The 94780-nt window shown below is 33.2% G+C and carries 90 protein-coding genes, 1 tRNA gene and 1 riboswitch; of the genes, 39 read left to right on the top strand and 52 right to left on the bottom strand.

Annotation, left to right across the window (positions count from 1 at the left end; genetic code table 11):
* Positions 1-30: 30 nt before the first annotated feature.
* Together EV143_RS19755 and EV143_RS19750 are read left to right on the top strand one after the other, a co-directional pair.
* Entirely contained in the window at positions 31-648 is a 618-nt protein-coding gene (locus EV143_RS19755) for a hypothetical protein (RefSeq protein ID WP_133509647.1), read from the top strand.
* Positions 649-726: 78 nt separating this feature from the next.
* The gene (locus EV143_RS19750; RefSeq protein ID WP_133509646.1) at positions 727-1101 is read left to right on the top strand and encodes a hypothetical protein; all 375 of its coding nucleotides are present in this window, start codon (positions 727-729) and stop codon (positions 1099-1101) included.
* A gap of 16 nt (positions 1102-1117) precedes the next feature.
* On the opposite strand, the gene EV143_RS19745 is transcribed toward EV143_RS19750, so the two are convergent.
* Positions 1118-2338 carry a site-specific integrase gene (locus tag EV143_RS19745; RefSeq protein ID WP_133509645.1) on the bottom strand — a complete coding sequence of 407 codons (1221 nt, stop codon included), beginning with the start codon at positions 2336-2338 and terminating at the stop codon, positions 1118-1120.
* 109 nt (positions 2339-2447) lie between these two features.
* Positions 2448-2521 (bottom strand) — tRNA-Met (locus EV143_RS19740).
* Between the two features lie 151 nt (positions 2522-2672).
* Between EV143_RS19740 and EV143_RS19735 the strand changes: the two genes are divergently transcribed.
* On the top strand, positions 2673-3065 hold the full coding sequence (locus tag EV143_RS19735; protein ID WP_026727620.1) for an START-like domain-containing protein: 393 nt from the start codon (positions 2673-2675) through the stop codon (positions 3063-3065).
* Positions 3066-3119: 54 nt separating this feature from the next.
* Entirely contained in the window at positions 3120-3962 is an 843-nt protein-coding gene (locus EV143_RS19730) for an aminotransferase class IV (protein ID WP_133509644.1), read from the top strand.
* Here the strand turns inward: EV143_RS19730 and EV143_RS19725 are convergent.
* The 5 genes from EV143_RS19725 to EV143_RS19705 all read right to left on the bottom strand — a co-directional run bounded on the left by EV143_RS19725 (position 3959) and on the right by EV143_RS19705 (position 8544).
* Positions 3959-4519, bottom strand: a complete 561-nt coding sequence (locus EV143_RS19725; protein WP_133509643.1) for a YqgE/AlgH family protein — start codon at positions 4517-4519, stop codon at positions 3959-3961. The genes EV143_RS19730 and EV143_RS19725 overlap by 4 nt on opposite strands.
* A 129-nt stretch (positions 4520-4648) precedes the next feature.
* Positions 4649-4921, bottom strand: a complete 273-nt coding sequence (locus tag EV143_RS19720; protein ID WP_042567273.1) for an HU family DNA-binding protein — start codon at positions 4919-4921, stop codon at positions 4649-4651.
* 182 nt (positions 4922-5103) lie between these two features.
* A complete protein-coding gene (fmt, locus tag EV143_RS19715) occupies positions 5104-6051 on the bottom strand; it encodes a methionyl-tRNA formyltransferase (RefSeq protein WP_133509642.1) in 948 nt (315 codons plus the stop codon).
* A complete protein-coding gene (locus EV143_RS19710) occupies positions 6051-7946 on the bottom strand; it encodes a RecQ family ATP-dependent DNA helicase (RefSeq protein WP_133509641.1) in 1896 nt (631 codons plus the stop codon). Before EV143_RS19710 ends, fmt begins: the two co-directional genes overlap by 1 nt.
* A 64-nt stretch (positions 7947-8010) precedes the next feature.
* On the bottom strand, positions 8011-8544 hold the full coding sequence (locus EV143_RS19705) for an AAA family ATPase (RefSeq protein WP_133509640.1): 534 nt from the start codon (positions 8542-8544) through the stop codon (positions 8011-8013).
* Between the two features lie 504 nt (positions 8545-9048).
* Here EV143_RS19705 and EV143_RS19700 point away from each other — a divergent pair.
* From EV143_RS19700 to EV143_RS19685, 4 genes are all read left to right on the top strand, one after another.
* Positions 9049-9345 (top strand): DUF493 family protein, encoded by a 297-nt coding sequence (locus tag EV143_RS19700; RefSeq protein WP_133509639.1) that lies wholly within the window; start codon positions 9049-9051, stop codon positions 9343-9345.
* A gap of 3 nt (positions 9346-9348) precedes the next feature.
* The gene (locus EV143_RS19695) at positions 9349-10071 is read left to right on the top strand and encodes a DUF4290 domain-containing protein (protein ID WP_133509638.1); all 723 of its coding nucleotides are present in this window, start codon (positions 9349-9351) and stop codon (positions 10069-10071) included.
* A 91-nt stretch (positions 10072-10162) separates the two neighbouring features.
* The gene (gene murA, locus EV143_RS19690) at positions 10163-11476 is read left to right on the top strand and encodes a UDP-N-acetylglucosamine 1-carboxyvinyltransferase (RefSeq protein ID WP_133509637.1); all 1314 of its coding nucleotides are present in this window, start codon (positions 10163-10165) and stop codon (positions 11474-11476) included.
* A gap of 13 nt (positions 11477-11489) precedes the next feature.
* Positions 11490-12368: a cation diffusion facilitator family transporter gene (locus EV143_RS19685; RefSeq protein ID WP_133509636.1), complete on the top strand. Its 879-nt coding sequence runs from the start codon at positions 11490-11492 to the stop codon at positions 12366-12368.
* A 76-nt stretch (positions 12369-12444) separates the two neighbouring features.
* Here the strand turns inward: EV143_RS19685 and EV143_RS19680 are convergent, their stop codons facing one another.
* From EV143_RS19680 to EV143_RS19670, 3 genes are all read right to left on the bottom strand, one after another.
* Positions 12445-14934, bottom strand: coding sequence for a DUF5686 and carboxypeptidase regulatory-like domain-containing protein (locus EV143_RS19680; RefSeq protein ID WP_133509635.1), 2490 nt, complete (start codon positions 14932-14934; stop codon positions 12445-12447).
* A gap of 70 nt (positions 14935-15004) precedes the next feature.
* Positions 15005-15418 (bottom strand): type II 3-dehydroquinate dehydratase, encoded by a 414-nt coding sequence (gene aroQ, locus EV143_RS19675; RefSeq protein WP_133509634.1) that lies wholly within the window; start codon positions 15416-15418, stop codon positions 15005-15007.
* 131 nt (positions 15419-15549) lie between these two features.
* Positions 15550-16107, bottom strand: coding sequence for a porin family protein (locus EV143_RS19670; protein ID WP_133509633.1), 558 nt, complete (start codon positions 16105-16107; stop codon positions 15550-15552).
* Between the two features lie 285 nt (positions 16108-16392).
* On the opposite strand from EV143_RS19670, the gene EV143_RS19665 reads away from it, so the two are divergent.
* The 6 genes from EV143_RS19665 to EV143_RS19640 all read left to right on the top strand — a co-directional run bounded on the left by EV143_RS19665 (position 16393) and on the right by EV143_RS19640 (position 21872).
* A complete protein-coding gene (locus EV143_RS19665) occupies positions 16393-16977 on the top strand; it encodes a porin family protein (RefSeq protein ID WP_133509632.1) in 585 nt (194 codons plus the stop codon).
* Positions 16978-17156: 179 nt separating this feature from the next.
* Entirely contained in the window at positions 17157-17735 is a 579-nt protein-coding gene (locus EV143_RS19660; protein ID WP_133509631.1) for a porin family protein, read from the top strand.
* Positions 17736-17914: 179 nt separating this feature from the next.
* A complete protein-coding gene (locus EV143_RS19655; protein ID WP_133509630.1) occupies positions 17915-18490 on the top strand; it encodes a porin family protein in 576 nt (191 codons plus the stop codon).
* Between the two features lie 102 nt (positions 18491-18592).
* A complete protein-coding gene (locus tag EV143_RS19650) occupies positions 18593-19216 on the top strand; it encodes a porin family protein (protein ID WP_133509629.1) in 624 nt (207 codons plus the stop codon).
* Positions 19217-19295: 79 nt separating this feature from the next.
* Positions 19296-20192: a site-specific tyrosine recombinase XerD gene (gene xerD, locus EV143_RS19645; RefSeq protein ID WP_133509653.1), complete on the top strand. Its 897-nt coding sequence runs from the start codon at positions 19296-19298 to the stop codon at positions 20190-20192.
* 159 nt (positions 20193-20351) lie between these two features.
* Entirely contained in the window at positions 20352-21872 is a 1521-nt protein-coding gene (locus tag EV143_RS19640; protein ID WP_133509628.1) for a PAS domain-containing sensor histidine kinase, read from the top strand.
* Between the two features lie 246 nt (positions 21873-22118).
* On the opposite strand, the gene rny is transcribed toward EV143_RS19640, so the two are convergent.
* The 3 genes from rny to EV143_RS19625 all read right to left on the bottom strand — a co-directional run bounded on the left by rny (position 22119) and on the right by EV143_RS19625 (position 24479).
* Positions 22119-23681, bottom strand: coding sequence for a ribonuclease Y (gene rny / locus EV143_RS19635; RefSeq protein ID WP_133509627.1), 1563 nt, complete (start codon positions 23679-23681; stop codon positions 22119-22121).
* A gap of 207 nt (positions 23682-23888) precedes the next feature.
* The gene (locus EV143_RS19630; RefSeq protein ID WP_012022231.1) at positions 23889-24182 is read right to left on the bottom strand and encodes a cell division protein ZapA; all 294 of its coding nucleotides are present in this window, start codon (positions 24180-24182) and stop codon (positions 23889-23891) included.
* Positions 24183-24188: 6 nt separating this feature from the next.
* Positions 24189-24479 (bottom strand): hypothetical protein, encoded by a 291-nt coding sequence (locus EV143_RS19625; RefSeq protein WP_133509626.1) that lies wholly within the window; start codon positions 24477-24479, stop codon positions 24189-24191.
* 179 nt (positions 24480-24658) lie between these two features.
* Here EV143_RS19625 and EV143_RS19620 point away from each other — a divergent pair, with 179 nt between their 5' ends.
* The 3 genes from EV143_RS19620 to EV143_RS19610 all read left to right on the top strand — a co-directional run bounded on the left by EV143_RS19620 (position 24659) and on the right by EV143_RS19610 (position 29713).
* Positions 24659-26353 (top strand): M23 family metallopeptidase, encoded by a 1695-nt coding sequence (locus EV143_RS19620; RefSeq protein ID WP_133509625.1) that lies wholly within the window; start codon positions 24659-24661, stop codon positions 26351-26353.
* A gap of 11 nt (positions 26354-26364) precedes the next feature.
* Positions 26365-28830, top strand: a complete 2466-nt coding sequence (locus EV143_RS19615) for a TonB-dependent receptor (protein WP_133509624.1) — start codon at positions 26365-26367, stop codon at positions 28828-28830.
* Positions 28831-28990: 160 nt separating this feature from the next.
* A complete protein-coding gene (locus tag EV143_RS19610; protein ID WP_133509623.1) occupies positions 28991-29713 on the top strand; it encodes a CREC-EF hand family protein in 723 nt (240 codons plus the stop codon).
* Positions 29714-29940: 227 nt separating this feature from the next.
* Here EV143_RS19610 and EV143_RS19605 read toward each other — a convergent pair whose 3' ends face one another.
* From EV143_RS19605 to EV143_RS19585, 5 genes are all read right to left on the bottom strand, one after another.
* Positions 29941-30642, bottom strand: a complete 702-nt coding sequence (locus EV143_RS19605) for a DUF2971 domain-containing protein (protein ID WP_133509622.1) — start codon at positions 30640-30642, stop codon at positions 29941-29943.
* Between the two features lie 47 nt (positions 30643-30689).
* Positions 30690-32519, bottom strand: a complete 1830-nt coding sequence (locus EV143_RS19600; protein ID WP_133509621.1) for an ABC transporter ATP-binding protein — start codon at positions 32517-32519, stop codon at positions 30690-30692.
* Between the two features lie 317 nt (positions 32520-32836).
* Complete coding sequence (locus EV143_RS19595; RefSeq protein ID WP_133509620.1) at positions 32837-34564, bottom strand: phospho-sugar mutase; 1728 nt, start codon at positions 34562-34564, stop codon at positions 32837-32839.
* Positions 34565-34718: 154 nt separating this feature from the next.
* Positions 34719-35666: a glycosyltransferase family 2 protein gene (locus EV143_RS19590; RefSeq protein WP_133509619.1), complete on the bottom strand. Its 948-nt coding sequence runs from the start codon at positions 35664-35666 to the stop codon at positions 34719-34721.
* A gap of 7 nt (positions 35667-35673) precedes the next feature.
* Positions 35674-36204: a DUF4199 domain-containing protein gene (locus EV143_RS19585; RefSeq protein WP_133509618.1), complete on the bottom strand. Its 531-nt coding sequence runs from the start codon at positions 36202-36204 to the stop codon at positions 35674-35676.
* A 249-nt stretch (positions 36205-36453) separates the two neighbouring features.
* Between EV143_RS19585 and EV143_RS19580 the strand changes: the two genes are divergently transcribed.
* The 5 genes from EV143_RS19580 to EV143_RS19560 all read left to right on the top strand — a co-directional run bounded on the left by EV143_RS19580 (position 36454) and on the right by EV143_RS19560 (position 42901).
* Complete coding sequence (locus EV143_RS19580; RefSeq protein ID WP_059116365.1) at positions 36454-36705, top strand: type B 50S ribosomal protein L31; 252 nt, start codon at positions 36454-36456, stop codon at positions 36703-36705.
* Positions 36706-37034: 329 nt separating this feature from the next.
* Complete coding sequence (locus EV143_RS19575) at positions 37035-38210, top strand: GlmU family protein (RefSeq protein WP_133509617.1); 1176 nt, start codon at positions 37035-37037, stop codon at positions 38208-38210.
* Between the two features lie 257 nt (positions 38211-38467).
* Positions 38468-40102 carry an ABC-F family ATP-binding cassette domain-containing protein gene (locus tag EV143_RS19570; RefSeq protein ID WP_133509616.1) on the top strand — a complete coding sequence of 545 codons (1635 nt, stop codon included), beginning with the start codon at positions 38468-38470 and terminating at the stop codon, positions 40100-40102.
* Between the two features lie 213 nt (positions 40103-40315).
* Positions 40316-41449, top strand: coding sequence for a porin (locus EV143_RS19565; RefSeq protein WP_166638188.1), 1134 nt, complete (start codon positions 40316-40318; stop codon positions 41447-41449).
* Positions 41450-41470: 21 nt separating this feature from the next.
* Entirely contained in the window at positions 41471-42901 is a 1431-nt protein-coding gene (locus tag EV143_RS19560) for an anion permease (RefSeq protein WP_133509615.1), read from the top strand.
* A gap of 3 nt (positions 42902-42904) precedes the next feature.
* On the opposite strand, the gene EV143_RS19555 is transcribed toward EV143_RS19560, so the two are convergent.
* Positions 42905-43216 (bottom strand): GNAT family N-acetyltransferase, encoded by a 312-nt coding sequence (locus EV143_RS19555; RefSeq protein WP_243739920.1) that lies wholly within the window; start codon positions 43214-43216, stop codon positions 42905-42907.
* A 265-nt stretch (positions 43217-43481) separates the two neighbouring features.
* Here EV143_RS19555 and EV143_RS19550 point away from each other — a divergent pair, with 265 nt between their 5' ends.
* Positions 43482-44141, top strand: coding sequence for an alpha/beta hydrolase (locus EV143_RS19550; protein ID WP_133509614.1), 660 nt, complete (start codon positions 43482-43484; stop codon positions 44139-44141).
* A 267-nt stretch (positions 44142-44408) separates the two neighbouring features.
* Here the strand turns inward: EV143_RS19550 and EV143_RS19545 are convergent, their stop codons facing one another.
* Complete coding sequence (locus tag EV143_RS19545; protein WP_133509613.1) at positions 44409-44792, bottom strand: hypothetical protein; 384 nt, start codon at positions 44790-44792, stop codon at positions 44409-44411.
* A 601-nt stretch (positions 44793-45393) separates the two neighbouring features.
* Between EV143_RS19545 and EV143_RS19540 the strand changes: the two genes are divergently transcribed.
* Entirely contained in the window at positions 45394-48489 is a 3096-nt protein-coding gene (locus EV143_RS19540; protein ID WP_133509612.1) for a fibrobacter succinogenes major paralogous domain-containing protein, read from the top strand.
* A gap of 458 nt (positions 48490-48947) precedes the next feature.
* Here the strand turns inward: EV143_RS19540 and EV143_RS19535 are convergent, their stop codons facing one another.
* Entirely contained in the window at positions 48948-49463 is a 516-nt protein-coding gene (locus EV143_RS19535; RefSeq protein WP_133509611.1) for a DUF2892 domain-containing protein, read from the bottom strand.
* Between the two features lie 166 nt (positions 49464-49629).
* Here EV143_RS19535 and rpmH point away from each other — a divergent pair, with 166 nt between their 5' ends.
* Positions 49630-49791, top strand: a complete 162-nt coding sequence (rpmH, locus tag EV143_RS19530) for a 50S ribosomal protein L34 (RefSeq protein WP_008464848.1) — start codon at positions 49630-49632, stop codon at positions 49789-49791.
* A 146-nt stretch (positions 49792-49937) separates the two neighbouring features.
* A complete protein-coding gene (gene carB / locus EV143_RS19525; RefSeq protein WP_133509610.1) occupies positions 49938-52793 on the top strand; it encodes a carbamoyl-phosphate synthase large subunit in 2856 nt (951 codons plus the stop codon).
* A gap of 67 nt (positions 52794-52860) precedes the next feature.
* Here the strand turns inward: carB and EV143_RS19520 are convergent, their stop codons facing one another.
* The 5 genes from EV143_RS19520 to EV143_RS19500 all read right to left on the bottom strand — a co-directional run bounded on the left by EV143_RS19520 (position 52861) and on the right by EV143_RS19500 (position 55590).
* Positions 52861-53409 (bottom strand): DUF6252 family protein, encoded by a 549-nt coding sequence (locus tag EV143_RS19520; RefSeq protein WP_133509609.1) that lies wholly within the window; start codon positions 53407-53409, stop codon positions 52861-52863.
* A 142-nt stretch (positions 53410-53551) separates the two neighbouring features.
* Complete coding sequence (locus EV143_RS19515) at positions 53552-54088, bottom strand: DUF4252 domain-containing protein (protein ID WP_133509608.1); 537 nt, start codon at positions 54086-54088, stop codon at positions 53552-53554.
* A gap of 2 nt (positions 54089-54090) precedes the next feature.
* Complete coding sequence (locus tag EV143_RS19510; RefSeq protein ID WP_133509607.1) at positions 54091-54618, bottom strand: DUF4252 domain-containing protein; 528 nt, start codon at positions 54616-54618, stop codon at positions 54091-54093.
* A 17-nt stretch (positions 54619-54635) separates the two neighbouring features.
* A complete protein-coding gene (locus EV143_RS19505) occupies positions 54636-55094 on the bottom strand; it encodes a hypothetical protein (RefSeq protein WP_133509606.1) in 459 nt (152 codons plus the stop codon).
* Complete coding sequence (locus EV143_RS19500; RefSeq protein WP_133509605.1) at positions 55081-55590, bottom strand: RNA polymerase sigma factor; 510 nt, start codon at positions 55588-55590, stop codon at positions 55081-55083. Before EV143_RS19500 ends, EV143_RS19505 begins: the two co-directional genes overlap by 14 nt.
* Before the next feature lie 226 nt (positions 55591-55816).
* On the opposite strand from EV143_RS19500, the gene EV143_RS19495 reads away from it, so the two are divergent.
* Positions 55817-57292 (top strand): S41 family peptidase, encoded by a 1476-nt coding sequence (locus tag EV143_RS19495; RefSeq protein WP_133509604.1) that lies wholly within the window; start codon positions 55817-55819, stop codon positions 57290-57292.
* A 113-nt stretch (positions 57293-57405) separates the two neighbouring features.
* Here the strand turns inward: EV143_RS19495 and EV143_RS19490 are convergent, their stop codons facing one another.
* The 8 genes from EV143_RS19490 to EV143_RS19455 form a co-directional block, all read right to left on the bottom strand.
* Complete coding sequence (locus tag EV143_RS19490) at positions 57406-58431, bottom strand: YncE family protein (RefSeq protein WP_133509603.1); 1026 nt, start codon at positions 58429-58431, stop codon at positions 57406-57408.
* Between the two features lie 4 nt (positions 58432-58435).
* Positions 58436-60289, bottom strand: a complete 1854-nt coding sequence (locus EV143_RS19485; RefSeq protein WP_133509602.1) for a TonB-dependent receptor plug domain-containing protein — start codon at positions 60287-60289, stop codon at positions 58436-58438.
* A gap of 29 nt (positions 60290-60318) precedes the next feature.
* A riboswitch (cobalamin riboswitch) is annotated at positions 60319-60528 on the bottom strand.
* A gap of 66 nt (positions 60529-60594) precedes the next feature.
* Positions 60595-61131, bottom strand: coding sequence for an alpha-ribazole phosphatase (cobC, locus tag EV143_RS19480; RefSeq protein ID WP_133509601.1), 537 nt, complete (start codon positions 61129-61131; stop codon positions 60595-60597).
* Positions 61116-61907 (bottom strand): adenosylcobinamide-GDP ribazoletransferase, encoded by a 792-nt coding sequence (locus tag EV143_RS19475; protein WP_133509600.1) that lies wholly within the window; start codon positions 61905-61907, stop codon positions 61116-61118. The genes cobC and EV143_RS19475 overlap by 16 nt, the downstream gene beginning before the upstream one ends.
* 134 nt (positions 61908-62041) lie before the next feature.
* The gene (gene cobT, locus EV143_RS19470; protein WP_133509599.1) at positions 62042-63721 is read right to left on the bottom strand and encodes a nicotinate-nucleotide--dimethylbenzimidazole phosphoribosyltransferase; all 1680 of its coding nucleotides are present in this window, start codon (positions 63719-63721) and stop codon (positions 62042-62044) included.
* A 193-nt stretch (positions 63722-63914) separates the two neighbouring features.
* Positions 63915-64424, bottom strand: a complete 510-nt coding sequence (gene cobU / locus EV143_RS19465) for a bifunctional adenosylcobinamide kinase/adenosylcobinamide-phosphate guanylyltransferase (RefSeq protein ID WP_133509598.1) — start codon at positions 64422-64424, stop codon at positions 63915-63917.
* A gap of 32 nt (positions 64425-64456) precedes the next feature.
* On the bottom strand, positions 64457-64834 hold the full coding sequence (locus EV143_RS19460; RefSeq protein WP_133509597.1) for a four helix bundle protein: 378 nt from the start codon (positions 64832-64834) through the stop codon (positions 64457-64459).
* 32 nt (positions 64835-64866) lie between these two features.
* On the bottom strand, positions 64867-65229 hold the full coding sequence (locus tag EV143_RS19455) for a DUF5522 domain-containing protein (protein ID WP_133509596.1): 363 nt from the start codon (positions 65227-65229) through the stop codon (positions 64867-64869).
* Positions 65230-65401: 172 nt separating this feature from the next.
* On the opposite strand from EV143_RS19455, the gene EV143_RS19450 reads away from it, so the two are divergent.
* The 4 genes from EV143_RS19450 (at position 65402) to EV143_RS19435 (ending at position 68937) form a co-directional block, all read left to right on the top strand.
* The gene (locus EV143_RS19450) at positions 65402-66544 is read left to right on the top strand and encodes an ABC transporter substrate-binding protein (RefSeq protein WP_133509595.1); all 1143 of its coding nucleotides are present in this window, start codon (positions 65402-65404) and stop codon (positions 66542-66544) included.
* A 65-nt stretch (positions 66545-66609) separates the two neighbouring features.
* Positions 66610-67578 carry an iron ABC transporter permease gene (locus EV143_RS19445; protein ID WP_133509594.1) on the top strand — a complete coding sequence of 323 codons (969 nt, stop codon included), beginning with the start codon at positions 66610-66612 and terminating at the stop codon, positions 67576-67578.
* A 71-nt stretch (positions 67579-67649) separates the two neighbouring features.
* Positions 67650-68114 (top strand): GxxExxY protein, encoded by a 465-nt coding sequence (locus tag EV143_RS19440; RefSeq protein ID WP_133509593.1) that lies wholly within the window; start codon positions 67650-67652, stop codon positions 68112-68114.
* Positions 68115-68160: 46 nt separating this feature from the next.
* Positions 68161-68937: an ABC transporter ATP-binding protein gene (locus EV143_RS19435; protein WP_133509592.1), complete on the top strand. Its 777-nt coding sequence runs from the start codon at positions 68161-68163 to the stop codon at positions 68935-68937.
* A gap of 81 nt (positions 68938-69018) precedes the next feature.
* On the opposite strand, the gene EV143_RS19430 is transcribed toward EV143_RS19435, so the two are convergent.
* A complete protein-coding gene (locus tag EV143_RS19430) occupies positions 69019-69474 on the bottom strand; it encodes a tRNA (cytidine(34)-2'-O)-methyltransferase (protein WP_133509591.1) in 456 nt (151 codons plus the stop codon).
* Between the two features lie 49 nt (positions 69475-69523).
* On the bottom strand, positions 69524-70093 hold the full coding sequence (locus EV143_RS19425; RefSeq protein WP_133509590.1) for a pseudouridine synthase: 570 nt from the start codon (positions 70091-70093) through the stop codon (positions 69524-69526).
* Positions 70094-70167: 74 nt separating this feature from the next.
* Between EV143_RS19425 and EV143_RS19420 the strand changes: the two genes are divergently transcribed.
* Together EV143_RS19420 and EV143_RS19415 are read left to right on the top strand one after the other, a co-directional pair.
* Positions 70168-70611 carry a hypothetical protein gene (locus tag EV143_RS19420; RefSeq protein ID WP_243739919.1) on the top strand — a complete coding sequence of 148 codons (444 nt, stop codon included), beginning with the start codon at positions 70168-70170 and terminating at the stop codon, positions 70609-70611.
* Positions 70612-70918: 307 nt separating this feature from the next.
* Positions 70919-74365, top strand: a complete 3447-nt coding sequence (locus tag EV143_RS19415) for a T9SS-dependent choice-of-anchor J family protein (protein WP_133509589.1) — start codon at positions 70919-70921, stop codon at positions 74363-74365.
* Between the two features lie 57 nt (positions 74366-74422).
* Here EV143_RS19415 and EV143_RS19410 read toward each other — a convergent pair whose 3' ends face one another.
* The 5 genes from EV143_RS19410 to EV143_RS19390 all read right to left on the bottom strand — a co-directional run bounded on the left by EV143_RS19410 (position 74423) and on the right by EV143_RS19390 (position 78750).
* Positions 74423-74962: a MepB family protein gene (locus EV143_RS19410; RefSeq protein ID WP_133509588.1), complete on the bottom strand. Its 540-nt coding sequence runs from the start codon at positions 74960-74962 to the stop codon at positions 74423-74425.
* 42 nt (positions 74963-75004) lie between these two features.
* Entirely contained in the window at positions 75005-76876 is a 1872-nt protein-coding gene (locus EV143_RS19405) for a hypothetical protein (RefSeq protein WP_133509587.1), read from the bottom strand.
* Entirely contained in the window at positions 76873-77388 is a 516-nt protein-coding gene (locus tag EV143_RS19400; protein ID WP_262710984.1) for an RNA polymerase sigma factor, read from the bottom strand. The genes EV143_RS19405 and EV143_RS19400 overlap by 4 nt, the downstream gene beginning before the upstream one ends.
* An 86-nt stretch (positions 77389-77474) precedes the next feature.
* Positions 77475-77870, bottom strand: coding sequence for a hypothetical protein (locus EV143_RS19395; RefSeq protein WP_243739917.1), 396 nt, complete (start codon positions 77868-77870; stop codon positions 77475-77477).
* Positions 77871-77874: 4 nt separating this feature from the next.
* Positions 77875-78750 (bottom strand): protease complex subunit PrcB family protein, encoded by an 876-nt coding sequence (locus EV143_RS19390; RefSeq protein WP_133509585.1) that lies wholly within the window; start codon positions 78748-78750, stop codon positions 77875-77877.
* Positions 78751-78951: 201 nt separating this feature from the next.
* Here EV143_RS19390 and EV143_RS19385 point away from each other — a divergent pair, with 201 nt between their 5' ends.
* The 4 genes from EV143_RS19385 to EV143_RS19370 all read left to right on the top strand — a co-directional run bounded on the left by EV143_RS19385 (position 78952) and on the right by EV143_RS19370 (position 82233).
* The gene (locus EV143_RS19385) at positions 78952-80325 is read left to right on the top strand and encodes a DNA recombination protein RmuC (RefSeq protein ID WP_133509584.1); all 1374 of its coding nucleotides are present in this window, start codon (positions 78952-78954) and stop codon (positions 80323-80325) included.
* A 42-nt stretch (positions 80326-80367) separates the two neighbouring features.
* Entirely contained in the window at positions 80368-80916 is a 549-nt protein-coding gene (locus EV143_RS19380) for an acyl-CoA thioesterase (protein ID WP_133509583.1), read from the top strand.
* A 30-nt stretch (positions 80917-80946) separates the two neighbouring features.
* Positions 80947-81342, top strand: coding sequence for a VOC family protein (locus EV143_RS19375; RefSeq protein ID WP_133509582.1), 396 nt, complete (start codon positions 80947-80949; stop codon positions 81340-81342).
* Between the two features lie 321 nt (positions 81343-81663).
* Positions 81664-82233 carry a YceI family protein gene (locus tag EV143_RS19370; RefSeq protein ID WP_133509581.1) on the top strand — a complete coding sequence of 190 codons (570 nt, stop codon included), beginning with the start codon at positions 81664-81666 and terminating at the stop codon, positions 82231-82233.
* A 4-nt stretch (positions 82234-82237) separates the two neighbouring features.
* On the opposite strand, the gene EV143_RS19365 is transcribed toward EV143_RS19370, so the two are convergent.
* Entirely contained in the window at positions 82238-83149 is a 912-nt protein-coding gene (locus EV143_RS19365; protein WP_133509580.1) for a TIGR01777 family oxidoreductase, read from the bottom strand.
* Positions 83150-83247: 98 nt separating this feature from the next.
* Between EV143_RS19365 and EV143_RS19360 the strand changes: the two genes are divergently transcribed.
* Together EV143_RS19360 and EV143_RS19355 are read left to right on the top strand one after the other, a co-directional pair.
* Positions 83248-83910 carry a TetR family transcriptional regulator C-terminal domain-containing protein gene (locus EV143_RS19360; RefSeq protein ID WP_133509579.1) on the top strand — a complete coding sequence of 221 codons (663 nt, stop codon included), beginning with the start codon at positions 83248-83250 and terminating at the stop codon, positions 83908-83910.
* Positions 83907-85211: an ABC1 kinase family protein gene (locus tag EV143_RS19355; RefSeq protein WP_133509578.1), complete on the top strand. Its 1305-nt coding sequence runs from the start codon at positions 83907-83909 to the stop codon at positions 85209-85211. Before EV143_RS19360 ends, EV143_RS19355 begins: the two co-directional genes overlap by 4 nt.
* Before the next feature lie 81 nt (positions 85212-85292).
* On the opposite strand, the gene EV143_RS19350 is transcribed toward EV143_RS19355, so the two are convergent.
* From EV143_RS19350 to EV143_RS19305, 10 genes are all read right to left on the bottom strand, one after another.
* Positions 85293-86588, bottom strand: a complete 1296-nt coding sequence (locus EV143_RS19350) for a cryptochrome/photolyase family protein (protein ID WP_133509577.1) — start codon at positions 86586-86588, stop codon at positions 85293-85295.
* Between the two features lie 212 nt (positions 86589-86800).
* Entirely contained in the window at positions 86801-87265 is a 465-nt protein-coding gene (locus tag EV143_RS19345) for an SRPBCC family protein (protein WP_133509576.1), read from the bottom strand.
* 7 nt (positions 87266-87272) lie between these two features.
* A complete protein-coding gene (locus EV143_RS19340) occupies positions 87273-87713 on the bottom strand; it encodes a sterol desaturase family protein (protein ID WP_133509575.1) in 441 nt (146 codons plus the stop codon).
* 158 nt (positions 87714-87871) lie between these two features.
* Complete coding sequence (locus EV143_RS19335; protein WP_133509574.1) at positions 87872-88711, bottom strand: phytoene/squalene synthase family protein; 840 nt, start codon at positions 88709-88711, stop codon at positions 87872-87874.
* Positions 88712-88715: 4 nt separating this feature from the next.
* Positions 88716-90182 carry a phytoene desaturase family protein gene (locus tag EV143_RS19330; RefSeq protein WP_133509573.1) on the bottom strand — a complete coding sequence of 489 codons (1467 nt, stop codon included), beginning with the start codon at positions 90180-90182 and terminating at the stop codon, positions 88716-88718.
* Between the two features lie 37 nt (positions 90183-90219).
* A complete protein-coding gene (locus EV143_RS19325) occupies positions 90220-91119 on the bottom strand; it encodes a MerR family transcriptional regulator (protein ID WP_133509572.1) in 900 nt (299 codons plus the stop codon).
* Between the two features lie 73 nt (positions 91120-91192).
* Entirely contained in the window at positions 91193-92155 is a 963-nt protein-coding gene (locus tag EV143_RS19320; RefSeq protein ID WP_133509571.1) for an ion channel, read from the bottom strand.
* Between the two features lie 128 nt (positions 92156-92283).
* Positions 92284-92784, bottom strand: coding sequence for a tetratricopeptide repeat protein (locus EV143_RS19315; RefSeq protein ID WP_243739916.1), 501 nt, complete (start codon positions 92782-92784; stop codon positions 92284-92286).
* 190 nt (positions 92785-92974) lie between these two features.
* Positions 92975-93712 (bottom strand): hypothetical protein, encoded by a 738-nt coding sequence (locus EV143_RS19310; RefSeq protein WP_133509570.1) that lies wholly within the window; start codon positions 93710-93712, stop codon positions 92975-92977.
* Positions 93713-93739: 27 nt separating this feature from the next.
* Entirely contained in the window at positions 93740-94552 is an 813-nt protein-coding gene (locus tag EV143_RS19305; RefSeq protein WP_133509569.1) for a C1 family peptidase, read from the bottom strand.
* Between the last annotated feature and the right edge of the window lie 228 nt (positions 94553-94780).

The following is a 94780-nucleotide window of genomic DNA, read 5'->3' as shown; positions in this document are numbered from 1 at the left end:
TCTATCACACCACTTATAAAAAACTAAAATATGAATCTAAAAATTATACTTCAAAATTTAAAAGCAATCGGAATCGTTTTGATTGCTTTGGCTGCCGTTTGGTTTTACAAGGATTATACTTTTCAGAAATCGGAAAATGAAAGACAATCGGAAAATTCCAGCCAGCTAAGAAAAGCGGATAGCACTAAGTTTGCCAGTCAATTGTTGTCAAAAGATGAAATTGCAGATTATTTGAAGTTTCAAAATTCAGATCTTAATAAAAAGCTTCAGGCAAACAACATAAAATTAAACCGAATTGAGAGTATTGTTTCGCAAACATATAAGTTTCGTGATACAACAAAGCGAGAAACTGATCTTTCTGGCATTGTTGAAGCGATTAAAAGTAATATTCCATCAAGTCAAGTAGTAGTTGATACTACCAAGTGCATGACAACGAAAGGAATCATTTCTTTTAAAGATAATAAGCTTACATGGACCGTTTTAGATAGAACCTTCGAAAATAAATCAGATGCAGTTGCTTACTGGGAACGTCGAGAATGGAAATTTTTAGGTATTAAAACCCGGCTTTTTGGTAAGAAGCAATTTACATCTAAGGTTTTTGACGAATGTGGAGAAAGTCGGGTAATGAAAATTGAAAAAAAAAAATAATATTTATTACTTGATTATTTGTTAAAGGGTTTGATAATAAACTATATATTTGAATAACAACTATAAACATAATCACATATGAATGGAAATAAGATCGTTATAACGCTAGATAAGCCAGTAAAATTCAAAGATAATTTGCGTGATAATGAATTCAACGACGATGTATTATTAAAAATATTGTATAAGTTCAATGCTTTCGAATCCGTTAAATCGTCTAGTTTTGAAATTGGGAATATTGATTTTGATTTATTGAAAATTAATGAGATGAAAGGTTATATCATACTGATGACACTTACAGAAGAGATATCTTGCGAAGATAAAGAAGAACTTAAACAAAAAATACAAGATTTACTAAATAGTATAGATGTTGCAAAAGTAAGTAATGTTACAATCACAGGAATTCCGTCTCAAACAATCGAGATTACTATAGATAATAAGAAAAGCGATCAGTAACGATCGCTTTTTTTGTTTATGCAAATTTATTATTAAGTGATTTAAGCCTCTCAAACTGTCTTTCTTTCTCACCGATGGCATAATGTTGTTCAAGCATTTTTGTTGATTTAAAGTTACCCATTCGCATAGCATCGTTCATTGAAAGCTGCGCAACTGTTTCATCTAAGTTTAGATGCTTTAAGCTATAGAAATCAGCTGTAATATTAAGTTTGTCTTTGACATGTGTTTTCCATCTTCTACGGATCTGATCTCGACGGATCTGATTTTCGCCAGGTATTAATCCAACAGAAAAGACAAAATCAGTTTTCTTACCTCCAAATAATGCTTTTTGCCAGTAAGGAAGTGCAATATCTTTTATGATTCTTTCAACCCATGTATATTGTTTTCCTTTTTTAATCAAAACTTTATATTTCTGGTTATTTAAATCGACATCAGATATCTTTACACTCATCAGCTCGGTTATTCGACCTCCGGAATGAAAGAAGATTATCATAAATAGCCAGAATGAAGGATGCTCAGCTTTTAAATGATCATTTACTTTTTTTCTCTCTTCATCGTTTAAGGTTTCGCGAATGTTTTTAACTGCAGCTTTTTTCCTGATATCTTTTATAATATTACTGTCTACTGCTTCATAATCCAGCAGCTCATTATATAGGATAGAAAGATAGGTTCTGTACTTATTGAACTTGTGAGCGGAAAATTTGCCGTCTTTCCTTTCCAGATTATCAATTATAAATCGGAAGTGTTTACGTTTGATATCGGAAATTGGAACCTCATCATATCTAAGTTCCGTTGCTGACCTTTTTATATGGACCAAAATTAACCGGATATCATCTTTTGAGCTTTTTGCCACATCAATATTTTGATACGCCAATTCTAGTGCAATCAAAAATGGAGTTTCAGGACAAATACTTTCTAATTCTGGCCGAGCTTCTTTCGCTGGTTCGATCATGAATTTTTTAGTAATGGGATTATATCCTTTTTCTTCCAATAGCTTTGGAATTTCTTGCAACCAGGTTTGAATTACTCCTTTTCGCTCCTCTAAAGTTTTGAAGCGGTTTAATTTCTTCCTGAAAGGAAAGCCTTTTGGATATTTTTCTTTGAATAAAGGATCGTAAAATTTGCATTCAACGTACCAATCAAGCTTCAAAGATTTTTGAGAAGTAAGAGTTTTCCAGTTTTCCGGATGTACCCATATTTCAGAGTAAGAGCAATTGAATAATAGATTTTTTGCCATGTTGTAATTACTTTAGGGTTGTCGGTAGGGTTGCCGATTTACTGTAATTACTAGCCGTAAGAGTTAAAAAAAAATTCCTAAACCCCATTGGGATGGGGCTTGGGACTTGTAGCGAGGACGGGAGTTGAACCCGTGACCTCAGGGTTATGAATCCTGCGCTCTAACCAACTGAGCTACCTCGCCTGGACTGCTATCAATGACTTCCTGATTGCGGGTGCAAATATAGAAATAATATTAAAGCTTACAAGAATAAAATGAAGAAAAAAAAATATTTTTAAAAACGCATTGTTTTTGGACATATATTCTTATATTTCGAAAAAATTAAAAGTAGCACATGGATTCAAAAATACGTTACGAAATCGAGTTTCCCATAAATTCTTCGCCGCAATTATTATATCAATATATATCAACTCCGTCAGGTTTATCAGAATGGTTTGCTGATAATGTGAATTCAAGAGGGGAATTCTTTACGTTTATCTGGAATGATTCGCAGGAAAAAGCACGTCTAGCTTCTAAAAAAACAGGTGAAAAAGTAAAATTTAAATGGGTTGACGAAAGCAGTAAGGATACTGAATACTTTTTTGAATTGCATATTTTAGTCGACGAGTTGACTAAAGATGTCTCATTAATGGTGGTCGATTTCGCAGAAAAAGAAGAAGTAGGAGAAGCTAAACAATTGTGGGAGAATCAGATCTCAGATCTAAAACATCTTATAGGTTCTGTTTAGTAAAAGTCTATTTTATGACTTATATTTGCCCTGAACAAAATTCAGGGTTTTTTTATGATCAATTTTAACGGAAACATAGCAGCACAGGACGACAATATATTAACTCAAAACCGTGCTTTTCTTTACGGAGATGGTGTTTTTGAAACACTAAAAATAATCAACAACAAAATCTTGTTTCTCGAAGATCATTATTTTAGGTTAATGTCTTCAATGCGTGTGGTTCGAATGGAAATTCCGATGAACTTTACAATGGAATATTTTGAAGAACAAGTTTTAAAACTGGTTCAGGAAAAAGGATTGTCAGCATCAGCAAGAGCCCGAATTACTGTTTTTAGAAACGATGGAGGTTTATATTTGCCAAAAACAAATGAAGTTTCATTTTTAATTCATGCTACTTCACTTGATAATACTTTATATAGCATAAATACAGCTTCTTATGAGGTTGATTTATATAAAGATTTCTACGTAACAAAACAGTTGTTATCGTCTATTAAAACGACTAATAAAATAATTAATATTACCGGAAGTATCTTTGCTCACGAAAATGGCTTAGAAAACTGTATTTTACTTAACGATACTAAAAATGTTGTTGAGGTATTACAAGGCAATTTATTTATGGTAATGGGTAAAAAACTAATTACCCCGCCAGTTTCTGAAGGCTGTTTGAATGGTGTGATGCGTAAACAAATTTTAGCATTGGCCAAGAAAGTAGAAGGGATAGAAGTAAGCGAAGAGGTAATTTCACCATTTGATCTTCAAAAAGCAGATGAATTATTTCTGACAAATGTAATCACAGGAATACAGCCGATAAGTAAATACCGAAAAAAAGACTTTACAAATAATAATCTGGCTCATTTGTTAGTACAAAAACTAAATGAATCCATCTCTGAAAATTAATTCAGATATGGATTTTCAGGTGCATTTGACCAAATAACGTAATCTCCACCTAACTCAATAATTTGCTCTTTCCAAAAATGAGTAGTTGATTTTCCAATAATTTTATTTTTGTAATTGTTATCAGCAATAATCCAGGAGTTGCCTTGCATTTCACTTTCGAGCTGATTTTCATCCCAACCTGTATATCCTAAGAAAAAACGGATGTTATTTTTACTAATAGCTCCGTCGTTTATTAAGTCTTTGGTCGATTCGAAATCACCGCCCCAATAAATTCCATTAGAAATTTCTACACTATTTGGTATCAATTCAGGAATATTGTGAATAAAATAAAGGTTGTCCTGTTCTACAGGTCCACCATTATATATCTTGAAACTGGCATCAATCTCAGGTATTAAATCATTAATAGTGTACTTTAACGGCTTGTTAATGATAAAACCTATTGATCCTTCCTTGTTATGGTCTGCTAATAAAATTACCGATCTATTAAATGATAAATCTCCAATTATAGAAGGCTCGGCAATAAGCAGGTGTCCTTTTTTTAATTTTTCTGAAATCATACGGCTACAATTTTTATTAAATTTAGGAATAAAATTTTTAAAATCCCAAATAAAATCGATAAACCGTACAAAAAAACCCTCCGTAAGGAGGGTTTTAATTATATTATAAGTTTAGGGAACTTTTCTTACTTAGTTCACTGCACCTTCTAATTCAGCTCCAGCTTTAAATTTCACTACATTTTTAGCAGCGATTTTTATAGTTTTTCCTGTTTGAGGATTTCTACCATCTCTTGCAGCTCTAGCAGATACTGACCATGATCCGAAACCTACTAATGAAATTCTTCCACCTTTTTTCAAAGTAGATCCTACATTTCCTAAAAATGATTCTAAAGCTAATTTAGCCGCAGCTTTTGTGATTCCTGCATCAGCAGCGATAGCATCGATTAATTCTGATTTGTTCATAATAATTAGTTATTAATTGTTGGTTAAAAAAAAAATTGTTAATACACAAATTTAATAGGAAATCCGTTCCTTGCAAGTGTTTTCTTTAAATTTAGCAAAAATTGTTAATAACTTGCTTTTTTTGTTCATAAAGCAAGTACTTTACTACATAAAATCAGGTAAATACCCTTGTTTTATTGGCCTTAATAGACCATTGCATTTTCTGAAAAAGTGATTCCATTTAGCAATTCTGCTACCTGCATTCTCTTTTTTCCGGGTAATTGCAAACTTAAAAGTAAAACATAACCATTCTTAATAGCGATTTTAATCTCTTTTTTAGAGCTAATCAGACTTCCAATTTCGAAAGAATGTGATTCTGAAATCAGTTTTGCCTCGTATATTTTAACGCTTAATTCTTCGCTTTTATCTTTCAAAAAAGTCCACGCAGCCGGATATGGACTTAAACCACGAATCAAATTATTGATTTCATCTCCAGATTTCGTCCAGTCGATCTTACAATTATCTTTATTCAGTTTATAAGCCGTCTTAATTACAGTGTTATCTTCCTGAATAGTAGTGGTTACATTTCCGTTTTCAATAACTTTTAAGGTATCAATAACAGTTTCACTTCCCAATAACATCAATCGGTCATGCAATTGCCCGGCATTTTCTTCCGGTTCAATAGCAATTTCCGAATTTAAAATCATTGCGCCTGTATCTATTTTATCATCAATAAAAAAAGTAGTTACACCCGTTTTGGTTTCTCCATTTATAATAGCCCAGTTTATGGGTGCCGCACCACGATAATTAGGTAATAAAGAAGCATGAAGATTAAAAGTGCCTAACTCTGGCATTTCCCAAACTACTTTTGGCAACATTCTAAAAGCAACTACAATTTGTAAATTAGCATTTAAAGCTTTTAATTCGGCTAAAAAACTTTCATCTTTTAAATTAGTTGGTTGCAATAACGTAATGTTGTTAGCCAGTGCATATTCTTTTACTGCCGAATATTTTATTTTTTGTCCGCGTCCTGCCGGTTTATCTGCAGCCGTAATTACGCCAACAACATCGTAATTGTTTTTAATAATGGTATCCAGAATGCCAACAGCAAATTCTGGAGTTCCCATAAATATAATTCTCAATTTTTCCATTATGATTTTAAAGTGTATTTATTATTCGATTGTATGGTAATATGATTGTTTTCTAATAATTCCTGAAGTGCCAGGAGAATATCTTTGGTATCCAGTTTTATTTGAGTCTGAATTTCTCTCGAAGTCAAAGCCGCTGTTTGTAGTAAGGATAAAATTTTGTCTGCAATCGAATCGGCATCGGTAATTTTTCCTTTTTGAGTAATACAGTACGAACAAACACCACAATTTTCAGTAGTTTCTTCTCCAAAATAATCCAAAACCAATCGATTCTTGCAGGTTTTTTTATCCTTTATATAATGTAAAACAGATAAAATCTGGTCTTTTTTAAGCTGATTTTGTTTTTCGAGATATTTAGAAACTCTATTTATAGTTCTGTCATCTTCCCGAACTTCATTAAATAAAATCGTGGCATCGTTGTTTTTCGATTTGTACTCAATGATTTCTTTTTCGCTTAACTTTTCTAAAACAGCAGCTACTTGTTCTTCGGTATGATTTGATTTTTTGGCGATTAATGAAATATTAAAAGGCGTTTTCATTTCATAAATTCCGGGATAAGTTCTCAAAATTGCCAAAATAATTTCTTCATCATTAGAATTAAGGCTCATGTATCTGATTACTTCCTTCGACTCAATTAAAAACTGCATTGTAATCTTTTCAGAAAATTCCTGAGACATGGTGATAATGCCCTGTTGATTTAAAAACTGCAAAGCATTATACGTTTTTAAAGTAGGGAAGTCGTATTTTTGGCAGAAATGATTTAATTTAAAAGAAAACGAATCGTCTAATCCGTCGCCATAAGCAATCTGAAAATAATTGCAAAGCTTCACATACATCATATTCAGAAACTTTTTATCCGGCAAAATGCTTAAAAATTGTTGTTCCGATTGATTTCTGTCAGAAGAATTTGTTAAAACAACCGAAAAAGATTTTTCGCCATTTCGTCCCGCTCTTCCGGATTCCTGATAATAATTTTCCATATTTTCAGGCAATTGTGTATGGATAACCGTTTTTACGTTGTCCTTGTCAATTCCCATTCCAAACGCATTTGTAGCCACAATAACCTGCGCTTGCTCCGACATCCACAATTGCATGTTTTTGTCTTTTTCTTTAGCCGAAAGTCCGCCGTGATAATACGTTGCCTTAAATCCTAAAGATTGCAATTGCGTCGACATATTCAGGCACGATTTTCGGTTTCGTACATATATAATAGAAGGCTGCGGGTTTTTCTTTAAAATTTGTTCGACACGATATAGTTTGTCTTCGACCTCAAAAACCATGTAAGCAATATTTTTTCTTTCAAAAGATTGCTGAAAAAGTATGGGATCTTTTAAGCCCAATTCGGTTTTAATATCTTCAATCACTCTCGGAGTTGCCGTAGCAGTCAAAGCCAAAAAAGGAATCTTCGGAAAAAACTTTTTAAGTTCAGAAATTTTCAAGTAAGCCGGACGAAAATCATGTCCCCATTGCGAAACACAATGCGCTTCATCAATGGCAATTAAATTTATAGGAAGATTTTTGATGCGCTCCAAAATCCAGTCAGACTGAAGTCGTTCCGGAGAAAGATATAAAAACTTATAATTCCCGTATTGGCAATTGTCAAGAAGATCAATGATTTCTTCGGTGTGAATTCCGCCAGTAAGTGCGATGGCTTTAATTTCGCGTTTTTGCAAATTCGCCACCTGATCTTTCATTAAAGCAATCAACGGCGAAACAACCAGACAAATACCTTCCTGCATCATGGCCGGAACCTGAAAACAAATTGACTTTCCACCGCCGGTTGGGAGTAAAGCAAAAGTGTCCTGACCGTCTAAAACCGAATCAATAATTTCTTTTTGCAGCGGTCTGAAACTATCATGTTTCCAGTATTTTAAAAGAATTTCCTGCGCTTTTGACATGATCGTGTTTTAAAGTTAAAAAATTTAGAAAGCAGTTTCTAGTTTTGCAACTTTAAACACACGCCTAAATTTTATCTAAGATATAAAGAATTCTGTTTTCAACTGTATCTTTAGGCACTTCAATTAAGTCGTAGCCGTATTTCTTATAGGTATCAACAAGGTGTTTTTGTATCGTTAAAGCCTGTTCGAAATTTTCGTAACGCTCTGTGTCGCTCTGATAAATTTCTTCCCACGGTGGTAAAATAAAAGTTTTAGAATATTTAAAATCCTCACAAGCTTTTGTAAAATGATCCGGATATTCATCGCCAATATAATCCATATAAGCGACAACATCGGGAATTCCGCGGTCTATAAAAACTACATTTTCAGGTTCTTCAAGTGCATTTTCAAATTGTTTAATGCGTCCTTCCAGCAACATTTGGCTAAACAATAAAGGTTGTTCCAGAAACAATTGTTCGATGCCGCGTTGTTGCGCTTCGAGTGTAACTTGTCTTGAAATTTCAGGATAACAGCAGTAGCCACGAGCGACTAATTCGTTGATAAGAGTAGATTTTCCCGTTCCCGGGCCACCAATGAGAACTATGATTTCTTTTTGCACTTTCGTAAAATAAAGCGCAAATTTACCTAAACTAATTGTATTTAAAAAGATTATTTTGCCTTGAGCGAATGATTTCGCAATTTTTGTAATTATTATGGTGCTGGTTTAAAATCCAGCCCTAAAAAATAAACTGTTCCTCCGGAACAAAAATAAAGAAGAATTGTAGATTCAAAAAATATTGTAGGGCTGGACTTTAGTCCAGTTTGAATAGGGAATGTTTTGGCAAGTCTAGTAAATACCTATAAGGTTTTGAAAGCCTTGCACCAATCAAATCGTAATTTCGACTATCTGTTGCCACGAATTTCCCGAATTTCTGCTAATTTTAATTAATAGATTGACTTCAAAATATTAAATTCGGTTAAGTTTCTTTCACTTCAATATAATTAGTGCCTATTAGTGAATTAGTGGCGAAAAATCAGTTGTCAATTCATCATAAAAAATCTAAAATCTAAAATCAAAAATCTGAAATCAAAACCGTATATTTGCGTTTATTTTTAATTACGAATGGAAAACGATAAAGAAAAAACCACCGCCGAATTTTACGAAAGATTAAAGGTTGAGTTGGATAATTCAAATACTTGGCCAGCAGAGTACTTGTACAAGTTTATAATGCCCTCGGTAGCTGATAATGTTGAGCGGGTTGAAAAAGCTTTTGACAATATGGGCGCAGTTATCAAAACAACAAAATCTAAAACAGGTAAATTTACCAGTGTTTCAATAGATGTTACAATGCATAGCTCAGACGATGTGATTGCGAAATACAAAGAAGTTTCTACAATAGAAGGTATAGTTTCATTATAACTTATGATCGAAAAATATAAAAAAGAAGTCGCGAATGACGTTGTTTTTAACTTAGAATATAATTCTGAAAGACAGCGTTTACTTATTCCGGAATATGGTCGTCATTTGCAAAAACTGATCGATCAGGCCACTATTATTGAAGATGCTGAAACGCGCAATAAAGCCGCAAAATACATCATTCAGGTAATGGGAAGTCTGAATCCGCATTTGCGTGATGTGCCGGATTTTCAACATAAATTATGGGATCAGCTTTTTATTATGTCTGATTTTAGACTGAATGTAGATTCTCCATATCCAATTCCGTCGCGTGACGTATTGCAGTTAAAACCAGACGTTTTACAGTATCCGCAAAACTTTCCGAAATACAGATTTTATGGTAACAATATCAAATATATGATTGATGTTGCTAATAAATGGGAAGATGGCGAAATGAAAAACGCATTGGTTTTGGTAATTGCCAACCACATGAAAAAATCATATTTAAGCTGGAACAAAGACACTGTAAAAGATGATGTGATTTTTGAGCATTTATTTGAATTATCAGGAGGGAAAATCAATTTGTTGCAAAGCACAGAAGAGCTTTTAAACACCACTGATTTATTGCGTACCAATAAACGCATGTCGAATAAAATCGCGCCACCGGGTCAACCAAAAATTCAAAGTAACAAAAATAATAAAGGTCCGGGAAAACCAAAGCCTTTTCAGAAAAACAATAATCAAAAGTAAAAAAAAGGTACTAAGATGCTAAGGGGCTGAGATGCTAAGATTTTAGCTCAGAACCTTAGAACCTCAGGACCTGAGAACCTAAAAAAGAAATATGGGAATTTTTAAAATCGAGGGAGGAATTCCTTTAAAAGGAGAAATCACTCCGCAAGGAGCAAAAAATGAGGCATTACAAATTTTATGTGCCGTGCTTGTAACGGGTGATAAAGTAAAAATTAATAATATTCCCGATATTATTGACATCAATAAATTAATCACTTTGTTGGGTAATTTAGGTGTGAAAATTCAACGAAATGAACCGGGTTCGATTACGTTTCAGGCTGATGAAGTTAATGTTGGATATTTAGAAACTGAAGCTTTCAAAAAAGAAGGTGGAGCGCTTCGTGGTTCTATCATGATTGTTGGACCGCTTTTGGCTCGTTTCGGAAAAGGATATATTCCTAAACCGGGCGGAGATAAAATTGGCCGTCGTAGATTAGATACTCACTTTGAAGGTTTTATTAACCTTGGAGCAAAATTCAGATACAATAGAGAAGATCACTTTTACGGAGTAGAATCTCCAGAAGGAGGTCTTAAAGGAACAGATATGCTGCTTGATGAAGCATCTGTAACCGGAACAGCAAATATTGTTATGGCTGCTGTTTTGGCAAAAGGAACAACTACAGTTTACAACGCTGCCTGCGAGCCTTACTTGCAACAGTTGTGTAAAATGTTGAACTCTATGGGAGCTAAAATCACAGGAGTTGGATCTAACTTATTGACTATCGAAGGTGTTGAAAGCCTTGGTGGTTGTGAGCACACAATTCTTCCGGATATGATCGAAATTGGTTCGTGGATTGGTCTTGCAGCTATGACAAAAAGCGAAATCACGATTAAAAATGTAAGCTGGGATAATTTAGGTTTGATTCCGAATACATTCAGAAAATTAGGTATTACAATTGAAAGACGAGGAGACGATATTTACATTCCTGCTCACAAAGACGGATACGAAGTAAAAACCGATATTGATGGTTCTATTTTAACTATTGCCGATGCACCGTGGCCAGGATTTACACCTGACTTATTGAGTATTGTTCTGGTTGTGGCAACACAAGCAAAAGGCGATGTTTTAATTCACCAAAAAATGTTCGAAAGCCGTTTGTTTTTCGTGGATAAATTAATTGATATGGGAGCAAAAATTATGTTATGCGATCCGCACAGAGCGGTGGTTATGGGACATAATTTTGAATCTCAACTAAAAGCAACAACAATGTCATCTCCGGATATTCGTGCGGGAATTTCATTATTGATTGCTGCACTTTCTGCAAAAGGAACAAGTACAATTCAAAATATAGAACAAATCGACCGTGGATACGAACGTATCGACGAACGTTTAAGAGCAATTGGAGCAAAAATCGTGAGAGCGTAGATAAAATTCTCAAATGACGAATGAACAAAAAGCTATAAAAGCTACTTATTTTAGTATAGCTGGAAACACCTGCTTGGCCATCTTAAAAGGGCTAGCAGGTTTTTTTGGCAATTCTTATGCCCTAATTGCAGATGCGATCGAATCGACTACGGATATATTTTCGTCTTGTCTGGTTTTATTCGGAATCAAGTATTCTAATAAACCGGCTGATGAAAATCATCCATACGGTCATGGTCGTGCAGAACCTTTAATTACCTTTTTAGTCGTTGGTTTTTTAATTACTTCGGCAACTATTATTGGCTACGAAAGTATTGCCAATATTCAAACTTCGCATGATTTACCAAAATCGTGGACTTTGTATATTTTAGGAGCGATTATTATCTGGAAAGAATATTCTTTTCGATTGGTAATGAAACGAAGCAAACAAACCAATAGTTCGGCTTTAGCGGCAGATGCCTGGCATCATCGTAGTGATGCAATTACTTCTGTAGCGGCATTTATTGGAATTTCGATTGCACTTATTATGGGAAAAGGCTATGAATCTGCTGATGATTGGGCGGCTCTTTTTGCAGCATTTTTTATTCTATACAACAGTTATAAAATCTTCAGGCCAGCTTTAGGCGAAATCATGGACGAACATTTAAATGATGATTTAGTCGAAGAAATTCGTGTAAAGTCTTTAATGGTAAGTGGAATTTTAGGTACAGAAAAATGTTTTATCCGTAAAGCCGGAATGAAATACCATGTTGATCTTCACGCTATTGTATCAGCCAAAATTTCTGTAAAAGAAGGACATGATTTATCGCATCAATTGCAAGATACTTTAAAAGAAAAAATACCTCAATTAGGAAATGTCTTAATTCATATTGAACCGGATGATTATCATTTGTAGAGGTTCAAAGTTTTAAAGGTTCAAAGGTTCAAAGTTTTAAAACCTTTGTCCCTTTGAACCTTTGTCACTCTGCACCTTAATCTAACACATTCAAAATCTTCAAGCCAAACACAACACCATTTTGCTGAATTCCGCTTTGATAAGAATGCACATAATCTACTCTAAACAGCTTAAATTTTCCAAAACCTAAATTGTCTAAACCAATCGTAAATTCAGAATACGGTTTTCTATCCGGAATTGCCAGAGCGTGAAAACCAATATTCATTGTAGATTTTAATAAATTCAATAACGGAATTTTATTCATAATAAATCCCATATCGTTGTGTTCTAAATGCATTTCGAAATAACTGTCGTTCGTACTGTTTGCGTAATAAGGCATTAGGTTGAAAACATTCAAATAACGATCGCTTGTGCCAATATGAGTTTCGTTTCCGTTAAAATGTCTGTAATCGATAAACGAAATGTTCTCGGCATTAAAGAACTTTCCAGCTCTGAAATTCATTCCCAGGATTCCTTTATTATCTAATGATAAATCATATTGAATTGAAGCTCCAATTCGCTCAAATTCATATTTTTTTTCGCTGGCAGCAAAGGCTTTTTCAAATGCTAAAAAGATAGTCGGATATTTGTCGTTTTTAAAATTAAATCTTCCGTCTGGTCTTGAAATGTATTTATTTCCAAAATTAATTCGGGCCGTTACAGTGGCTTTAAATAAATGATGCTGATCAAAAGCCAGTGTCTCAAAATCATTTGGCGCTAACGGATTGTTTGATGAATAAAAATCATCTCTTTTAAAGAAAGAATAATCAGTAGTATTAAAAAGCGGTTTTCGCTGTTCATAAGCTACTTTTCCATTCAAATTTACACCATTTGCAACATCTTGGGCATAATCAATTTGAGCAAATTCTAAATTATACAGCTTCATATAATTGTCTTTAAAAAATAAAGAACTGATAGAATTGACAAACTTACTTATGGGTTCAGCGCTATTAAATTGTGCGACTTTTGTTCCTCCCGAAATTCCAATTGCGGCGTAATTTATATTATTGAATTTGTGTTTGAATTCGCCAGTAACACGAAAACGTTCATCTGAAAAACCGTAATTAAAAGTGGTGCTTACAGAAGTACTTTTTCCTTCCTCTTCATTCCATTTTTTAAATGAAAAACCAGAATCAAGATTGAAACCCTGAACGGTATTAAAACTTAATGAAGCTATGTTTAATAAGCCCTTATATTCAAAAGAATGTTTCTTAAAAGTGTTTTTGTATTCATATCCCATTAAGATATCTAAAACTTTAAATTTGTTATTTTTAGCATCAACAGAATCAATGTATTTTTCAGATTTACGAATCGTCTGGAGACTGTCTTTTTTCGTATAATCCGTACTTTCTTCAATGGTTAACGGAATTGGTCTGATTTCATTCCAAAAAGCATCATCTTTTTTATTTGCATTGTCTTCAAAAGCAACAATTTCATTGCCAAAAGTTTTCTTTTCGAAAGAGTCCGGAAATTCATAATTAGAATAAACATAGTTGAATTTTCCTGAAAATTTTACGCCAAAAACTCCGGCGTTAAAAGATAAGGTCTGAGCATTTTTCGACCAGATTTTGTTTTTTAAATTATAATTAAAACTCTGTTTCAAGGTCATCGATTCCGTAAATTCATTTTTCATACGATATCCTTTTATATCTAAATCGATCGCATAAATAGCAAAACTATCATCAACAATATAAATATAACCTTCAAAAACAGGTTCTTTATCGCGTTTTGGCGTTACTTTTATTTTGTTGATTTCCTGATTATTGGCATCAAAAAAAGTTCCTTCGAGTTGGTATTTATAATAATTGAAAGCATTATCAGCAATTGGAGAAATAAGATTTATGCCAAACTCTAAAGTATTATCATAAAAATCATAAGTCGACAAAGTGGCCGTATTATAACTGTAGCCTTTATTATTTCCTGAAATTTTAGAAGCAATAATTTTCTCTTTTAATTTGTTGGGCTTTTCAAAAGTAATTTTCGAAACCGTTTCTGATAAATATAAAATTCCTGTTCCGGTAGAATCCAGATTAGAAGCCATATCATCGCCGATGTCTAGTTTTTGACCGAGGATTTTTTTAGGCAAATCTTTGACTTTAAACATCCCTTTCGAATAAAAATCAGCAGTGTAGCGGGCGGTTTTTTCAGAGTTTTGTTTTTTGTTTGCAATCGCATTTCTGATAATTGCATTTGCCGGATTGTTTTTCGGATCAATTACAACTTCGTTTAAATCAAAACTTTCTTCCAGCATCTTTACATCCAAAATAATAGTTTTTGAATCTGAAGTAACAGCGATTTTTTGAGTTTTAAATCCTAAATATTGAAAAGTAATTTTGTTTTTGCCAATCTCTTTTACGTTCAGTTGGTATTTTCCCTGTTCGTTTGAAGTTGTTCCGGCATATGTGTTTTCCTCAAAAACAGAAACAAATGGCAAAGGAGTACCTTTCTCATCGGTTATAGTTCCTTTGATTTGAGCGAAGGTTGAAATCGAAAAAAATAAAAAGGCAAGTAGTGTATAGTTTTTCATGAAAGCTTTTTCTCTAACAAAAATAAAATAAGTTAAATCTGAGCTTATTAATAATTTGTTAAATAACGTTTTACAAAAAAGATTGAATAGCAAGATTATAGCTCTTTAAACCAAAACCTAAAATTACACCTTTTGCATTTCCTGATAAATACGATTGATGTCTGAAACTTTCACGTGCGTAAGTATTAGAAATATGAACTTCTATAACCGGGGTTGTAACTGCTTTTATAGCATCGCCCAAACCAATTGAAGTATGCGTGTAAGCGCCGGCATTTAAAATAATTCCATCAAAAGTAAAACCGCATTCCTGAATTTTCCCAATTAATTCGCCTTCAATATTACTTTGATAATAAGAAAGTTCGATATCTGGATATTGCTTTTGTAACGTTTCAAAATAATCTTCAAAAGTTTGGCTTCCGTAAACTTCAGGCTCTCTTTTTCCTAAAAGATTCAAATTGGGTCCGTTGATAATGCAGATTTTCATAAATGATTTAAATTTTATTAAAGTAAATTGAATTCGTTTTACATTTTACAGAAAACATTTCACAAGTATGTAAAAATAAAAAAACCGCGCTAATTAATAGAGCGGTTTTTATAAAAGTATGTGATATATTTTTAAAACATAAATCCAGCCGACAATTGTACTGTAGAGTTTTTAACATCTGCAGTTTTTGAAGCTTCTGTTAATCCCAGACCATAACGTCCCTGAACAAAAAAGTTTTTGGTAATTTTAAATCCTAATCCGGCATTAAGTCCAAACTCAAAAGTTTCACCATCTTCTACATCAAAATCATTTTTTTCGCTTACTAAAAAGGAAGCTTGTGGACCAACTTCAAGACTAAATGAATCTGTTAGATAAAATTTAGCCATTACAGGAATTGATATATAACCTAATTCATTTTTAAATTCTTCACCTGCATTTTTGTAAGTTGCTCCTTGTGTAGAATATAAAAGTTCCGGTTGAACAGAAAATCGATCTAATAATTTAATTTCGGCAACTAAACCTGCATGATAACTTGTAATTCCTTCTTTGTCAAAATCTTGTTCCGGAAATGCATCTCCGGTCTGACTTGCGAAGTTTACCCCAGCCTTAACACCTATTTGTAATAATTGTGCCTGAATTGTAGCCGATGTTGCAAGGAACAGTGCAGCTGCTAAAAATATCTTTTTCATAAATTTTTGTTTAAGATTAAAATTGTTTTTATATAAGTAAAACTATATTATTATGATTTTATTGTTTTTATATTATTGATTGAATAATTAATAAAATTCACATTTAGAATTTCTACTGCTTGTTTTTATTATAATTTGTTCTTTTCTTAACAAATTGCAAATTCAAATTAATTTTATTTAACACAATTTTATCTCCTAATTACTACATTATTTGTTAAAAAACAAATTAAATTTTACCAAGTAAAGTTTTATATTTGATTATTAATTTTAACTAAATCAAATAAAATGAAGAAAATAATTTTATCTGCACTAGCAGTAATGGCATTTGGGTTTACTAATGCACAGTCTACAAAATTTGGAGTAAAAGGAGGTTTAAACCTTTCAACTATCACAGGCGGAAATGTTGAAGACAATAAATCTTTAGTGGGTTTTCATGTTGGAGGTTTTGCTGAAATCAAAATTGCTGAGAAATTTGCTATTCAACCAGAACTTTTATATTCTGCACAAGGAAGTAAATTTGAAGGTGGTCCATTTTTTGAAGATTTTGATGTTAAATTAGATTATTTGAACATTCCTGTTTTAGCTAAATACTACATAGTAGAGAAGTTTAGTGTAGAAGCAGGTCCACAACTTGGAGTTTTATTATCTGCTAAATCTGAAGGTGAAGATGTTAAAGATGCTTTCAAATCTGTAGATCTTGGATTTAATGTAGGTGCAGGATTTCACTTTACTGAAAATCTTTCTATTAATCTTCGTTATACTATCGGTTTATCACCAATTTCAGATAATGCTGATATTGAGGATGAAGATGATTATTATGACAGTGCTAAGAATAGTAATTTAGCTTTATCTTTAGCATACAAATTCTAAATTATTTCAACTAGAAAATATAAGCCTTCCAGAAATGGAGGGCTTTTTTTATATAAGAAAGCTAATGGTTCTTAACATAATTTTGGCTCACAATTACTATATTATTTGTTAAAAAACAAATCCTTTTTCACTAGGATATTTTTATATTTGTCAATTAATTTTAACAATAAACAATTAAAATGAAGAAAATTATCTTATGTGCTATTGCAATAATGACATTTGGATTTACTAATGCACAGTCTACTAAACTTGGAGTTAAAGGTGGCCTTAATCTTTCAACTCTGGTTGGAGGAGATGTTGAAAGTGCTAAATCAGTAGTTGGTTTTCATGTGGGAGGTTTTGCAGAAATCAAAATTGTCGAGAAATTTGCAATTCAGCCTGAGATTTTATTTTCAACACAAGGAACTAAAGTTGAAAGTGTTTTTGGAAATGATTTCGATTTAAAATTGAATTATTTGAATATTCCTGTATTAGCAAAATATTATATCGTTGATAAATTCAGCGTAGAAGCTGGTCCTCAACTTGGTGTTTTGTTATCAGCTAAAGCAGATGATAACGATATTAAAGAATTTTCAAAATCAGTAGACTTTGGCTTTAATGTAGGAGCAGCATATCATTTTACAGATAATTTATCAATTAATCTTCGTTATACTATTGGTTTATCTCCTCTTTCTGATGAAGATATCGATGATGCAGATGATTTTTATGACAGTGCTAAAAATAGTAATTTAGCTTTATCATTAGCATACAAATTCTAAGTTTATTGCAACTTAAAATATAAGCCTTCCAGAAATGGAGGGCTTTTTTTGTGTAAGAAAGCGATGGTTCTTAACATAATTTTGGCTCACAATTACCATATTATTTGTTAAAAAACAAATCCTTTTTCACTAAGTATATTTTTATATTTGCCACTTAATTTTAACAATAAACAATTAAAATGAAGAAAATTATCTTATGTGCTATTGCAATAATGGCATTCGGGTTTGCAAATGCTCAAAAAACTAGATTTGGAGTAAAAGGTGGTCTTAATATTGCTACTATTGGTGGTGAAGATCGTGCTAACGCATTAATTGGTTTTCAATTAGGCGGTTTTGCAGAAATCAACGTTTGGAAAAAATTATACATTCAACCAGAGCTTTTATATTCTGCTCAAGGTGGTAAATTTGATGGATATTATGGTGAGCCTGATTATACAGTAAATTTAAATTACATCAATGTTCCTGTATTAGCTAAGTATTATATTACAAAACAATTTACTGTTGAAGCTGGACCACAACTTGGATTTTTAGTTTCTAGTAAAAACACTTATGATGAAAAATCAGTTGATGTTGCTTTTAATTTAGGAGCAGGATATAATTTTACAGATAATTTCTCTGTAGGTATTCGTTATACTATTGGCTTATCTAATGTTTACGATTATGACAACGATTATTATGATGATGAAGATTTTGGATATTATGATAATAGATATACTAATAATGTTCTTGCATTAACGGCAGCATACAAATTCTAATATTAAATTCTAATATTTTTAAAACCCTCCCTAATCAGGAGGGTTTTTTATTAATTGAAAGAAAAAGACTACATTTGATATTCATTAAAAATGGATTAAACAATGAAGAATTTTTTTTTATCAGCAATTGCTGTTATGGTATTTGGGTTTGCTAACGCACAACAAGCAAAATTTGGAATTAAAGCCGGAATAAATTTGTCAAATTGGACTGGCGATACTCATGGAGTAAATATAGGATCAAGATTTGGAGTTAACATGGGTGGTTTTGCTGAAATCAACATAAATGATCGTTTTGCTATTCAACCAGAGATTTTGTATTCAACTCAAGGGGCAAAATTTAAAGATTTTACAACGTATGTAAATGGCTATCAGTTTAAAAATGATATAAATTGGAATCTTTCCTATATTAATATACCTGTAATGTTTAAATATACTGCTGATGGTCAGTCTTTTATTGAAGTTGGACCACAAATTGGTTTTTTAACTTCAGCAAAAATGTCTACTAAACTAACCCAATATAGTAAAACTGTAGATCAAGATGCTAAAGACACGTTTGAATCTATTGATTTTGGACTTGTTCTCGGTGTAGGATATAACATTACTGAGCATTTAGCTACTAATCTTCGTTACGCTATCGGTTTATCAAATATCATTAAAACGGAATCTGGTGATGATGATAAAATTCATAACAGCGTTTTTTCATTAGCATTGGGCTATAAATTTTAGTTTATTGTTTTAAAATAGTGTAAAAAACCTTCTAATCAGGAAGGTTTTTTTATGCCCAAAAATGTTTTACTTTGTAAATATGAAATGGAATACTTATATAAAAGATTATCAATCGTATTTGCGAATCGAAAGAGGATTGTCTAAAAACACAATCGAAAATTATGGTTTCGATATCGAGCGATTATGTCTTTTTTTAGAAACCAATCGAATAGAAGTTTCTCCCTTAAATATAACTGATGAAATAGTACAGCAATTTATTTATGCCGTTTCAAAAGAAGTTAATCCGCGTTCGCAAGCGCGCATTATTTCCGGATTAAAAAGCTTTTTTGGTTATCTGATTTTTGAAGATTACAGAAAAGATAATCCTTTAGAATTAATTGAGTCTCCCAAAACAGGCCGAAAATTGCCCGATACATTATCTGTTCCTGAAATCGATGCGCTTATTGCTGCTATAGATTTAAGTTCTAATGAAGGGGAAAGAAACCGTGCCATGCTCGAAACTTTATACGGTTGCGGATTGAGAGTTTCTGAATTGGTTTCACTCAAAATTTCTGATTTATTTTTTGAAGAAGGTTTTATAAAAATTACCGGAAAAGGAAACAAAGAACGTTTTGTACCCGTTGGAAAACTAACCCAAAAATACATTCAGATTTATCAAAACTCCATTAGGAATACTTTAAATATAAAAAAAGGTCAGGAAGATACTTTGTTTTTAAACAGAAGAGGAAGTCAATTGACTCGTTCTATGATTTTTGCCATTATAAAAAATCTTGCCGTAAAAATTGGTTTGCATAAAAATATTAGTCCGCATACTTTACGACATTCCTTTGCTACACATTTGCTTGAAAATGGTGCTGATTTAAGATCAATTCAGTTAATGCTTGGCCATGAATCAATAACAACAACCGAAATTTATGTACATTTAGACCGAAGCTTTTTAAAAGAAGTCATACATTCCTTTCATCCAAGAAAATAATTTAGCTTTAATTCTACAAGAACTTCATTTGTAAGTCTTAAAAGTAATACCTTGTGTATTATTTATAAATTAATAATGTTGATAAACAATAACTTAAGTCTTTTTCTGTTTTCTGTTTGAAGATTATTTTATAATTCAATTGATATAAAAAAGAAATATATGGTTTTTGATTTACATGAAAATGAAGATTGCCTGCAGGTAAATAATTTTTACAAAAAATTGTTTGCCGAAATGCCGGATTTACTTTTTCAGTTTGTTATCGATTGCAATAATAATTACACATTTCCGCTTGTCAGTAAATCTGCTGATGAGATTTTTGAATTACCCTCAACCACATTTTCGAACGAAAGTATTTTAGTAATTTATAACCGAATTCATCCAAACGACAGAGATTTATTTTTTCAGTCTTTAATTAAGGCGCGTAGGGAGGTAAAGCCCTGGGTGCTGGAGTTTAGAGCTTTTTTACCAAAAAAAGGATTGCGCTGGTTTCAGATTTCTTCTAAAACAGAACTGGCTGATGACGGTTGTGTTAGTTTTTTCGGACATGTTTCTGATATTACTGATCTAAAAGATAAAGAAGCAAGATTACGCATTTCTGAGGAACGTTTTCAGTTTGCACTCGAAGCATCAACTACCGGTATTTGGGATTGGAATATGGTTACCAATAGCGTTTTTTATTCGTCGCTTTCACTTAAAATTTTAGAATTAGAATCTACTGATGTTTTTGATGATCCGGATCGCTGGGATAAACTTGTTCATCCTGATGATCTTCCAAAATATTATTCAGATATTCAGGATCATTTTGATAATAAGATTCCGTATTACGAAAATTACCATCGTGTAATGACATCCAGCGGAAACTACAAATGGATTTTGGATCGGGGAAAAGTTATAGAAAGAGATGAAAAAGGGCAGCCAGTGCGCGTTATAGGAACTCATACTGATATTTCATTTCAAAAAGAAAAAGAGCTTGAGCTTTTAAAAACGATGAAACTTTACAGCGATCAAAATAGCCGATTATTGAATTTTTCGCATATTGTTTCGCACAATTTAAATACACAGGCCGGAAATATAAAATCGATTCTGGATTTTATTGATGCAGATGCAGATCGAACAATGATTAATGAAATGTTGCTTCATCTAAGAACCGTTTCTAATGATTTGAATGAAACTATTTCTAATTTAACACAAATCGTAAAAACCCAAAGTAATATCAATATTGCTGTTGAGCCTTTAAAACTGAATGAATATATCGAAAAAACAATTTCAACGATTAAAGGATATGATAAGCAAACCAACGTTTCGATTGTAAATAATGTTCCCGAATATTTAAAAATCAATTTTAATCCGGCTTATTTAGAAAGTGTGTTGTTGAATTTTGCTACAAATGCCATAAAGTACCGTCATCCGGATCGCGACCCAATAATAATTTTCGATTTTGCAATTGAACCTGAAGGTTATAAATCACTAAAAATTACTGATAATGGTTTAGGAATTGATCTGGCAATTTACGGCGATTTATTATTCGGAATGTATAAAACGTTTCACAAACACGAAGAAGCCAGAGGAATTGGTTTATACATCACCAGAAATCAAATTGAAGCTATGAAAGGGAGCGTTTCTGTAGAAAGTGAAGTTGGAGTAGGAACGAGCTTTAAAATCGTATTTAACGATATGTAAATCAAATTTTTTATTTAAACACATAGAAACATAGATTTCAAAGTTTCAAAAAATATGAAAAGGCGTTTCACTTGCATTAATAAACATAGCTATGTGAAAAAACTTGTTTGCTAAAACTGCCTTTTTCACTGGTATAATATCCCTATGTTTCTATTTGTTTATAAAAATATACGCAACGTTAGATGAGGGCAAAACAAAAAGGCTATCCGTTAAGATAGCCTTTTTGTTTTGTATATAAAGTTGAGATTACTTAGCAATATTTACTGCTCTGGTTTCTCTAATTACTGTTACTTTAACCTGACCCGGATAAGTCATTTCTGTCTGAATTTTTTGTGAAATCTCGAAAGATAAATTCGCTGCATTATCATCAGAAACTTTTTCGCTTTCTACAATTACACGAAGTTCTCTACCAGCCTGAATTGCGTATGCATTTTTTACACCGCTAAATCCGTAAGCCACTTCTTCAAGATCTTTCAAACGTTGAATGTATGAATCTAAAACCTGACGCCTTGCGCCTGGTCTCGCACCTGAAATAGCATCACAAACCTGAACGATTGGAGATAATAATGATTTCATTTCGATCTCGTCGTGGTGAGCTCCAATAGCGTTACAAACTTCTTCTTTTTCACCGTATTTCTCCGCCCATTGCATACCTAATAGTGCGTGAGGTAAATCGCTTTCAGTATCCGGCACTTTACCAATATCGTGAAGTAAACCGGCTCTTTTTGCCAATTTCACATTCAAGCCTAATTCAGCTGCCATGATACCACAAAGTTTAGAAACTTCTCTTGAGTGTTGCAATAAGTTTTGTCCGTAAGAAGAACGGTATTTCATTCTACCTACGACTTTTATCAATTCAGGGTGTAAACCGTGAATACCTAAATCGATAACCGTACGTTTACCAACTTCAATAATTTCGTCATCAATTTGTTTTGCTGTTTTAGCAACAACTTCTTCAATTCTAGCTGGGTGAATACGTCCGTCAGTTACTAATTTGTGCAATGACAAACGCGCAATTTCTCTACGAACAGGGTCAAAACAAGAAAGGATAATCGCTTCCGGTGTATCATCAACAATGATTTCAACTCCCGTTGCAGCTTCAAGCGCTCTAATGTTACGGCCTTCACGACCAATAATTCTACCTTTTACGTCATCAGATTCAATGTTGAAAACAGAAACGCAATTTTCAACCGCTTCTTCAGTTCCAACTCTTTGAATTGTGTTAATGATAATTTTCTTCGCTTCTTGCTGTGCAGTAAGTTTTGCCTCTTCAATAGTTTCCTGAATATGAGACATAGCTTTGCTTTTAGCTTCAGCTTTTAAACCTTCTACCAATTGTTCTTTTGCTTCCTCAGCAGAAAGTCCTGAAATTACTTCAAGTTGCTGTAATTGACTTTTATGCAGTTTGTCAACTTCAGATTGTTTTTTGTCTAAAACTTCAATTTTAGTTTGGTATTCTAATGTTTTAGCTTCGAAATCGTCGTTTACTTTTTTAGCTTTCGATAACTCATTAGAAATTTGCGATTCTTTATCGCGAACTCTTTTTTCTACTTCTGCTACTTTTTTATCTCGTGCTAAAATAACTTGTTCGTGCTCTGATTTTAATTCAATAAAACGTTCTTTAGCCTGAAGAATTTTATCTTTTTTGATATTTTCGGCCTCTAAATTAGCGTCTTTTAAAATGGATGAGGCTTCTTTTTTGGCGTTTTTGATTAAGTTTGAAATATTGCTTTTTTCGATAATTTTAGCTATTCCAAAACCTGCTGCAATACCTATAATTCCTGAAATAATGATCGTTATAATGTCCATGTTTGTTAAAATTTATATATAAAAAAGCCTACATTAATTGCTTGTATAAACTCGTAAAGACAAGTTTTGAGCTAACTCGCTGTTCAAGTTTCCAAGCCGAAGCATGGCATACTATAGTAGCGAAGATTCACTCACTTTAATTTGTTAGTGTTGAGTTTACCAATTGTGAACTAATGTAGGCAGTATCTTAGTTTCTGTAAAGAACGTTTAATTTTCGAGATATTGATCTAAAAGCGAATTTAATCTTTTAATTCGTTCGATGGTTTCTTCGCCATCAATTGCGTTATCAATTTGTTTCTGTTCTACTTGTGAAGCAAACTGCAGGGCGCACATGGCCAATACATCTTGCTTGTCGCGAACCGCATAACTTTCTTCGAATTGCTTGATCATAGCATCAATTTTTTTAGAAGCACTTCTAAGTCCTTCTTCCTGAGCTGGTTCAACCGTTAAAGGGTAAACTCTGTCTGCAATTGATATTTTAATTCTAAGCTTTCCGTCCATGTTTTACTAGTCTGATAGTTGTGCTATACAGTAATCAATTTCGCGAATTAATGAATTTATTTTAAGCTTTGTCTCTCTCTTATTATTGTCGCTGCCGAGCAACGAATTGGCTATTTTAAGTGTGTCATATTGCTTCTTCAAAGCCTCAATTTCTTCAGATTGTTTCTGGATGATTTGCGCAGCTTTGGCTAGTTGTAATCTTAATTCCTGATTGTTATTCTCCAGTCCTTTTGATTTCTCAAAAAGCTTTTCGACTTTATATTCAAGAGTATCAATTATTTCGGCAATTACACTCATTATAAATCCTATTCATTACTTAATCATACAAAGTTAGTATTCCTTTTTATTAATGCAATTTTTTATCGATTTTTTTACATTAAAAATAACCAAATAAATGAAATTCAGTGAATTGTATTTTTGTAGCTTTTTACTCGTTTTTACCCTCATATTTTTTTATCTTAGCAAAAATGTTGCTTATGAGAATTTCTGTACTTACCTTATTTTTTTGTCATTTTATATTTGCTCAAACTCAGTATCCTAAAGATTATTTTAGTCCGCCGCTGGATATTCCAATGCAGCTTTCGGGCAATTTTGGCGAACTGCGACCGAACCATTTTCACGCCGGTTTCGATTTAAAAACAAATCAAAGAGAAGGTTTAAATGTATATGCAATTGCTGACGGATATGTTTCAAGAATCAAAATTTCAACCTTTGGAAACGGTAAATGCATTTACATAACACATCCAAATGGATATACTTCTGTATACGGACATTTGCAAACACCACTTGGAATTATTCAGGAATATGTTCAGAAAGCACATTATAAAGAAAAGGCTTTTGAAATAGAAATGTTTTTAAAACCTGATGAATTACCGGTTACAAAAGGACAATTAATTGCGCTTTCTGGAAATACAGGATCTTCAGAAGGGCCACACTTGCATTTTGAAATTCGCGATTCTAAAACAGAATTTGTTATAAACCCAATGTTTTTCGGATTTGATAAAAATATAAAAGACACTAAAAAGCCAACGATTTCAAGTATTTTTGTTTATCCGTTAGGGAATACAACCGTAAATCAGTCAAAATTGCCCTTGTTATTAAATTTGTCACTTCAAAAAGACGGAACTTATCTGGCAAGTAAGGTAAAAGCAAACGGTAAAATTGGTTTCGGAATCAATGCCGTAGATTTCGATGATGTTTCAGGAAATAGAAATGGCGTTTTTAATGTTTCAACTTTTTTCAACGGAAATCAAAATTACAACTACCAGTTTAATACGTATTCATTTGATGAAATGCGCTATATCAACGCTTTTATCGATTATCCGCGATATAAAAAAAACAGTCAGCGTATTCAAAAGTTATTTATGAAAACGCCTTATAATTTGAGTATTATAAAAACAGATTCGCTTCGAGGCATTATTCCGGTTGAACCGAATTTAGCTTCAAGTTACAGAATTGAAGTTTCTGATTATTTTGGAAATCTAAATTCCGTAACCGTTCCTATAGAATATGATATAGAAACACCAATTGTTAACGAAGAACCTAATACGTCAAAATATTTTATTCACGCCAATAAAGATTCAAATTTCGAAAAAGATAATATGTCGGTATTTTTCCCAGCCAGAACTTTTTATGATGATTTTGATATGAATTTTGATGTAAAAAACAATCGGATTTATATTCACGAAGATGTTATTCCCGTACATTCAAATTTTACCATTACAATAAAAGACAGCACTTATACGGAAGCAGAAAGAGATAAACTTTTTATTGCAAGAATTAGCGGAAACAGTAAAAGTTATTACGGAACAATTAGAAATAAAGATGTGTTTACGGCTAAATCAAAAATGTTGGGGCAATACGGTTTGGTATTGGATACTGTTGCGCCTGTTATAAAAATTGCAAAGCCAATAGAGGGTAAATGGATTAGCGATGTAAAAGCAATTCAGTTTACAATTGGCGATAGTTTGTCCGGAATAAAATCGTACAACGGTTATTTAAACGGAAATTGGATTTTATTTGAATACGATAATAAGACCAGAAAAATAACACACAAATTTGAAGATGCATTAGTAGCAGAAGGTCCAAATGATTTAAAAATTGAAGTAGTTGACAATGTAGGAAATTCTGCTATCTTTGAAACTCACTTTTTTAGAAGTCAACAAAAATAAAACCAAAACGTTTGAATCATAGTAAGTTAATATTCGTTTTCCTTTTTTTGTGCATTGGTTATGTTTCATTTGCTCAAAATGCTCATGTTAAAGGAATTATTTTAGATAATGAAAATCGCCCGGTTGCTGATGTCAATATTTCAGCTTCAGGAAATATTTCGCAAACTGATTCTAATGGTTTTTTTGAAATCGAAATTCCATCCAACAAAAAAGTCTCTTTGATTTTTACCCATATTTCATTAAAAATGATGAGCCTTACGGTGCATTTAAAACCCAATGAAGTTTTTGTTTTTAATCCGAAAATGAGTAATTCGGCAGAACAAATGGGAGAAGTTTTTGTTTCTTCTAATAATAAAAAACGCGTTCAGGGCATTACCGTTATCGATACAGAAACGATAAAGAAAATTCCCGGAGCAAATGCCGGAATAGAAAATATTCTAAAAACATTACCCGGCGTAAATTCAAATAATGAACTAAGTACGCAATATGCAGTTCGTGGTGGAAATTATGACGAAAATTTAGTTTACGTAAATGAAATCGAAGTTTATCGTCCGTTTTTAATTCGTTCCGGACAGCAAGAAGGTTTAAGTTTTACCAATACAGATCTGGTACAAAATGTAGATTTTTCGGCTGGAGGATTTCAGGCAAAATTTGGAGATAAATTATCGTCTGTTTTAGATATTACGTATAGAAAACCAACTCAGTTTGCAGCCGCTCTTGAAGCCAGTTTACTAGGCGGAAGTATTGCAGTTGATGCTGTTTCTAAAGATAAAAAATGGTCTGCCGTAACCGGAGTTCGATACCGAAACAATAGTTTGCTTGTAAATAGCCAAGATACACAAACCAATTATACGCCAACTTTTGTAGATGTTCAAACCAATATAAATTATGATATTTCTGAAAAGTGGCAAATGAGCTTTTTAGGAAATATTTCGCAGAATAAATATTTGTATCAGCCTCTAACCAGAGAAACAAAATTCGGGACAATCGATCAGCCAATGGCACTTGCGGTTTATTATGAAGGACAGGAAAAAGACCAATACGATACTTATTTTGGCGCTTTGAAAACAACGTATAAAGCTTCGCCATCCTTAACTTTTAAACTAATTGGTTCCTTATTTCATACAAAAGAGAAAGAACATTTCGATATTCTCGCTCAATATCGTTTAGGAAATGTAAACGCTGAAGGAGAAACCGATATCGACAATGTTGATTTTACAACGGGAATTGGCTCTCAGCTTAATCATGCCCGAAACGACCTTGATGCCTTAATTGCAAATGTAGAAATTAAAGGTTTTAAAGAATGGAGAGACAGTCAGTTAGAATTTGGTTTGAAATACACCAGAGAATCCATTCGAGATCGAGTGGTAGAGTGGGAAATGATCGATTCGGCAGGATTCTCAATTAATCCGCCAATTGTTGTTTTGCCTCAGAATAATCAGCCATACGAAACTTATACAGGACCATTATTGCCTTATCAGGATGTTCGTGCAACTAATTTCAATACCATAAACAGATTTTCAGGTTACACACAATGGAACCAGAAAACAGAAATTGGTTCAAGCCAGGTTTGGTATAATATCGGTGCCCGTTTTCAGAGCTGGAGTGTTTCCGGAGCTGCAATCGAAGGAAAAAATCAAATTGTTTTTAGTCCGCGTGCGCAATTCGCCTTAAAACCGGATTGGGATATGGATATGGTTTTCAGACTTTCCGGAGGATTGTATCATCAGCCGCCTTTTTATAGAGAACTTCGTGATTTAAATGGTGTTGTAAACCCAGATGTAAAAGCGCAGGAATCTGTTCATGTGGTTTTGAGCAATGATTATAATTTTAAAATGTGGAACCGTCCTTTTAAATGGGTTACCGAAATTTATTATAAATCGCTTTCAGATGTAAATGTATATTCGATCGATAATGTCCGAATTCGTTACATTGCCAATAACAATGCAAAAGCTTACGCTCAAGGTTTAGATTTTAGGTTAAACGGAGAATTTGTACCAGGAACGGAATCATGGATTAGTTTTGGATATTTGAAAACCGAAGAAAACTATGAAAACAAAGGCTATATCGCCAGACCAACAGATCAACGTTTGAAATTTGCAATGTTGTTTCAGGATTATATGCCAAACATTCCGAGTGTAAAATTGTATTTGAATTTAGTTTATAATACAGGTTTGCCGGGCGGTGCGCCATCTTATTCTGATCCGTATTTGTATCAAAACCGATTAAACGATTACAGAAGAGCTGACGTAGGTTTTGCAAAGGTTTTTGTGGACAACAGTACAAGAAATAATAAAACAGGCTGGATAAAAAACTTTGAAGAATTGTCTTTAGGCGTTGAGATTTTTAATATTTTCAATAATCAAAATGCGATAACCAATACATGGGTGCGTGATGTATATTCTAAAAATCAATACGCAATTCCTAATTATATGACTTCGAGAGTTTTTAATATAAAGCTGAATGCGAGGTTGTAAATAATTATCGTAAAGCTTTAAATTCAACATCGGCAATAAGAAAATAACATTTTGCGTTTGAAAAATAAGTCAACTTATTTTTGGTTGTTGGTAAAATTCAATAAAAACAGATAATACAATCAAAAATACTATATTTGATATTCTAATATAATTTCCAGACATGAAAAATTCCTTAAAATATATAGCCTTAGTAATCATCGGAACATTAGTGAGTTGTAAAGATGAAGTTCAGAAGCCGAAAGTAAGTTATGATGCTTCAAGTAAAGCAAATGTTGTTGGAAAAACAGATTCAACGCAAATTGAAGTGGCTGATTTGCCAATTCAGATGGAAGGAACGGATTATTTAATTCATCCTGTCGGAGATTTGAGAGTTTATGAAAGAGGTACAAAATCGCGTTACGGATCTTCGAGTGTGAGCGATTTAAGTTTTACGATTTCAAATTTAGGCGAATATGAAATTACCGGTTATTTACAAAACCTGAAATTCCAAAAAGTAGATTCAGATTCTATTCATTCTTTAACAGATAAACCAGCTTTAATTTTAACGGCAACTTATTTAAAACCGGTTGCAGATAAAACGCACAATCAAATAATGGTTTATACATTAGCTGACACTGACACTAACAAAGATGGTAAAATAGATAGCGGAGATATTAAAACTTTATATTTAAGTGATATTAGTGGAGCTAATTTTACTAAAATTTCAGAAGATCTCCAGGAATTGGTTGATTGGAGTTTAATAGAATCTAATAGTCGTTTGTATTTTAGAACGATTGAAGACACGAATCAAAATGGTCAGTTCGATAAAAATGACGTTTTACATTATAACTATATAGATTTAGCTTCTAAAAAATGGGAAGTTAAAGGTTATAAGCCGATATAATTTTTGATTTTAGATTGCTGATTTTAGATTTATGTTGTGTCATTTCGAGGAACGAGAAATCACATAACGTATTCGCGTTTCGTTGCTCTCTGGATGTGATTTCTCGTTCCTCGAAATGACACAAAATGAAATTGTAAAGAAAAAAAGAGCCGCCAGGCTCGATAATTTTGTAGAGCTGGACTTTTTAGTCCAGTTTAGATTGGAATTCGTTAATCAGGCAAAAAAACCTAAATCAAAATATCACTCTCCAAATCAGATTTCTCGATTTCAAAACCAAAACCAAGACGTTCTACCAATTGAATTACCAGTTTTTTATACCAGTTTTCAGATTTGGGATGAATGTAGATTTTCTCAATTAACTGATTAATATCAACATTGATTTTTAATCCGTCATTCAGTTTTATAGTGCTTTTTGAAGTGTCGGTTATAATGCGGACTTCGCGCTCGTATTGAAAACTTTTTCGCTTAAATAAAAAGGAAAAAAACAAATCCTCAAACGGAATATATTCTTTTTTATAATCGATGTAATTTACTTCGCCAATATACTGATCAAAGTTGTTCTCTGGATTCAGTGCTTTTTGCAATCTCCCGATTGTAGATTGAATCGCTAAACCTTCGCTGTTTTGCGTAAATATCTGCCACATGGCAAACGATTCGTATTCGTTAATATGCCAACTGCTTATGGCTACTTTTTCGCGATGTGTTTTGTAATAATTTAAAAAGTCAGGATTGTCAACGGCGAGTTTTTTAATCTCTTCAAATGTAGGTTCGCTAAAAGTTCCCTCGTACTGATCTTCGAATTTATCAGAACGGGACATGAACAATTTCTTAGAAAGCAACAAATCAAGAAATTTAGATAAGTCAAGATATTTCCAAACAATAGTGTCCGGATCATCAGGCAATTTTATGTTCGGATTGTTGAGATACATTTTGTTTAAGTGTCAAAGGTTCAAATAGGCAAAGGCTAAAACTTTATTTATGATTCGAAAGATTGCATAGTTACAAGTTTGTTGTAAGTTCCGCTGTGTGCAATTAATTCGTCGTGAGTTCCTTGTTCTACAATTCTTCCTTTTTGCATGACAACAATCAAATCTGCTTTTTGAATTGTCGAAAGACGGTGCGCAATTACAATAGATGTTCTGTTTTGCATCATATTTTCTAAAGCAACCTGAACAAATTTTTCGCTTTCGGTATCCAGTGCAGATGTAGCTTCATCTAAAATCATAATTGGAGGATTTTTCAATACGGCACGCGCAATCGATAAACGTTGTTTTTGGCCGCCCGAAAGTTTATTTCCGCTATCACCAATATTAGTGTAGATTCCTAAAGGTAATTCACTAACAAATTCATAAGCGTTGGCAATTTTCAAAGCTTCAATAATTTCGTCATCTGTAGCGTCCAGTTTTCCTAATGAAATATTTGCCTTTATAGTATCATTAAACAAAATACTATCCTGCGTTACTAATCCCATTAAACCGCGAAGCGACTGTAGATTTAAGTCTTTTATGTTGATGCCATCAATAGAAATAGATCCGTCGGTTACATCATAAAAACGGGTTAATAAATTGGCAATCGTACTTTTTCCACTTCCGGATTGTCCCACAAGAGCAACCGTTTGTCCTTTTTTAACCTGAAGAGAAAAATCTTTTAAAACGTTTTCATCCTGATATTTAAAATTGATATTCTGAATGTTGATACTGTTATCAAAAGTTGTTTTTTCGATAGCGTCAACTTTACTGGTAATTGGATTGTCCTGATCTAAAATTTCCAAAACACGTTCTGCTGCAGCATTTCCTCTTTTTACTCCGTAAGAAGCTTTAGAAATCGCTTTTGCAGGGGTCAGAATATTATAAGCCAATCCCATATAGGCAATAAATGCAGCGCCGTCTAATGTTTTTTCAATCAAAACCATCTGACCTCCGTACCAAAGTAATATGGCAATTACTGTAATTCCCATAAATTCACTCGCCGGCGAAGCCAGGTTCTGACGATTCCCGATACTATTTGATAAGTTGAAAAAACGTTCGGTTGAATTTCTAAAAACAGTATTGAAGTAATTTTCAGAGTTATATCCTTTTACTACTTTCAATCCACCAATCGATTCTTCGATAGTTGATAAAAAAGTACCTTGTTCCTGTTGTGCTTTTGTTGATTGCTTTTTAAGTTGTTTTCCGATTAATGAAATTATATAACCTGAAACCGGAATAAATATAAAAACAAACAAAGTTAATTTTGCGCTAATAATTAACATTGCAATTATAGTAAAAACGATAGTTAGAGGCTCTTTTACAATAAGTTCTAAAATTGCCAAAAATGAAGTCTGAACCTCATTTACATCACCAGCAATTCTCGAAATAACATCTCCTTTTCGTTTTTCAGAATAAAAAGATAATGGTAATTCTAATGTTTTTTTATACATCGCATTACGCATATCTCTTAAAACGCCATTTCGTAAAAAAGTAATAAAAAACATAGCTGCATAATCGGCGAGGTTTTTTAGTAAGAATATCGAAATGATTATGGCAACCATTACTGAAAGTACAAAACCGGGATTGTGAGAATCTGTATTTGTTGTAATATAATAACTTAAATAGTTTTCTCCATATTCTTTAATATGGCTAATTCCTTCATAAGTTGGCATTACAGTATTCTTTTTAGTTTTGTCAAATAAAACCTGAATCATAGGAATTAATGCCATAAACGAAAGTGTACTGAAAAGCGCATACAGGACATTAAAGAAAATGTTTAATAAAGCATATTTTTTATATGGAAGTATAAAAGGGAATATTTTTTTGAAATTATTCATTTATTGTAGATGTTATTTTTTCTTTTGCAATTGTATTTTTCCAGTACTATTTTTTTTAGATAATTGATTAAATGCGCTATGCTTGATTTGTTAATCATTGACAGCATGGATAACTAATTATTCTGGTGATTTTTCACTGGACAAAATTAATCCAATTGAATTATTTTCGTCTTCTTTTAGCTTATTTTTATAAAAAAAAACTCTTATTTACATTGTTTCCAATATAAATAAGAGTTCAAATATAATATAAATTCAATTTTGAACACGCTGTGAGCAAAATTGAAATGTATTTAAAAAGAGTTTGTCACTCATTTTTATTAATTCAATTGCATCCCGGCAATGATATTTTGTATTTTTTGGTCTAAGAAACTTTCTGCAGCATCAAAATCTTCAACCGATTCTAATGCAGCATTAACGCTGATGTAGAATTTGATTTTTGGTTCCGTTCCGCTTGGTCTTGCACAAATTTTCGAACCGTCTTCGGTATAATAAATCAATACATTCGATTTCGGAATGTCCATTGTTGTTTCTTCACCAGACAATAAATTCAAAGCAATTGATGACTGATAATCTTCAACCATAATTACACGTTGTCCGTTAATTTCTTTCAAAGGATTCTCGCGCAAATCAATCATCATCTGATTAATTTCCTGTAAACCTTCCATTCCTTTTTTGGTTAATGACACTAAGAATTCTTTATAAAACCCATTTTCAACATAAAGCTGAAGAAGTTCTTTATAAACACTGCTTCCGGCAGCTTTTGCCTGCGCTGCAACTTCACATATTAATAATGTAGCGGCAACAGCATCTTTATCTCTAACCGCATCACCAACCATAAAACCAAAACTTTCCTCGCCACCGCCAATAAATTGAAGTTCAGGAAAATCTTTAATCATTTTAGCAATCCATTTAAAACCGGTTAAGCCAACTTTGCATTCAACACCATAACTTGTGGCTAATTCCATCATCATTGGAGTAGAAACAATAGTTGAACCAACGAATTGTTTTCCGTTAATTTTGCCGGCTTTTTTCCATTGTTTTAATAGAAAAGAAGTCATCAAAACCATCGTTTGGTTTCCGTTAAGCAAAATCATTTTGCCATCGTTATTTCTAACCGCAACGCCTAAACGGTCGCAATCAGGATCGGTTCCTACAACAATATCAGAATTGGTTTTATCAGCCAATGCCAAAGCCATAGTCAAAGCTTCAGGCTCTTCCGGGTTTGGAGATTTTACCGTTGGGAAATTTCCATCAGGAACCGCTTGCTCAGGAACGATATGTACATTTTTGTAACCCGCCTGAGATAAAGTATCAGGAATAGATTTTATAGACGTTCCGTGCAATGATGTAAAAACGATATGCAAATTATCTTTAGCCTCAGCCGGAGTATTAAAACTGGCATTTTCTATAGACGATTTTACAAAAACTTTGTCAATTTCAGTATCGATATATTCAATCAGGCTTTCGTTTGCGTTGAATTTAATTTTATCGTAATCAAGATTTTCGATTACGTTAATAATAGCTGCATCTTCCGGCGGAACAATTTGCCCACCATCTTGCCAGTACACTTTGTATCCGTTATATTCCGGTGGATTGTGCGACGCTGTAAGAACAATTCCGCATTGACAGCCAAGGTATTTAAGTGCAAAAGATAATTCCGGAGTTGGTCGTAAGTCTGAAAATAAATAAACGTAAATTCCGTTTGCTGAGAAAACATCAGCTACAACCTTTGCCAAAGTATTACTGTTATGACGACAATCATAAGCAATAACAACTTTTAAAGGTTGGTTTGGGAAAACTTCATGCAAATAATCTGAAAGACCCTGCGTGTTTTTTCCAAGTGTATATTTATTGATTCTGTTGTTTCCAACGCCCATCACACCGCGCATTCCGCCGGTTCCAAATTCCAGGTTTTTATAAAAACTTTCTTCAAGTTCTTTTGGTGACGTAGTCATTAATTCTTTAACAGCCGCTTGTGTCTCATTATCAAATGTAGGTGTCAACCATTCGTTTACAGCATTTAATATATTAGGTGCTATATTCATGTAAATGTTTTTTTAATGTTTTAATTAAAGATAAGATTTTTAAGGAATAATCCTGCTTCTCGATAATTATCGAAAAACTTTATCTTTTATTGTTTTTGAGAAAAAGAAATGATGTTCCCGAAAGGTTCAGGAACATCATTGTTTATATTAAATGTTAAAAGTTAACCTCTCGGGCTACTTTATAACGTGCTTCATTGCTTTTAGTGCGCAAAATAATTTCTCCTAAAAATCCGGCTAAAAACAATTGTGTTCCTATTATCATTGATGTAATTGATAAATAAAAATGGGGTCTTTCTGTAATTAACCTGCTGGCTTTGTGAATAAATAATTTATCGATTCCCAAATATAAAGCCAGTAAAAATCCAATTAAAAACATGATAGAGCCTAATAAACCAAATAGGTGCATCGGTCTTTTTCCGAATCTTGACAAAAACCAAATCGTAATCAAATCGAGAAAACCGTTTATAAAACGATCCATTCCAAATTTGGTTTCGCCATATTTACGAGCCTGGTGAATTACGACTTTTTCTCCAATTTTATTAAAACCGGCATTTTTCGCCAAAACCGGAATATAGCGGTGCATTTCGCCCGAAACTTCAATGTTTTTTACAACCGTATTTTTATACGCTTTTAATCCGCAGTTAAAATCATTCAATTCAACACCGGAAGTTTTTCTTGCCGCCCAATTGAATAATTTCGAAGGAAGGTTTTTTGCCACAACAGAGTCGTAACGTTTCTTTTTCCAGCCCGAAACCAAATCAAATTTTTCAGCCGTAATCATTTCATACAATCCCGGAATTTCGTCCGGACTGTCCTGCAAATCGGCATCCATAGTAATAATAACGTCACCTTTCGCTTTGGCAAAACCAGCGTGAAGGGCTTGAGATTTTCCAAAGTTTTTCATGAAACGAATGCCTTTTACATTCGAATTTTCATTAGAAAAACCTTCAATAATATTCCAGGAATCATCTGTACTACCATCATCTACAAAAATGATTTCATAAGAGTAATTGTTAGAGTCCATCACTTTAATAATCCAGGTATAGAGTTCTTGAAGTGATTCCTCTTCGTTTAGAAGCGGTATAAGTATAGATAAATTCATTTATTTTTTATTCTTGTGTAGATTTGCTTTTAAAAAATGCCGCGAAAATTAATCCGAAAATAGCACAGATTACAATTGCGAAAACAGACCCTTTAACTAATTCGATAGTAGAATATGGATTTGTTATTTTCATTTTTGCGATAGTCTCATTGATTGTAGAAGCCGGAGTTCCAAATTTTTGCAGCATTCCAACTGTATATTTAATCATGATTTCGCTTAAAGTATCTTTTGCGCCCGGATCAATAACATTAAATAAAACAATATTGAATATAGTAGAAATTAAAATACCAATTACCGCTGCAATAAAGTAAGTGGTAAAGGCTTCTTTGAAAGGAAAAATTCCGTTTAATTCTTTCTTAGTTTTAGAAAGTAAAATGATTGATATCGTTACGTTTATTGCTAAACCAAGCAATCCAAACCACCATGAAACAAATAGATTCAAATCGACTGCATAAATTGTAGCAGTAATTAGTGCAGATGCAATTCCGATCATCACACCATATGTAATTCCATTCTTTTTTATAACTTCATTAATCATATTTCTATATGTTTTAAAATTAATCCACAAATATAGCAATTCCCAATATAATCGAACGTAAAAAAAGCTTTTTGAATTTTACTAAAAAAAAGTGTGCTAAACATTTGAATATTAAAAAAGAATTGTAAATTTGCAAACTCAAAATAATTAAAAGTTTTAAACAAAAAAGAGTATTAGTTGTTTACACCTTTTTCTAACCATGAAAAAGCTTCAAAATAAAAATGCTCTAAACAATAAATAAAAGAAAAGATGAAAAAAGGAATTCACCCAGAAAATTACAGATTAGTTGCATTTAAAGACATGTCGAATGACGAAGTTTTTATTACTAAATCTACTGCAGATACAAGAGAAACAATTGAAGTTGACGGAGTTGAGTATCCAGTTGTAAAAATGGAGATTTCTAGAACATCTCACCCTTTTTATACTGGTAAATCTAAACTTATCGATACTGCAGGACGTATTGATAAATTCAAAACTAAATATGCAAAACACGCTAAATAATAAAAGCTGTTTTTATTTATACAAAAGCCTTCCAATCGGAAGGCTTTTTTTATGCATAATTTTAAATTTATCCGCAAAGTGCGCAAAGTTTTTTTCTATTAGGGTTTTTCTAAAAAGGGCATCCCTAAGCTTGGGGACGCAAAGCTTTGTGTTTATTTAGCTTTGCGAACTTTGTGTTTATGAACATACTATCAGATAAAAAAATCTTTTCGCGCTTTGCGGTTAATTATTTTCTTAGTTGCAATAAATGTAAATTTAATCAAACCCATAAATATTTGTAACTTTGAATCCGGTAACCAACTCAATTTTAACAATATTAAATTTAATTTATGAACTACATTCTTTTTGACGGTTCCGTCCGGAATGCTTTATTACCTTTTACTTTTACACGTCCGGTCGCTGATATTTTAATCGGAATTATGACCATTCGTCAAAAATGGGAAGCGCGTTTAGGTTCAACCATCACTACTATAACCGAAGATTATTTGTCTGCCAAATTCCCAATGGTAGAAATGGAAGAAAATGTAATGATAAACGCAGCGTATTTACCAAATGATACGCTTGCTGAACTGGTTTCTGATTTAAAAGAAAATCAGGCAATCCTTAAAGGTGATGATGTAATTGCTTTTTTTACAACTGAAAACCAGGAAGAAGTCGATTTTGATTCGTATGAAATTATTCAATATAATGAAGATGTTCTTACAGTAGAACACACCTGGGATATTTTCTCTAAAAATGATGCAGCAATTCGTGCTGACTTTCTTTATTTGACAGAAGATAGAAAATCACAGCCGATTCCTAAAAGTGTAAACGTTATTGCACCCGAGAATATTTTTATAGAAGAAGGAGCAAAATTAGAGTTTGTAACTTTAAATGCTTCAACAGGACCTATATATATAGGTAAGAATACCGAAATTATGGAAGGTACCGTAATTCGAGGCCCGTTTGCCTTATGCGAAAATGCACAAGTAAAACTAAATGCGAAGGTTTACGGAGCAACAACCGTTGGGCCAGGATCAAGAATAGGAGGAGAAGTTAAAAATTCGGTTGTATTTCAAAATTCCAACAAAGGACATGACGGATTTCTTGGAGATTCTGTTTTAGGTGAATGGTGTAATATTGGAGCTGACAGCAACAACTCAAACCTGAAAAATAACTACGAAGAAGTAAAATTATGGAGCTACGAAACCGAAGGTTTTGCAAAAACCGGACTTCAGTTTTGTGGCTTAATGATGGGAGATCACAGTAAATGCGGTATCAATACGATGTTTAATACCGGAACTGTTGTTGGAGTAAGTGCCAATATTTTTGGATCTGGTTTTCCTAGAAGTTTTGTTCCGAGTTTCTCTTGGGGCGGCGCAGCGGGTTTTACAACTTACGTAACTAAAAAAGCTTTTGAAACTGCAAAATTAGTGATGGGACGAAGAAATGTAGAATTCGACGAAACCGAATCAGCAATATTAGAACACATTTTTGAGGAAACTAAAAAATGGAGAAAGGATTGATTTTTAAGACTTCTTAGATTTTTAGATTGTTAGACTTCTTAGACTATAATAGAAATGATTACGAAAAGCTTTGCAAGATTTATTTTTGTGAAGCTTTTTTTTAAGTCTACTGTAAAATCCAACAATCTAAAAATCTAAGAAGTCTAATAATCTAAAAATCTAATTGCCTAATTATCTAATTAATCTATCTTTGCGCTTTCAAAAATACATGCTGAAAGATCTAAAAATCTAAGCAGTCTAAAAATCTAAAAATCTAAATGATTACAGTTAACGATATTTCGGTTCAGTTTGGTGGAACTACATTATTTAGCGATGTTTCTTTTGCTATCAATGAAAATGATAAAATTGCCCTTATGGGTAAAAATGGTGCGGGAAAATCGACACTTTTAAAAATAATTGCAGGTCAAAGCAAACCTTCTACCGGAAGCATTTCGACTCCAAAAGATGCTGTTGTGGCTTATCTGCCTCAGCATTTATTGACGAAAGACGGATCGACTGTAATGGAAGAAGCATCAAAAGCTTTTGGTGAGATTTTTAAAATGAAAGCCGAAATTGATGAAATCAACGAACAATTAACCGTTCGTACAGATTATGAAAGTGATGCTTACATGAAATTAATCGAAAGAGTTTCAGACTTAAGCGAGAAATTTTATGCTATCGAAGAAGTAAATTACGAAGCTGAAGTTGAAAAAATATTAATTGGTTTAGGTTTTGAACGTGAAGATTTTACACGCCAGACTTCAGAATTTTCAGGAGGATGGAGAATGCGTATCGAATTGGCTAAAATTTTATTGCAAAAACCGGATTTGATTTTACTGGATGAGCCAACCAATCACATGGATATTGAAAGTATTCAATGGTTAGAAGAGTTTTTGATAAATTCAGCAAAAGCAGTTGTGGTAATTTCGCACGATAGAGCATTTGTAGATAATATTACAAATCGTACTATTGAAGTTACAATGGGAAGAATTTACGATTACAAAGCAAAATACTCTCACTACTTAGAACTAAGAAAAGACCGTCGTGTACACCAGCAAAAAGCATACGATGAACAACAAAGAATGATTGCTGATAACAGAGCGTTTATTGACCGTTTTAAAGGAACATTTTCTAAAACAGATGCCGTTCAATCCCGAGTTAAAATGCTGGAAAAACTTGTTATTGTACAGGTTGATGAAGTAGATAATTCAGCATTAAAATTAAAATTCCCACCGGCTGCACGTTCAGGGCAATATCCTGTTGTGGTGAAAGATCTAACGAAATCTTACGGAGATCATGTCGTTTTTAAAGATGCTAATATCGTGATCGAAAGAGGTCAAAAAGTAGCTTTCGTTGGTAAAAATGGAGAAGGAAAATCGACTATGATCAAAGCCATAATGAAAGAAATTGGCATTGATGAAGGAAGTGTTGAAATTGGTCATAATTCTCAAATTGGGTATTTTGCTCAAAACCAGGCTTCATTATTAGATGAAAATGCTACCATTTTCGAAACTATTGATAACATTGCTGTTGGAGATGTTCGAACTCAAATCAAAAATATTCTTGGAGCCTTTATGTTTCAGGGCGATGATATTACCAAAAAAGTAAAAGTACTTTCAGGAGGAGAAAAAACGCGTTTAGCAATGATAAAATTATTACTGGAACCGGTTAACTTATTAATTCTGGATGAGCCTTCAAATCACCTTGATATGAAGACAAAAGATATTATTAAAGACGCACTTCGTGATTTTGACGGAACTTTAATCCTGGTTTCTCACGATCGTGATTTCCTTGACGGTTTAGCAACAAAGGTTTTCGAATTTGGAAACAAACGAGTGAAAGAACATTTTGAAGATGTTGCCGGTTTCTTAGCACACAAGAAAATGGATTCGATGAGAGAAATCGAAAAATAATTTTCAGTTCAGATATAACGAAAAGCACAAGTTGATTCTTGTGCTTTTTTTGATTCAATTTAATTTTAACGCAATTATTTTGTAAGGTATTTCTTTTTTTATTACATTAGCACTATATTTAATATTTGATTTATAAGCAGTTAGCTTTTTTTGCTGTAAAGTAAAAATTGGTTTTGATATTGATTCCGGAAACTAATTTTATTTGTACAGGCTATGAAAAAATCTTTACTTATAGGAATTACTCTTGTCTACTTTCTACCATTTTTGATGAATGCTCAAACTTCTGAGGATTCTGAAAGTAGCATAAAATATCCTCAGTTTCAATTTAAGGGACTTTTACAGGCCAGATACTTAGAAAGTTTTGGTGAAAATGTAGATGTTATGGGTGTCCATCATACTACAGGTGAGGCTATCCAAAGTTCGTTTGATATTAAACGAATGCGTGTTGGTGTAAATACCAAATTAAGTGAAGCCACAGAAGTGGTAATTCTGGTCAATCTTGCCGATTTTAAATCAGATTCTAAAGGGAAAGTATTAGAAAACGCTTACGCAAAATACACCTTCAATAAATATATTGCTTTAACGGGAGGTCAATTTCGACCGGCTTTTGGTATTGAAGAATTGGTTCCGGTTGATATTATAAAATCATTTGATTTCTCTAATCAATATTACGAATTTGGAAAAAATGGCTGGACGAGCTTTCAAATAGGAGCTTCTGCAAGCGGAGCGTTTGAAATTGGTAAAGTTCCTGTAGATTATGCATTTTCTGTTTTAAATGGAAACGGGAAAAATCAGGAAACGGATAAAGATAACGGCAAACAATATTCTTCAAGACTGGTTTTTGGACTTTCAAAAAAACATAAAATCAATTTGGGTTTAAATAGTGGTATCGGAAAAGTTTTTAAAGAGAAAGTTTTTGCTTTTGGAGCTGATATTACAAGTGATTTTAAACTGACAGACAAATTTACTTTTGATCTGCAGATTGAATACAAGCAGGGAACGAATTCTAATTTATATTTTTCATTGCCTGTTGCGAACAGAACTCCCAATGTTGACGATTATCAAATGCGCGGGATTTATTTTCTTCCCAATTTAAGATATGTAGTGAATTATAAAAAATTAACTGCCTTAGAATTTTCTTGTCGTTATGAATCATTCGATTCAAATTATAAAGTTGATTCCAATGTCAGACAGACTTATACGCCCATGATTAGTCTCGAATTTGGAAAAGCGTACACGGGAAGAATAGAAATGGGATTGCAAATTGATGATTTCGATCGAAATATTCCGGATACATCAACCTACGATAATAACTTATTTATTATACAATTTCAGTGCAGGCTGTAGTTTAATTTAATCTCCATAGTTATGAAAGAAGTAAAAATTCCCCAAACCATTATTACGCTTGTTGTTGGAATTGCAATTTGGTTAATTCCTGCACCAAATGGAGTTGTTATTGAAGCCTGGCATTTGTTTGCCATTTTTGTGGCAACAATTCTGGGAATCATTCTCAAAGCAGCTCCAATGGGAACGATGTGTATGATTGCAATAGCACTAACCGCTTTATCGCAAGTGCTGTCACCGGGCGATCCGGGAAAATCGATAACACTGGCATTGAAAGGCTTTGGAGATAAAGTGATTTGGTTAATCGGAATTTCATTTTTCATTGCCAGAGGGTTTATCAAAACAGGATTAGGAAACAGGATTGCTTTTTTATTCATAAAAATATTCGGAAAAAGCTCTCTGGGTTTGGCTTACGGTTTAGGTTTGGCAGATTTGGTTTTGGCTCCCGCTGTACCAAGTAATACCGCAAGGGGAGGAGGAATTATTTATCCGATAATGAAATCGATGGCAATGAGTTTTGGTTCAATGCCGGATCAGCCCGAAACGCATCGGAAATTGGGATCTTATTTAACGCTAAGCAGTTACAATGCGAACTTAATCGCTTCCTCAATGTTTTTAACCGGAACGGCAAGTAACCCAATGTGCCAAAAATTTGCTCTGAATTTAGGAATTAAAATTACCTGGATGTCCTGGGCGGCGGCGGCAATAGTTCCCGGATTGGTTTCATTTTTTGTGATTCCGTTGGTGTTGTATAAAATTTATCCGCCCGAACTTAAAAAAACCGGAGATGCCCCGGAAATAGCTTCTCAAAAACTGAAAGAAATGGGACCAATAACCCGTAACGAATGGCTGATGCTATTGACTTTCTTTATTTTATTATTTCTATGGATGACAGGCGATTTGTTTTCTATAGATGCAACAACAACGGCATTTATAGGTTTGGTAGTTTTGTTACTAACATCAGTTTTAACCTGGGACGATGTAAAAGCCGAAAAGGGAGCGTGGGACACCATTGTCTGGTTCGCCGTTTTGGTAATGATGGCGAGTTCGCTCAATGAATTGGGTTTTATAGGCTGGTTTAGTAATGTCGTAAAAGCAGAAATTGGCGGATTAAGCTGGCAAATGGCTTTTCCGATAATAATATTAGTATACTTTTTTAGCCATTATCTTTTTGCGAGTGCAACGGCTCACGTCGCTGCTATGTATGCAGCATTGTTGGGCGTAGGAGTTTCCCTTGGAATTCCGGGATTGCTTTTAGCTTTTATGCTTGGTTTTATAGGTTCAATTTACGGAACTTTAACGCATTATGGTCATGGTCCGGCACCCGTTTACTTTGGGAGCGGCTATGTAGATTTAAAAAGCTGGTGGGTCAAAGGCTTAATCACCGGATTAATAATGTTATTTATTTACATGGTAATCGGTGGACTTTGGCTAAGACTTATTGGTGATTTTTAAAATTTAAATCCTGATTCCGGGAGGAAGCAATTCTTTGTATTTTGGATTTTTTTTGATAAATAATACAATTTTCGGATGAATTGGCATCAGTTTGAATTTCTTCTCAATGATAAGTTTCATGATGTTTTTAAGTAAAGCATCAATCATATCCTGATTTGCAAATCCTTCAGGTGTATTAATTTTGGTTAGAAAAATTTTCTTTTCCTGAAAAGAATATTCTATAGAAAGTAATCCTTCAGGGACTATGGTTTCAAACTGTCTTGCAAAGGTGTTGTCTTTGATTTCCATAGTTTCAATAGGTTCCATATTTGTCATGTTTTGGGGGGTGGATTAAAAAATAATAGAAAAAGAACGTGCAATAATATTGTAAAGACCTTCTAAAAGATATCTACATAATGGTTATTGTGACTACAAAGGTAATCATTTGATTTTCAATATAAAATTATTTTTTATTGCGCCAGAATGAAAGTGTGTTCTTACTTTTGTTTTTTAATGTAATATTAGGCATATGATTTGTATTGTATCTTAATAAAAAAAGTAATTTTAGCTTAAAAAACATAACTATAATCCTTTCTTCCGAATGAGTAAAATTCCTGTATATTTCATGCCTGGTTTAGCTGCAAGTTCAGCCATTTTTGAAAGAATCAATTTAGACGAAGCTGTTTTTGAAATGTATTTCTTAGAATGGGAAATTCCAACAATAAAAGAATCTCTCACGGATTATTCCATTCGCATTGCTAAGAAAATAAAACATCCAAATCCGGTTTTGATAGGAGTTTCCTTTGGCGGAATTCTGGTTCAGGAAATCGCAAAACATATTAATGCCCGTAAAATTATCATAATTTCAAGCGTTCGAAGTTCTGTTGAGTTTCCCAGAAGAATGAGAATAGGAAAGAAAACACAAGCATACAAATTGATTCCGATGAAGATTCTTTTGAATATCGAAAGTCTGGCGAAATATTCTTTTGGGGAAAGAATCAATAAACGAATTAAGTTGTATGAAAAATTCTTATCAGTTCGCGATATACACTATCTGCAATGGGCGGTAGAATCTGTAATACGTTGGGACAGAACTGAAATTGATGAAAAAGTAGTTCATATTCACGGTGATCAGGACGATGTTTTTCCGATAAAATACATTAAGAGCTGTATTATAGTAAAGGGAGGAACACATGTTATGATTCTCAATAAATACAAATGGCTAAATGAGAATTTGCCATCTATAATATTGGAGGAATAAAATAAACCCATTTTCTGTCATTTCGACGGAGGAGAAATCACATAATGCATTTACGGCTCGTTACTTTCTGGATGTGATTTCTCCTCCGTCGAAATTACACACTTTGAGGTAAAAAACCCAACTCTTTTAGAATTTGAGATTTTCCCCGTGCCGAAATTTCGGGAAAGGATCGTAATTTAGAATAGTATATTAATGCGTAGTTATGATTGTTTTAAATTTAAAAAATAGTTGATATTTTTTTTAAGAAACAGAAAATTTATTTTAGATCTACATATTGTTTTGTTGATTTTCATATAAAGTAATCTGTTTCTCTAAATGAAAAACTATCTTCTGCAGGCTTTCTATTGTTTCTTTTCGGGATTCTGCAAGTGTTTTATAGGTTAATTCGCTTTCCTGATCTTTTATTTGAGGTTGAATATTCTCAACACTCTCATCCTTAATCATCAATCCTTTGCTTTTTAAAAGCCAATCACAACTATATTTGGGATAATTTTCAACGACTTTCAATACCCATTTGGCCTGAATGTCGCTATTATTCGCCATTGCACGGGACAAAACACCCTTGCTAGCGCCAATTATTTGTTCTAGTTTTGTTATAGAAACACCCTCATTATCAGCTATATGCTTAATATTTTTTAAAATGGTATTCATTAAAGTAGGAAATTATCCCTTAATTTGTTTTTTTTGTTGAAAATTATCACCATCTTTGTTTTAAATTTAAGACAAAATAGGTAATGAGCAAAAGTAAGACAAAAATCTATAAGTCCTACGACTCCAATATTCTGGAAGCACTATTTTTGAAATATGGTGTGTCAAAATACTACATTCGCCAGAGTATCGCTGGTGCAGTTAAGGGAGTTAAACCGGATAATATAAAAAAAGATTATATAAAAATGGAAAAAGCGTCCAAAGACATTGTGTTGAACTTGATTCAAAAAACACTCTGATTCAAAAAGAATTAATTATTGGAAACACACACACAATAAATACCACTACATCTAGATTAGAAGCCTAGACTTCGATCTTAAACAATAGTTACACTTTCTTTTTATCTTCTCTATTGAATGTCTAAGAAGCTTCATTTTTACCTTTAAAAGCCTATTGGCAATCAATAGCGCTTTATTATTTTACCATAAAATACCACAAAATCAGACGAGTATCCATAAGGGTATTTATAGCTATGTCTTTCAGTGTCTTACTCTTTGAGTAGGGATTGAAAGGTGTAGCATTTAATAATTTAACAAATTAAATAATGAAGAAAAATCTATTTAGTATGTGGCTCGTGGTTCTGGCCATATTATTTTCGATAAACACCGAGGCCCAGATGACCATTGGTGGAAAAAAAGCCCCTGAGCCTTTCTCAGTATTAGAGCTGCTTAACAAAGGCGGACTTCGATTACCTCAAATGACTACCGCAGAGCGTAATGCATTTGCAGTACAAGGCAACGATAAAGGAGAAGGATTAACGATTTATAATAAAACTACCGGCTGCGTTGAATATTGGAACAAGACACGCTGGGTAAGTTTGTGCGAGGGTACCTCCCAAACCACCATTAGCCCGCAGCCATGTGTTAATGTTGCAGCAGACGGAACAGGCTGTGACCAGACCTTTACAATTGAGGATGTGGACTGTCCCAACGGGCCGTTTAATATCGCGATAGTTGCAGGAGGTGATTATGCCACGCTGACTGATTTGGATAACACTAACGGTACTTTTAAAATTGCTTTTGGAACAAATAATTCCATAAACACACGTACCGTATTGGTGCGCGTTACAAGCACCTGTACCAGTTTGTACAAAGAGTTTTTATTCTCACAAAATGGGATCGATTGTGCTACAATACCTTATACGGTACCAAGTATTACACCTTCAAGTGCTGCTTTAACATTGTGCAGCGGCGGAGCGGTTTATTTATCTGTTCCTGCCAATACAGCAAATCTTAATCAGTTGATCTGGACGCGTAACGGAATCGAGGTAGCGCGTGGCGTTTCGTATTATGTTGCAACCCAAAAAGGAAAATACAACATTTCGATGGGGGCTGTCGGCTGTAATACCAATGCGGCAAACGAGCGTGTTATTACAGAATCAGGTACTGCAACGGCAGTTAACCTAACTGCATTGGCTTCTAATAACGGGGTGCTTTGCGGTACCAATTCCGTTACGCTTTCTGCAACAGGAAGTACAGGTACTATTGCCTGGTTTCAAAATGGAGTAGAAAAAGGGTCCGGAGCCTCTTATATCATTAGCGGGGACAGCAGTGTTGGCGAATGGTTTGCAGCAGTAAAAGACGGAAGCTGTTATTCTAAGCCTTCTAACAGTCTTATGGTAACAAAAAGCACTGCCACAGGCCAGATAAGTATTGTTCAGGCAGATGTACTGGTAAATGGCCTGCCATTAAACAGCTTTACTTCATTTTGTGAAGGCGGTTCTTTAGATTTAAGCGTAGCCAATAAAAATGCGGCTGTTACCTATACCTGGTACAATGGCAATGATGTTATTACAACAAATCCATTTATTGTACCAAGCAATCAGACTACCATGTCGCTTCGTATGATTGCTACTGATAATTCAGGGGCTAAATGTCCTGCAGAAGCAGTGGCATTAGACAAAAGTATAACGAAAGGAAATACTCCAGGACAGCCAAATATCGTAGGTAATGCAACACTTTGCGATGGTACGACAGATTTAACAATAGTTCCTGCAGTACCCGGAACTTATACCTATACCTGGTATAAAGACGGTGTAAAAATAGCAGCAACGACCCCGAACTTAACGGTGACCACACCTGGTGTGGTGTACACGGCCAGTGTAACCAATGCTACGGGATGTACAAGCACATTTGCTACAAAATCAATCTCGGCAAATGTTTCGAGCATTCCGGTACTTTCCTGGATATCCAAACCGGCGACTGCTACCTTTGGCGCAACCGCTACTTTACAAACCGGTATAGAGTTTGGTCCTGCATCTGCGTATACCTGGACAGCCTCAAACGGTGCTACTGTTACAGGTTCTGGAGCAAGTGTAACGGTTACTTTTCCGGCAAGCGGAACAGACACTGTAGTAATTACAGCAACGGCACAGAATTCCTGTGGTAAATCTGCAGCTATATCTACTACTGTTACATTAGGCAGTGCATGTCCTACACCTGTTCTGGTATCACAATCTGCGCTGTCTCAAAATGTGACATTAGGCGGAAGTGTTACCGAAACGGTATCTGTAACAGGCGGTGTTACCCCATCTTACCAATGGTATAAAAACACAACAGCTTCTACTACAGGAGGTACTGCAATAAGCGGCGCTACAGCAGCTACTTATATATATACACCTGCAGTGGTCGGAACAAGTTATGTATATTGTATCGTAACCAATGGCTGTACAGGTAATCCGACTGCGACCTCAGAGGTCTTTACCGTTACGGCAGCTATCAATCCTGCTACTATACCGGCAGGGGTAGGAACGTTGTCAGGAAGAACATGTTTTGATATTGCAGAGAGTAATAATACAACTGATTGTGGTTTGCTTACAACCCGTCAGGCTAATAAAGCTGATTTTAGTTTAGCAGCTACAAATACACAGACCTATACTTTTACTCCTAGCGGTACGGTTAGTTTGGTTCGTTTTATGTATGTAGAATCGCTTAGCGGGGCTATTATTAAAACGATTACCAATAATGGTAACCCTGCAGCCCTAAATGTATCGGGTGCTGTTACGGCAACGGTTGTTTACCAAAACAGCTTAAGTACTATAGGCGGAGTGCAGGGTACAGCTTTTGGGAAAGCGTCAGCAGATGCACTTACTGTAGATATCTATGCGGTTTATAACAGTAATGCTAACGGGACCGGTACGGACAAACAGGTAAAACTGACTGCAAGTGTAAAAGACTGTGCATGCTGCGGTATGAATGGTACGGCTATAGCGCAGCAAATAGGCGCTAATAATTACCTGACACATATGTACGGTCAGGATTGCTGGATGGTGCAGAACTCTAAAGAGGGTACTCCTACCTATACTACGTATCAGGGACAAGCAGCAGGCGAAAACGGATATTACTATAACTACGCCGCAGCAACTACGCAAGCGTGCCCGACTGGCTGGCATCTGCCTACTTATGCAGAGTATGTTAGTTTGAACAGCTATATGGGCACAGCTAAAACATGGTGGAATACCGCAGAAGGAAATTCATTTGCCGGATACTACTGGGGGTACTGGAGAAATTGGTTGAATCAAGGTTTCTATGCGTATGTTGGGATGTCACAGCCAATAGCTTATACTTATGGTGGTCCTTCCTATTCTAATGGTGGTGATACTAATGCGGGAGTTAGTGTTCGTTGTGTAAGAAACAGATAGTTTTGTATTATAACAATGGCACAAGCTAAGTGTAATCTTGTGATTGCAGACTCAACAGACTCAGCAGTCTGCAGGTTAATTTATAAAGTTTAGCCTAATATTTACTATCCGCAACCCGGCCTGCAGCAATGTGAGCCGTAGGTTGTGGATAGTTTGTGTTTTAAAAGAAGAATAGAAAGTATAAGATTTTATAGGAATTAAAAAATCAGCAAATTAGTTAAACCTGATAGGTCTTAAAAACCTGTCAGGTTTCTTGTGTTGAACAAAGTTATTGATCGCAATATTGTCATTCCTACCTAAGGAGAAATCACTCTAGTGACTCCTCAAAATGAATCGCCAATCTTTGTCGCGCTACTTGCGAAGATTTCTCCTCCGTCGAAATTACACACTTTGAGGTAAAAAAAATCCCAAACTCTTTTGGAATTTGGGATTTTAAATATTGGAATTTAAAAAAATCGTTAGATTTTCTTCATTTGATCTTTCATCATCGTGATTTGCTCTTTCAGCATACCTTGTTTGTCTAATTTCTTAGCTTCGTTCAATAAATTAGTAGCTTCCAGTTTTCTTCTGCGTGACATTGCAACTCCTGCAAGGTTTAATTTAGCAACAGCTAAATCCATATCCATAGATAATCCAAGTTCAATTGCTTTTTTGAAATGTTTCTCAGCCTGATTGATATTAGTTTGAGATAACATGATTCCGTGAAGGTAATTAAAGTACCCTTGTTGTTTTCTTACCAATGCAGCTTCGGGATTTTTAATGTATGCCAGCCATTTTTTAGCGCCTTCAAAGTCTTGTTTTCTTAATTTAAGGAAAGCTAAAAGGATGAATTCGTTTTTAAAGTAAAGAAAAATTGGAATTGCAGTAAGTAAAATAAGGAAAATACCATTCCCGATATTACTTTCTGTAAATTGCCAGATGCCAGCAACTACAAGAAGTCCGGCGAAAATAAGTTTAATATTTTTATGAAACATAATAGATGTATATTTGTGATTGCAAATATAGTAAAATGAATTAAAAATATTTTTATAAAACTACTTGCGAGAAAAAAAAGTCTTTGTATATTTGCACTCGGTTTTAGAATAACGATATTCAAAAACGGAAAAGAGATATTAGATACCATTTTAAAGATACAAAGCAATGAGCAAAAGAACATTTCAACCATCGAAAAGAAAAAGAAGAAATAAGCACGGATTTATGGACAGAATGGCTTCTGCGAATGGAAGAAAAGTTCTAGCGCGTAGAAGAGCAAAAGGAAGACATAAATTAACTGTTTCTAGCGAGCCTAGACACAAAAAATAATGTTTCTATAAACATAAATAAGGCGTTACTTTTTTAGTATCGCCTTTTTTTATACCTTGTCAGTAAAAAAACTTGCAACTTTCTGGTTTTTAAAACACTACAAACGATTTTTGATTACCAAATTATAACTACACAATACAAACAAAATGCCTAAAGACACATCAATAAAATCCGTTTTAATAATAGGTTCAGGACCTATTGTTATTGGTCAAGCCTGTGAGTTCGATTATGCAGGTTCTCAATCTGCACGTTCTATTCGTGAAGAAGGAATTGAAGTTATCTTGATAAACTCAAATCCAGCAACTATTATGACCGACCCAAGTATGGCCGATCATATATATTTGAAACCATTAACTACAAAATCGATTATTGAAATTCTAAAGGAACATCCACAAATTGATGCTGTTTTGCCAACAATGGGCGGACAAACTGCTTTGAATTTATGTTTGGAAGCAGAAGAAAAAGGAATTTGGCAGGATTTCGGAGTAAAATTAATTGGAGTTGATGTAAACGCTATTAACATTACCGAAGACAGAGAGCAGTTTAAACAGCTTTTAGAAAGAATAAATGTGCCAACTGCACCTGCGAAAACAGCTACTTCATATTTAGAAGGAAAAGAAATCGCTCAGGAATTTGGTTTCCCGCTTGTAATTCGTCCTTCGTTTACACTTGGAGGAACAGGAGCAGCAATTGTTTATAAAAAAGAAGATTTTGATGAGCTTTTAACTCGCGGACTTGAAGCTTCGCCAATTCATGAAGTTTTAATTGATAAAGCTTTGATGGGATGGAAAGAATATGAGTTAGAACTTTTAAGAGATAAAAATGATAATGTTGTAATCATTTGTTCGATCGAAAATATGGACCCAATGGGAATTCATACCGGAGATTCGATTACAGTTGCGCCAGCAATGACATTATCTGATACAACTTTCCAGAAATTACGTGACTATGCCATCTTAATGATGCGTAGTATCGGAAATTTTGCAGGAGGATGTAACGTACAATTTGCAGTTTCGCCAGACGGAAAAGAAGATATCGTAGCCATCGAAATTAATCCTCGTGTGTCTCGTTCTTCTGCTTTAGCATCAAAAGCAACGGGTTATCCAATTGCTAAAATTGCTTCTAAACTGGCTTTAGGATACAATCTTGATGAATTGCAAAACCAAATTACAAAATCGACTTCGGCTCTTTTTGAACCAACTTTGGATTATGTAATTGTAAAAATACCACGTTGGAACTTTGATAAATTTGAAGGTGCTGACAGAACTTTAGGACTTCAGATGAAATCGGTTGGTGAAGTAATGGGAATTGGACGTTCTTTTCAGGAAGCATTACACAAAGCAACTCAATCTTTAGAAATTAAAAGAAACGGTTTAGGCGCTGACGGAAAAGGATATAAAAACTACGAACAAATTATCGAGAAACTAACTTTTGCAAGTTGGGATCGTGTTTTTGTAATTTATGATGCCATCGCAATGGGAATTCCGTTGAGCCGTATTCATGAAATCACAAAAATCGATATGTGGTTCTTAAAGCAATACGAAGAACTTTATACTTTAGAGAAAGAAATTTCGAACTATAAAATTTCTGATCTTCCAAGAGAGTTGTTGCTTGAAGCGAAACAAAAAGGTTTTGCCGACAGACAGATTGCTCACATGATGAATTGTCTGGAAAGTGAAGTGCATACTTTGCGTATGGATAAAAATATCAACCGTGTGTTTAAACTGGTTGATACTTGTGCGGCGGAGTTTAAAGCGCTAACACCTTATTATTACTCTACTTTTGAGGCTGAAATCGAAAAAGCAAATGGCGAGCGTTATGTAGATAACGAAAGCATTGTAACCGATAGAAAGAAAATCATAGTTTTAGGTTCAGGCCCAAATAGAATTGGACAAGGAATTGAGTTTGATTATTCTTGTGTACACGGAGTTTTGGCTGCTAAAGAATGTGGCTACGAAACGATTATGATTAACTGTAATCCAGAAACGGTTTCGACTGACTTTGATACAGCTGATAAATTATACTTTGAGCCTGTTTTCTGGGAACATATTTACGACATCATTCAGCATGAAAAACCAGAAGGTGTAATTGTACAATTAGGTGGGCAAACGGCTTTGAAATTAGCTGAAAAACTATCTAAATACGGTGTAAAAATCATCGGAACTAGTTTTGATGCACTTGATTTAGCCGAAGACAGAGGACGTTTCTCTGATTTATTGAGAGAATTACATATTCCTTTCCCACAATTCGGAATTGCTGAAACGGCTGACGAAGCTTCTGCTTTAGCAGATACTTTAGACTTCCCGTTATTGATTCGTCCTTCTTATGTATTAGGAGGTCAGGGAATGAAAATCGTAATCAACAAAAAAGAATTGGAAGAACATGTTATCAATTTATTGAAAACGATTCCAGGAAATAAATTGCTTCTTGATCATTATTTAGCCGGAGCAATCGAAGCAGAAGCTGATGCAATTTGCGATGCTGATGGTAATGTATACATCATCGGGATTATGGAGCATATCGAGCCTTGCGGAGTGCACTCTGGAGATAGTAATGCTACTTTGCCTCCTTTTAACTTAGGAGAATTTGTGATGCAGCAAATTAAAGATCATACTCATAAAATTGCAAGAGCTTTAAAAACTGTTGGTTTAATCAATATTCAGTTTGCTATAAAAGATGATACAGTTTACATTATCGAGGCAAATCCTAGAGCTTCGAGAACGGTACCGTTTATTGCAAAAGCTTACGGAGAACCGTATGTAAACTACGCTACGAAAGTAATGTTAGGGCATAATAAAGTAACTGACTTTAAATTTAATCCGCAATTGAAAGGTTATGCGATTAAACAACCGGTTTTCTCTTTCAGCAAGTTCCATAATGTAAACAAAGCATTAGGACCGGAAATGAAATCGACTGGAGAAAGCATCTTGTTTATTGATGACTTAAAAGACGATCAATTCTACGAGTTGTACTCAAGAAGAAAAATGTATTTGAGTAAATAAGAACTCAATCCTAATAAATAAAAAAAGCTCCAGAAATGGAGCTTTTTTTTATATAAAATAAACAAGATTATTTTTGAACATCATATCTGTAATTAAAAGTACCTAGGGTTACTTTTGCTGTAACAGGATTGGAAGTACTAATTGGTTTAGAATCATCTTCTACACAATTGAATGAAAATGTTCCTGTTACTTTTTTAGCATTTAAATCAATTGCTGTAACTGATAATGAACCATCAACCGGATATTGACTTTTTGCTTTATTGCTATAGGATATTTCAACTTGTGTTTTAGAAGCATCATATGTATTTTTAGTAAGTGGATAAGTTCCAACTTTAAGATCGCTTCTTTTGATGTAAAGTCTAATTTCATCCCCGAAATTAATTCTTCCTTGTAAAAGAATATATTCTTCTTCAGGATAATAATCGGACATGAATGTTGTAGCATAATCTGAACCAAACGGATTATTCATTTCCCATAAAGTTCCGTCAACTTTTGCAGTCATTGCGAATTTTGATGTTTGGTTTTCAGAATCTTCTGGAGAGTCAGAATTATTGTCGCTTGAACAGCTGTTTAAAACAAGAAGTAAAAAAAGGAATAGGATTTTTGGTGTTTTCATTATTGGATTTTTAATTAGAGCCAAAAGTAAATAAATAATTGTTAATATATTTTAACGATTAAATGAAAATAATGATTATTTAAATCATAAAAAAAAGCTCCAATCATGGAGCTTTTTCAATTTATAAAGTAAGTAAAATGTATTATTTAATTAATTGCTGCAAAGGTTTCAATTGTTCCATGTCGATTTTAGATTCTTTCAAAACCGACATTAAAGTCATGATGTTATTCGGATTCATGTTTTTTCCTAGAACGCGAACTACTGCAAATCCATTTTCTTTTCTATTGGCAAAAACTATAAATTCTTCAATATTATCATCAGTACCAACATAACTTATTGATGCACCATCTTTACCAGAACCGTATTTTATTAGTTCCTGATATTTAGGATCTTTTAGAATTGTTTTAACTTTTTCTCTTTCTATCTCAAATTGAGCTTGGTTTTTATCATTGGCTTTGAATGCCAGAATGTTCATCTTATCGAAAGAATTTAAAGCTTCCGTTTGTTCTGCAGATAACTTTGCTTTTTCTAAGTTTAAAATACTTGGCGAAACATCGACTGCAATAAAATCCTTATTATCGGTGTTTTCTACAAAATATTTTTGCAATGATGGTTCAGATTTACAACTAATTAAAGTTAGTAATACTATAATGGCTGAGGTAAAGACGGTGCGTTTCATAATTATTTTTTGCTTTTAGAAGCTTTTTTTAAATCAGCGCCACCAGGAAGTTGCATCTTGTCTGTAAGTACTGAAATTTCGTTGATATCAAAATTACCGGTTAAAGATAATAAGACACTCTCTTGGTTTTTGGCACCATCAATAAACATAAGTAATTCTTTTACCTGCGAATCGCTTGCGCCAGATTTTACTAATATTTTTACGTTTCTACCGCTATCGTTTACGCGCATTAATTCTTCTAAACCGGCTGTTTTTACATATTTATCGGCAGAAGCTTTCATGTCTGCTTCAACTTTAGCATTTTTAGTTGTAAACACTTTTAAATAGTCTAATTTTTTGATCAGGCTTATGTATTGTTGCATTTCTTTGTCAGAAGCATCAACTTTTACTTTGCTCATTAAATCAAACATTTTTTTATTTACGATTACTGATGTTACATCGTCCTGACCATCAAACTTATCGAATGCACCTTGTGCATAAAAAGTAGTAGTAACGAATGCAAAAACTAGTGTTATGATGAAATTTTTCATTGTGATTATATTTTTGATTATTGTTTAAAAATTTTGTTTTTTGATTGTTCATATTCTTTAATGTATTGTACACTTCCAATACCTACATTAACATTATTCGATAATAAGGCCAAAGCTTTTTGCGTTGCGGCAAGCGCTTCTTCCGGATCATCATAGGTTCCTAATTCTGATTGCGTTACAACTGTAGCTGCCTCTTTTTCGCTCACATACATATAGGTTCCAATTCCTAGTAAAACAACAACCGAAGCTGCAATTGATAACCACGCCACATTTCGTTTTTTAGTTTTTAGTGGTAATTCGAGCGTTGATTTTTGTTGTTTTACCTGAGAGAAATAACCAAACATTGGTTTGTATTGCTCTAAATGCTGCGCAACATTTGGTGAAGAAAAATATTCTTTTAATTCATTTTCTTCGGCAATACTTGTTTCTCCCTGAAAGTATTTTTCTAATATATCTTCTATTCTATTTAATTCCATAACGGTGTGTATTAAGCATTGATTCTCTTATTTTTTTTCTCGCTCTCGAAAGGGCTACCCGGATAGCCGTTTCATTCATGTCAACAATCTTCGCAATTTCATCAAATTCATATTGTTCAACATCGCGTAACTGAATTAATATTTGTTGCTGCTCCGGCAACTGACTCATTATTTTTTCGACCCATTCTAAACTATCAATATCTTCTAATTTTTTATCTAATTGAGGCTCACGGTCTGTATAATTATTATGTACAATTTTCAGGTTTCCGGCTCTTTTCGATTTTAATTGATCCAGACAATAATTTTTGGTCATTGTCATGGCTACTGCTTCAATATTATTATAGGTATCCAAATTTTCTTTTTTGGTCCATAATTTTACCATTACTTCCTGAGTAGCATCTTCAGCTTCTTCAGTACTGATAAGCAATCTTTTTGCCAGACGAAAAACTTTGTCTTTAAAAGGATTTATTAATTCTATAAACACAATTTGATTCATACTGGTTGGTTATGATTGGTTGGTCATTTTATTTCTCCCGATAATCTTGTTTCTTTTTTATATAATAAAGCAAGATTAAAAAGAGCTTATATAGTCAAGACGAGGGACTATTATTTTTGTTACAGCCAAGATGTTAAATTTTTTTATAGAAAAAATTAACAAAATTTGTAGTTGTTAAAACTAAAGGTAGTATTTTTACGTTAATACTATACCGAAACGTATTTTTATGAAAACAATATTAAGAAATCTCCTGGTACTATTTTTACTCGCCTTTTCTTTGCAATCATGTGAAGATCAGGACGATGTTGATTCTCTGGCAGATTTACAGATCAATGATTTTATCTGGAAAGGATTAAATCAGTTTTATTTATGGCAAGGAGATGTGCCGACTTTAGCTGACGACCGTTTTAATACGCAGGAAGCTTTAAACTCTTATTTAAAGGGATATTCTAAACCAGAAAATTTATTTGAAGATTTATTAAATAAGCCGATTAGTAAATTCCCAAAAGGAGAGGCTATTGATCGTTTTAGCTGGATTGTTGAAGATTATTCTGTTTTAGAAGGAGAACTTCAGGGAACAACTAAAAATAACGGAATAGATTTTAGATTAAGCTATAAACCAGGAAGTTCAACAGATGTATTTGGTTTTGTTCGTTATGTTATTCCTAATTCTGATGCTGCAGCAAAAGGCGTAAAACGTGGAGATCTTTTTACCGGGGTTAACGGAACTCAGCTTACAGTTTCTAATTATGAAGCATTACTTTTAGATTCTGATAGTTACACTTTAAACCTTGCTGATTATAATGGAACCACTTATGTTTCTAATGGAAAATCAGTTTCATTGGTAAAATCTACATTAGATGAAAATCCTATTTTAATCAATAAAGTAATTACTTCAGGAAGTCATAAAATTGGCTATTTAATGTATAATGGTTTTTATCCTAATTATGACACCCAATTAAACGAAGCGTTTGGGCAATTAGCTGCACAAGGAATTACAGATCTTGTATTAGATCTAAGATACAATGGCGGTGGATCAGTTCAGACAGCGACACGCTTGGCAAGTTTGATTACCGGACAATTTAAAGATCAGATTTTTGCTAAGGAAAAGTGGAATAGTAAGGTAAACGCCTATTATGAAAGTGAAGATCCTGAATCGCTAAATAATCGATTTGTAGATAATATGGATGGACAGCCTTTAAATAGCTTACGCTTAACAAAAGTTTATATTTTAACTACAAACGGAACTGCATCAGCAAGTGAATTGGTAATTAATGGTTTGGCACCTTATATTTCAGTAGTTCAGGTTGGAGATGTAACGGTTGGTAAAAATGTTGGATCTGTAACCTTATATGATTCAGAAACTTTTACAAAAACAAAAGTAAATCCAAATCATAAATATGCTATGCAGCCTTTGGTACTTAAAATTGTTAATGCAACTGGTTTTGGTGAATATACAAACGGACTTCAGCCAACGTATAAGCAACTTGAATATGTTGCTACTTTAGGTGTTTTAGGAGATCCGTCTGAACCTTTATTAAATGCTGCAATTTCAGCTATTACAGGTACGGCAACAAAAAGGGTACAGCAAGACAGGGCAGAAGCTCTGCGAACATTTATAGATGCTAAATCAATGAATGGAATTAGAAATCAGATGTATGTCGAAAAAGCTCCCGAGGGACTTTTAAGATCATTAAAATAAAACAAAAAGGCTTTCATTTCTGAAAGCCTTTTCTTTTCCAAAAAAAAAATAAAAAAAAATAAAGTAAATTGACTGTCTGAAAAATAATTCCAACTATTTTTCAGGTGCTTTTATTAATTAAAGTAGAACCCGTTTGGTCCAATTCCAACAGCTAATTCTTTTTCTAAAGTTCCAGTTAAGTTGTATAAATAAACTTTGCTGTCAGAACCAAAAGTTCCTCCGTCAGCAATATAAATTCGATTATCATTTACTGCAAAACCGTAGATATAACCAGGAAGTGTTGAAGTTAAAATAGCAGTAGTTGATGCAGCCGTTGCAGAAGTTGCAATTGCATAAACTGAATTTCCTACTGTATAGTATGTTTTGTTATTATAAATATCTAAATATCCAGCGCCGTCTAACGTTTCAGGGAATGTAATTTTAGAAATTGATTTATCAGCTAATTTTACCTTTACAATTTCGCTTCTGTCGCTGCTTGGAGATCTTAAAATATACAGAATGCCGTTCTCTTGTTCTATGCAATCAGCACTTGACCCAATTTCTATTGGTGCGTCAAGTTTTTTAGTAGCGATATCAACGATCAATAATTTAGTATTACTGTAAGGTTCTGTAATGTATAGTTTTCCATTTTCTAAAACTACGCGGTTAGCTGTTGCATTCAAATCAATTTTAGATTCGAAGGTATTGGTTTTTAAATCAATTATGGCAACATAATCATCTGTAATACTGCCAAAAGAATTGGCATTTGTTACATAGGCTTTTCCGTCTTTTGTAACTCCGTACCTTGGATTTACAAGTCCTGTATCTACTTTTGCAATTAACTTAAAAGTATATCTGTTTACTACATTAATTATATTTGAACCACCAGATATGATGTAAGCATTATCGCCATCGAAAAAGATATTTTGCAGATATCCGCCAGGCAAATCGTTGTTATTAACCGTTCCGTATACATCTTTTGTAAATGTTGTCAAATCATTACTTGAAAAAGAAATTGTTCCCTTACTTTGGCTTCCTTCATTCAAAATAAAGAAACCATTATCATAAACTCCTTTTGGACCGTCATTATCATCATCATTGGAACACGAAACGAATAAAGAAACGCTAAGTGCGATTAAAAATAATTTGCTAAACTTCATTATATTAAAATTTTAAGGTTAAATACATATTAAAATTGCGACCCGGCATAGGTCTGTATTCCAGACTTTCGTACTCTTTATTTAACAGGTTTAATACCTGAAAACCAAGTTTGAAAGAATCCAGAAATTTAAAATCATAATCGATCCCGATGTTCGAAACGTTATAGTCATTAATAATTTCTGTTGGATCATTGTCTTCTCTGGTATAAACAAAATCATTAAACAAAAATTGATAATAAGCAGAAATTCGGTTTCTCGAATACGATATTGATCCTGTTACTTTATTGAATGGAACATAAAAAAGCTGCTTTTCTGTTTCTTCATTTTTAGAAGCCGTGTAAGCATACGTAGCATTTGCAGCGAAATAATTTTTGCCAAAATGTGTTTTCCAACTTAGCAATGTTTCAGCTCCATAACTGTTTACCTTATCAGTATTTTGTGGCGACCAAATGCCTTTGTTTCCGGGAATCCATTGCAATAAATCTTTTATTTTCATGTAATAAAAGGTTTGTGTTAGCGAAATGTTTTTGAAAGTAAAAACATTCCCAATTTCTGCCTGATAAGAACTTTCAGGTTTTAAATCAGGATTTCCTCCCGTTTCCCAGTACAAATCATTAAAAGTTGGAATTCTGAAATTTCGGGACAAATTCAATTTTAAATTATACAATTTGCTGAATTGGTAAGAAGATCCAAGAGAAAATAAAACCGGCGATTCATAATTGTCTGTAAACTCTTTTCGAATCCCAAATTCATTTTTCCATTCTGCTGAAAGCTCTTGATTTACTAATAAGAAAGCTGAACTAATTTCTCTTACGTGATCTCCAAATCCACTTCCAAAACCTTTAGTTCTGTTGTACTCCAGAATGACGTTTATTTGTGTTGATTTTGAAATTTGATAACCGAAATCTCCTTTTGTAATAAGGCTTTCTGTTTTTCCGTAAGTAAAATTATTAGTTGAATTATCACCAAAATATTGATAATTTTCAAATATATATGCCGTTTTTAAGTTGGTAGTAAATTTGCCAAAATCGCCATCGTATTCTAATAAATTTCGATTAAAACCATTTACATACCTGCTTTTAGTTTCAGATTCAGATATTAATGAAGTATTTCGATCTGTATTTGAAGTTTGTGTATATAATTTCAGGCTATTCTTCGAATCAAATTTGTAACCAACATTGGCGCTCATTGTTATAACATCGTATTCACCATTTTGGTTCCGGCGTTGTTCGCCTTTCCAAGTATACTTATTTAGATATTTATAATCATTTGTTGAACTGTTTTTAGAAAAGCCAATTTGAGCACTCCATTTTTCGTTGGAAATATTGGTTTTATAATTGATTCCAATCGTATTAAAACTTCCGTAATCTAATTTTAAATTGTTTTCGAATCTGTTATAAAAACCTAAATCAGTATTTAAATGCACAGTTCCACCAACAGCTCCACTGCCATAAAGAACGCTTCCTCCACCGGCTTTTACACTAACAGAATTATAATCAGAAGCTGAAATAGTATTAAAATCGGTACTTCCGTTCATCTGAGAATTAATATTAATTCCGTTCCAGATTACAGCAGTTTGCGATGCAGTAGTTCCTCTAAAGGCAACCGTAGAAAGCATTCCACGCCCGTATTCCTTAAAATAAATAGTTGAATTGAAGTTTAAAAGATCAGTAAGTAAAGCTTCATTTTTATTGATTACAGAATCATTAAGCATTAAAACAGATTGCGAATCAGAGTATTTTTTAAGATTTGCATCTGACACCACCACTTCTTTCAATTTGGTAATAGAGTCGTTCTGCGCCAAAATAATCTGGCACAACAATAGTAGACAAAATGCAAAACGTTTTTTTAAAGTCATAATTTCTACACTCTTTTTCCCGAGAGTTCGATATTTGTTATAAGAAGGCAGGTCTCCTGGCTTGCGTCTTGTTGTTTACCTTCCCATTCGCTTTACGGGCGAGCAGTGGTTTGTAGCTAACAACAATCATTCATTTAAGAACTAAGCTTACAGTTGCGGGTACAGCTCAAGATTTTTATTTTTACTTGATTCCCTTTTAATGCGTTTAGATAAACGCAACCTTATTTCGTGCAAAGATAAAGTTAAAATTATCAGATATTCAAATTTGTTTGACTTTTTAAATAAAATTCTAAACAAAAATGCATTTAAAGTACTATTTTTATTACTTGTCCAAAATCAATTTTATTCTGAAAAGCATCTTTTAACGGTAAAGAAGTATGATGGCATAAAATACTTCTGATGGTTCCGCCATGAGCAACTATAATAATTGGCTTTGTAATTTCTTTTGAAATTTGAATGGATAAAAAGTCGCCAACCCTTTTATGCAATTCAACAAAAGATTCCCCATTTGTGGCAGGAATATTTACAAAATCTTCCATCCAGGGATTAAGCTGTTCGGGTAAAATATCATTCCAGTTTTTCATTTCCCAATCACCGAAATTCATTTCCATCAATCTCTCATCTTCCTGATAAGAAATTGCTTTTATGGTATTCCGGATATGTTTTGCCAAAATAGTACAGCGCTTTAAAGGGCTTGAAAAGAGTAGTGCTTCTGAGGGTAATTGTGAAATAATATTTTCGAAAACAGATTCAAAAGGTTCAGCCAGAGTAACATCAGATTGTCCGTAACAAATTCCTTTTTCGCAAATCGTTTCGGTATGACGAACTAAATAAATTTCCATATCAAAAGAATACTTAAATAATATATAACCTCACAAACTTGCTGTGTTGCACCCAGACAATCTCCGGTATAACCATCAATCCATTTTTGAAAATAGCGAGCCAGAAAATAGCGGGTTAGAAATACCGGAATCACAACAAATAAAAATTCATACTGAAAAAAGGAAAGTGCCAACAAAGGAATTATTCCGAAGAAAAATGAACCCAAAACTTCTTTCCAACTATAACTTTTAGCAATGGGCTTGCTTTTGCTCGAAGCATCATCACGCGAATATTGATGTGTAAAAATAATTGAAATGGCAGCCAAACGACTCAAAGAATGGGCAGAGAGAAATAACAGAAAAATATAAAAATGTGAGTTGTGATCTGTGAAAAGTAAAATGGATTCTGATAGCAATTTGAATTTTAATAAAAACAATAAAACCAAACCAATCGCTCCATAAGCACCAATAGCGCTGTCTTTCATGATAATTAAAATTTTCTCTTTCGTCCAGCCACCGCCAAAACCATCACAAACATCTGCAAAACCATCTTCGTGAAAAGCACCGGTTGTTAATACCGAAGCTATCAGCGCCAAAATAACTGCAGTTTCTGTAGATAGAAAAAGAGAGGAAAGGTAAAAAGCCGAAAAAGAAATAGAACCAACAATCCATCCGATAAAAGGGAAATATCGGGTAGCTTTATTTAAATAATCAGGATTATGATCGATGTTTTTTGGGCATGGAATTCTGGTGTAAAACATTAAACAGGTGAAGAAAATATGTAGTTCTTTTTTCATTACTAATATAGAGTTTTAATTGAGTTATGTCATTTCGACGAAGGAGAAATCACATTCGCAGATCGACAAAGATTGGTGATTTTCTGTTCGGAGTTTCTAGTGATTTCTCCTTTGTCGAAATGACAAATCGGTGCTTATTTTTGGCTAACCCCAGCACTTTCAAAACTAGCCATTTCATTCAAAAAAGCTTCAGCCGACTTTAAAATCGGGAAAGCAATTGCGCAGCCAGTTCCTTCGCCCAGGCGTAAATCAAGATTTAAAATAGGTTTAACTTCTAAATAATGTAATAGTTTTTGATGTGCTTTTTCAGCCGAGCAATGACAAAAAACAGCATTTTTTTTAATATTTGGATTTATTTTAGATGCGATTAAAAAAGCTACGCTGCAAATAAAACCGTCGACTAAAATGAGCATTTTATTTTTAAAAGCCGTTAACATTCCGCTTGCCATTTGTATAATTTCAAAACCTCCAAAATAAGCAAGTTGCTGCATCAAATCGGCTTGACCAGAATAATTTTCAATCGCTTTTTTTAAGATTTCTTGTTTTTGAAGCAATTTTTCATCGACAACTCCAGTTCCCTTTCCAACACATTCTTCGATAGAAAAATTAGTTAAAAGACTCATTAAAACAGAAGCTGTTGAAGTATTTCCAATTCCCATTTCACCAAAACCAATGCAATTAGAACCCATTTTAGCGATATCTTCAACAATTAGTTTTCCTTTTTCAAAACACAATTGCAATTCTGTTTCGCTCATTGCCGGAGCGTGCAAGAACGACTGCGTTCCTTTGGCAATTTTAGCGTTAATTAAATTGGTATTTGTTGGGAAATCATAATTTACGCCGGCATCAACAATCGATAATTGAATATTATTCTGATTACAAAATACGCTTATGGCAGCACCGCCTTCCAGAAAATTGCCCACCATTTGTCGCGTAACATCTTGCGGATAAGCACTAACGCCGTGATTTGCAATTCCGTGATCAGCAGCAAAAACAACAATATTTGGATTTATTATTTTTGGATTTAAAGTTTCGAAAACGGTAGCCATCTGAAAAGCTAACGTTTCTAAAGTTCCCAAAGCGCCAATAGGTTTTGTTTTAGAATCAATTTTTTCCTGAAGAAGCCTGCTGAAATCAGTTTTAGTTTCACTATCAGGTTGAAAATCTGAGAGGAAATCCGAAACATGACTTTTGGTGATGTTTGTAATTTCTTTACAATCCGGAGTTTCAGATTTTTGTTTCCAGTGCAATTGTTGCAACATTGGTTGATTGTCATAATTTGTTGCCGGTTTCCCGATACAGAAATAACCCAAAGGTTCAATATTTTCAGGTAAATCAAGAATTTTTTTAAACTGATAATAATTCAAAATCGAAACCCAACCCATGCCATAACCTTGCTCTGTAAGTGAAAGCCAGATATTCTGCGCCGCACAAACGGAACTAAATTTTACCGCTTCGTTACTGCCAACAGTTCCAATAGTAAACTGGTTTAGCACAGCGCGATCATAGGCAATAATAAGTGCGATTGGTGCTTCTTCAATCGCTTCTAATTTGAGTGATTTATAGTGTTCTTTTTGTTCCGGATTATCCGTCAGTTCTTCGGCTTTTTTATTATAATCCAGAAACAAATCTTTAATTGCACTTTTTACTTCAGCCGATTTTATGATATAATAACGAGTAGCATCTGTAAGCCCAACCGAAGGCGCCCAATGTCCGGCCTGTAAAGCTTTTTCGATTACTTCATCCGGAACTTCATCAGTAGTAAAATGTCGGGTATCACGACGCGATTTTAAAATATCATCTAAATAGCTCATAAGTTTTCAATAACAATTACAAAGTGCAATAACAACAACAATTTAAAATTTCAATAAAACGAAAATAAATTTTTAAAAGAATAATGTTAAAGCTTGAAGTATGTAAAGTTAAGGCAGCGTTTTGGAAGTTTGTATTTAAATTTTGTAATTTCTTTATTGAAATTGATATTTGCAATTGTCATCGATATTGATTTTATCCTTTGATTTTCACCGGAATTCCTGAAACCATCAAGACTACTTCATCTGCCTTTGAGGCCAAAAACTGATTCATCCATCCTTGCAGTTCGGTAAATTTTCTTCCAATATGAGTTTCTGCATGAACGCCCATTCCAATCTCATTTGTTACGATGATGAATGTGGAATTTTCTTGATTTGCGATTAAAAGGAATTCTTTTTTGGCTTCTTCAAGACTTAATTCTACATCATTTTTATTATCTACGAAAAAGTTCGTCAGCCAAAGCGTTACGCAATCTATCAAAGCTATTTTTCCGGAGAAATCAATTTCGCTTAAATACTTTTCTTTTTCAATATTTGTCCAGCGTTCGTCACGTTCTTGTTGATGGCGATCGATTCTGTTCTGGAAATCATCATCCCATTTTCTGGCAGTTGCGACATAAATTGGTGAATTCGAAAGTTGTAAGGCTAAATTTTGGGCATAACTGCTTTTTCCTGAACGTTCGCCTCCGGTAATTAAGTAAATCATTCTTTTAATTGTTAATTATAAATTGTTAGTTGTTAATTTTGAAGAGAGTGCTTAGAAGTAATTTGATTTTTTGTGGTTTTAAGGATGCTGGTTATTAATTTTAAGATTGTAATAGCATCATTATAAATGTTTTCAAATTCTTTTTCATTTAGATAATCAGTTGCTTTTAATAATTCTAACCAATAAACAGATTCGTTAGCTTCTTTTTGGGCAATGGCAAATTTATGTATAAAATCATTTTTACTTTCAGCATGTTCAGCTTCCCGCACCATTGCTCCAATGCTTGTTCCGGATCCTAAAAGTTGTTTAGAAAGGGTAAATTCTTTTTTTTCGTTGCATAGATATTGATATAATTTTACAACGCGGATAGCAAAATCAAAACTTCTATCCTTAACAATGTTGTTTTTCATAATTAACAACTAACAATTTATAATTAATAATTTTAATAGGGGCAATGCCGACAATCATTTCCACAACAACTTCCTCTTTTTAGATGAAACCAGGTGGTGAAAACGTAGTTGCCATTTTCGATGTAATAATCAATATCTTCAATTAGCTTTTCGGTTTTTGGTAAAGATAAGGCTTTATTTTGTAGTGCTTTTGTGGGAGTCATCGTTTCGATGTAAGCCTCAATTTTGTCTACGCATGCTTCTTTAAAGCAAACAGGACACAGGCAATCGCCTCCATCTGAAAGATTAAAAATAGGAGGGAAGTCATTACACCAACATTTGTTTTCAACAGAAATATCTCCGCAGTTAAAAATAGATTCGCAACTTGAGCAAACTTTCGTTTTTGTGGTATTCATAATTGTAAAGATAAATTTGTTGTTTTTGTAGGAATAAAGGTAAATAAAAAAAATAGAAATTGCGTTACCTTTGTCCGTAGTGAAAAATGTAATTAATCAATTACAATACCATAATCATTAATAAAAGTTAGAAACCCCAATAAACAATCTGTAAAAGCAATTTAATCTTCATATGAAACATTTATCTCCTAAAATTATTTTTGTTTTATCTTTTTTTATTCTTGTTGGATGTAAAAAAAATGAAACTACAGAGGTTGTAAAGTCTGAAATTCCCCAAAATAGTATCGAATACGCTTCCGGGCTTTCGATTGTAAAACACGAAGGATATTCTGTTGTAACAGTATCAGATCCGTGGCCAAATGCAAATGCAAAATTCACTTATATTTTAAAAGAAAAAGAAGCAAAAGTTCCTGATAGTCTGCAAAAATACGCAACTATTAGAGTTCCTTTAGAATCTGTGGTTGTAACCTCAACAACAAATATTCCGTTTTTGGAAATGCTTGATGTTGAAGATAAATTGGTTGGTTTTCCTCATACTGATTACGTTTCTTCTGAAAAAACAAGAGCATTAATTGATAAGGGATCTGTAAAGAATGTTGGTCAGAACGAAAAATTAAATGTTGAGCAATTAATAGAATTAGCACCTGATTTGATTGTTACTTTTGGAGTAGATAATAATAATCCGATGCTGGATAATTTGAAAAAAAGCGGTCTGAATGTTTTTATTCAAGCGGATTGGATGGAGCAATCTCCACTTGGAAAAGCAGAATGGATTAAGCTTTATGGCGCCTTATTTGGTAAAGAAGAACAAGCGAAAGAATTGTTTGATAAAATTGTTCTGAGTTACAATCAGGCGAAGAAACTTGCGGCCGATCAACCTGCAACTTCAACCGTTTTATACGGCTCGATGTATGAAGATTTGTGGTATGTTGCGAAAGGAAATAGCTGGGTTGCACAATTTATGAAAGATGCTCAGGCGAATTATTTATGGTCTTATTTAAAAGGAACAGGAAGTGAGGGTTTATCTTTTGAAAAAATATTAGTTAAAGCAAAATCGGCTAATTTTTGGATTGCTTCAGGTTCGTTTAAAACGTTGGAAGAAATAGAAAAAACGAATCCGCATTATAGTCAATTTGATGCTTTTAAAAATAAAAACGTTTATACTTTTGAAGGTAAAATTGGAGCAACCGGAGGAACCGTTTATTATGAATTGGCTCCAAGCCGACCGGATTTAGTTTTAAAAGATTACATCAAGATTTTTCATCCTGATTTATTACCGAGCTACGAATTTACTTTTGCATCAAAATTAAATTAAGAGCATTGATAAATAAAAAGCGAAATATAATTCTGTTTTCCATACTCGGTTTTGCACTTTTGTTTATGTTTTTTTTAGACATAAGCCTAGGGTCGATTACAATTCCGTTTAAAGAAGTTTACACAAGTTTAACGTGCGGACAGGCTAGTAAATCAACTTGGGAATATATCATTATTAATTACCGCCTGCCAAAAGCAATTACCGCATTTTTGGTCGGAATTGGTTTGTCTGTAAGTGGTTTGTTAATGCAGACTTTATTTAGAAATCCTCTGGCCGGTCCGGATGTTTTAGGATTAAGTTCAGGAGCGATTTTGGCGGTTGCCATTGTTATTTTAGGCGCGGGTTTTTTACCCACTTTTCTAAATGAAATTTTATTATCTCCGTACGGAGTTGTAGTCGCTTCAACATTAGGAAGTGTTTCTGCTTTGATGCTCGTTTTGTTAGTTGCACAAAAGTTGCGCAATACAATGGCTATTTTAATTGTCGGACTAATGTTTGGTAGTTTTACGAGCGCTATTGTTGGCGTTTTGACTTATTTTAGTTCGGCAGAACAATTGCAAAAATTCACTTTTTGGTCATTAGGAAGTCTTGGAAACCTTTCCTGGACATCAATTTCTATTTTAGCTGTTTGCATAAGTTTCGGTTTACTTTTAAGTGCCAGCAGTATCAAACCTTTAAACGCATTGCTTTTGGGCGAGAATTACGCCAAAAGCATGGGGTTAAATTATAAAAGAGCAAGATTAACCATCATATTTGCAACAAGTATTTTGGCAGGAAGTATAACCGCTTTTACTGGCCCAATTGCTTTTATTGGTTTAGCAGTTCCGCATATTGCAAAACTTACTTTTCAAACCAGTAATCACGCCGTTTTGTATTGGAGTACGTTTTTTTACGGCGGAATTATTATGCTGTTATGCGATATTGCCTCTCAATTACCGGGATTAGAAACTACTTTACCTATAAATGCAATTACATCAATTATTGGTGCGCCTGTGGTAGTTTGGTTATTAATGCGAAAAAGAAATTTTCAGTAAAAACTTACAATAAATTAGTATCTTGGTTTTTTAAACACATAGAAACATAGTTTTTATTTCAAAAAAAATTAATGATTACTCAAAAATATTTAGACGAATTAACATATGAAGTTTTAGGAGCTTCTATTGAAGTCCATAAAATAATTGGAAAAGGATTACTTGAAAATGTTTATCACCAATGTTTGAAAGAAGAACTTTCACAAAGAAAATTAAATTTTTTCACAGAGATGAAAGTCCCCATATTATATAAAGAGAAAGAATTAATTGCAGATTTTAGATGTGATTTATTTGTTGAAAATTGTCTGGTAGTTGAATTGAAAACAGTGTCCGAAATAAATTCAATTCATCAAGCGCAATTATTAACTTATATGAAGCTTTTAAAAGCACCAAAAGGAATTATAATTAATTTTAACTGTTTTAATATTTTTAAAGAAGGTCAAAAAACATTTGTGAATGATATTTCAAATTACTGCCAAAATATTAGAGTTGCAGCTATGTTTAATTTACAAGTAAATTTCAATCTCCTTTTTAATTAGACAAAGAATCCTATGTTTCTATGTGTTTAAAAAAAATACGCTACAAATGATAACTATTTTAAAGACCTCAAACTTAAAAATTGGCTATAAGTCCAAAAAAGAAACTGTGACTATCGCTGAAAATCTAAATTTGAATTTAAGCTCCGGAAAACTCATTTCATTAATAGGGGCAAATGGAATTGGGAAATCGACTTTATTGCGAACTATCACAGGAATTCAACAACCTTTGTCAGGAAATGTTTTTCTGAACGACAAAAATATAAACACTTACAAACCTTTAGAATTAGCCCAAAATTTAAGTTTGGTTTTAACCGAAAAATTGCCTCCAAGTAATCTTTCTGTTTTTGAGTTAGTGGCCTTGGGTCGCCAGCCGTATACGAACTGGATTGGATCTTTAACCCAAACCGATATAGAGAAAGTTCATGAAGCGATGGAATTAACGCAAATAGAAAATTTGGCTGCAAAAAAACATTTTGAAATTAGCGACGGACAATTGCAAAAAGTTTTAATTGCCAGAGCTTTGGCTCAAGATACTCCGTTAATTATTTTAGATGAACCTACCACGCATCTTGATTTATTGCATAAGGTTTCATTGTTTAAACTGCTTAAAAAGTTAACACAAGAAACTCAAAAATGCATTCTGTTTTCGACACATGATATCGATTTGGCCATTCAGTTAAGTGATGAAATGATTATTATGACACCGGAAACTGTGGTTCAGGATCAGCCATGTAATTTAATTTCGAATGGAAGTTTTGCGACTTTATTTAAAGATGAACATATTATTTTTGATGCTGAAAAAGGGAAGTTTGTAATTACTTAATTTCAGATTTTCCTTTCCTGCAAGGTTTTTTTCAACCGTCCAGTAAAATGGTTATCTGAATTCAATTAAACGAATAAACGATTAAACCTTTAACCCAATTTGTCTCTTCGCTTCACCAACTACAAAAGCCACAGAATTCGCAATATTAAAGCTTCGAATTAATTTCGACATCGGAATTGTTAAATGATTTTCAAAACGAGCCAAAACTTCCTTGCTCAAGCCAACGCTTTCTTTTCCGAAAACTAACCAATCGCCATCCTGAAAATCAGTTTCTAAATAAGATTTTTCGGCATGAGAACTCATGAGAAAAACACGTGACTGATCTGGAATCTGGTGAATCCATTCTTCTATATTCTGATATTCGGTCACATCAAGATGAACCCAATAATCCAATCCCGAACGCTTTAGGTTTTTATCATTAATTACAAATCCAAAAGGATGAATTAGATGCAGCCTGCTTTCAGTTCCCACACATAATCTTCCGATATTTCCTGTATTATTAGGTATTTCAGGTTCTACAAGAACAACGTTTAGCATTTTTTTTGAGTTATAAGTTATGAGTTAGGAAAATTTTCAAATGAATATATTATCTAATTTGAAAATCATTTACTTCTAAGACTTCGCCGGCTTTTAAGTTTTGCAAATATACATTTCCTATACGAACACGAACTAATCTTAAGGTTGGAAAACCAACCGCCGCAGTCATTTTTCGCACCTGGCGAAACTTTCCTTCGTTTACAGTAATTGATGCCCATGAAGTTGGCCCATGTCGTTCATCTCTGATTTTTTTAGCTCTTGGTCCAAAATCAGGAATTTCAGTTACTATAAAAGCAGAACAAGGTCTGGTTTTGTATTTTCCTCCATCGAAACCAATTTCAACACCTTTTTGTAATTGTTCTATAGCTTCTGAAGTTATGATGCCATCAACCTGGACGTAATATTCTTTATCAACTTTTTTGCTTCTTATTTGCTCACTTACTTTTCCGTCTGTCGTTAGTAAAAGCAATCCTTCAGAATCTTCGTCGAGTCTGCCTATTGCCATTGTTCCTTCCGGGAAATTATACAATTCTCCTAAAAGCTTTTTCTTCCTTTTTAATTCATATACAAATTGGCTTAAATAGCCATAAGGTTTAAAAAGAATGAAATGTTGATGCATGATCTGTTTTTTTGACTGCAAAGATAGTTTTGTTTCATATTCAGTAAAAGAATAATCGGATTAAACCAAAAGCAATGTTAAAGGACTTAGTTTTCAGTCTGAAAATTCGTAATATTATAATAGAAATTAAAAAAAATATAGATATGGGAACTGATAATTTAGGCTCAAAGAAAATAAATGGCGAGCAAAAAAACATAGACGAATCTAAAGGAAAAAATGTTTCGCACGAAAAAGAACAAAAAGAATTAAAACTTAAAAAAGAGGTCGTTACAGACAAAGACGGGAAAAAGGAAGTTGTCGCCAGAGCCAGAAATGAAAATGAAGTAATAAATGAGGTTCACTATGACGTAACAAAAACCAGCACAAATGGAAACCGCGGAGTGGCTACTGAAGATGAAGCTAAAAAAACAGTCGAAAACAAGGACAGAAATTCTGATGTAGAAGCTAATCGTTATCCTAATTCTCATCCCGATAATCATAAAGATCGAGGAAATATGAAATTAGACGAAGAAGATTAAAATTATTGTTTAAGATATAAATTTATAAAGGCTTTCTCTATTTGAGTTAGCCTTTTCTAATTATTTTAAGCCATTTAAAAATAAGGTTTTATCTTATTAAAATTTATTGATAAAGTAAATTCTTTCAATAACACATAATGTTGGAATGTCAGCGTATATCCAATAAATATTCAAATTTTAAGGTAACAAATTGATATTTATTATACAATGTTTATAAAATAGAAGGCATTAAGTTTATGATTTAACAATATTCTGTTAACTTTAAACATCATAAATTTGATTTCTAAAACCTCTATTTATAAATTATATGAAAAATAATTACTCAATGCGCCATTTGATGGCTTTTTTAAGTTTTTTTTATTGCTTGTCAGGTAATCTTTTTGCTCAGACGATGCCTACGCCTCAAACTTTGCCTTATCAGCAGGATTTTAGTGGAGTAGCAGCGAGTTCTACAACGTATCCAGATGGATTTAAACTATGGACAGCAGGTATAGCACCAGGATCAGCCTATAACACAAATGGTACTTTAGTAGCTGATAGAGCTTTATTAGCTAGTAGTACAGCCGCTACTACCAGTGGTAATTTTCATAATTATAATGGCAAAATTGGATTTTTGAATAATAGTTCTCTTGACTTGGCAATTGGATTTGCAATTGATGCTACTGGTCAGTCAACAATACAAATTCAATATGATGCTATGACTATTCGTAATCCTTATGGAACAGGAACAGGAACAGGATATTCAGATCGTATTAACGAAATGGTTTTAGAATATCGTGTTGGCACAACTGCGGCGTTTAAAATATTATCAGAAACAGCTTATGAAAATATTGACGTTGCACAAACAACAGCTATAGTTACTCCTCAAAATTTAAAAACTATAAAAGTTACATTGCCTTCAGATTGTGATAATGAACCAATAGTTCAAATTCGATGGATTTCTAAACAAAATTCAGGTGGTGGTTCCCGCCCTTCATTTGCAATTGATAATATAAAAATTGGAGGTGATATAGATGCTCCGGTTAACCAGGCAGGATACCCGAAGGCATATGAGGTTTTGTCGGATGGTTTTGAATTCTTAAATAAAATAAATGAGGCAGGTAAAACATATTTTGTATTGGTTGCAGCGGGGAGTACAGAACCTACACCTACACAAATAAAAGCCGGACTAGATGCTGGTGGAATCGCAGCTTTACAATCTGGCTTTGTTACTATTGCTGATAAAAACTTAGAATATTCAAAAGTTTTTACAGGATTAAATCTTGGAACTTCCTATATCGTTTATTCGGTATCTGAGGATGCTTCAGCAAACCTGCAAACAGTAGTTAATAAGTTGGATGTTACAACTGCCAATATTTTAATTCCATCAGTTAAACCTACAAGTACACTTCTTAATTTTACAAGTACTGAACAAAACAGCAATTCAGCTAGTTTAAATTATCAAATTCAGGCAACAAATATTACTGATGTAGTTACCGTAACAGCATCGGCTAATTTTAATGTTTCAAAAGATAATGTAACGTTTCAGTCCTCAGTAGTTTATGATATTACTGATTTTGCTGCAAATGCAACACCAACAGTTTATGTGAATTTTAAACCTAACACAACCGGTGTTTTTTCAGGAACAGTAACTCATGAAACCACGGGAGCTTTAAGTAAAACGGTTTCTTTGTCCGGAATTGGAACAAACCCTTATATACAAGATTTTAACGATGCAAATGTTTTAACTAATAGCGGATGGACTCAATATAATGTTTCAGGAAGTGTAAATAAATGGGCATATACAAATGTAGTGAGAAATACAAACTCTGCCCCTGGAGCAGTGCTGATGAATGGGTTTTCTGATTCTGGAGCCAGCAAAGATTGGTTAATTTCTCCAAAACTGAGTTTAGATAACTTCACTCAAATTCCTTTACTGTCTTTTTACTCTCGTAAATTTTATGAAGGACCAAGTTTGAAATTAATGATTTCTACAAACTATGACGGAGTAAGCAATCCTGAAAATGCAACATGGACAGAGATAAATGGGAAATTCCCAACCATTACTGGAAGTTATTTTCAGTCACAAGACATTGATTTAAGTGCATTTAAAACAGATCATACGTATGTGGCATGGGTTTATGAAACTACTGCTGGAGGAAACACTTTTGCAGCTGAATGGTCTTTTGATGATTTTAAAATTACCGATGAAGCCAGTTATGTAGATGCAAATCCTGTTTTAGATTTTGGAGTTGTAAATGCTAATGATGTTTCTGTAAGTCAGTCATTTTTACTAAGAGCCAAAGGGTATGGAGATTTAACGATTACCCCTCCTGCAGATTATCAATTGTCTTTAGATAATACTACATTTCAGTCAAGCATCATCGTTACAGCAGCTGATGCAGCAATTGGAAAAACACTTTATGCACGATTTACACCTTCAGTCAAAGCTTTCAAGATTTCCGGTACATTAACCGTTACCGGAACTTCATTAAACAAACAAATTGGTTCGTTAACAGGTTCATCTTTACCAAAAGCAGATACGTTTGATATTGTAAGTTATAATTTAGAGTTTTTTGGTACAGATGTAAAAGGAACAGATGGGAAAGAATTTGGCCCGGAAGACGACATCAAACAAGTCGAAAATGTCGCTAAAGTAATGAATAAACTAGATGCTGATGTTTATGTTGTACAGGAAGTATCTGATGAACCTTCTTTAAATGATTTGATACAAAAAATAAGTATAAACGGAAAGACATTCGACAAAACAATTTCTACATCATGGTCGTATTCATTTGATGCACCAGATCCAAAATTCCCTCCTCAAAAATTAGTTGTACTTTATAATACACAAACTACTACTGTAAAAAGTACAAAAGTATTATTTAAAGATTTATACGATCAAGTTCGTGCCAATAGTATCGTTTTACCAAATTATCCTGGCACATCATCTACTGCTCAAGTTAATGATGATAGCTTTTTCTCATCAGGACGTTTACCTTATCTTGTAACAATTGAAACTAATATTGGTGGAATCAAAAAAGAAATTAATTTGATTGATCTTCATGCTCGTGCCAACAGCGGAACAGATATAATGAAATACAATCAGCGTAAATATGATATTGACTATCTAAAACAATCTTTAGATGCTGAATATCCAAATTCAAATCTTATCATTTTGGGAGATTTTAATGATGATGTAAAATCATGGGTTGGAAATACAACTATTGCATCATCTTATAAAGCCTTTGTTGATGATATAACAAATTATAATGCACTTACTTTAGGAATTAGCCAGGCTGGAGCTTTTAGCTTTTTAAGTTCAGGAGGATTTTTAGATCATATCGTTATTTCTAATGAGTTAAATGATCAGTATATTGATAAATCAATTGCGGTTTATGATCCTCGTAACGATATTCCAAGTTATATCACCACGACTTCAGATCACGGCCCGGTAATTGCCCGTTTTGAATTGAAAGAAGATAATTTGGCTACGATTGATTTTGAAAACAAGAACGGATATTTTGTAAGCGCTTATCCTAATCCTGCATACGATGTGGTGAATATTGCAGTTAAAACAAAAGATGATAAAGTTTTAAAATTAAGACTTTACGATATTTCAGGACATTTAGTTGCAAATCCTGTTGAGGTGAAAGGAACTACAGAAAATAGTACTTCTGTTATTCAGCTAAGTAATCTTAAAACTGGAATTTACGTTTATACCTTAAGTGAAAATAATAAGGTTATTTACAGTAATAAAATTATCAAGAAATAAACCGAATAGTAAATAGCAAAAAAAGGCAGTCAAATTTTGACTGCCTTTTTTTTTATTTTAAAATGGAGAACTGAATAATTTTTTAGCCCGATCTAAATCAATCGATTTGTTATTTGGTATTGCTAAAAAATAATCCAATTGCCATTGTTGTGTCTTTTGAGCTTGCTTGCTTGTCGTTTCATCCCAAGGCGGATAAACTCTTGTAGCTCGTTTGCCTTCTTTTGCAGCTGTCGAAAAGATTCCTTTTTGTAATAAAACAGCTTTTGGAAAAATAAACTGACCTAAAAAATCATCTTTTCGAACGCTTATAACAACAAAATCAATAGCATCTGAAAAATTAAAAGGTTCAATAATTCCTGATTTATTTCTTTTCCACAACGTTACAAACTGACCTGTTTTTGTTGGAGTAACTTTAGCCGATCTAAATTTAATTTTACGAGAATTAATTCGAAAATCGAATGCGTCATAATCCCGACTTTCCATTTCTGGTTGAGGTTCAGTACATTCAAAATTGCAATTATCGTAAACCAATTCTTTGGCTGTGATTAAATCATTTGGTAAAAGTTTCGTTTGAGTCCAATTGGTTTTGACTGACATTTTTGTTGCTATTTTTTTTTGAAAATTACAACAAAAAGATTTCTAAAATGAAACATTCAATCCAAAATTCAATCCCCATTGAAACTGATTGAAAGACTGCTCATTCAACGGATTTATATAATAATTCATTGCAGGTTCTACAAAAACATTTGTCTTTTTATAAATGCGATATTGAAACGTTGTACTCAATGATGAGCCATAAACGTAATCATTTGCGCTTACATTTTCACCAATTGAAGTGCCGTTTAAAGCCATATCATTCGAAATTAATTTCGCCACAAAACCACCTGTGTTCAGGCTAATATTAGTTTTCTTTTTATTAAAAACAGAATACGAAACTTCTAAAGGTACTTCGAGATATCTTAAACTCTGATCTAAATTTCCTTTTTCAATATTATCACTTTTGAATGCCATTACTGTGTTCGTCGGCACAAATATATATTGGGCATTATTAGTAATTCCCTGTGCTGCTACTGCAGTATTTGTGCTAAAATAATCGTTTGAAGTCGTAAACGTATTTGCAGTTTTCATGTAAGAAACATTAGCAATGCTCTGACCTAATTCATTGAATTTAATCCCGGAACTAACTGCCCATTTTTTATTGATTTTGTATTTTGTTTTAACACCATAACTGTTACTTTGTTTAGAGTCATTTACGTTGCCTAAGGTTTTTTCATTTTTATAATTTTCAGAATTAGCAACTCCTGCAAAAACGCCCAAGGCCCATCTTTCATTTTTAGCAACCGTTTTTTCTTTGTCTTCTTTTTCTTTTTTAGTTTCAGGAGTTGGCGTTATAATTCCTTTTTCTAAATTTTGAAGTTCTGCTAACTGAACAGAATCCTTCTTGCTCAAAACAACGGTATTAAATTTTGAATTGCTTTTTTGATTATCCGCAATTGCTTTTTCGGTTGTTATAATTTCTTTCTTCGGTTCTTTTACAATCTCAGTAGATTTTTGATTGTTCCAAACTGAATTTTCAGTGTTTAATGCAATATTATTATTGTTTATTGCTTTCAGTTTATCTTCACAAACAGAAGTAGGAACCTGGCTCTTAGAACCTGAATTGAATCCGTTTTCTTTTCGTGAATTAAATGTTTTATCCGCTACAGCCTGATTTTTATTTGCTTTTTCAGCATTTGCAATTTGAGTTTTAGAAACCGAATTGAATGAATTTTGATTATTCGGAACAAAAGATTTTTCAGCTACGGCCTGATTTTTATTTCCTTTTTCAGCGTTTGATAGCCGATATTTAGAAGGCGAATTAAATGAGTTTCCATTCGGAAGAAGAGTTTTCGCGGCCGCAGCCTTTGAATTTCTTTTATCAGAATTTGATATTTCATTTTTAGAAGCGGTATTCAATCCATTTTCATTATTTGGGGCAAATGATCTATCGGCTACAGCCTGATTTGGTTTGTTTACTTCTAAATTTGATTTGTCATTTAAAACGCCTTCTTGATTGTTTTTGTTTTTAGTATTTACAGGAGTAACTGTCGTTTTTTGATTTTGATTAATTTGAGAAGGATCTGATGTGTTTTTATCAGCTGAGTTTTCCAGCACAACAGCATTTTCTTCTGTATTTATGTTGTTAGTAGTTTCGTTTTGATTATCAGTTTCTTCAGTGCTTCTTGTTTTTGAATCATCTGATTGAGTGTTTTTTTTATCAAGAACAACACTGTTATTTTTTTCAGAGCCATTTTTTTCAAGTTTAATTCCAGATCCGGAATTAAAATGTAAAACAGAAGGGAGCATTAATCCTAGTAATAAGCATGCCGCAGCCGACCACCAAAGAATAGCTCTTTTTTTCTTTTTAGGTTTATCTAATTTTCCTTCAATTTTATCCCATAATTCAGGAGGCGGAACACTTGAAAAGTCTTCCATTGATGAAAAAATATCTTCTATATTTTGCTTCTTCATGCTGTCTTAAAATTTTTTATGCTCAAAATCCTTTTTTGTAAAATGCCCTTGGCCCTGTTTAAATTTGATTTGGATGTTCCTTCCGATATTTTCAATAATTCTGCAATTTCCTTATGTTTCATCTTCTCAAAAACATACAAGTTAAAGACCGTCCGGTATTGATCTGGTAAATCCCGAATATATTCTAGTAATTTTTCCTGTTCTATCGGAGCAATATCTAATTCGGGTTCTTCGACAAAATCAGTGTCAGGATCAAAAACATCCAGGAAAAAGCTTTCTTTCTTTTTTTTATTTAAAGCTTCAATTAGCTTATTTATAAAAATCCGTTTAAGCCAGCCTTCAAAACTTCCTTCAAATTTGTATTGACTGATTTTTTGAAAAACAATAACAAAAGCTTCCTGAAAAACATCTTTTGCATCGTCTTCGTTTTTCATATATTTCAAACAGATACCATACAAAACAGGAGAGAACAACTGATATATTTTCAGTTGTCCCTCTCTCTCATTTTGCATACATTGCCTGATATATTTGTCTAAATCGTCTTTCAAAAAATGGTTAAATTTGTTTTGGCAAAATTAGCTTTTTTTAATGCATCACACTATCTTTTAAAAATAGTACGGCTTGCATCTGTGTTATTGCTTAAAATGGTTAGATTTTGATTATCAAGCTTTTCGATAACATAAGTTTTACCTTCAAACGTAATAAGATCATGTTCTGCGTTATCTGCAATTCCGGTTCCTTTTGCAATTTCATAAGGACTATTTCTAATCTCCACATCATTTTTATAAGTGATAACTCTTCCATCAGAAGTAAAAACTACTTTTTTATTGAATCCGCTGGTTTTTGGTGTAGCCAAATACGGATTATTAGTTCCGCCAATCGATTTCTCCCAAATCCACGTATTTACTAGTAAACCAGCATTTGCTGAATCTTTAGAATAGAAACTGGAGAAAAGACAAATTGCAGTAAAAAACAATAAAAGTTTTTTCATCATCTCACTATTTTAAACTTGTGATTTTATCCTTAATGGCTTTCTTGAAAAGTTTTACAGCTTCACTTTGGTCAGCAGTATCGTTGTTGTCAATATAAATTTTAGTAATAGTTCCTGCCTGACGAAGTTGGAAATAAACACCTCCCTGATCAGCACTATCCGGCGAACCATAAGTTTTAGTTTGTCCTTTTAAAGCTAAAATTTCAGCAGGAACACTTTTTAGGAACAAAGCATATTCGCCTCTTTTTGTTGTATTGGTATATTTATATTGATCGAAAGTGTAGCTTCCGCTGGCAACATTCAAGAATTTAAGAATGTTAAAATCGTTTAGTTGAAAGAATTTTTGACAATCTCCACCTGTACACATACTTGCAAAACTTCCAATGATGATGTTATCTGAAGTTTCAACAGTTCTGTTAAAGATAATTGGTTTTGAAGTTTTAGGAATCAAAATAAAATCTGAAGGATAAGTAGGAGTTTGTGATATCGATTCTCCGGCCTGAGGGCCTTTTTCGTAAAAGTTAATTACGATTTCGCAATTGTTCTCAATCATCGAAGTCATTTTTATTTCGTATCCGCTGGTAGCTTTAACTCCTGCGAAAATTCCAATCAAATAATTTTTTGTAAAATCGATATTAGGGTCACTTGCAACAGGGCAAGAATTGGCGTGTTTAGTAAAATTGTCATCCATTTTTTGCTGCGTGTTCACTAAAATGGCAAGCGGGTTATTTGGCAAAGTTTTTACACTGTAATTGCATAAAAGAGGAAATCCGGTAAAAGGTACATCTACATCAGCTCCGCAGTCAACATTAAGGTCATTCTCGTTAACTGAACAAGCGCTAATTCCAAAAGCTATAAATAAGCCAAGCATTAATTTTTTCATGATATTTTCTAATAGGTTATATTCTGTAGATGCCCATCTTTTGAAATGGTTGCGTAAACTGATTTGTTTTGAAGTTATTTTTTTGAATAATAAGTTTGAAATGTTTGTTTAATTTTGAATTGATATTAATTAGTGAAATTTTAAATTTTAAAATTCACCAGTACACATTATTGCTTAATTTTACTTCAAATACAATTCATTATGCCTGATTTTCTTCTGTTTTTAGTGGTTTTTATAATAGCTTTATTTTTAGGTATTTACTTAGGAAGAATGTTGTTTTCGGCTAAATTTCAATCAGAAAAAGTAAGTTTGGAAGAACGATTAAACTCCAATGCAAACCAATTGCAATTGCAAAAAGAGCAGTTTGAAAATGAGAGAAAAAACTTCGAAAAACTATTGCAGCTAAGTAATTTCGAAAAAGAAAACATACGAACCGAAAAAGACAGTCTTGCCATTCAGCTTTCTAAAAAAGAAGTAGATTTTGAAAATCTATGGGAACGCCACAAACAACAAAAAAACGAAATAACAGAACTACAGGAAAAATTCACCAAAGAATTTGAAAACTTAGCCAATAAAATCCTCGAAGAAAAATCGGCTAAATTTACAGAACAAAATAGCGAAAACATGAAAAATATCTTGTTGCCTTTGCAGGATAAAATTCATGGATTTGAACAAAAAGTAGAGCAGACCCATAAAGAAAGTATCGATTATCATGCGGCTTTACGACAGCAAATAGTTGGTTTAAGTGAAATGAATGCTCAAATGAGTAAAGAAACCTTAAACTTAACCAAAGCATTAAAAGGCGACAGTAAAATGCAGGGAAATTGGGGCGAACTAGTTTTAGAGCGTGTTCTCGAAAAATCAGGCTTAGAAAAAGGCCGAGAATACGAAGTGCAGCAAAGTTTTACTAACAATGAAGGAAACAGAGTTTTTCCCGATGTTGTAATTAATTTGCCTGACGGAAAGAAAATGATTGTCGATTCTAAAGTTTCTTTAGTAGCCTACGAAAAATGGATCAACGAAGAATCTGAAATTCTAAAAGCAGATTTTCTAAGAGAACATATAATCTCGATTAAAAGACACGTAGAACAACTCGGAAACAAAAATTACCATGATTTATACCAAATCGAAAGTCCGGACTTTGTGCTGCTTTTTATTCCGATAGAACCTGCTTTTGCAATTGCATTAAGCGAAGATTCGACTTTGTACAATAAAGCTTTTGACCGAAATATTGTTATTGTTACACCAACAACTTTATTGGCAACTCTGCGCACAATTGACAGTATGTGGAGCAACCAGAAGCAACAGGAAAATGCTTTTGAAATTGCCAGACAAGCCGGCGCATTATATGATAAATTTGAAGGTTTTGTAGTTGATTTGGTAAAAATCGGGAATAAAATTAAAGACACAAAAAGCGAGTACGATAATGCAATGAATAAATTAGTGGACGGAAAAGGAAATTTAGTTTCAAGCGTCGAAAAACTGAAGAAAATGGGAGCAAAGGCAAAAAAGGCACTTCCGGAAAATATTATAGCAAGAGCTTCACATACAGATGAAAATCAATTATTAGATTAAATTTCATCTTCATTATTAAATCAATTACAATAAAATAAAAACATGGCTGCAGATTTTAAACCCGTTTCCTCATCAAAAATTAGTATTTCAGAATTAATGTTACCGTCGCACACTAATTTCAGCGGTAAAATTCACGGAGGCTATATTTTACAATTACTGGATCAGATTGCTTTTGCTTCGGCATCAAAATTTTGTGGCAATTATTGTGTAACTGCTTCGGTTGATACGGTAAACTTTTTAAAACCTATTGAAGTTGGAGAACTCGTTACCATGAAAGCATCTGTAAATTATGTAGGGAGAAGTTCGATGATTGTTGGAATTCGCGTAGAAGCAGAGAATATCCAGACGGGAGCTGTAAAACATTGTAATTCTTCTTATTTTACAATGGTTGCCAAAGATAAAGAGGGAAAAAGTGTTTCGGTTCCCGGGCTTATTTTATCTAATTTAGATGAAGTGCGACGTTTTAGAAAATGCATTAAACAAATTGAATCAAAAAAAGAAGTAGAAGAACACGCCAGAATTACGAATGTAAATTCGATAGAAGATTTGGCAAGTTTAGATAAATATAATGTGCTTTTAGAAATTAGTTAGAATATTTATTTAATTAAAACAGAAAACAAAATGGTAAAGTTTGGGTATACAATTTTATATGTAGAAGATGTAGAAAAATCAATTGAGTTTTATGAAAACGCTTTTGGTTTCTCCAGAAAATTTATTGTTCCGGGAAATGATTATGGAGAATTAAGTACCGGCGAAACAACGCTTTCGTTTGCATCTAAAAAACTGGCAGCAGAAAATATAAAAGATGGTTTTATCGAAAGCACATTAGAAGATAAACCTTTTGCAATCGAAATAGGTTTTATAACCGATGAAGTTGGAGAATTGGTACAAAAAGCAACTTCACTTGGAGCCGTTTTAGTAAAAGAACCAACCAAAAAACCGTGGGGACAAATTGTTGCATATGTGCGCGATCTAGATGGTTTTTTAATTGAGATTTGTACGGAGGTTGAAGGGTAAATATTATTTGGTAAAAATATATAGTCCCTACGTGACATTTTGCCACATTGAATAAATTTCTACCAATATATAATTCCTAACGGAATATCTCGTAGAGATTATATATTGGTAGAAAACCAAATCAAATCTACATTTCACAACAAAAAAACATTCACAAATATTTAGCATAAAATCAGCAACCAATTGCCGTAAAATATCGTAACTTTAAGATAGACATTAGCTTACTACATTTTCACGGAGTATTGCCATTCGATTTTCAAACCTGATTTATTTTTCTTCTTAAAGAAATCGACTGACATAATTGTTTAATTGCTGACGATTATGAAAAGAACTACACTATTAATTTTGCTATTTTCCGCATTTTCTATAATTGCCCAGGATAAATTTAAAACCAATTCGGCAGTTATAAATTTTGAAGCTTCTGTTCCTTTTTTTGAAGAAGTAAAAGCGGTAAACAGATCGGTTATAATTTTATTAGAACCTAAAACAAGCACCTTCACCTGTACAGTTATTATTAAAGATTTTCATTTTAAGTTAGACTTAATGGAAGAACATTTTAATGATAATTATCTCGAAAGCCATCGTTATCCTAAAGCTATATTTAAAGGTAAAATCGCAAAATTTGATATTAAAGATATCAATGAAGTTGAAAAAGAATATTCCATAAAAGGAAAATTAGCCATTCATGGAAAATCTAAAGAAGTAGAGGTGAAAGCCTTTATAAAAAAGGTAAAAGACGGAATACAGATTATTTCTGATTTCCCAATTTCCGTATCTGATTTTAATATTGAAATACCTCAAAAAATAGGTTCAAAAATTGCAATGACGGCCAATACCGATTTAATTGGTGTAATGCGAAGCAATGAAGAAATACTCTTAACGTTGAAATAAAAGTTTAAGACAAACTATTAGAAAGCGCCACTTCTATATCAGTAAATTGAAATTCATAACCTGCTTTTTGTATTTTTTCAGAAGAAACCCGTTTTCCTTCTAAAATTGCAATACTCATTTCTCCCAAGATGAGTTGAAGTACAAAAGCAGGTATTTTTGGCAGCCAGATTTTATATCCATATAAATGAGCAAGAATTCTGGATAATTTGGCATTTGTAGTATTATTTGTAACGGTAGCATTATACGGACCATTCATTTCAAAATCAGTCAACGCTTTCGCATAAATCTGACATAAATCTTCAATATGAATCCAAGGAATATATTGTTTTCCTGAGCCTAAAATGGCACCAAAACCAGCTTTAAAACTGGGTGTGATTTTCTTTAAAAATCCTTCATCTCTTCCAAGAACAATTCCAGTTCTGATTTTCACAGTTCTAATTCGTAATGAATTAATGGTGTCAACAGCACTTTCCCATTTCTGGCAAGTTGTTCCCAAAAAGTCGTTTGCCGGAGGAGTTTCTTCAGTACAAATTTCCTGACTAGTATCTGCACCGTAAATTCCAACTGCAGAAGACGAGACAAATGCATCTAAAATTTTGTTATTGTTTCTTAAAACAGAATATATAAGTTCGATAGGTTTTGTACGACTTTCTAAAATGGCTTTTTTACGCTTTTCAGTCCAGCGGCTTTCTACAATTCCTTCACCTGCTAAATGAATAATGTAATCGGCTTTTAAAACAGCTTCTTCTTCGATGAAATCACTTTTTATATCCCATTTGTAATAAGTAACTAAAGGAGTATTTTTTCGGTCAGATCGGCTTAAAACAGATACTGAAAAACCAGCGGCAATTAAAACTTCGGTTAGGTGTTTGCCAACAAATCCTGAGCCTCCGGTAAGTAAAACATTTTTAGCCATAATAGTTTATAATATATTTAACAGTGTGTTTTGTTTAAGGATAAGTAAAGATACTTAAACATTGCTTACCTTTAAGGCGAATTCTAAATTTAAATAAAATGGTGACTGAAAACAAGATAATAGGCAGAGAAGAAATTGTTTCTTTATATATGAATGAAGTTCTGGAAAAAGGACAAAAACCAAAATCTGTGTATCATTTTGCGAAAGAAAATGATTTTACAGAAGCTGAATTCTACTCTTTTTTTGGAACGCTTGAAGGCTTGGAAAAAGAAATATTCAAAATGTTTTTTACTAACACGGTCGACTTGTTACACAAAAATACGGAATATCTTGAATATGACATGAAAAACAAGATGTTAAGCTTTTATTTTACTTTTTTCGAAGTTTTAACAGCCAATAGAAGTTACGTTTTACAATCGCTAAAATTAGATAGAAATCCGCTTAGAAATTTGGTACAGCTTACTTCGCTTCGTGAAAGTTTCAAAGAATATGTTTCTAAAATCCTGACAGATGATTACAGATTGCAACAGGAAAAACTTCAAAATTTTCAGGAAAAAGCGATTAAAGAATCAGCCTGGCTGCAATTAATGCTGACCATAAAATTCTGGATGAGTGACGAATCTGCAGCTTTTGAAAAGACAGACATTTTTATTGAAAAATCAGTTAATGCATCATTTGAATTAATGAATGTTGCACCAATTAATCATCTAATAGATTTAGGGAAGTTTCTTTTTAAAGAAAAAATATACAGCAAACAATGAAAACAATAGATTATATACCAACCTCAAAAATAGAAAGAGCCAGCAAATTGGTGCAAACAGGTGCAAAAGTAGGAGTAAACTACATTAAGCATTATGCCGAAAAAATGGTAAATTCAGATTTAACGCGTGACAAACTAAACGAAAATAATGCCGAGGATATTTACGACGGATTAAAAAGCTTAAAAGGAAGTGCCTTAAAAGTCGCTCAAATGTTAAGCATGGATAAGAACTTTCTGCCTCAGGCATATGTAGAGAAATTTTCATTATCACAATTTTCTGTTCCGCCGCTTTCTGCTCCTTTGGTTTTAAAAACTTTTAAAAGCAATTTGGGCAAAACACCTTACGAAATTTTTGATGAATTCAATGCCAATTCCGTCAATGCCGCAAGTATTGGTCAGGTGCATTTGGCGAAGAAAGGCGATAAAAAGTTAGCCGTTAAAATTCAATATCCGGGAGTTGCCAATAGTATTTCGTCAGATTTGGCTTTGGTAAAACCAATTGCGATTAGAATGTTTAATCTTCAGGGAAAAGATTCTGATAAATATTTTAAGGAAGTTGAAGATAAATTAATTGAAGAAACCAACTATTTATTAGAACTGAAACAAAGCCAGGAAGTTGTTGCAGCCTGCGGCAAAATCGAAAACTTACTTTTTCCGAATTATTATCCTGAATTTTCATCAGAGAAAATCATTACTATGGATTGGATGACGGGAATTCATCTTTCTGAATTTACCGCAAAAAATACAGATAAAGAAGTTGGAGATAAAATAGGGCAGGCGCTTTGGGATTTTTATATGTACCAAATTCATGTTCTTCGAAAAGTTCACGCCGATCCGCATCCCGGAAACTTTTTAGTGGACGATGAAAACAGATTAATTGCGTTGGATTTTGGATGTATGAAACAAATTCCGGAAGAATTTTATGTGCCGTATTTTGAGTTGATCAATAAAAATGTAATTACAGACAAGGCTCGTTTTAATCAAAAATTATTCGAATTAGAAATTCTTCGTCCTGATGATTCACCTGCTGAAATTGAATATTTTACCGAAATGTTTCATGATTTATTATCGCTTTTCACTAAACCTTTTCAAAGTGAATCTTTTGATTTTGCCGATGAAACTTTTTTTGAAAGTATCGCTAAATTAGGAGAACGTTTTTCAAATGATACAAATCTCAAAAAAATGAACGGAAATCGTGGTTCTAAACATTTTATTTACATGAACAGAACTTTCTTTGGTTTGTATAATTTAATGTTCGATTTGAAAGCGAAGATTGTAGTTGATAATTTTAAGAAGTATTAGGCTGGAAAATTCCAATAAAAAAATTCCAAATTCCAATTGTAATGAAATAAAGCAATTGGGATTTGGAATTTTTTTATTGATTTATTTAATAATTCCCGCCTTATAAGTAGCAATCGCGCGATCTCTCGCAAACGCATGATCAACCATTGGCTCATTATATCCTAAATCAAATTCAGGAATCCATTTGCGGATGTAGATTCCTTTTTCGTCAAATTTCTTTTGTTGAATTTCAGGATTAAAAACTCTGAAGTATGGCGCTGCATCGCAACCCGTTCCTGCTGCCCATTGCCAGTTTCCTACGTTTGATGCTAATTCAAAATCTAATAATTTCTCGGCAAAATAAGCTTCGCCCCATTGCCAGTTTATCAATAAATGTTTGCATAAAAAACTTGCTACAACCATTCGGACACGATTGTGCATATAACCCGTTTCGTTTAGCTGTCTCATTCCGGCATCAACCATTGGATAACCTGTAGTTCCGGAACGCCAACGTTTAAAATCGTCTTCGTTATTGCGCCATTGAATGCCGTCATAAGCCGATTTAAAATTGTGATTTACGACTTTTGGAAAACTAAAAAGTATCTGAATAAAAAATTCTCTCCAAATTAATTCGCTTAAAAAAGTTTGATTTTTCTTGTTGGCCCAATTCACTAATTTCCGAACACTAACAGTTCCGAAACGCAAATGTGGAGAAAGATAGGAAGTACCGTCTATTGCAGGAAAATCACGTATTTCTTTATAATTTGCAATTTGAGTTAAGTTGTGAGGCAGCACTTTTATTGAACTTCTTTCAAAACCAATTTCTGATAATTCAGGAAATGAATATTTGTTTTTAGCAAAGTTGCCTAATAATGGTTTTGTATCATATTCCTGAGCTTGTCCCGAAAGATGATAGTTTTCAAGCCATTTATTTTTATAAGGTGTATAAACCGTGTACGGAAGTCCGTCTGCTTTTGTGATTTCTTTTTCCTCAAAAATAACATGATCTTTAAATGAAAAAGCTTCGATATTATTGTCTTTTAATAATGAAGAAATTGCCAAATCACGTTTAATGGCGTATGGTTCATAATCTTTATTGAAGAAGATTTGTTGAATGTCAAATTCCTCCAAAAGTGATTTCCAAACCTCAAAAGTTTTTCCTTTTTTAATTAAAATAGAAGAATCGAAAGTAGTAAGTTCTGTATTTATTTTTTGAAGAGAATCATAAATAAAACTGACACGTGCATCATTTTTTGGGAGATTTTCGAGAATATCATCATCAAAAATAAATAAAGGAATTACAGGAAAATCAGATTGTAAAGCGTGAAATAATCCGACGTTATCATCTAAACGCAAATCGCGTCTGAACCAGAAAAAGTTAGCTTTTTGTTTTGTCATTATATTAATTTCTGCTTTTTGAAGTTTTTTCTGCTGCAGATTATAGGATTTATAAAAGAATTTATTTGTTTCACGCAGATTTTGCAGATTTAGGCAGATAATCACAGATTTTGGTTCAATATTTATCAAAAAATAAATCTGCTTAAATCTGCAGAATCTGCGTGAAAAGTATTTTATAATCTTTGTTGCTCTCTTAAATCTGGGACAAAAAATTATTTTAGATTAAATAATTCTTCGATTTTGTTTTTGCGATATTCAAAAATGTCTTTCAGTTTATTTTTGACCATAAAGTGATTTGCAATTCGGCCTAAAAAACCAAATGGCAAAGCATAATGCACTACATCAGTCATTTTTGTACCGCCGTTTTCAGTTGGCTCAAAAAAGTGCTTGTGATGCCATAAAGCATACGGACCAAAGCGTTGTTCATCTACAAAATATTCATTTTCTTGTGAAACCGTAATGATCGTCATCCAATTGATTTTAATACCTAAAAGAGGTTTTAAAGTATAAGTAATAATTTGTCCGGGATACATTCGTTTGCCATCAAAATCCTGAATTTCGAAACTCATACTATCAAGTGTTATGGTTTGAAGGTTTTTTGGACTCGAAAAAAAATCCCAACATTGTTCTATACTTGCGTTTATATGTTGTACAGTTTCTAATTTATATACTTTCATAAATCAATTACATTTTATAATATTTAAAAGGAACAAACAACATTCCGAAACATTCTCCATGTTCTTTTCCTAAATGTTTATGATGTATTTTATGGGCTTTTCGTAAACCGATGAGATATTTGTTTTTAGTGTTTTTAAACCATTTAAAACGCTGATGTATCAAAACATCGTGAATTAAAAAATAACAGATTCCGTATGTTGTAATGCCGCATGCGATAAAAAACAAGTAATTAAATCCGCCCTGAACTCCAAAATAAAAAAGTGTAATACTGGGAATAGCAAAAATGACAAAAAAGATATCATTGCGCTCAAAAGTATGCTCGTATTTAGGCTGATGATGATCAGCGTGAAAATACCACATAAGTCCGTGCATTATATATCGGTGTGTAAGCCAGGTTACACATTCCATAAAGAGAAAAACGCCTAAAAAGATTAAAAAAGAAATCATTTTGTATGTGTTGAATTATTAAAATTATTATTTGAAATTTATTTACAGTTGTGTCATTTCGACGGAGGAGAAATCACATCCAGAGAGCAACGGCTGTAATTACATTATGTGATTCCTCATTCCTCGGAATGACACAACTGTACGGAAACTACATTTCACTAAACCAATTTCAGTTTGTAAGTTACAAAAGATTGCGCTAAAAGCCCGGCCTTGGTGTAATTTGAAACTCTGATTCTTGAATTTCCAATTTCGTGATATGGCGTGTTTTTGAGTTTTTTAAGCAATTTTCTGTAATAAATGAAAGCAGTGTAAACGCCAAATTTTGCTTCCATCGGCAGTTTTACAATCCCCTGATACGCAATTCTGAAATCTTCTTCAATTTCGTTTATAATGGTTGTTTTTGCTGTTTCATCAAAAGAATTTAAATCGACGCCTGGAAAATAATTTCGGTTTAAAACCAAATTATCATCTTTCAAATCTCTTAGAAAATTCACTTTCTGAAATGCCGATCCCAATCGCATGGCTTCAGTTTTAAGCTGTTCATATTTTTGGTCATTACCTTTTACAAAAACCTTTAAACACATTAAACCCACAACATCGGCAGAGCCATAAATATAGTCTTCATATTCTGATTGTGTATTGTAAGTCGACTTTACAAGGTCTAGCTTCATGCTTTTTAAAAATGCCTGAACCAAATCATCTGTAATGTTATATTCTTTTACCGTATGCTGAAATGAGTTTAAAATTGGGTTTAAACTGATGCCGGCTTGCATAGCTTTATAATGTTCCTTTTCGAAATCATTAATTAGATTTTCTTTATCATAATCATGAAACGAATCTACAATTTCATCTGCGAAGCGAACGAAACCATAAATGCTGTAAATAGCATCGCGAATACTTGGCGATAACATTTTAACTGCAAGCGAAAATGAAGTGCTGTAGTTTTTGGTGACCAACTTGCTACATTTGAAAGAAACGGTGTCAAATAATGTTTTCATCTTTTTACGATCTAATAGATTTTTGAATTAACTCAGCAACTAATTTCCCTGAAATTAATGCAGGCGGAACTCCTGGGCCAGGAACGGTTAGTTGTCCTGTAAAATATAAGTTACGAACTTTTTTACTTTTTAGTTTTGGTCGTAAAAAAGCAGTTTGCAATAACGTATTGGCCATTCCGTAAGCATTTCCTTTGTAGGCATTATAATCTGTTACAAAATCATTTTTACAAAAAGACTTCTTAAATATAATGCTATTTTTGATCTCTTGTTGCGTAAGTGTCTCAAAACGAGTGATTATCTTTTCAAAATACGTTTCTCGAAGTTCTTCCGTGTCTTCAATTCCCGGTGCTAATGGAATTAAGAAAAACCCGCTTTCCATTCCGTTTGGAGCAGCACTTTCATCTGTTTTTGATGGAAAATTGGCATAAAACAAAGGAGCTTCAGGCCATTTTGGATTGTCATAAATGTCGGCTGCATGTTGGTTAAAATCAACATCAAAAAATAAAGCGTGATGTGTTACGTTTTGTATTTTTTTATTAAAGCCAACAAAAAATAATAGCGAAGAAGGCGCAAAAACACGACTATCCCAATATTTTTCAGAATAAACGCGGTGTTCTTCGTCAAGCAGAGTTTCAGTATGATGATAATCAGCGCCGCTTAAAACGACATCTGCTTTTATAGATTTTCCGTTAATAATTATTCCGGTTGCAGTTTTGTTTTCAACTATTATTTTTTCAATTGATGCATTGGTTTCGATGCGAACTCCAAGTTCAAGTGCTAATTTTTCAATTCCGCGAACAACATCAAACATTCCGGTTTTCGGGTGCCAGGTTCCTAAACCAAAATCGGCATAATTCATGAAATTGTAGAAAGATGGCGTTTTAGAAGGTTTTGCACCTAAAAATAAAACTGGGAATTCAAGAATCTGAATCAGTCTTTCGTTTTTAAACTTCTTTCTGATATCATTACTCACACTGCCAAAAAACTGATTTAATTTTAAAGCAGTTTCAGGTGTAATTAATTCGAGTGGAGAAATTCCGGGACGATAAACCAAATCTTTAATGGCAATATCATAATTGCTTTTGGCCTGATTGATAAAAGCTTGTAGTTTTTCACCGCTTCCTTTTTCGATATTTTCAAAAGTGACTTTTATTTCTTCCAGATTGTCATAAATATTGATGAAATCATCAATGCCAAAATAAACGCTGTAAGCAGGATTAAGCTTTATAAGCTCATAAAAATCAGCTGTTTTTTTGTTGAAATCATTAAAGAATCTTTCGAAAACATCTGGCATCCAATACCAGCTTGGTCCCATATCGAAGGTAAAGCCGTCTTTTTTAAATTGTCTGGATCTTCCTCCAATAGAATCATTTTTTTCGTAAATGGTTACATTGTTTCCTTGTTGAGCCAAGTAACATGAAGCGGCTAATGCAGAAAAGCCAGATCCTATTATTGCGATAGTTTTTTTCATTTGTTTAACAAATGTACAAAAACTTTAAACAAAATATTTATATACTTTCAATTGTTTCATCCATAGTATCGAAAATTCTTATTCGATCCGGTAAATTCTTTGCATCTATGTGTTGCGCCATTTGACCCATAAGCCAAATTTCGTTATTTTTTTGAAGTAATTTTTGTCCCATTGTCTTGACATATTGATTGATAACATGACGATCGGGCTGAATAGTCATAAACGACACAAACGTTATATTTTCAAAATGTTTAGTAAGATCCTGCAGGTTTTCGATTGGCATACTTTCGCCTAAGTAAATGGTTTTGTATCCTTTAGATAAAATTTCATATTGAAGATATAGTAATCCTATTTGGTGAATTTCATTTAAAGGCAATGAAAGAACAAAAATTTTGTCGGTTCTGGTTGGTTTTAATATTTGAAGGCTTTCTGTATAAATTAAAATCTTCTGTTTGATCAAATGACTCATAAAATGTTCATTTGCAGGAGTAATTGTTTCAGATTGCCATAATAATCCTAATTCTTTCAGCAAAGGAAGAAAATGATCTTTAAAAACTTCTTTAAATGTTTTTTCAGAAATCAGCCAGTCAAAAGTGTTGAAGAAAATTTCCTGATCAAAATTCATCATTGCCATTTTAAAAGAGGTAATGGCGTAATTTTGAGCATTTTTCTTCGAAATAATTTCGCGAACTAATTGTGGAATTTTGTCTTCCGGAAAAGTTGATATCTTAGAGATTTTATAACCATACTCGTGGAGCAAAGTTATATTTAAAAGTTTTTGTAAATTGTGTAAATTATAAAGTCGAATATTAGTATCCGTTCGCATTGGTTCAAGAATGTTGTATCTTTTTTCCCATATACGAATCGTATGAGCTTTTATTCCTGACAAGTTTTCAAGATCTTTTATGCTGAAAACAGTTTTTATATTGTTTACCATTGTACGTTATTAGGGTAAACAAAAGTAGAATAAAATATGAGATTACCTTTTAAAACTTGATTAAAATGATGGATTATGAGAAGTTTGTAGTATGAAACTGATTTAATTTGTCTAAATGCAAAATCGTTTTAGTACCATCTTTACTTCTGTTGTACATTGTTTCGAATTTTGCACCAAAAACAACCTCACTAAATGTGTATGATGTCCTTGCGGCAACCGTATTACTAAACATATCATCGAATGTGGTAACGAATACTAAAATTTCGCCGTGCGTTTTTTTAAAATCTTCTTCGGTAAAATTATATAACGGACTCTTTTCTGTTATTGGGTGTACTAATGTCCAGCTTAACGAAAGTGCATTTATAGTATCTAATTCGAGGTCTAAGGTATAGAACTTATTTGTCGTTACACCATTTTCTTCTACACTCATTCCGAGAGTTACTTTTGCCTTTGCATCGGTAAAATTGGTATTTTTAAAAGGAACAAGTCGAACCATTAATGCTTTTTTATCTTTATAAGGGGCAATTAATGCATTGTGTGAGAATTTTAAAAAAGCGGTTGGTTTGCTGAATCTTCCAAAAAATAATCCTGTAGCAATAGCAAAACTTAATAAACCAATTAAAGCTTCAGCAGCAGATAATGCACTGGTTAAAAATCCGTCTGGACTAATATGTCCGTAACCTACGGTTGTAAAGGTTTGTGCGCTAAAAAAGTAAGCCTGACCAAATTGAGTTAATACGCTTTGAGATTGTTCAATTCCGTCAAGATGTTCAATTCCAATTGCGTAATATAGAACAGCAAAAATAAAGTTGATTACGATATAAAATGAAAATAGAATCAACATGAATTTCCAGTTTGGCATGTCGATCATGGTATGGTACCAACTAATGCGTCGTAGCAAATTCATTCCTCTCTTTTCAATATTGGCAGATCCGTTTTTATTTACAAATCTTCCTCCGTAACTATTTGCATTAGTTCCGAAGCCAGAGTTTTCATCTGTTTTTGCGTTATTGTTTAGATTTTTGAGCAGTACCATTTATGTGTATTTTATGAGGCAAATGTAGCAATATCTTTAATATGGAATTGTGTTGCTGTAAACGAAAAAAGCAATCTGTAAAATATCGATTTTGCAGATTGCTTTGTATTTAATTTTGAGTTTGATTTTTATTTACAAAAAGTAGCTCTGTTTTTTATGGCGCTTTGGCTTCCTAATTCTATCGCTTTAGTAAAGTCTTTGCAGGATTTCTTTTTCTCTCCCATTTTATTGTAGCACAGTCCTCTCAAATTTAAGGCAATATAATCTTGAGGATTCATCATTAGGCAATAGGAGCAATCTTCGATAGTTGCATCGTAATTCATTAATTTGTAGTTTACGTTTGCTCTTCCGGTAAAGGCATCAGAATTCATGGTATCTAGTTCGATTGCTTTTGTAAAGTCAGCAAGAGCACCTTGTAAATCGTTGAGTTTGTATTTTGCAACGCCTCTGTTTTGGTAAGCTTCTACAAAGTGAGAATTCATACTAATTGCTTTTGTGTAATCAGCAATGGCACCTTTTGTGTTTCCGGCTTCGGCTTTTTTCATTGCTTTGTCAAAATAAGCGGTTGCAGATTGTGCCCATGTAGAGCAGGTTATCATAATAAATGATATAAGTAGTAGGTTTTTCATAAACTAATTGGGGATTAGGTTAATTATTTTTATGCAACGAATTTAATAAAGTTTTGTTTGTGAAGGAAGTTCTTTTGTTAAAAAATAGGTAATAAATGAAAAAATATAAATTTACAGTGAACATCAGTAGTTTAAATTAAAAAAAGGCACAAGAATCTAATCTCTTGTGCCTTTTAAGATAAAAGGATTATTATTCAAACCATTGCAACCATGGTGTTTTCGTATCAAAATTATCAATGCCAATTTGTTTACCATTTTTGTATACTCGAATGTCGCTTATAGATCCTATCGTACCTACATTTTTTATGTAAAAGGATCGTAGCCTGTTTAGTCCAGATGGCATTTTTAAGGCAGTAGTTCCTAAAAAGAATTGGCCGTCTTTTATATGGAATCTTATAGTTCTGTCTCTGTCAAAAGAATTATTGCTAAATTCAAAATCAGACAAATAGTTGTCTGCTGAATAACGATAAGTTTCGCCTAAAGTATTTGTAAAGACAGACGGCTTGTTTATTCCTTCCATCGGAATCGTACAACTCATAGATTTGTTAACGCCGTTATAATTACCATTCCACAAGTATAGCTGAATTCCTTTTTCTGTATTAGCAGGATAAGATGTGTTTTTGCTAGCTTCTATTCTTACTCTTACTTCAAAAGTCAAATCTCCAGCTACATCAATTCCTATATTATTAAAAGGTATGGTGTAATTTAAAACTAAGGTTGGATTATTATATTGCTCAAAATAAGGTATTACCGAGTTGTTGTTCCAGTAAAATTCTCCATTGTTTATAAATGGGGCAGGCTGTCCCTTTGTAAAATCAATATTATCGGCTGGATAACTCACATCCTTACCAACATACATAAAAGGCTGAGTAGTGGTTTTATATGTTAGTGGATTGTCTTTTTGCAGTACATAAACATCGTCATGCATAGCTTCTTCTATTTTTCTGTAAGTAGCCTAGATATATCCTTTTTCACCCCAATTTGGTCCCCAAGAGTTAACAAGTCTAAAAGCTTGTTTTTCATCGTCGTAACCCGTTAAAACAACAGCATGATTTCCATAAAAGCTAGAGTTGTTTATGTCCCACAATCGAATTGAGCTGGAAGTAAAGTCTCTATCGATACTCATTCCTATTAAAACTGGATTTCCATTTGCTATTTGTCTTTTTATATCTTCTAATGTTGCCACAAAACCCTCGGATGTTCTTACTGCGAAATAATCAAATATTCTGTTTTTTGGTGCATTTTTTTGTTGAGAAGAATTAGGAAGAATGCCACAGTTTACGAATCCCATATCAGTATAACTAGGTGTGCCTTCTGTTTTTAAAGCATCTAAGGCTTCCCAAAAATAAACACCATTACCACAATTGTTTCCATCAACCTTATACTTTTCATATATGTAATCGCCACTTGGATAAACGTCATAGTTTGGTTTTCCATCGGCTAATGTTTTCGATTCAGTTTTTAATATAGTAATAGCATGGGCGATTGAATAAGGAACGCAAGACCCCTTAGATCCTTGATTAAGTGCAGTAGGCAGCTCAGGAAGTAGAAACTGGGCAGGTAGAGCTTCTTTTCTTGTTTGTGAAGACATTTTTAACTCTTTAATTTCGGCTAACTGATTAGGTGTAGATGGAATGTACCCAGTTGCTCTCTCTTCATTTGAAGCAGCATCGGTTTCCGAGCGTAATGGAAATTCATCTTTTTGACAAGAATAAATCAATAATAGAGCACAAATTGCTCCTGCTAATTGTAGAAATGTTTTTTTCATAAAAAAAAGTTTTAATTAGCAATATTAGTAATAAATAAATTAATTGTAAAATTTATCTTATATTTCATTTAATAAATTGTAATTTTAAACTTATAAAAAAATGAATGACTTTATGTTGTTAGTGAGAATTAACTGGATATTCTGGATAAAGTGAGCACCTAATTCTGGATAAAAGTGAGCAGTATAAATGAACTCAAAAAGGTGTCTAAAAAGTAGTTTAAAAGTATA

Source organism: Flavobacterium chryseum, assembly GCF_004362015.1.
GTDB lineage: Bacteria > Bacteroidota > Bacteroidia > Flavobacteriales > Flavobacteriaceae > Flavobacterium.
This window is presented reverse-complemented; position numbering and strand designations above follow the sequence as displayed.

What these genes read in the sequence shown, in the direction of transcription:
- EV143_RS19755 (WP_133509647.1), top strand. Translation starts at nt 31, where the DNA reads ATGAATCTAAAAATTATACTTCAAAATTTAAAAGCAATCGGAATCGTT.
- EV143_RS19750 (WP_133509646.1), top strand. Translation starts at nt 727, where the DNA reads ATGAATGGAAATAAGATCGTTATAACGCTAGATAAGCCAGTAAAATTC.
- EV143_RS19745 (WP_133509645.1), bottom strand. Translation starts at nt 2,338, where the DNA reads ATGGCAAAAAATCTATTATTCAATTGCTCTTACTCTGAAATATGGGTA.
- EV143_RS19735 (WP_026727620.1), top strand. Translation starts at nt 2,673, where the DNA reads ATGGATTCAAAAATACGTTACGAAATCGAGTTTCCCATAAATTCTTCG.
- EV143_RS19730 (WP_133509644.1), top strand. Translation starts at nt 3,120, where the DNA reads ATGATCAATTTTAACGGAAACATAGCAGCACAGGACGACAATATATTA.
- EV143_RS19725 (WP_133509643.1), bottom strand. Translation starts at nt 4,519, where the DNA reads ATGATTTCAGAAAAATTAAAAAAAGGACACCTGCTTATTGCCGAGCCT.
- EV143_RS19720 (WP_042567273.1), bottom strand. Translation starts at nt 4,921, where the DNA reads ATGAACAAATCAGAATTAATCGATGCTATCGCTGCTGATGCAGGAATC.
- fmt (WP_133509642.1), bottom strand. Translation starts at nt 6,051, where the DNA reads ATGGAAAAATTGAGAATTATATTTATGGGAACTCCAGAATTTGCTGTT.
- EV143_RS19710 (WP_133509641.1), bottom strand. Translation starts at nt 7,946, where the DNA reads ATGTCAAAAGCGCAGGAAATTCTTTTAAAATACTGGAAACATGATAGT.
- EV143_RS19700 (WP_133509639.1), top strand. Translation starts at nt 9,049, where the DNA reads ATGGAAAACGATAAAGAAAAAACCACCGCCGAATTTTACGAAAGATTA.
- EV143_RS19695 (WP_133509638.1), top strand. Translation starts at nt 9,349, where the DNA reads ATGATCGAAAAATATAAAAAAGAAGTCGCGAATGACGTTGTTTTTAAC.
- murA (WP_133509637.1), top strand. Translation starts at nt 10,163, where the DNA reads ATGGGAATTTTTAAAATCGAGGGAGGAATTCCTTTAAAAGGAGAAATC.
- EV143_RS19685 (WP_133509636.1), top strand. Translation starts at nt 11,490, where the DNA reads ATGACGAATGAACAAAAAGCTATAAAAGCTACTTATTTTAGTATAGCT.
- EV143_RS19680 (WP_133509635.1), bottom strand. Translation starts at nt 14,934, where the DNA reads ATGAAAAACTATACACTACTTGCCTTTTTATTTTTTTCGATTTCAACC.
- aroQ (WP_133509634.1), bottom strand. Translation starts at nt 15,418, where the DNA reads ATGAAAATCTGCATTATCAACGGACCCAATTTGAATCTTTTAGGAAAA.
- EV143_RS19670 (WP_133509633.1), bottom strand. Translation starts at nt 16,107, where the DNA reads ATGAAAAAGATATTTTTAGCAGCTGCACTGTTCCTTGCAACATCGGCT.
- EV143_RS19665 (WP_133509632.1), top strand. Translation starts at nt 16,393, where the DNA reads ATGAAGAAAATAATTTTATCTGCACTAGCAGTAATGGCATTTGGGTTT.
- EV143_RS19660 (WP_133509631.1), top strand. Translation starts at nt 17,157, where the DNA reads ATGAAGAAAATTATCTTATGTGCTATTGCAATAATGACATTTGGATTT.
- EV143_RS19655 (WP_133509630.1), top strand. Translation starts at nt 17,915, where the DNA reads ATGAAGAAAATTATCTTATGTGCTATTGCAATAATGGCATTCGGGTTT.
- EV143_RS19650 (WP_133509629.1), top strand. Translation starts at nt 18,593, where the DNA reads ATGAAGAATTTTTTTTTATCAGCAATTGCTGTTATGGTATTTGGGTTT.
- xerD (WP_133509653.1), top strand. Translation starts at nt 19,296, where the DNA reads ATGAAATGGAATACTTATATAAAAGATTATCAATCGTATTTGCGAATC.
- EV143_RS19640 (WP_133509628.1), top strand. Translation starts at nt 20,352, where the DNA reads ATGGTTTTTGATTTACATGAAAATGAAGATTGCCTGCAGGTAAATAAT.
- rny (WP_133509627.1), bottom strand. Translation starts at nt 23,681, where the DNA reads ATGGACATTATAACGATCATTATTTCAGGAATTATAGGTATTGCAGCA.
- EV143_RS19630 (WP_012022231.1), bottom strand. Translation starts at nt 24,182, where the DNA reads ATGGACGGAAAGCTTAGAATTAAAATATCAATTGCAGACAGAGTTTAC.
- EV143_RS19625 (WP_133509626.1), bottom strand. Translation starts at nt 24,479, where the DNA reads ATGAGTGTAATTGCCGAAATAATTGATACTCTTGAATATAAAGTCGAA.
- EV143_RS19620 (WP_133509625.1), top strand. Translation starts at nt 24,659, where the DNA reads ATGAGAATTTCTGTACTTACCTTATTTTTTTGTCATTTTATATTTGCT.
- EV143_RS19610 (WP_133509623.1), top strand. Translation starts at nt 28,991, where the DNA reads ATGAAAAATTCCTTAAAATATATAGCCTTAGTAATCATCGGAACATTA.
- EV143_RS19605 (WP_133509622.1), bottom strand. Translation starts at nt 30,642, where the DNA reads ATGTATCTCAACAATCCGAACATAAAATTGCCTGATGATCCGGACACT.
- EV143_RS19600 (WP_133509621.1), bottom strand. Translation starts at nt 32,519, where the DNA reads ATGAATAATTTCAAAAAAATATTCCCTTTTATACTTCCATATAAAAAA.
- EV143_RS19595 (WP_133509620.1), bottom strand. Translation starts at nt 34,564, where the DNA reads ATGAATATAGCACCTAATATATTAAATGCTGTAAACGAATGGTTGACA.
- EV143_RS19590 (WP_133509619.1), bottom strand. Translation starts at nt 35,666, where the DNA reads ATGAATTTATCTATACTTATACCGCTTCTAAACGAAGAGGAATCACTT.
- EV143_RS19585 (WP_133509618.1), bottom strand. Translation starts at nt 36,204, where the DNA reads ATGATTAATGAAGTTATAAAAAAGAATGGAATTACATATGGTGTGATG.
- EV143_RS19580 (WP_059116365.1), top strand. Translation starts at nt 36,454, where the DNA reads ATGAAAAAAGGAATTCACCCAGAAAATTACAGATTAGTTGCATTTAAA.
- EV143_RS19575 (WP_133509617.1), top strand. Translation starts at nt 37,035, where the DNA reads ATGAACTACATTCTTTTTGACGGTTCCGTCCGGAATGCTTTATTACCT.
- EV143_RS19570 (WP_133509616.1), top strand. Translation starts at nt 38,468, where the DNA reads ATGATTACAGTTAACGATATTTCGGTTCAGTTTGGTGGAACTACATTA.
- EV143_RS19565 (WP_166638188.1), top strand. Translation starts at nt 40,316, where the DNA reads ATGAAAAAATCTTTACTTATAGGAATTACTCTTGTCTACTTTCTACCA.
- EV143_RS19560 (WP_133509615.1), top strand. Translation starts at nt 41,471, where the DNA reads ATGAAAGAAGTAAAAATTCCCCAAACCATTATTACGCTTGTTGTTGGA.
- EV143_RS19555 (WP_243739920.1), bottom strand. Translation starts at nt 43,216, where the DNA reads ATGACAAATATGGAACCTATTGAAACTATGGAAATCAAAGACAACACC.
- EV143_RS19550 (WP_133509614.1), top strand. Translation starts at nt 43,482, where the DNA reads ATGAGTAAAATTCCTGTATATTTCATGCCTGGTTTAGCTGCAAGTTCA.
- EV143_RS19545 (WP_133509613.1), bottom strand. Translation starts at nt 44,792, where the DNA reads ATGAATACCATTTTAAAAAATATTAAGCATATAGCTGATAATGAGGGT.
- EV143_RS19540 (WP_133509612.1), top strand. Translation starts at nt 45,394, where the DNA reads ATGAAGAAAAATCTATTTAGTATGTGGCTCGTGGTTCTGGCCATATTA.
- EV143_RS19535 (WP_133509611.1), bottom strand. Translation starts at nt 49,463, where the DNA reads ATGTTTCATAAAAATATTAAACTTATTTTCGCCGGACTTCTTGTAGTT.
- rpmH (WP_008464848.1), top strand. Translation starts at nt 49,630, where the DNA reads ATGAGCAAAAGAACATTTCAACCATCGAAAAGAAAAAGAAGAAATAAG.
- carB (WP_133509610.1), top strand. Translation starts at nt 49,938, where the DNA reads ATGCCTAAAGACACATCAATAAAATCCGTTTTAATAATAGGTTCAGGA.
- EV143_RS19520 (WP_133509609.1), bottom strand. Translation starts at nt 53,409, where the DNA reads ATGAAAACACCAAAAATCCTATTCCTTTTTTTACTTCTTGTTTTAAAC.
- EV143_RS19515 (WP_133509608.1), bottom strand. Translation starts at nt 54,088, where the DNA reads ATGAAACGCACCGTCTTTACCTCAGCCATTATAGTATTACTAACTTTA.
- EV143_RS19510 (WP_133509607.1), bottom strand. Translation starts at nt 54,618, where the DNA reads ATGAAAAATTTCATCATAACACTAGTTTTTGCATTCGTTACTACTACT.
- EV143_RS19505 (WP_133509606.1), bottom strand. Translation starts at nt 55,094, where the DNA reads ATGGAATTAAATAGAATAGAAGATATATTAGAAAAATACTTTCAGGGA.
- EV143_RS19500 (WP_133509605.1), bottom strand. Translation starts at nt 55,590, where the DNA reads ATGAATCAAATTGTGTTTATAGAATTAATAAATCCTTTTAAAGACAAA.
- EV143_RS19495 (WP_133509604.1), top strand. Translation starts at nt 55,817, where the DNA reads ATGAAAACAATATTAAGAAATCTCCTGGTACTATTTTTACTCGCCTTT.
- EV143_RS19490 (WP_133509603.1), bottom strand. Translation starts at nt 58,431, where the DNA reads ATGAAGTTTAGCAAATTATTTTTAATCGCACTTAGCGTTTCTTTATTC.
- EV143_RS19485 (WP_133509602.1), bottom strand. Translation starts at nt 60,289, where the DNA reads ATGACTTTAAAAAAACGTTTTGCATTTTGTCTACTATTGTTGTGCCAG.
- cobC (WP_133509601.1), bottom strand. Translation starts at nt 61,131, where the DNA reads ATGGAAATTTATTTAGTTCGTCATACCGAAACGATTTGCGAAAAAGGA.
- EV143_RS19475 (WP_133509600.1), bottom strand. Translation starts at nt 61,907, where the DNA reads ATGAAAAAAGAACTACATATTTTCTTCACCTGTTTAATGTTTTACACC.
- cobT (WP_133509599.1), bottom strand. Translation starts at nt 63,721, where the DNA reads ATGAGCTATTTAGATGATATTTTAAAATCGCGTCGTGATACCCGACAT.
- cobU (WP_133509598.1), bottom strand. Translation starts at nt 64,424, where the DNA reads ATGATTTACTTAATTACCGGAGGCGAACGTTCAGGAAAAAGCAGTTAT.
- EV143_RS19460 (WP_133509597.1), bottom strand. Translation starts at nt 64,834, where the DNA reads ATGAAAAACAACATTGTTAAGGATAGAAGTTTTGATTTTGCTATCCGC.
- EV143_RS19455 (WP_133509596.1), bottom strand. Translation starts at nt 65,229, where the DNA reads ATGAATACCACAAAAACGAAAGTTTGCTCAAGTTGCGAATCTATTTTT.
- EV143_RS19450 (WP_133509595.1), top strand. Translation starts at nt 65,402, where the DNA reads ATGAAACATTTATCTCCTAAAATTATTTTTGTTTTATCTTTTTTTATT.
- EV143_RS19445 (WP_133509594.1), top strand. Translation starts at nt 66,610, where the DNA reads ATGTTTTTTTTAGACATAAGCCTAGGGTCGATTACAATTCCGTTTAAA.
- EV143_RS19440 (WP_133509593.1), top strand. Translation starts at nt 67,650, where the DNA reads ATGATTACTCAAAAATATTTAGACGAATTAACATATGAAGTTTTAGGA.
- EV143_RS19435 (WP_133509592.1), top strand. Translation starts at nt 68,161, where the DNA reads ATGATAACTATTTTAAAGACCTCAAACTTAAAAATTGGCTATAAGTCC.
- EV143_RS19430 (WP_133509591.1), bottom strand. Translation starts at nt 69,474, where the DNA reads ATGCTAAACGTTGTTCTTGTAGAACCTGAAATACCTAATAATACAGGA.
- EV143_RS19425 (WP_133509590.1), bottom strand. Translation starts at nt 70,093, where the DNA reads ATGCATCAACATTTCATTCTTTTTAAACCTTATGGCTATTTAAGCCAA.
- EV143_RS19420 (WP_243739919.1), top strand. Translation starts at nt 70,168, where the DNA reads ATGTTAAAGGACTTAGTTTTCAGTCTGAAAATTCGTAATATTATAATA.
- EV143_RS19415 (WP_133509589.1), top strand. Translation starts at nt 70,919, where the DNA reads ATGAAAAATAATTACTCAATGCGCCATTTGATGGCTTTTTTAAGTTTT.
- EV143_RS19410 (WP_133509588.1), bottom strand. Translation starts at nt 74,962, where the DNA reads ATGTCAGTCAAAACCAATTGGACTCAAACGAAACTTTTACCAAATGAT.
- EV143_RS19405 (WP_133509587.1), bottom strand. Translation starts at nt 76,876, where the DNA reads ATGAAGAAGCAAAATATAGAAGATATTTTTTCATCAATGGAAGACTTT.
- EV143_RS19400 (WP_262710984.1), bottom strand. Translation starts at nt 77,388, where the DNA reads ATGCAAAATGAGAGAGAGGGACAACTGAAAATATATCAGTTGTTCTCT.
- EV143_RS19395 (WP_243739917.1), bottom strand. Translation starts at nt 77,870, where the DNA reads ATGATGAAAAAACTTTTATTGTTTTTTACTGCAATTTGTCTTTTCTCC.
- EV143_RS19390 (WP_133509585.1), bottom strand. Translation starts at nt 78,750, where the DNA reads ATGAAAAAATTAATGCTTGGCTTATTTATAGCTTTTGGAATTAGCGCT.
- EV143_RS19385 (WP_133509584.1), top strand. Translation starts at nt 78,952, where the DNA reads ATGCCTGATTTTCTTCTGTTTTTAGTGGTTTTTATAATAGCTTTATTT.
- EV143_RS19380 (WP_133509583.1), top strand. Translation starts at nt 80,368, where the DNA reads ATGGCTGCAGATTTTAAACCCGTTTCCTCATCAAAAATTAGTATTTCA.
- EV143_RS19375 (WP_133509582.1), top strand. Translation starts at nt 80,947, where the DNA reads ATGGTAAAGTTTGGGTATACAATTTTATATGTAGAAGATGTAGAAAAA.
- EV143_RS19370 (WP_133509581.1), top strand. Translation starts at nt 81,664, where the DNA reads ATGAAAAGAACTACACTATTAATTTTGCTATTTTCCGCATTTTCTATA.
- EV143_RS19365 (WP_133509580.1), bottom strand. Translation starts at nt 83,149, where the DNA reads ATGGCTAAAAATGTTTTACTTACCGGAGGCTCAGGATTTGTTGGCAAA.
- EV143_RS19360 (WP_133509579.1), top strand. Translation starts at nt 83,248, where the DNA reads ATGGTGACTGAAAACAAGATAATAGGCAGAGAAGAAATTGTTTCTTTA.
- EV143_RS19355 (WP_133509578.1), top strand. Translation starts at nt 83,907, where the DNA reads ATGAAAACAATAGATTATATACCAACCTCAAAAATAGAAAGAGCCAGC.
- EV143_RS19350 (WP_133509577.1), bottom strand. Translation starts at nt 86,588, where the DNA reads ATGACAAAACAAAAAGCTAACTTTTTCTGGTTCAGACGCGATTTGCGT.
- EV143_RS19345 (WP_133509576.1), bottom strand. Translation starts at nt 87,265, where the DNA reads ATGAAAGTATATAAATTAGAAACTGTACAACATATAAACGCAAGTATA.
- EV143_RS19340 (WP_133509575.1), bottom strand. Translation starts at nt 87,713, where the DNA reads ATGATTTCTTTTTTAATCTTTTTAGGCGTTTTTCTCTTTATGGAATGT.
- EV143_RS19335 (WP_133509574.1), bottom strand. Translation starts at nt 88,711, where the DNA reads ATGAAAACATTATTTGACACCGTTTCTTTCAAATGTAGCAAGTTGGTC.
- EV143_RS19330 (WP_133509573.1), bottom strand. Translation starts at nt 90,182, where the DNA reads ATGAAAAAAACTATCGCAATAATAGGATCTGGCTTTTCTGCATTAGCC.
- EV143_RS19325 (WP_133509572.1), bottom strand. Translation starts at nt 91,119, where the DNA reads ATGGTAAACAATATAAAAACTGTTTTCAGCATAAAAGATCTTGAAAAC.
- EV143_RS19320 (WP_133509571.1), bottom strand. Translation starts at nt 92,155, where the DNA reads ATGGTACTGCTCAAAAATCTAAACAATAACGCAAAAACAGATGAAAAC.
- EV143_RS19315 (WP_243739916.1), bottom strand. Translation starts at nt 92,784, where the DNA reads ATGAAAAACCTACTACTTATATCATTTATTATGATAACCTGCTCTACA.
- EV143_RS19310 (WP_133509570.1), bottom strand. Translation starts at nt 93,712, where the DNA reads ATGCATGACGATGTTTATGTACTGCAAAAAGACAATCCACTAACATAT.
- EV143_RS19305 (WP_133509569.1), bottom strand. Translation starts at nt 94,552, where the DNA reads ATGAAAAAAACATTTCTACAATTAGCAGGAGCAATTTGTGCTCTATTA.